The organism is Rhizobium sp. BR 315, from assembly GCF_050577975.1.
GTDB classification, from domain to species: domain Bacteria; phylum Pseudomonadota; class Alphaproteobacteria; order Rhizobiales; family Rhizobiaceae; genus Rhizobium; species Rhizobium miluonense.
In genome coordinates this window covers 1-112,176 of sequence record NZ_JARWKZ010000010.1, presented here as the reverse complement: position 1 = coordinate 112,176, position 112,176 = coordinate 1, and the positions used below count along the sequence as shown (strand labels likewise).

The window sequence follows — 112,176 nt, the reverse complement described above, 5'->3', positions numbered from 1 at the left end:
GCGTATAGGAATTGGTGATGCTGAGCGGTGCCAGATTGCGCAACAGATAGGGTTCCGAGAAGAGCTGCAGCGAACCGATGATCGAGAAGATGATCGTGACGACGACCATCGGTGCGATCAGCGGAAGCTTGACGCGCAGCGCGTAGATAAAGCTGCTGGCACCATCCATCGACGCTGCCTCTTCCAGATCCGTTGGGATCGCCTGCAGCGCGGCAAAATAGATGATCATCTGGTAGCCGGTATATTCCCAGTTTGCGATGTTGGCGATCGACGGGAGGATTGTGATCGGCCCGAGGAAGTTTGGCGCCGGAAGGCCGATGGCATTGGCCAGTTGCGTGAACGGACCAAAAGCCGGGCCGTACAAGTAGCCCCATATGAGGGTCGCGATGACGGCAGGCACGGCATAGGGCAGAAACAGGCTGACGCGAAAAAAGCTCTTGGCATAGACGGTGCCGCTGTCGAGGATAAGTGCGATCAGCAGTGCGATCGCGACCATTCCGGGGATCTGGATGGCGGCGAATTTCAGGAGAACGATGACGCCCTGCCAGAATTTCGGATCGCCCAGGGCACGGACGAAGTTATCCGCCCCGACGAACTTGGTGCCGGCGACCACGGTCGTCTTGTAGACCGCCAGGTTAAGCGCATAGAGCATCGGCGCGATCAGGAAGGCGACGAACAGCAGCGCGAAGGGGGCAAGAAAGAGGAAAGGTGCCAGTCTCTTGCCCACGCGGCGGCGGCGTTTGCGGCTGATAGGACCGGCCATCTGCTTTATCTCCGGCTGCGAAATGTGCCCGCGCCGAAGCGCGGGCTTGCGAATGAGCATGCGGGTGCCTGCAGCCCGCATGCCGGTACTCACCCCTTGGAAACGGTGTAACCCTGATCGGAGCAATAAGCGCTGACGACGTCCTGCAGGCGATCGAAGGCGTCGCCAAGCGATCCCTTGCCGCCGATGGAGGCGGAAAGCTCCTGCTGCACCTGACCAGCGAGATAGTCCTGGAACGGCGCATATTGGAACGAGGAGTCGACGTGCTTGGCCGCTTCGACGAAGACCGCGTTGACCGCCTGGCCACCGTAGAGATCGTATTTGTGATTGATCAGTTCGGGATCCGCGACGAGCTCCTTGAGCACGGGGAAGAGAAACTGCTTGGTGTTCCAGAGGCGTGAGGCTTCGGGATCAGCACCGAGGAACATCGCAAGCTGCGTCGCTTCCTTCGGATGTTTCGTCGTCTTGAACACCGCGAACGTGGAACCACCAAGATTGGCGGAAACGTATTTTCCCTCATCCCACTGCGGCAGGGGAGCCGCACGCCAGTGACCGTTGCTCTTCTTGGCGAATTGCGGAATGAACACCGCGCCCCAGGCACCGGTCATCCATGAGGCATAGGTCCCTTCGTCGAGGCCGGTGAACCAGTCTGTGGTCCAGACCGGAGTTTTGACGCCGACGGCCTTGGCATCGATCAGATCCTGCCAGAAGGCGGCCCATTTCTTCGCGATCGCATCGTTCAGATTGAGCTTGAGATCGGTGCCCTTGAGCTCGAACGGCTTCCAGCCCGCCTGGGCCAGAAGCGCGATGACCCAGCCGCCGTCGGCAGTACCGCCAAAATTGGTGAGGTAGGTATCCGGCGATGCCTTGCTCAGCGCTTTCGAGCTTTCGGCAAAGGCGGCCCACGTCTTCGGCACCTCGATTTTATGCTGCTCCAGCACGTCGGCTCGATAGAGAATGCCCATCGGGCCGGAGTCCCACGGGATACCGAAAACCGCATTGCCGTCGGAGGCGGAAGCCCAGGTCCAGTCGATGAACTTGTTCTTGACGTCATTCGCGCCGTGCTGGCCCATATCGAGGAGCGCCTCGAGCTGCCGGAAGCCGGGGATATTGGTAAACTCGACCTGGCCAACGTCAGGCAGGCCCGTGCCTGCCTGGATCGCATTGCGCAGCTTGACATATTCGTCAGGCCCCTGCCCGGCATTCTCGAGTTTGACGCTGATATGCGGAAAAGCCTTGGTGAACAGATCGATCTCCGCCTGTGTATTCGGGGTCCAGGCCCACATCGTCAGCTCGACCTTCTCTTGCGCGGCGGCGGATGAGCCGATGCCGGAAAATGCGGCGGCAGCTGCGCCTACGCCAGCCGCCTGCAGCAGCTGACGACGGCTCAAGGCGATCTGGATGGCGTCCCTTTTCATGTCGTTGGTCATTGCATGTCCTCCCACATTCAACGAAACCGCCCCTTCCGGATCGGTTCTTTCGTGATGACGCGCAATTCATCACGCGCAATTTGCGTTGTCAATTGCGCAATTTGCGGACATGTGCGAAATATGTCGCAAATTTCGTATATGCAGCGACAACAACGCCGTTGATATCGATGTGCGGGGATGGATTTCTCCCGGGAATCCCGTGATTATCGGGGATAAATTGAAGGGTAGGCATTTGACTCGTTCACCTAAGTCCAACGCAAATCAGCTTGAAATTGCCAAGGCGGCCGGAGTTTCCGTCAGCACCGTGTCGCGCGCACTCTCGGATGCGCGTGGGATCAGCGATGAGCGGCGCATGCAAATTCGCAAGATTGCGGAGGATGCCGGCTATCTCGGCCGGCCTCGAATTGCGGCTCAGCCGACGAGCCACCTGCGGGCCTATGTGACCGGCAGCCTGGCGACAGGAGGATTGGCACCCTTCTATGAGGCCGTTATCGCGGGGTTGCGCGACAAGGCGCACGATGGTGGCTACAGCCTTTCGATCCGCATGGTGGATGAAACTTCGCTCGGACCAGAACGGATGCAGCGTGATCAGGAAAAGGAAGAGGCCAATGTGACGATTTTCGTCGGCATCGACCTCACCGATGAGCTGGCCGGATATTTTCTCAACGGAAGTCACCGCGCGATCCTCGTCAACGGATATGATCCCGAGATGCGCTTCGACTGTGTCGCACCCAATAATTTTTACGGCGCACGTATGGCTGGTCGGGCGCTGCTTCAGGCCGGCCATAGAAAACTGCTTTATATTCATGATCATACGCGTTGGACGACGACTCAGCGCCGCCGTGGTTTCTACGCAGCACTGGAGGACTTTCCCGACGCTTCTTGCACGGCGATCGGGGTCGCTAACGGTGTTGACACGGCACTCCTGGCGGAAGTGGAACGACGAGCCAAGGGCGAAGCGGACTGGACCAGCGTGTTCTGCGCCAACGATATGGGTGCATTCCGACTGATGAGTGCACTCGAAGCCGCAGGTCTCAGCGTTCCGGGAGAAATTTCGGTCATTGGCTTCGACGATCTGCCCTATGCGGCGATGATGCATCCCCGGCTGACGACTATGCGGGTCAACTGCTTCGAAATGGCCCATCAGGCTATTCTTCTGGCGCAGCGGCGGATCGCAGAGCCTGACGTCATGCCCGTTCAGCTGGAATGCGCCGTCACGTTGCAGCCCGGCGCGACAATTGCGCAATTTGCGTAAAATAGAGAAATATTCGTTCTTATATTGCGCAATTTGCGTTTATATGCGATCTCCTAGCGCGAATGGCCTAACTGCCATTCGGCATTTGCGGGCTTTGTTCCGCCAGGAGTTCGCTGTTGACATCGCCCCGACTGATTAGACCCTCGCCAAAGCTCAGCTTTGCTTTCGGCCCGCTCGGGATAGAGAAGTTGTTTTCTCATGCGGACCTCAATCGGCTTGAAAACTTCTGCCGCATCGTTGCCGGCGAACCTCTCAGGGAGTTTCATAGTGAGGTTGCGAGAGCACAGCTCGCCGATACGGATATCCTAATCACCGGTTGGGGTTGCCCTGCCATTGATGCTGCCGTTTTGGAAACTGCACCGTCTCTGAAGCTCGTAGCGCATGCGGCGGGTTCAGTGAAACACCTCATCGGGCCTGCCCTCTTCGAAAGGGGGATCGCGGTGACGAATGCCGCGGCCGCCAACGCGGTTCCCGTCGCGGAGTTTGCGCTGGCTGCGATCCTCTTCGCCAATAAGGATGTCTTCCGCTTCCGGCAACTCTACGCGCAGCAGCGGCGCTCGCTCGAGATGCATCAATCCTTCGACGGCGATAGCGGCAGCTGGCACAAGAAGGTCGGCATTGTCGGCGCCTCTCGAATTGGCCGTCGGGTCCTCGAGTTCCTTCGGCCGCACGATATGGACATTTTGCTTTACGATCCGCTCATCAGTGCCGCCGAAGCCGAGCAATTGGGTACTCGGCTAGCGTCTCTTCTCGAACTCATGGCCGAGTGCCAGACCGTGTCGCTGCACGCGCCACTGCTGGCGGCGACGCAGCATATGATCGATGCCGAAATGCTCGCCCGAATGCCGGATGGCGCAACGCTGATCAATACCGCGCGCGGCGGCCTTGTTGATCAGGCGGCGCTGGAAGCCGAGCTTTCGCGCGGCAGGCTGTCTGCCATTCTCGATGTTACGGAGCCGGAGGTGCTTGCTCCGACATCGCCGCTCTACGAGCTGCCGAATGTTGTTCTAACCCCGCATATCGCCGGCGCGATCGGCAATGAGCGGCAACGCCTGGGCCGACTGATTACCGACGAGATCGAACGCTTCGTCGCTGGCGACCCATTGCAACACAAGCTGACTTTGGAGGGACTGCGCTACCAGGCATGAGATGCCGGACGCGCAGACCGCCTGGGATTTCATATCGTGAGGATAGACAGATGTCCGCATTCCCCTTCATCACACCTCGTCTCGACGATCCGCGGCTATTGCAGGAGCGCCGTTATGGCATGGTGATCGACGGTAAATCCGTTCCCGCCCTTTCAGGAGAGACGATTGCGCGTGAAAGCCCGGCCCATCCCGGCCACATCGTCAGCATCATCCCGAAAGGCAGCCGCGACGATGCCGAGGCGGCAATCGCCGCTGCACGTCTAGCATTCGACAACGGCCCCTGGCCAAGGATGACCGGCGGTGAGCGCGCCCGCATCATGAATCGCGTCGCCGACCTGATCGAGGCGAATATAGAGGAATTGGCTATCATCGAAGCGCTGGAGGTCGGCAAGGCCATCAGCCAGGCTCGCGGAGAGATGGGCTTTTCCGTCAGTCTTTGGCGCTATGCCGCCGGCCATGTCCAAGGGCTGGAGGGCGAAGCCCATAATGATCTCGGCCCGAATACGATCGGCCTCATCCTTCGGGAGCCCGCCGGCGTCGTCGGCCTGATAACGCCATGGAATTTTCCACTGCTGATCGGCTCGGAGCGCATCCCCTGGGCGATCGGCGCGGGTTGCACCGTTGTCATCAAGCCGAGCGAATTCACATCGGGCTCGACGATCCGCATGGCCGAACTTGCGCTTCAGGCCGGATTGCCCGAGGGCGTGCTGAACGTTATCACCGGATATGGAGCCGATGTCGGCCAGATTCTGGCGGAGCATCCGGATGTCGATGTCGTCAACTTCACCGGCTCGCAGCGCGTCGGGCGCCTGATCGGCGCCATTGCCGGGCAGAATATCAAGAAGGTCGGGCTGGAGCTCGGCGGCAAGGGACCACAGGTGGTCTTTGCAGATGCGGATCTCGATGCAGCGGCCGCAAAGATATCGGGCGGCGTCTTTCATTGTTCCGGGCAGGTCTGCATCTCCGGCAGCCGCCTGATCGTCCATGAGAGCGTCGCCGATGCGCTTCTGGAAAAGGTTCAAGCGGTCGCTGCGCAGATCGTCACGGGAGATCCCTTGGATGATCGGGTCCATGTCGGCGCCCTCATCCACCAGGGGCATCTGGACAAGGTTGCAGGCTATGTCGAGCAGGGCAAGGCTGACGGCGCGCAGCTGCTGGTCGGCGGCAACACCTTGGGCAAGGCCGGCGCCTTTTATGCCCCGACGATTTTCACCGATGTCACGCGACAGATGACCATTGCCCAGGACGAGATCTTCGGTCCCGTCTTGACCACCTTCCGCTTCAAGACCGCAGAAGAAGCGATCCGCATGGCCAACGACACACCCTATGGCCTCTCTGCCTGCGTCTGGTCGAGGAATATTTCGACGGCCTTCCAGGCTATCCGTCGCATCAAAGCGGGGCGCACCTGGATCAACGGCATGGGAGATGGCGCTCCGCAGCTAGCGATCGGCGGCTACAAGCAGAGCGGTGTTGGTCGCGAACTCGGCAAGCACGGTTTCGACGAATATTCCGAGCTAAAGAGCGTACACGTCTCGCTCTCAGCCTTTCCAGGATAGTCGCAAGTCCGGGCTATTGGGGAGAGAAGCCCGTCCAAAGAGCTTCTCACCTTGTGTCTGCTAAGCCTGTACTTTGCGGCAGCGCCTCGACCTGCCGGGATCTGCGTGTGCCGCCACCGCCATCGCAACAGCCGCCTTGGTGGCTCTAAGATGACGTTCGTGTCTATCAATATCATTCGAAACTCATCGGCTCGGTGGTCGCTTTGTCGCAAACACCTTGTAAATCGGCGACGTCTTCATTGGAAAGACCCGCCTTGCGGCTGATCAATGCCAGGAGCGAGCTTAACTTGACGCGCACTGCTCGCCGCACTGCGGCTTCAGCGCTTCGTCTCAACCCGTCATCCTATTGCAAGCCTTTTCCGCATCGCCGTCACGACATCCCATCCGGCCAATACCGCGTACCGCGCGCCCGTTTGGGCGAACGGCTGATAACACGTTTGAACGCATGGCTGAGGGCGCTCTCGTTCGCATAACCGGGTGACTGAGCCAAATTTGCCAGCGAGACTCTGCCTTGACGAAGAGCACGGTCCGCCAGCAGCATCCGCCACTCTGTCAGATAACCGACCAGGCCGACACCTGCGGCAGCTTTGAAGTGAAGCGCAAACGTGGCCCGCGACATACCAGCCGCCTTCGCCAATTCACCCACTTGAACCCTTTAAACTCAACCGGTTTTGGCCAGACTTTTTCGACCCATTTTGAATAGTCCCTCGATTTTCATCAAAGAGTTCAAGTGTGACGCAATGCGTCAGATCAATGAACGGGTTATTCAGCTCGCCAAGCATCAACAAGCAGAACGATGTTCAGTAACGCAGCATCAGCCCTTCCCAAACCATGTTCGCGACTATAGTCTCAGCATAAATAACTAAGGGGGATTGATGGCTGCGACGACAGATATCAAATCGCTGAAACACCAGCCCGGCAAATCCCTTGCGATGCCCCTTGCTGCGCTGGGTATCGTCTACGGCGACATCGGCACAAGTCCTCTCTATGCTCTGAAAGAGGCGGTCAAGGCCGCCACGAACGGCGCGCCGGCGGACGCTCAGGCAGTGATCGGAGCCGTGTCCCTGATCTTATGGGCCTTGATCTTCATCGTCTCGCTGAAATACGCCGTGCTCATCCTCCGCGCCGACAACCGCGGTGAAGGCGGAATTGTAGCGATGCTGGCTCTTCTGCACGCCCGCGAAGCTCCCGCCCGCTCACCACGGGCGGCCCTGCTGGTCGTGGGGCTCGTGGGTGCAGCACTCCTCTACGGTGACGGGACGATCACACCTGCAGTATCGGTCCTTTCGGCGGTCGAAGGCCTGAAGGTCGATGCACCCTCGCTTAACGCCTATGTCGTTCCGATTACCATTATCGTCCTCGTCGGCTTGTTTGCCGTCCAGCGATACGGAACCTCCTCTATCGGCCGTATCTTCGGCCCGATTATGCTCCTCTGGTTCATCGTCATTGGGTTGCTCGGCCTCAAGGGCCTGCTGGAAGGCCCCTCGATCCTCGCTGCGGCAAACCCGTTCAATGCCTTGGAGTTCATGATGCAGGTGAGTTGGGGCGGCAGGTTTGCGATTCTTGGCGCCGCATTTCTCGCCGTAACTGGCGGCGAAGCGATGTATGCGGATATGGGGCATTTCGGACGTGGGCCGATCCGTACTGCGTGGTTCGCTGTCGTTCTTCCAGCCCTGGCGCTCAACTATTTTGGCCAGGGCGGTCATCTGCTCGCCGATCCGAATGCGATTGACAATCCGTTCTTCCAGCTTTCACCGGATTGGGCGCACTATCCGATGGTGTTCTTTGCGACTGCCGCGACTGTCATCGCCAGCCAAGCGATCATCTCAGGTGCGTTCTCTCTCACTCAGCAGTCCATTCAGCTTGGCTTCTTGCCGCGCATGCATGTGAAATATACGGCTGCGCACGAAATCGGACAGATTTACATTCCCTTCGTCAATACACTCCTGGCAATCGGTACGATCGCCGCGGTGCTCGTGTTTCGTTCGTCGGATGCGCTTGCCGGGGCCTACGGCATTGCGGTTTCCGCACTTATGATCATTACGACCATTTTGGCGGCCCTGATCGCGCGGCAATGGGGTTACAATCTGTTCGCTGTCATCGCCGTAAACGGCACTTTCTTCATTATCGACGCCGTCTTTTTCTCCGCGAACAGCATGAAATTGTTCGAAGGCGGCTGGTTCCCGCTCCTGCTCGCTGCCCTTATCGCCTTCATCATGCTCACTTGGCGGCGGGGCGAACAGATCGTGGAAAAAATGCGAATGGGGCTGCGACACCCCGAAGAGGAGATGCGCCTTAAGATCGCAAATCCGAAACTCATCCGTTTGCCGGGAGTCGCGACCTTCCTCACGTCCGCAAAGACCGGCATGCCGCTGGCCATGGCAAATTTCCTGCGGCATAACCACGCCCTCCATGAGCGCATTCTTCTCGTGACCGTGGAATCGAGCGAACAGCCTAGAGTGACAGACGAGACGCGGACGCAGGTGTCCGATCTCGGCTTCGGCGTAAGCCGCGTCGTCATAAGCTACGGTTTTACGGAACAGCCGGATGTCCCGAAGGCAATTCGCGCAGCCGTTTTCGATAGAAGTTTGGATGGTTTCGATCCGGAAACGATCTCTTATATTATCGGGCGAGAGACGATCATTCCGTCTGGACATCCGCACACGATGGCTTATTGGCGCGAAATCCTATTCGCATTCGTACAGCACAATTCGGAGCGAAGCGCCGTCTGGTTCAAAGTACCGGCAAGGCAAGCGATCGAGTTCGGAACGGAAATCGAGATATAGCGACCCATAGACTTGCGCAATGAGACCTCCACCCCGCTCGCTCGCTGGCCAGCAACGCAGGTAGGGTGGACCGTCAACGCCTTGGGCGGCAACGATACCGTCCATGGAAGCGCGTACAACGACCACATCGATGGACGTCACCAGCCGCCGTCGATCCCGATGTTCTGACCGGAAACCATGTCTGACGCGGGAGACACGAGAAACAGCACCAGCTCGGCGATGTCAGCGGGCTGGATACGTGATTTGATCGACTGATTTTGAAGAATCCAGTCGTTATATTGCTGCAGCCGATCGCCGAAGACCCGTTCCTCCGCCTCTGACACCACGGCGCCGGGCGAGACGCAATTGACACGAACGCCATGCGGTCCCAGTTCCCGCGCAAGCGACTTCGTCAGGCCATATATCGCGCCCTTCGACGCGACATAGGGTACATAGCCATCCCAACGGCCGTTGAGCGTCAGCGAGCAGAAATTGACGATCTTGCCGTAGCGCTTTTCCTTCATTTTAGGTGTAACGGCGCGTGTGAGCGCAAAGGCTGCCGAAGAATTGACCCGCAACTGCTCCTCGTACTCGTCCAGCGAAAACTCTTCGAAGGGTTTGTTGATGATCAGCGCAGCGTTGTTGATCAGGATATCGATACCTCCATGCGCGTCGGAAAGCCCTACCACGTTCTTCTCGCTCGCCGAGAGATTACCCAGATCCTGCTTGATATAGAGAACCTCGCCGTGGCTCTCCGCTGCAATCCTGGAAGCAAGGGGCTCGCCGGCATCGGCGTCAGCGCGGTCAAGCATGAGTATCCGTGCGCCGGCACCCGCCAACCGGCTGGCCTGAGCGCGCCCCAATGTCCCGAGTGCACCGGTCAGCAGAACTGTCTTACCCGATAGCGTCAGCATCTCAGCCTCATAATAGATCGTGGACTTCGTCGATCGAGGTTTCCGCAGTCGGCCGATCGAAAACGACCTCCCCGCGCGCCATCGCCACGATCCGATCGCAGGATTGGAAGACGTGCTGCATGTTGTGGGAGATGAAGATGCCGGTTAGACCCTGCGCTTTCAGGCCGCGGACAAAACCGATGACCTTGTTCGTCTCTTTGACCGAGAGATGGTTGGTTGGCTCGTCGAGGATCAGCACCTTCGATTTGAAATGCATCGCTCGCGCTATTGCCACGCCCTGCCGCTGACCGCCCGAAAGCTCGCCCACGAGCGCATCCGGCGAGCGCAGATGCAGATCGACATCGGCGATCGCCTTGATGCTTTCGTCTCGCATGCGCTTCTGGTCCATGATGCCGAAATTACCCATGCACCACTTCATCGGCTCGCGGCCGATGAACAGGTTGCGAGCGATCGACATCGTCGGGACCATGGAATTGTATTGATAAATCGTCTCCAGCCCATGATGCATGGCATCCTTTGGCGAGCGGAAATTGACCTGCCTGCCCTCGATCAGGATCTGACCCTCATCCTGGTGATGGACGCCCGAGAGGATTTTGATAAGCGTCGATTTTCCCGCGCCATTATCGCCCACCAGGCCGACGGATTCGCCGCGCTTGATGGTCAGCGAAACGTTTTTCAGCGCATGCACGCCGCTATACCACTTCTGCAAGTTGCGGCATTCGATGATCGGCAGTGTCATTTATGTGCCTCCACCTTGATCTTGCGGGATATCTTGCCCATCCAGGCATTGGCGATGACGGCAAACATGGTGAGCATGCCAATCGCGAATTTGAACCAGTTGGCATCGACACGCGAGAGCACCAGGCCGTTGTCGATAGTGCGGATGAGCAACGTGCCGATGATCGCGCCGAACACGGTGCCGATACCGCCTGCCAGGGCCGTCCCGCCGATAACGGCAGCTGCCACCGCCTGCAGCTCCAACCCCTCCCCGATCGAGGGCAGCGGCGAGCCAAGGCGCAGTACTTGCAGCAGGCCCGCAAAGCCCGCCAGCATAGAGCAAAGCATGAAGCAGACGATCTTCACACGCCGGACAGGGATGCCCATCGATGCCGCCGCTTCATTAAAGCCGCCCACCGCCCGGATCCAGTTGCCGAAGTTCGTCAGAGACAGGAAGGCGGCGGTGAGAATTGCTATCAGCGCAAACCATAGGAAGGACACGCGCAGGATCGCCCCCTGCCAGATATAGTCGGTGAAGAGCCAGGTCGGCAGATCATCTGGCAGAAGCGGCGGAAAACCGCCAGAAATAACGATCGTGAGGGAACGGGCAATAAACAGCATGCCGAGCGTGGTAATGAAGCTCGGGATCGAGAACTGCAGCGTGATATAGCCGTTGATGAGGCCGATGAATGCGCAGATCAACAGCCCTAACAGCAAAGAGAGGCTGAATGGAATGCCGTCGTTCAACATGACTGCCATGGACATAGGCATCAATGCAAAAACAGAACCGACGGAAAGATCGAACTCGCCGCATATCATCAATATCGTAACGCCGATGGCAACGAGCGCCATCTCCGGCAGCAGCCCCATGATGCCACGTATATTCTCAAACGACAGCAGCACGCCGTTTGACTTGATCTGGAACAGGACGATCAGGATAATCAGCAGAGCAAGCCCCGCCAACTCCGGCTTGTCGAGATAGACTTTTAGAAACCGCTTCATCAGCATATCGCTCGCGATGGTGCGGCGCCCTACTCCACAGAGCAAGACGCCGGTGGTCATTGGACGGTTCGGTTAACGCAAGCCGCGCTTGGACATTTCCATGATTATCGGAACATCCTTGGGCGTGACGATGCCCTGTCCGGTGTCGATATCCGAAGGGGTCAAGCCGGCAGTCTTCCATAGATAGGCCTGCATGACCGGCATGAAGCCTTGCATATAGGGCTGCTGGTCGACCTGCACCTGCACATAACCTGCCGTCATCTGCTGCAGGACTTCCGGCACGAGATCGAAACCGCCGAGAAGCACTTTGCCCGGCTTGATGCTGCGATCCTTCAGTACCTTGGCGACACCTGCATCCCAATAGCCAGTGTCGAAATAAGCCGTCGTATTGGGATTGGCATTAAGATAGGCGCCAATGCGATCGGCGGTGATGGCGAGGTCAGTAGCAGAGTCGATGCGCGAGATGTTGATCTCGCGATCCTTGTGCTCGGCCTTGTATTCCTCGAGGAATTTGGTGACGCCGGCAGCGCGCTGTTCGGACCATGTCTGGCCGGGAGCGTTGACGCCTACTAGCAGATTGAGCGGGCCGTCCTTCGGGAAATTCAGCGATTGGGCTTTGGCAAGCGAGTAGCCGGCCGCAACGAAACCCTGGCCGATGAAGGCCTTGCGCGCGTTGCCCTTCGCGCCCTGACTGTCGTCGACATTGACGGCAAGCACGAGAATGCCGGCATCGATGGCTTCCTTGATCGCGGCGTCGTAAGCCTTGTCATCGACGATGGCGACGAAAATCGCGTCCGGCTTGGTGGCGATTGCCGCCTGCAGGTTGGCGACCGCCTGTTCGACCGACCCTTCAGTTTGCGTCAGCACAAGCTGGCAGTTGGCACCGACGCGCGTGCAAGCATCGTCAAAGCCCTTCTTGACCGACTGCCAGAATGTATTGGAGGCCGAAGAGTGGCTGATGAATGTGACGTTCAGTCCTGCCGCAGAAGCACCGGATGCCATCAAAGACAGGCCGAGCGCCGTGCCGGCGATCATTTTCTTAAGCATGCTTTCCTCCCTTGTTTTGCAGTAATTTGTGCTGCGATCACTCCGTGTCGTCGAACAGCTCCGCGCGCGAGCGGGCGATTTCGGGCAAGGACGTCAGTATCTCTCTCAGATGCAGCCGGATCGCCTCCTCCGCGGCGGCCTTGTCGCCGGCAGCAATACCGTCGACTATTCTTTCATGCTGTTCGATCAATCGACCGATATGCAGGTCGTCGACGGAGAGAAAGCGTACGCGGTCCATCTGTGCCTTGACGCTTTCGATCACGCTCCAGGCATAGGCCTTGCCGGCGGCGGCGGCGAGCGTGTGATGGAAGAGTTCGTCGAGCCTCAGAAAGGCGGCGCGATCATCATGCGGGACCTTCCTCTGCTCGGCCAACTGCCGACGCAGCTCCGCTATCGTTTCCGGCGCATGGCCTTCGGCAACCAGGCGGACGATATCGGCCTCGATCGCCTCGCGCACGAAACGCACGTCCATGACCGAAGCCACGGAAATCTTGGTGACGAAGGTGCCTCGCTGCGGCAGCACCTGCACCAGCCCCTCCTCCGAGAGCTTGATGAAAGCTTCACGCACCGGCTGGCGGCTGACCGATAGAGACTTTGCGGCATCGGATTCCGACAGCCGTTCTCCCGGCAGAAGCTCGGCCTGAATGATCCGCTCGCGCAGGATGCGATAGACCTGCGGCCCTACGGATTCGCCTATCGCAACCACTTTGGCAGGTTTGGCGTTCGGCATGCAGCTGCTCTCCCTCCCGATATCGGTCTAATGTGGATTGTGTACTAACCTACTACCATACAAGTCAAGCATTTTTGCCGGATCTAAGCGCCGACCTTCGCCATGCGCCGATAAACATTGAACTTTTTATCAAGATCTTCGGCCAGCTCGACCCCATGACCGGGTCCTGGCGGAACGGTGATCATCCCGTTGGTCACCGTCGGCAACTGCGTCGTGAGATCGGCATACCAGGTGCGGTAATAGGCGCGCACGCTCTCCTGCACGAGCGCGTTCGGCGCGTTGAGCGACAGATGCGTTGACGCAGAAAGAACCACCGGTCCGGTGCAATCATGCGGCGCTACGGGCAGATGCCAGGCCTCGGCCATCGTTGCGATCTTCTTTGCCTCGGAGATGCCGCCGCACCAGGAGAGATCGAGCATCACGATGCCGGCGCTGTCGGTCTCCAGCAGATCGCGAAAAGCCCAGCGGGTGGCTAGCGTCTCGGAGGCACACAAAGGTGCAGAGCTCGCGGCCGCATAGCGTTTCAGACTGGATAGTGAATCCATCTTGATGGGGTCTTCATGCCAGAAGGTGCCGAAAGGTTCGAGCGCACGCGCGATCCGGATCGCCGGCGTGAGCTGCCACATCGAGTGGAACTCCACCATGATGTCCATCTTGTCGCCGACCCGCTTGCGGATCTTCTCGAAAGGTTCGAGCACTTTGCTTAGATCAGGCCCGGAAATATATTGGCCTCCGCTTGCCTCCGCCGCGATGTCGAACGGCCAGATCTTCATCGCCGAAATACCTTCGGAGAGCAGATCTTCAGCCAGTTCGTCGGCCCGTTCGAGAAAGCCATTCAGGTCATCATAATCGCGACGAGGACCGCCGAGCCCGTAATTGCCGGTCTGCTGGCCGCTTGCCTCACGCATATAGGTGTTGCCCGCGCAGGTATTGTAGGTCCGGATTTCGCGGCGCGAGAAACCGCCGAGCAATTGCGCGATCGGCAGGTTCGTGACCTTTCCGAACAGATCCCACAGACCGATATCGACAGCCGAATTGCCGCGCATTTCAACGCCGGTAGAGCGGAAGCCGAGGTAACCAGTCAGATCCTTTGAAATCTTGTCGATCTGAAGCGGATCCCGGCCAAGCAGCTTCGGCGCAACGACCTCATGGATATAGGCTTCCACCGTTTCGGCCATGAAGAAGGTCTCGCCAAGTCCGACGAAGCCCTCGTCGGTATGGATTTTCACCCAAAGGATATTCGGGAATTCCTTGACGCGAACGGTTTCGAATGCGGTGATCTTCATCAATAGACACCCGCCGCCAACAGGGCTTTCACGGTGAGATCGAAATGCTCGACCATCGCCGCCTCGCCCTTGGCCGGATCGCCGTTGGCGATTGCTTTGGCGATGGCGAAGTGACCGTCGATACTCTCCTGCCGCGTCTCGTTGCTGCCGCGGCTCGCCCAGCCGATCGGCCAGGTGTGGCGTGTCACGACATGGAAGGAGCCGACAATCAGCGAAAACATCGGGTTCTTCGAAGCGACACCGATCGCCTCGTGAAAGGCGATATCATGCTCCATGACTTTCTGCGGATCATTGAAATCGCGCTGCATTGCTTCAGCAAGCGCGTAGATTTCCGCGGCCTCGCGGTCAGTCCGGCGCAATGCGGCAAGCGCAACCGTCCGCCTCTCGATCGTTCGACGCACATCGAAGATCTGCTGGATCGTCGCCTGGTTCGTGTGAACCGCATGGTCGGTGATCATCGCCAGCACATCGGCCTTCGGCGCCGCCACCCGCGCCCGCCGCCCGTTGCCGATATCGATCAGCGTCAACGCAGCAAGCGAGCGATAGGCTTCGCGCACGATCGTCCGCGATGTGCCCGTCAGATCGGCAAAGGCACCTTCGCTCGGCAATTCATCGCCAACCTGCAGGCCATTGTCGCGGATATAGGCTTTGACCGACGTCATGACGCTGCCGAGCAATCCTTCGGCCCCGCCCTGCTGCACTCCGGCATCCCTCGTATCAGAAGAGAGTTCCATCAAGCTCTTCCCCAACCTGTATGATAGGTATAATTTAAGCTTGATTTAGATTGCCGATTACCTATTGTCAAGCTTCAGTTTCGTGGAGACCTTGGGGAGACACATGCAGGTCGGCATTTTCTTCGAAGCACAAGACGTCGTCGGCGAGAGCGTCATCTGGTCGAGCGAGGAGAACGCGCTCTACTGGGTCGATATTGGCGGCAAACGCATCCATCGGCTGGAAGTGAAGACGAGCCGGCATGAGACGTGGTCAACTCCAGATTTCCCGACGTCGATCGGGATGTGCCGGAACGGCGGCTTTATCGTCGGACTGGCTCGCGACGTCTGCCTCTGGCGACCCGGCGGGAGGTTCGAGACTTTCGCCAGGCCGGAACCGGATAAGCCCGGCAATCGGCTGAACGAGGGCCGCGTGGCACCTGACGGCTCCTTCTGGGTTTCCACAATGCAGAATAATCTCAATGCGGACGGCACGCCGAAAGAGATGATGGCAAATGCGGGCGCGATCTACCGCATCGATCCGTCGGGCACCGTCAAACAGCTTACGCCGAACGAATACGGCATCACCAACACCATGGGCTGGACCCGCAATGACCGCTTCCTGTTCGCCGATACACTTGCCAATGAAATCTACTCCTTCGCCTACGATCCAGAGGCAAAGACTATCTCCGACCGCCGCACTATCGTCAGCGGGTTCGAACGGGGGCTGCCGGACGGTTCCTGCCTCGATGCGGATGATCATCTTTGGAACTGCCGAGTGGTCGGTGGCTCCGCTGTCGCGCGTTTCAGCGCCGAAGGCGCGCTACTCGATCTCGTCGAACTGCCGGTTTCATGGCCGACCAGCTGCACATTCGGCGGTGCGGATCTTTCCACGCTCTTCGTCACCTCGGCGCGTTTCACGATGACGGCAGAACACCTTCGTGCTCATCCGCTCGAAGGCAGCCTTCTCGCGATCGAAACAGAGTTTCGCGGCGTAGACGAGCCGAAATTCGGATATTGACATACTGGTATGGTAGAATGTTAATAAGCCCTATTGCGTGGAGGAGTGCCGAAAATGGAATTCGACGGGAAGAGCATCATCGTCACCGGCGGTAGCTTGGGCATGGGACGCGCCTGTTCAGAACGTTTTGCGAATGCCGGCGCACACGTCCTGATCGTTTCCAACGACCCGCAATCGATCGAGAGAGCCGTGGAAGAGATCAGCGGCAAGACGAGCGGCTTTGTCGGCGATGTCCGCAACGCTGCCGACATGCAAGCTGCCGTCGAGCAGGCTGCAACGAGGCACGGTGGCATCGACATTCTCGTCTGCTGCGCCGGCATCCAGCGCTATGGCACGGTGGTCGACACGCCGGAGGACATCTGGGACGATGTGCTCGATATCAATCTGAAGGGCGTCTATCTCGCGTCGAAATATGCCATCCCCGAAATGAAGAAGCGCGGCGGCGGCGCGATCGTCGCCATTTCCTCCATACAGTCTTACGCATCGCAGACGAACGTCGCGGCCTACACCGCAAGCAAAGGCGGCATCAACGCGCTCGTGCGCGCCATGGCGCTCGACCATGCCGCCGACAACATCACGGTCAATGCCGTCTGCCCCGCTTCGATCGATACGCCGATGCTGCGCTGGGCCGCGGACCTTTACAAGGGTGACCTGACCCAGGAAGAGATGATCGCTCAATGGGGCAAGGCACATCCCATAGGCCGCGTCGGCAGGCAGGAAGAAGTGGCCGATCTGGTGGCATTTTTAGCCAGCGACAAGGCCCGCTTCATCACCGGCGCCGACTTGAAGATCGACGGCGGCACCATGGCCAAGCTCGGTATCGTTTTGCCCGAGTGACCGACGGCATTTAATCAACGGAGACTGGCATGAAGCGTCCCAAGATCATCGACATCCGCGCGACAACCGTGACCGTGCCGCTCGAAGCGCCGCTGCGGCACTCCAACGGCGCGCATTGGGGTCGCTTCGTGCGCACGATCATCGAGATCGAGACGGATGTCGGTATCGTCGGCCTCGGCGAAATGGGTGGAGGTGGCGAAAGTGCCGAAGCAGCGTTCCGTTCGCTTAAGGCTTATCTTGTCGGACACGACCCGTTCGAGCTCGAGCAACTGCGCTTCAAAATCTGCAATCCCACCGCCAGCCTCTACAACAACCGCACACAAATGCACGCGGCCATCGAATTTGCCTGCATCGACATTATCGGCAAGTTTCTCGGTGTGCCTGCCTATGACCTCCTTGGCGGAAAAATGCGCGATGAGGTCGGCTTTGCGAGCTATCTCTTCTTTCGCCTGCCTAACAAGGATACCGGCAAGGGCGAAATCCGAACCGCCGACCAGCTGATCGAGCAGGCGCTGGAACTCAAGCGCAGCCACGGCTTCAAGGCTCACAAATTGAAAAGCGGCGTCTTTGCGCCGGATTACGAGCTCGAAGTCTTCCGAGCGCTGGCAAAGGCGGTCGGTGCCGATTCCGTCCGCTATGATCCGAACGCCGCCTTCAGCGTCGAAGAGGCAATACGGTTTGCCAAGGGCATCGAGGACCTCAACAACGACTACTACGAGGACCCGACCTGGGGTCTCAACGGCATGCGCCGCGTGCGGGAAAACACGCACATGCCGCTCGCCACGAACACCATCGTCATCAACTTCGAGCAGCTTGCGACCAACGTCCTGAACCCGGCCGTCGACGTGATCCTGCTAGACACCACCTTCTGGGGCGGTATCCGGCCCTGCATCAAGGCGGCAGGCGTGTGCGAGACATTCCAGTTGGGGGTAGCCGTCCACTCCTCCGGAGAGCTTGGCATTCAGCTCGCAACCATGTTGCATCTCGGCGCCGTGCTACCGAACCTCGTCTATACTGCAGACGCGCATTATCACCAGCTGACCGACGACATCATCGTCGGAGGTCCGATGAAATATACTGACGGCGCGATCAAAGTGCCCACCGGCCCAGGCCTCGGCGTGGAAATAGACCGCGAGAAATTGGGCAAATATTCGGATCTCTATAAATCGCTGGGCGGCTATCTCTACGATCGCGATCCGGCCCGGCCCGGCTGGTTCTCCACCGTGCCGAATACGCGCTGGGCGGATCCGACCGACGACCGGATCGTGGATTATTGAGTTCGAGCGAGTCGCGTAAAAACCTCCTTAGCCGGGGCTTTTTAAGAACAGCTACATCGCACGTGGTTTCTCAAAGAATGCGGGCTAGCGCTTGCGCCCGATCGCCCTCCTGAATGGTCCCGCAACCCAGAGCGGCGTATTTCATGAAGAGACGAGCAAAGTCCGCCTCCAGCCTGAGACCGCTGTTCTTAAGGAGCATCGACTCCGGCGGAAGAGCTGGCTCTTCTTGTAGCAGAGCGAGTAGGCTGCATCCGCCTGGCCGGTGTCGAAGGAGTTTAGCGCCCTCTTCACGACCATCGGCACGCCCTTGAATACAATCTTGTAAGCGACGAATGGCTTGGCAACCACGGCAAGACGTTGCTGGTTGCCGCGGACCTTGCCTCCCATTAGGAGATCACCGAACACTTACTGTGCGGATGCTACAACTGCGGAATCCGGCAGAGGTCGTTTTCAAAGATAGGTGGAAAGTTCGGAGCCGGATGCGGATCCGAGTTTTCAGCATCCTAAGCCACCGCCTGAGCACCGGTAACCTCGACCAGGGACCCACACATGAAGGCAGCTTCGTCCGACGCCAGGAAGGCAACAAGCGCGGCAACCTCCTCGGGCTTGCCGATGCGCCCGAATGGCACGAGCCTATCCAGATCAGCGATCGTCCGACCGGAGCGTTTGACCCCCGCTTCCAGCATTGGCGTGTGGATCTCGCCCGGGCAGACTGCATTGACCCTAATCTTGTCGGGTGCGTAGTCACGAGCCAAATTCTGGGTAAATGCCGCAACGGCTGCCTTGGTAGTGTTATAGGCAATATGATTGGGCGCGGGATAGAGCCCCCATTGCGAAGCCGTATTCACGATCGCGCCGCCGCCAGCCACAATCATGTGCGGAAGAACTGCTCGGCACAGATGGAACATAGAATCGAGATTGACGGTGAAGCTGATGTCCCAGTCCTCATCAGACAGCGACAGCAGATTGCCGCGGCGATTGATGCCTGCGTTGTTTACGAGGATATTTACGCGATTATGCAAGCCGAATGCCTGCTCCACGAGGCTGAAGCATGCGTCTTTCCTCGAAAGATCTGCTGAGATTACAGTCGCATTGCCGCCCTCAGACCGGATGTCGCTGGCGACCTGCGTGGCGGCCTCGACGTTCACGTCCGTCACGATGACAAATGCCCCTTCGCTCGACAGGCGCCTGGCGATCGCCGAGCCGATCCCGCCTCCCGCTCCCGTGACGATCGCAACCTTTCCCTCAAAACGCTTCATGAGAACCACCTCCTTATTACCGAATATAGCTTCCGCCGTTGACATCGAGAGTAGCTCCATTCAGCGACGCCTGGCTGGGCCGCAGAACGAATGCGACAAGTTCGGCCACCTCGGACGGCGCGGCCATTTCGCCGATCGGAATGTCCGCGACGGCTGCTGCTTTTCCATGCGCGGCGATAAAATCCTCCGCCATGTCCGTGCGCACCCAGCCGGGAGCGATCGCAACTGCAGTCACACCTTCGCCACCGAAGCTGCGGGCGATCGACTTCGTCAGATTGACGAGTGCCGCCTTGGTCGCCCCATAGGGCATGGCGTCGGCCGCGTAACCGCGCTGCCCGGCCCGACTGGCGATGTTGACGATACGGCCGCCGCCATTTGCCTTGAAATGGAGGATCGCATCCCTGGAAAGGTCGGCAGCGGCAAAGAAGTTGATCTGAAACTCCTTCTGCCACGCCGCTCTCCAGTCAGCGGCAGAGAGTTCGATGGGCACTTCCGTCCGGATTCCAGCATTGTTGACGAGCCCGTTGACGCGTCCAGCGACTTCGACTGTCCGTCGCCATAGCTCGAACGGCCCTTCCGGCGTGGAGAGGTCGGCCTGGATGATCCAGCCGTGACCGCCGATGCGCGCCAGCAAGGCTTTCGCGCCGGCCTTGTCCCGGCTGAAGTGAATGATCGGCCTTGCGCCTTCGGCAGCAAGCCGCTCGACAATCGCGGCGCCTATTCCGCCGGATGCCCCAGTGACCAATATGGTCTGTCCTTGAAGCCATCTGTCCATGATTGCCCTCACCTCAACAGGTCGACTTGCGGTCCCCATGTATCGGAGAGCGCGAAGCCGGCCACAAATGGATCGTCTTCCGAAAGGCGCAGTTGCGAGCGGCCGTAAACATAGCCGCGTCCCGTGATGCGAGGAAGGATCGCCTTACGGCCACCGACTTCCGTTTCGCCGATGACTTCGGCCTTGAATTCCCCACCAATAATGGAACGCGATGTGCGGATGTCCCCGACAGAGACGACGCCTCGTGCGTAAAGGGCCGCAAGATTGGCGGAACTGCCGGTTCCGCATGGCGAGCGATCGACACGGCCCGGCCGTAGCGTCGTGCAGGTTCGAATGGCCCCGTCCGGTTCCATTTCACGGAACATGACATAGGCAATCTCGGCGAGGCCCGGCAACGTCGGATGAGCGACCTTGACGAGCTCCCCCACCAGACGCTTCAATTCGATGCCAGCCTCGGCAAGCGCGCGGGCGTTTCTCGGTTCGATCTTAAGTCCGATCTGGTTCGCATCGACCAGTGCGTAGTAGACGCCGCCAAAGGCGACATCGATCTTGATCCGTCCCCAGGCGGGCGTATTGATGTCGTGGTCAAGCAATTCCGCGAAGCTCGGCACATTGTCGAGGCTCACGCCGACACAGCGGCCGCTCTCGCACCGTGCACGGGCGACGATCAGACCGGCCGGGGTGTCCAGTCGAACGGTGGTCTCCGGCTCGGTCATCGGTACATGGCCACTTTCCAGAAGAGCCGTGACCACACAGATGCAGTTGCTGCCCGACATCGGATGTGCCCGGTCGGCCTGCAGAACGATGAATCCGGCATCCGCATCATCGCGCGTCGGAGCGACGAGCAGATTGACGGACATGGCGACATTGGCGCGTGGCTCGAAAGTGACGAAACGACGGAGACTGTCGTCAACATTGTTGATGTGGTTCATCTTGTCGAGCATGGTCGCACCGGGCACCTCAGGCGCACCATCGACGAGGACGTGGCCGAGCTCGCCCTGACAATGAACAAGCAGCAGTTCGAGAGATCTGTCAAAACGCATCCGATCGACCCCTTACTTGATGTACCAGCCCCAGGGCTTATCGGAGACATATTTGGTGATCTGCTTGGTCTCGAGATAATTTTCGAGACCCCAGCGGCCGAGCTCGCGACCAATCCCGGATTCCTTGTATCCGCCCCATGGCGCCTCGGTGAATGTCGGCTGAGAGCAGTTGATCCAGACGATACCTGCCCGGAAGGCCGCTGCGACGCGCTCTGCTCGGGAATCGTCCTTCGACATGACGGCGGCGGCAAGGCCGAAACGGGAGTCGTTGGCAAGCTCGATCGCTTCCGCCTCACTCTCGAAGGGCCGGATACAGACGACAGGACCGAAGATCTCCTCAACCCAGGCTTCGCTATCGAGCGGAACATCCGTAAGCACAGTCGGACGCAAATAATAGCCTTTGTCGAACCCTTCCGGCCGCGTTCCGCCGCATGCAATCGTCGCTCCGGCCTTCCGTGCGCCCTCGATCGCAGCGACGACCTGCTCGTACTGGCGCTTCGACACCAAAGGGCCGAGAAGGACACCGTCGTCCAGACCGTTGCCGATCCTGATCTTGCCCGTCTCCTCGACGAGGCGCGCTAACAGGCGCTCATAAATGTCCTGATGAACGAGCACGCGCGAAGTCGCCGAGCAGACCTGGCCCTGGTTCCAGAAGATGCCGAACATGATCCATTCGACGGCCGCGTCGATATCGGCATCTTCGAACACGACGAATGGCGACTTGCCGCCAAGCTCGAGACTGACGCGCTTGATGTCGCGGGCGGCGGCCGCCATGATCTTCGATCCCACCGGGCCGGAGCCTGTGAAGGCCAGCTTGTCGACGCCCTTATGGTCGATGATTGCCTGTCCGGCGATCGAACCCGAACCCGTGAGGATGTTGAGGACACCAGGCGGAAGTCCAGCTTCATCCGCGATTGCGGCGAGCTCCAACGCGGTGAGCGACGTCAGCTCGGCGGGCTTGAGGACGATCGTGCAGCCTGCGGCCAGAGCGGGAGCAACCTTCCAGGCGGCCATGAGCAGGGGATAGTTCCAGGGAATGATCGCACCGGCGACGCCGATGGGCTCCTTGACTGCTTTGGAAACGAAGCGGTCGTCGGCAAGAGAGATGACCTCCTCGGGATTATTATCGAGCTGCTCGGCGAGGCCTGCATAGAAATCGAAGCAACCGGCAGCATCGGCAATGTCCCAATCGGCCTCCGGCAACGGCTTGCCGTTGTCGATGACCTCCAGTCGAGCGATCTCCGCCTGACGGGCGCGAATACCGTCAGCAATCGCACGCAGGTATTTCGCGCGCTGTCCGCCGGAAAGCTTCGGCCAGCCGTCTTGGTCGAAGGCGCGCCTGGCCGCCCTGACCGCGATGTCGACATCCTCAGCCGTTGCCGCGGCGATCGTCTGTATAACCTCTTCCGTCGCCGGATTGATCACCTCACAGACGCCACCCTTGAGAGACTTGACCCACTTGCCGTCTATGTAGAGTTCGCTTCGCATCTTCAATTCCTTGCTGCCACAGGTCGCCTCGGTTCTAGAACCGGTCGACGCGATAAGGTTTCATGTCCACGGGTGGTTTGAGGCCCGTAATGATATCTCCCATCAGCCGGGCGGTCGTTGCCGCGTAGGTCAGGCCCAAATGGCCGTGACCGGTCGCGTACCAGACGTTTCTTCGCTTGGCTGACGGCCCCATTACGGGAACCGTGTCGGGAAGCGCCGGGCGGTGTCCCATCCACTCTGTTGCCTGACGCACTTGCAGATCGGGCAACGCTTCCTTCGCTCGCTTCACCAGCACTTTTGCCCGACGGTAGTCGGGCGGCGCATCAAGGCCGGCCATCTCGACCGTCCCGCCGACCCTGATGCCACCGGCTGTCGGCGTGACCATAAAGGCGCGTGCAGGCCATATGATCGAATGACGCATCGAAACACCGGGATCCATGATTTGGGTGTGGTAACCGCGCTCGGTTTCAAGCGGGATATGCTCCCTCAGCATGATCGAGAGCCTTGCCGTAAAGGCTCCCGCGGCGAGAACAAACCTGTCTGCGGCGAACACTCGGCCATCGTTCAGCCGAAGGGCAGATATGCGGTCTTCGCGATGTTCGAAGCCAATTACTGCCCCTTGCTCGATGACGCCCCCCAAAGCCTTGAACCTGTCGGCAATAGCAAGCACGAACTTATAGGGGTCCGCGATCGAACGATTGTCTGGGAACAGGACAGCTTTGCCGATCTTCGTCGTCAGTGCCGGTTCAAGATCGCGGATCGCGTTGTCGCCAAGGATTTCGTGTCGGAAGCCAAAGCGTTCCAGAATTTCGATATGCTCGCGATCGGCCCGAAACTCCGCCTCGTCTGCATAGAGGCTGAGACACCCTTCGGTACTCAGCATGTGCTGAAGGCCGGTCGTCCTGAGGAACGCCTCCAGATCCTCGTGAACGCGCGCGCACAGCGTCGCACCGGCTTCCTCGAGCTCTCTCAACTTCGATGGGCGACTTGCGGCCATGAAACGCAGAAACCAGGGGATCAGCCGCGGCACATAGGCGGGCCGGATGCGAACAGGTCCTTCGGGATCAAGAAGCCATTTGGGCATCTGCGCCCAGATACCGGGACGCGAGGCGGGCATGAATTCCGTCACAGCGATGCTGGCCATATTCCCATAGGAAGCACCCTGCCCCGGCGCACTCTTATCGATGAGCATGACGGTTTGGCCGCGGCGCTGCAACTCATAAGCAAGGCTGGTTCCGATTATGCCGGCGCCGACAACGATGATTGAAGCCACTTCACTTCCTCAGAAAATGTGCATCGAGGCACCACCGCACCTCGATACCAATTTGGTTACCAATTCAGGATGGGTTGCATCGCGACCTTGAATTCAGCTTTTTCATCAGCCGTCAGTTCGCCCAGCGGCGCGCGGCAGTTGCCGACCGGCAGGCCTTGTAGCTCGCAGCCATACTTGACCTTCTGCACGAACTTGCCGCTCTCGAGAATGTTCATCGCGCGATAAAGCACGATCATCTTCTCTCGTGCGCTTGCAAGATCACCGGAGCGGAAGGTTCGATCAAGATCGACGCATGCCTTTGCCATGCAGTTGGCCGGCCCGCAGATCCAGGCGTCAGCACCCCAGAACATGAAGTCGAGAGCGATGTCGTCCGACCCGGAGATCAAGTCGATGCGGCCCTTGTAGCGTGAGTGGATATCGATCGCACGCTGGAGGGAGCCGGAGCTTTCCTTGATGCCCAAAACACGAGGGTCGTCAGCAAGCGCGTCGAGGATGCCGAAACCGATCTCGACGCCGTCCTTATAGGGATAGCTGTAGAGTACGAGGTTGATATTGGTGGCATCGAGCACGTTGCGAAAATGCGCAAGCAGTTCGTCCTGCGTCGGGCGCGTGTAGAAGGGCGTCGCCAGCAGAACGGTATCGTAGCCGATCTCCTTCGCCCGTAGCGTATTCTCGATGACCTCCCGGCTTGCAGGCGCATTCGTGCCGGCAATCAGCGCTTCGCCTTCTCTTGCGAAATCCCTGACGAACCTCAACACGTCGTCGCGCTCGGCGTTCGACATTGCCGAGTATTCACCCGTCGAGCCCATGGGCACCCATCCGGTCACGCCGGCAGCGCGCAACGCGATGAGATGCTTTTCGAAGGCCTTGAAATCGACCCTGCCGTTCGCATCAAAGGGGGTGATGAGCGCGGGCATGACGCCGGACAGTTTCATGGAAGTCTCCTGTATGTGAGGCAATTGCGTTTAGATGGCGAGTTTCTTGAGTATGCGCACCTCGACGAGCGAGACGGCTCGCGTCAGCGGAAATGCGATGACGAAATAGATCAGCGCGACGACGGTCAGCACCTCAACGGGACGCGCGGTATTGTTCGAGATGTTCTGACCAACGAACATCAGATCGGCCATGCCGACGGCCGAAACCAGGGCGCTTTCCTTGAACAGGCTAACGCAGTTCGACAGCAATGTCGGGATCGCGCGCAGCACGGCCTGCGGAAGCACGACATTGACAATCTGAACGCTTCGCGGAAGCCCGAGCGCAACGCAGGCATCCAGTTGCTCCGATCCAATCGACTTCAGGCTCGCCCGGAACGTTTCGCTGGTGATCGCCCCCATATAAAGGGTCAGGGCAATAACGCCTGATGCGAGGTTCGACAGCTCGACACCGAGCAGCAGAGGCAGGCAGAAAAAGATCCAGAAGAGCTGGATGAGCACCGGCGTTCCGCGAAAGAATTCGACATAGACGCCGGAGATGGCCCGCATCGCGACATTGCGGGAGGTTCTGGCAAGACCCACCATAAAGCCGAGAGAGCATCCGAGCAGGACGCACATGACAGTCAATTTGACGGTCATCCAGAGACCGAGCAAAAGCGCATGCTCGAAACGGAGAAGGATCGAGAAATCGAGGGCCATCGTGGCCTCCTAGCTGACGAGAAGCTGCCGGCGGCGTTCAAGGAAGCCGACGATCTGCGTGATCGGAAAGGATACGGCGAAATAGATCAGCGCCACGACCGTGAATGTCTCGATCGGTCGGTACGTTTCGGTCGCGAGCGTCTTTCCCTGGTACATGAGGTCCTGGATTGCGACGATCGCTACCAGCGCACTCTGCTGGAAGATAACGATGCCGTTCGTTAGCAGGACGGGGATCGAGGCACGGAATGCAGTTGGAAAGACGATGTAGAGTACGCGTTGCAACGGCGACAGGCCGAGCGCGATGCCAGCATCGAGCTGCTCGCGCGGAACCGCCTGGATCGCTGCTCGATAGGCCTCGGCGTTGAAGGCCATGAGGTTCAGCCCGAGCGCCAGCACACCCATGGTGATCGGGTCCAGGAAGACATCGAAGATCATCGGAACGCAGTAGAATATCCAGACGATCTGAACGATGGCCGGCGTGCAGCGAAAAAATTCGACAAACAGCATAAACGGCAAGCGAACTGGCCTGTACGGACTCATGATCAGAAGAGCCAGGCCAAAGCCCATAACGATGCCGATGACATTAGCCGCCGCCGTCAGCTCCAGAGAAACCCACAACCCCTGCAGCAGCGGCGCGATCGATACAGCGTTGAAGTCGAACGTGTAATTCACGCAACCGCCCCCTGCTGCTTGATGTGGAAGACGCGATCGATGAATTCCTTGGTGCGTTCTTCCCTGGGGGAGCCGAGCACCTGCTCGGGAGGACCGTCCTCGACGACGACGCCACCCGCACAGAAAATCACGCGCGAGGCAATATTCTTCGCAAACCACATGTCGTGCGTCACGATCATCATCGGCATGTTCTGTGATGCCAGCTGAAGGATCACCTGCTCGACCTCGCTGACAAGCTCGGGATCCAGTGCCGACGTGACCTCGTCGAAAAGCATCAGCTTGGGGTCCAGCATCAAGGCGCGGGCGATGGCGACGCGCTGCTTCTGACCGCCGGAGAGCTGGGCCGGATAGGCTTTGGCCTTTGCTCCCAAACCAAACCGCTCGAGGAGAGCCTGGGCGCGGTTCACCGCATGCGCCTTGGCTTCCCCACGCACCTTGCATGGCGCAAGAACGAGGTTTTGCATCACATTCAGATGCGGAAAGAGCGTGTAGTGCTGAAAGACCATGCCGATCGACCGGCGGACTTCCGTATCGATGAGGGTTTTTTTGCCGAGGCTTTCGGACGAAATATAGGCTTTCCCATCAAAGCTGATCGACCCGCTGTCAACCTGCTCGAGACCCATCATCACCCTGAGCAGCGTGCTCTTGCCACCGCCGCTCGGGCCGATGACCACGACGCGTTCGCCGGGCTTCATTTCGATGTCGATGCCTTTCAGCACCTGGATGGCTCCATTGCCATAGCTCTTGTGGAGCGCCTGCATTTTGACGAGGGGAAGGCTGAAGGACATGGTCATGGCCGATCTCGGTTTGTCTGAACAGCGAGAGAGTGCGTCGGCGGAAAAGCGCCGACGCCGGGCGGGACTTATTTTGCTCCCTTGAGAACTTCGCCGACGGCCTTGCGGATAAGTTCTTCGACATGACCGGTGGCAACCTTCTCCTCGAGAAAGATGTTAGCGACTTCGACATCCGAGGCCGACATGTTGTGCGGCAGTCCGAAGGAGACGCCTTGCTTGGCAAGCGCAGGCTTCGGGTTCAGGGCCACCGCCCAATCGGGATTTGCCTGGGTGAGAAGCTGGTTGGTATCGGATGCGTCGACCAGAATGTCGGCTCGCTTCGAGGTAAGGGCCAGCCGCGTCTCGTCATTGCCCGGAAGGCGCATGATGGTTGCGCTCTTCACGGCTGCAGAGATCGCCTTGTCCTGAGCCGTGCCGGACATGACTGCGATCGTGACGCCAGCCTTATCGATGTCGGAGACGGAGACTGCAGTCGCCGGGATCTTCGGATTGTTCTTATTGTAGGCGAGCGAGATCTGATACTCCATCGCCGGGATCGAGAATTGGACCGCCATGGCGCGGGCCGCCGTCCGGTTCAGCGCCAGTGACACATCCCATTTTCCGGCTTGAAGACCGGCAACGATATTGTCCCAGGTCGTGTCGACGAATTGCGGCTTCACCTTGAGAACGTCGGCGAACTCCTTGCAGAGATCGGCAAAGAAACCCGAGTATTCGCCGGTTGCCGGGTCGCGCATAACGTAGGGCGGAGCGACCGCCGCGCCGCATCTCAGTACACCGGCCTTCTGCACGCCTTGCCAATAGCCATCAGCGGTCTGGGCATAGGTGCTGGTTGCGGAAACGCTTGCCATAAGGGCGAGCGCAGGCAACGCCCGCAAGGCGGACGTGATCAACTTCGAAAGCATCGGCATTCCTCTTTTGCTGTGCGCGAAGCGCGGTTCCACTCGTCGGCTTTGGCCGTTTCTTTTCGATTTTTCTGTCGGCTACGTGTCGACTAGCAAATTTATGTCAACAGCGTGTCGACAAAGTCAAGCGAAAAAATTACATTGCCGATGCACTGTTTTTCTGGCCCAATGTCATATGTGCGAATGAAAGGGACTTAAGTGTCTGACGAGACTGAAGTGAAACGGGTCCGGGGAACCGGCTGGAAAAGCGTCTATGAAACGCTGCGGAACGAGATCCTGGCTCTCACTCTGCCGCCGGGGCAGCTTCTCGATGAAACAACCCTGGCCGAGCGCTTCGACATGTCGCGATCGCCGGTGCGCGAAGCCTTGATCCGCCTGGGCGCGGACGAACTCGTCGTCACATTGTCCAACCGCAGCACGATCGTCGCACCCATCGAAGTGGGAAGCTTTCCGAAGTATGTGGAGGCGCTCGACATCGCGCAGCGGATGAACACTCGCCTGGCGGCAGCGCTTCGAACCGATACCGACCTCAAATTAATTGCCAAACGGGAAAAGGCATTCGCGACCGCCGTGAAAGTCGGAAATCATCTGGCGATGTCGGAGGCGAACAAGGAATTCCACATGGCGATCGCCTATGCCGGAAAGAACCACTATCTCGCATCTTTCTATGAGAAGCTCCTGTCGCAGGGCCAGCGCATGCTGCACCTGCATTTCGAATATCTGGAACGCACCCACGAGGGATATCTCCTCACGGACGAGCATAGCCTGATGCTGGAGGCAATTCGGGATAAGAATGTCGACTTGGCAGATGAGCTCGCCCATGCTCACACGCGCCAGTTCCAGGATAACTTCATCAATTTCATGCGCGAGAACTATACAACCGATGTCCCGCTCGGACCCGCACGAGCCGCAGAGTAGATGGCAGATATGAAGACTATCGGCTTTGTCGGAACCGGTGCGATCACCGAAGCCATGGTGCAAGGCCTCCTTGCCGAACCAGCGCATATATCTGAGGTTTATGTCTCGCCTCGCAACGCGGACATCGCAGCAAGACTTGCCGCCAAATTCGACAGGGTAACTGTGGCGGCGGACAACCAGACGGTGGTCGATCGCAGCGACATTGCGGTCCTGGCCATACGTCCGCAGATCGCCGAAGAGGTCATACGCGGGCTTCGTTTCAGGAATGAACAGAGCGTCGTCAGCGTCGTCGCAACGATGGAGCGCCAAAACTTGCTCGACTGGATCCGGGCCGAGATAGACCTCGTGCAGGCAATCCCCTTGCCTTTCGTCGCAGATCGCCGGGGCGTGACCGCCATCTACCCTCCCAATCCTGAAATAGCTGCCCTCTTCGATGCGCTTGGCACGGCTGTTCAATGCGAATCCCGAAAGGAATATGATCTTCTTGCTGCTGCCAGCGCCATGATGTCGACCTTCTTCGGGGTCATGGAGTTCACGACCGACTGGCTGGAAAACAACGGGCTCGATCGATCAAAGGGGCAAGCTTATATTGCGCCGCTGTTTGAAAGCCTCGCACGGCGGGCCAATGAAGGACACGTCCATTCGTTTCATACGCTCAGCGAAGAATTCGCAACGAAGGGCGGGCTGAATGCGCAGGTCCTGTCGGATTTTGAGACGAAGGGTGGGCGCGCCACGCTGGTGTCGGCATTGGATCGGGTCCTAGCTCGCATCGAAGGATGCAGTACCGATATCTGAGAGCATGGCTCGTTAAAAACGGGCTTAACTTCAGACCCGCCATGTTATTGCCCCACGAAATTTCCGGTGGGCCGCAAATGTTGGTCTTGATGGGATTTGAACCGCCGGCATGTGCGGGAAATTGGACAGGCATCTGATTTCACTCAGACTGTGTGGCCTGTTAGACTATTATGGGGCCTATTTTCGCTTAAAATCCTTTCAGTAGAACCCGAATTTTTTCGGAGTCTCCTTTATCCGACCGAAGCCGCCCAAGAGGGCACCGTGCACGACCGCGGCGAACTTTTTCAGCATCATCTCTAAACCCTTCGCGAGTGCTTCACGCCACGCGTCACCTCTTCCCCACGCCTCCGACCATGCTAAAGCCAGATCGTCAGATCTTCGTGTCTCTGCCATCGCATGGCGATCCTCTCCGACGATGCCGGCCGGTGGCGTCGCTTTAAGAATGCTGACAACGGTTTGATCATTTTCGCGCGATGCAGGATCGACACGTCACCTTGGCGTGTCGACGGAATGAGATTTCCTCTACATATCGAGATGGTGACCACCTCACCGTTGCTATCGAAAGGGCCAAAACTTCGCCAACTTCCGTACCTCAGCGACTGACACATTCTCATGTCTATTTCGAAGCTATCAGCATCCATCATCGGAGGACCATTTCCTGGCGGAATCAACACGTCAGGGTTGGAACAAACCACTCGAACCGGAATGCTCTGTGGGCATCGCTCAGTGAAAGATGACGATGGAATGAACAATCGGGATTGCCGGGAAAAGCAAGTTCGACCTGCCGACTCGCGTTGAGCAAATCCAAGGAGGGGGTCAAGGCTGAAGCGTTGGTATGGAATATACCTCTAAACCCAAGCCAATGATGCAACTTGAATCTTGAGGCAATTCCCAGGCAACATTGACGAATGATATGTTTAATTGGCTCAGGCTCTTTCGCAAACTCGCCATACAGCTATTCTTTCACCCCGATTTGAAACAAGAGGCATTTACAGATGCAGTTGCAGCAGGGCGAGTTTCGAGAACGCATGACAATCCTGGGCAATGTCAACTCGGCCTCATTCGTTCCGTGGATTCGGCGCCATGCTAACAAGCTCGGACTCTCCCAGACCTTCTTCTATTCTGATACCGACCGGATCGAGCTTGAAGTAACAGGCCCCATGGAACTGATCGACATGTTGGAAATGGCCTGCTCGCTCGGTCCGATTGATGTCTGGGTCGAAGAGATTCAGCGCAGGATCATGGATGGTCCGGAATCATCGCATCTTAGAAATCTCTGATATATTGCCTTTTATTTCATCAATGTTGCCAATGCGAATTATTTATGCAAACCTCTAAAAGCTGAGGGGATGCAGGGATCAGCACCTGCTCATGTCCAATGACGCCAAGTCATTGGTAAAATTAAGAGAGTCAAGGCTATGCCATCTGATGGGGCCGGATCATGGGTGCCAGTTGCCCTTTCTTCTGATCTACCACCAGGAACCGTCATACCGGCCCGGACATCGGTCGGCCCGATTGCTCTATGGCGCAGTCAGTCGGGCGGCGTGACGGCATCATCAGATCGCTGTCCGCATCGCGGAATGAGGCTGTCGCACGGCTTCGTGCGTGGCGAAGCGCTGTCCTGCATCTATCACGGATGGAGCTATTCTCCATCGGGCGGATGCATTCGCATTCCGGCTCATCCAGATCTGACGCCTCCGGAAACCATCCGTGTCGCTGTTCAGCAGGTCGAAGAATCCGGCGGTATTTTGTGGGTCGCAGTTGGGCAACCGGCGATGCAGCCCCCACGATTTGACAGGCTTATACCGCTACGCTCGTTGACTGCGGAAACAGATGTTACGGCGGTCGAGCGGGCGGCGAGAGCAAAGACCGACGCGAACGGGCTCATCCGCGTGCTTGAATTCCCATGGATCAGGCTGCTGCTGGCACCACAGGAAAAGCGTACGCTCATTCATCTCATGATCGAACCAGACCGCGGCTCGGCAGACCGCCTGACGGCTTCCCGCATTGCCGAATCCCTCCGTCGCCAGGCGGAAGAGCGCCAAAGGGAGAATGCATAATGACAGGCGGCGCAATGATCGACGAATGGTATCCAGTCGGCCTCTTCAGCCAGCTCAGCGAAAAAGGGAGCAACACCTATCTAATGGGCGAAGCGATCGAGGTCGCGCGCGATCACAATGGAAATGCGCAGGTGGTGACAGGCAATGGGCAAACCCTCCCCGTCCGCGTCCGGTATGGCCATGTCTGGTCTTCCCTCGGGAACCCGGATAAGGAGCTTTTTGCCATTCCAGAGGCCGATCAGCCAGGTCGCCGTTTCGTCGATGTCGGCGTGATCCGCGTGCGCTGCTCGCCGCTCCGTGCCGTCGAGAATTTTCTCGACATCGCTCATTTTCCCTTCGTTCACACCGACATCCTCGGTGCGGAACCGCATACGGAGGTCGAAAATTACAAGGTCGAGATCCGCGAGAACGAAGATGAAGTCTGGGCAACGCAAGTGAAATTCTACCAGCCGCAGGCCGCAAAGTCGGCGACTGGCGGCATTACGACCGAATATATGTACCGTGTGCCGGCACCTACCTGTTCGGTGCTTTATAAGACGTGCCCTCCGCGACCGGGTGAATGGGACGTCATTACGCTGTTCGTGCAGCCTCTCGCGGAAGACCTTTGCGACGTTTGGCCGTGGATGGCTCTCTTCGACGATGATACGCCAATGACCGATCTCATCCACTTTCAACAGATGATCTTCCTGCAGGATCGTTCGATCCTCGAAAACCAGATACCCACCCTTCTTCCGCTTGATCCCGGCATGGAAATTCCGACAAGGGCGGACCTGACATCGGTCGCCTATAGGCGGTGGCTCAAGCGACATAACTATACCTACGGCGCACAATTGGTCGCACAATGAAGCTCTACGATTATATTTTATCGCCGAGCTGCTACAAGGTACGGCTCATGGCCGCAATCCTGGGCATTAAGCTCGACATCCGGTCGGTCGACTTCCATCCCGGTGCGGAGCATCGGGGCCCGGAGCTTCTCGCGCTCAATCCGGCGGGATCCATCCCGATCCTCGAGGATGGCGATCTTGTGCTTACCGAGTCGTCGGCAATGCTTGCCTATCTCGCCGCCAACAATGCGCCGGAATGGCTGGGCCACGGTTCGCCGCAGGAGACGGCGCGCGTGCAGCAATGGCTTTCCTTTTCGCATCGCCTGACGGCGAATCTTGGCGGTGCGCGGCTCCACGAGATGCTCCTGCGCCCCGGAGACATAAAGGCTTTGCAGGCTCAAGGGATCGCGGCGTTGCGCGAGCTGGAAGCAGGCCTATTCGAACGGGGCGAGCGCGGCATGCGTTTCCTTGCGGCAAACCAGGCAACCATCGCGGACATCGCCTGCTTCCCCTATGTGGCCCTTGCGCCCGATGGTGGCCTCTCACTTGATCCCTATCCCTTAATCAGGCTCTGGCTGCGCGCCATCCGCAGCCTGAACGGTTTCATCGAAATGCCCGGCATTCACCGCCTGCACGAGTTGAAACCCGATCCTCTCCTTGCAGGGGAGAAATGATGGGATGACCGGTTATCTTCTGAAAAACTGTGCGGCTGTTATCGTCGATGAGGGCAATGGACCGAGCGTGCGCCGAAACGTGGACCTGCTGACCAAAGGTCCGGCGATCCAGGCGATTGGGGAGAACCTGTCGCTAAACCTGTTGCCCGAGGGCACCGTTGTCCAGGATGCCTCCGGCTGGTTCGTCTATCCGGGGCTCGTCAACACCCATCACCACTTCTTTCAGTGCTTCGTGCGCAATCGGGCCGACCTTGACTGGACGAAGCTGTCCGTCATCGAATGGCTCGACCGTATCTATCCAATCTTCTCACGGCTGACGGAGGACTGCTTCTATCACGCCTCGGTCACCGCGATGGCGGAAATGATCAAGCATGGATGCACTACAGCCTTCGACCATCAATATTGCTTTCCAAGACATGCGGGAAAACGGCTGATCGATCGTCAATTCGAGGCGGCGGAAGTTCTAGGGATGCGCTTTCACGCAGGACGCGGCGGCAACACCTTGCCGAAGTCCGAGGGGTCGACGATCCCGGATGCCATGCTCGAAACCACGGACGAATTCATCGCCGATTGCGCGCGATTGATCGATAGCTATCACGATGCCGGCTCTTTCAGCATGCGCCAGGTGGTGGTCGCTCCCTGCCAGCCGGTCAATTGTTATCGCGAAACCTTCGTCGAGTCGGTCTCGTTGGCGCGGGATCGTGGCGTGCAGTTGCACACGCATGTCGGCGAAGGTGAAAGCCCTGTCATCAAGGCGCGGCATGGAATGCGCACGGTCGACTACTGCGCCGAATTGGGTTTTGCAGGCCCCGACACCTTCTATGCCCATTGCTGGGAGCTGACGCATGACGAATTGCGCAAAATGGCGGCAAGCGGTACCGGCGTCTCCCATTGCCCCGAGCCGGTTTACCTGGTCGGCGCGGAAGTGACCGACATCCCGGCGATGCAGGCCTTCGGCCTGCGTATTGGCCTTGGTTGCGACGGAGCCGCATCGAACGACAACTCGAACCTCATGCATTGCATCCATTCCGCCTACATGCTGCAGTGCTTGACGGCTTCCACGCGTGTGCACCCCGTTCCCGCCCCGCTCGACTTTCTGAAATATGCGACAAACGGAGGCGCGAGCCTGCTCGGGCGCACCGATATCGGCCGTCTTGCTCCGGGCATGGCGGCCGACCTCTTCGCAATCGATACGCGACGGATGGACTATGTCGGGACGCGGCATGACCCGCTGAGCCTCATCGCCAAGGTCGGGATCGGCATGCCCACCGATATGACCATGATTAACGGACGCATCGTCTGGCAAGGCGGTGAATTCACCGGGCTGGATGAGGCCGCGCTGTTTGCGGCGGCCGAGGCTGCTCTTGCAACTGTAGAATTCTGAAAACCAAAAAAAGGGGAACTGGGATGCAGAAGAATCTGACCCGCAGAACATTGATGAAGAGCGCGGCCGCAGCAGGCCTCGCAACGGCCTTTACCGGCCGCGCGTTTGCCGCTAACGAACCGCTCGGCATAACGCTTGTCGTACCCTCGCCGATCGGCGATGTCGGCTGGGGGCACGCCCTGGCCGCCGGACTGGATCCGATCAAGAGTGCCTATGGCGACAAGGTCAAGGTGACCGTCATCGAGAACATCGCAGAAGGCCCGGATGCGGACCGTATCATGAACAAGACGGTCGCCGATGGAAACCACTTCCTGATCGCCGGCTCGTTCGGTTATCAGAACGGCGCGCTCCAGATTGCCCGGCGCAATCCCAAGGTCACAGTCCTTCATGCCTCCGGTTTCCAGGTAGCACCGAATTTCTCGCCCTTTGCCGCAAAGTACTTTCAAGGAACGTACCTGCTCGGCATGGCGGCGGCCGCAGTCTCCAAGACGGGTAAGCTCGGTTCAGTCTCCGCCTTTGCCATTCCCGAACTGATCACGTCCATCAATGCCTTCACACTCGGCGCACAGGCCGTGAAGCCCGACATCGAGGTATCAGTCGTCTGGGTCAATTCCTGGTTCGATCCGGCCAAGGAGCAGGAGGCGGCCAAGGCCTTGATCTCGCAGGGCTGCGACGTGATCTTTTCGAACGCTCAGGATACACCCTCTGTCATTTCCGCCTGCGAGGAAGCCGGTGTTCACGCCTTCAACCTGAATTCCTCGATGAAGAAATACGCGCCTAAGACCTACCTTGGCTGCGTATCAACGGACTGGTCGCCGTTCTTCAAGGCGTCCGTCGATGCCCATTTTGCTGGCGCTTTCAAAGGCGCCAACGCTTTCCTCGGCGTTGCGGACAAGGTCGTCGAAGTCGTCGACTGGAGCCCGGCGATCCCGGCCGACACCATGGCCAAGATCAAAGAGATCGAGGCAAAGATCGCAAGCGGCGGCTTTTCGCCATTCACCGGCCCGATCGCCAAGGCGGATGGTAGCGAAGGCGCTGCTTCCGGCGCGACGCTGAGCGATGCCCAGATCGTCGCGATGGACTGGCATGTCAAAGGTGTAAAGACACCTCTGCCGAAGTAAGCCATGACCATCCCGCTGCTGTCGCTGCGCGGCATTTCCAAAAGCTACGGCCAGGTCCATGCCAACCAGCATATCGATTTGGACGTAGCTCCCCGGTCGATCCATGCCATCCTCGGAGAGAACGGCGCTGGCAAATCGACACTGATGAAGTTGATCTACGGCGTCGAGCGGCCGGACGACGGAACTGTCGCCTGGAATGGGCAGTCCCTAAGCCTTGCCTCCCCCGCGGCGGCGAGGCGTACCGGTATCGGGATGGTCTTTCAGCACTTCTCCCTATTCGAAAGCCTGACGGTAGTTGAAAACATCTGCCTGATCGTGCCCGGACGACGGGCTGAACTTGCGGAGCGAATTCGCATCCTCGGGAATGAATTTGGGCTTGAAGTCGATCCGCTGGCCCATGTGCATGAGCTGTCGGTCGGCGAGCGGCAGCGGGTGGAAATCATCCGATGCCTGATGACCGACCCGAAACTGCTGATCCTCGATGAGCCGACATCGGTCCTGCCGCTGCAAGCTGTCGAGAAGCTGTTTGAGACACTGCGCCGGCTGCGCGACGGCGGCGTATCGATCCTTTTCATCTCGCACAAGCTGGAGGAGATTCAGTCATTGTGTGACCGTGCCACGATCTTGCGCCGCGGGCGCGTAACCGGACACGTGGATCCGCGCGAGCATGACGCCCACGATCTCGCGCGCATGATGATCGGCCGCGACATGCCGGAAGCGATACCCGCAATGCCCTTGGCCGAAGGCGAAAAGCGCCTCGAGATCATAGGCCTCGACTACCGGCCGGACGATCCTTTCGCCGTACCGCTCTCCACGATTAGCTTGAGCGTGCGCAGCGGCGAGATTCTTGGCATTGCCGGTATTTCCGGGAATGGTCAAAAGGAACTTGCCTCGCTGATCTCAGGGGAAACGAGGCTGCCCCGGGACCAGCGCGATCAGCTCTTCATGATGGGGCAGGATGTGGGTGGCCTCGATGCCGCTAGCCGTCGAAGGCTGGGCTTTGCCTTTGTCCCGGAAGACCGGCTCGGGCACGGCGCAGTCCCGGAAATGTCGCTAACCCTCAACGGCCTGCTGACGGCCCACCCCAAGAAGCTTGTGAGACATGGTTTCCTCGACGGCGCCAAGGCCACAGCCTTCGCAAACGAATGCATCCGGGACTACGACGTGCGCACGCACGGTCCGGATGCGGAAGCAGGCTCGCTTTCCGGGGGAAACCTGCAGAAATTCATCGTCGGACGTGAAATCATGCTGGCACCGAAACTGCTCTTCCTTGCACAGCCTACCTGGGGTGTCGATGTCGGCGCGGCCTCTGCAATACGCAAGCGGCTGATCGAGCTGCGCAATCAAGGTATGGCAATTCTCGTCATATCGGAAGAACTCGAGGAATTGTTCGAACTCAGCGACTTCATTCAGGTCCTGCACCACGGCACGCTGAGCCCGCCACTCGTCACACGCGACACCCAACCGGAAGAAGTTGGTCGATACATGATCGGCGCACAGTCCCAACGCGAGAAGGCATTCGCATGAGCAGTTCCTTTTCCGTCACTTTGCCTACGTTAGTCCGCCGCGATCGAGCCTCGTTCGCCGCGAAGCTGCTCGCGCCGCCGATCGCCCTCATCGTCACCATCGCTCTCAATCTGAGTCTCTATATCGCCATGGGTCGCGATCCTGTCGCCGTGATCTACGCCATGCTGATCGAGCCGTTCTTCTCATGGGCCTCATTCTCCGAAGTATTGCTGAAGACCGGGCCCCTGCTTCTGATCGCACAAGGCCTGGCGATCGGCTTTCGTGCGAAGGTCTTCAACATTGGTGCCGAGGGCCAATTCGTCCTCGGTGCAATTTTCGCCTCCGCCATACCTATCTGGATGCCGCAGGCAACGGGCCAATGGATCTGGCCGGCAATGCTGTTGCTCGGCATCATCGGTGGCGCGTTATGGGCCTCTCTGACCGCCTTCTGGCGTGTCAGGCTCAATGCCAACGAAATCCTCGTTTCGCTAATGCTGAGCTTCGTCGCCGCACAATTGCTCAATTATCTGCTTCTGGGCCCTTGGAAAGATCCGAACGGCTACAATTTCCCCCAGTCGGTGATGTTCCAATACGATGCGATGGTGCCGATCCTGTTCGAGGGAACGCGCGTCAACATCTCGCTCCTCCTCGCCGTCGGCCTGTCCATCGCGGCGTGGATCTTCATGCAGAGGAGCTTCATCGGATATAAATTGCAGGTTGGCGGACTGGCCCCCCGGGCAGCAAGCTACGCCGGCTTCAAGGAGAGTTGGGCAATTTGGCTCTCGTTGATCATTGGAGGCGCCGCCGCAGGCCTTGCCGGTGCTGCCGAAGTTGCCGGACCACTTGGTCAGTTGCAGCGTTCCATCTCGACCGGCTATGGCTACTCGGCAATTATCGTTGCCTATCTTGGTGGTCTCAATCCCATCGGCATCGTCGTGTCCTCGATCGTCATGGCAGCACTCTACATCGGCGGCGATAATGCCATGGTTTCTGCCAATCTGCCCATCGCCGCCGTTCGCGTATTCCAAGGCAGCTTGCTCCTCGTCTATCTCATCGCTGTGGCTTTCGTGCGCTATCGCATCGTATGGCGCCCCATTTCCGCCCGGAGCGCACTATGAGCGCTATCGAGTTCATTCTTGCTGGCATGCTGGCAGCCGCAACGCCGTTTCTGCTGGCTGCTTTAGGCGAGCTCGTTGCCGAGCGCGCTGGCGTCCTCAATCTCGGCGTTGAGGGGTTGATGGCACTTGGCGCAGTCATCGCTTTCATTGTCGTTTATCACGGCGGCGGCCATTTGCTCGCTTTCATCGCGGCCGGGCTCGGGAGCGCTCTTCTTTCGATGATTTTTGCCGGGATCATTCTGGGCTTTAACGCAAATCAGGTCGCAACCGGCCTTGCCCTCGGAATTCTCGGCCAGGGCCTCTCGGCGCTGTTTGGCAAGAGCTACGAAAGCCTGACCGTCACCACGCTGCCAAAGATTGCGGTCCCCGGGCTTTCGCAAATTCCGGTCATCGGTGGGATGTTCAATCAGGATCTTGTGGTCTGGATTTCACTTGTTGTGACGATTGGCATATGGGTACTCTTTGCCTACGGCAAGATCGGCCTGGTCCTTCGCGCCGTCGGTGAAAATCCGAAGGCCGCTCACGCCATCGGCTATCCCATCATCGCGATCCGGTTTGCCGCAGTTGCATTCGGCGGCATGATGGCAGGCTTTGCCGGCGCCTACGCCGCGACGATATACACACCGCTTTGGGCGGACGGCATGATCGCCGGCCGCGGCTGGATTGCCATTGCCCTTGTTGTATTCGGGACTTGGCTGACAGCGAGGATTTTCCTGGGCGCCTGCCTGTTTGGTGCCGTGTCGCTTATGGGGCTTGCCGCCCAGGCGACTGGACTTGCTGTGCCCTCGCAACTGCTTGCATGCCTTCCTTATCTCGTGACGATTATCGTCCTGGGCATCATCTCCGCGGATCGCCGCCTGCTCAAGCTCAATGGTGTCGCCTCGCTCGGTGAGCCGTTTGAGCGATAGCAAACGCGTGTAGTCGAAGGCTCTTGCTCGCGAGCGGTGGAGACGGCGGGCGAGATTCGTTCAATCCTGACAGAAGCTGTAGATGGATGCTCTTGATGGGATCTGAATTCGCAGTCGAAAAGAACTGCCCGCGAAGTATGGCACACCATGGATCCCGTATTACCAATTCGCAAGGGCCGGCATTGTCAGCGCTCGCAAAAAGGCAGCGGCGCGCCCGCAAATTGATGCTTTCCACCGCCACCATCCTTGCCGTATCCGTTGATCGATGAATTGCAGACGGGAAGACACGGCAATGGCAAAGCCCTTCTATTGGAACGAACTCAATACGCATGATTTCGCCGAGCTCTCGCCCGAGACCACGATCGCGATCCTGCCAATCGCCTCGACGGAACAGCATGGCCCCCATCTGCCGATTGCAACGGACGTCGCCATCGCAGCAGGCATGCTGGCGGAGCTGAAGGTCCAGCGCCCAGACGATCTCGACTTCCTTGTGCTGCCGACGCAGGAAATCGGCAAGGCCAACGAACATATCTACGGTCCCGGCACGCTATCGCTCGGTGCGGAGCTGCTGATCCCGGTCTGGACCGCAATCGGTGCGAAGGTCGCCGAGGCCGGTATCCGCAAGATGGTGATCGTCAATTCCCATGGCGGCAATCTCGACATCATGGGCATTGTCGCGCGCGAGTTGCGCGTGCGCCATCAGATGGCCGTCGTCGCCACGCAATGGACTCGCTTCGGCACGCCGGACGGGATGATCGACGAGCATGAACAGCGCTTCGGCATTCATGGCGGCGATGTCGAAACCTCGCTCATGCTGCATTTCCGGCCTGAGCTTGTGCGGATGGACAAGGCTGAGAATTTCGCCTCCAAGGCGGAATGGATGAAGGAGCATTCCAAGTATCTGCAGCCGCTGCCGCCGCATTCGCTCGCCTGGATTGCCCACGACCTCAATCCGCACGGTGTCGTCGGCAATGCCGCCAACGGTACGGCGGAGAAGGGTGCGCTCATCTGCCGCCACCAGATCGCCGGCTTCATCGAGATGCTGCGCGACCTCAGCGACTATCCGCTCTCCAACCTTTATTCGAAATAGGCGTCAGAACGCCGGCGTTCGGAAGGCAGGATGATATGCCCTTTCGCCTGCAGTTCCTCGACCATCCCGGCCAGTTCTGCGAGCAGGTACTCGACGAAGAGGCTGGTGGCGGCGTCGAGCGGCGCTCGCGTGCGGGCAAACAGCTTCATCGGCTGAGGTCGCGAATGCGGCTCGGCGATCGGCCGGAATACCAGCTCTCCACGGCGACATTCGGTAATGACATCAAGCGGATTGAGTAGCGTCAGCCCCGCTCCGCATTTGACCAATTGCTTCAGCATTTCCGATGCGTTACTCTCAAGCACCGGTTCGACCTGAACCGCAAGACGCGCCAGCGTCAGATTGATAACCTCCCTGAGGCTCGTGCCGGGCTGCGCCAACAGCAGCCGCTCCTCCACGACATCGGCAAGATTGATCGGACCCGGTCCGATCAGGGGATGACCAGGTGGCAGCACGATGCCGATCGGTATGTCGAAATTGCCGAGCGAGCGGATGCCTGGTGTCGCCGGTATGTTGAAACCGAGGCCGATATCGACCTCACCCGAGACCACCGGCGCCATGGTCGTCGTGCCTGAATCGTTGCGAAGCTGAATGAAAACACGCGGATGCTCGGAGAGAAAGCGCGCGATGATCTCGGGCAAAGGTCCCGACGCCAACCCAACCGTCGCCACGATACGGACCTTACCGGCTTGCTGCATCTTGAGGCTGCGGATGCGGCCCTCCAACCGCTCGTAATTCTTCAATACCTCGCGGATATGTTCGATGCAGAGCTCGCCCGCCGCCGTCAGCCGCAGACCACGCGGCAAACGCTCAAAAAGCGGCGCCCCCATCTCCTCCTCCAGCGCCAGAATCTGGCGGTTGATCGCCGATGATGCGACATTGAGCCGTGCCGCTGCCTTGCGGATCGAGCCGCAGCGGGCAATCTCGTTGATGTAAAGAAGTCGTCTCGAGTGCAACATCGACGTTCCCATTGCTTAATTTTTGTCCAGACCGCACAATTTAGGCACAGACCCTGGAAGAGATGCCAAAAAGGCATCAATGCGCACGAATTTTGATGCTTTTCAAAGCGCAAGGCAACCGCTCAAATACAGGAAATGGGCGCCAACAATGGCGTCCCATGGCAGATAAAGGGAACAGTCAGCCATGTATATCAATGCATTGAAAACAAAAACATTCCTCGCCGCCATGGGTCTCGCCGCCGCGATCATGGCGGCCGGGCCCGCAAATGCGCTCGACAAAGTCACCTATGGCACCAACTGGCTTGCGGAGGCCGAACACGGCGGCTTCTATCAAGCCATCGCCGATGGCACCTATAAAAAATACGGCCTTGACGTCACCATCGTGCAGGGTGGCCCCAACGCTGCCAACCAGGCACTGCTGATCTCGGGCAAGCTGGATTTCTACATGGGCAGCCCGCAGCAGGAGATCGATTCGGTCAAGCAGGGCATTCCGATCGTCGATGTCGCAGCGATCTTCCAGAAGGACCCACAGGTGCTGATCGCCCATCCGGACGCCGGCGTCGAGAAGTTCGAGGATCTCGCCAAGCTGCCGACGCTCTTCCTGAGCAAGGACGGCTACGTCACTTATTTCGAATGGATGAAGGCGAACTTCCCGGGCTTCAAGGATGAACAGTTCAAGCCTTATAATTTCAGTCCGGCGCCATTCCTCGCCGACAAGCAGTCCGCGCAGCAGGGCTACGTGACCTCGGAACCCTATGAGATCGAGAAGCAGGCCGGCTGGAAGCCGAAAATCTTCCTGATCGCCGATGCCGGCTATTCGCCCTACTCGACGATGATCACCACGCAGAAATCACTGGTCGACAAGAACCCGGATCTCGTGCAGCGCTTCGTCAACGCCTCGATCGAGGGTTGGTACAACTATCTCTACGGCGACAACAAGGCGGCCAATGAGCTGATCAAGAAGGATAATCCCGATATGACGGATGGCCAGATCGCCTATTCCATCGCCCAGATAAAGGAACATGGCATCGTCGAATCCGGCGACGCCCTCGACAAGGGTATCGGCTGCATCACCGATGCCCATTACAAGAAGTTCTTCGATGAAATGGTGCAGATCAAGGTCTTCGATGCCGACATCGACTACAAGAAGGCCTTCGATCCGCAATTCGTCTGCAAAGGCTTTGGAATGACGTTGAAGAAGTAACATTCGAGCAAGGCAGCCCCTCACCCTAGCCCTCTGCCCACACGCAGGGAGAGGGAACGACGGAGCAAGAAGCGCCACCGCCAAACCACGAAAGCAGCAACTGCCTAGGCTATTGCGATCGTAGTTGGCAACCACGAGCACGATCATCCCCTCTCCCCGCAAGCGGGGAGAGGGCTAGGGTGAGGGGCACTTCTTGCTCCAAACCCAATTGCCGACATCGACAGAGAGCTTGACATGACCTTATCCAACGCGACCACTGTCCCTCCCGCAGAAATGCGCAAGCGGCCGCTTGTCGTCATGGAGCAGGTCTCCAAGGTCTTCTCCAATGGCACGCTGGCGCTTTCCGGCATGTCGCTCGATGTGGAGAGCGGCGAGTTCATCAGCTTGCTTGGCCCTTCCGGCTGCGGCAAGTCGACGGCCTTGCGCATCATCGCCGGCCTTGGCGGTGCTTCGAGCGGCAGGATCGACTGGCCGAGTTCGCGCATCAACGCCAAGGGTCTGCCGGAAGGCGATATCAGCTTCGTCTTCCAGGAGCCGACGCTGCTTCCCTGGAAGACAGTTTTCGGCAACGTCCATCTGCCGCTGAAATTGCGAGGAGTGTCGAAGGTCGAAGCTTACGAGCAGATCATGGAGACACTGGCAACAGTCGGCCTCAGAGATTTCGCCGAAGCCTATCCGCGCGAATTGTCCGGCGGCATGAAGATGCGGGTTTCGATCGCCCGCGCGCTGGTAACGAAACCGAAGTTGCTGCTGATGGACGAACCCTTTGCCGCGCTTGACGAAATCACCCGCCAGAAGCTCAATGACGACGTCCTGCGCCTCTGGCAGACGACGGGCATCACGGTCATCTTCGTCACGCACTCCGTCTACGAATCCGCCTATCTCTCCAACCGTATCGTCGTCATGAAGGCGCGGCCGGGCCGGGTTCATACCGACTTTCCTTTGGAAACCAGCGGCGAGCGCGACCCCCTTTACCGCTCATCGGAAGAATATCGGCAGGTCTGCGAGCAGGTATCTCGTTCGCTGATCGAGGCCATTGGCTGGCGGGAGGCGCATTGATGAGCGACAGCACCAGCCTGCCCGTCAAGCTTTCCGTTGAATCCGCCGATGTGCCCGCTGCCGCAGCCAGCAGGAAACGCAGTCAGGAACGCCTGCTCGGCATATCTGTGCCGATCCTGACCGTCATCGCGCTTCTCATCCTCTGGCAGCTTCTCGTCGTCGGAGCCGACATTCCGCAATATATCCTGCCGAGCCCGATCGCCGTCGCCAAGGCGCTGGTTTCCGATTGGGGCATCCTTTGGCCGGCTCTGTGGGTGACGACCGAAATCACCTTCATATCGCTGATCCTGGCGCTGATCGGCGGCGTCGGTTTCGCGATCTTCCTCGTGCAGTCCCGTTGGATCGAGCTGGCTTTCTATCCGCTGGCCGTCATCCTCCAGGTGACGCCGATCGTCGCGATCGCACCGTTGATCCTGATCTACGCGCCGACGCGCGAGGCGGCGCTCTTGATCTGCGGCTTTCTCGTCGCCTTCTTTCCGATCCTCTCCAACATGGTGCAGGGCTTGAAGAGCGTCGACCACAATCTGCTCGACCTCTTCGACCTTTATGGCGCCTCGCGCTGGCAGGCATTGCTGCATCTGAAGCTGCCGGCCGCCCAACCCTATTTCATGACTGGGCTGAGGATCGGCGGCGGCCTGTCGCTGATCGCATCGGTCGTCGCCGAATTCGCTGCCGGCTCCGGCGGCCCCAATTCCGGCCTCGCCTTCCGGCTGCTGGAGGCGCAATACCGCCAGAACATGCCGCGCCTGTTCGCCGCCCTGCTGCTGCTCTCGGCACTCGGCGTTGCCATCTTCGCCCTCACCTCCTTCATCTCATGGCTGAGCCTGCATCGCTGGCATGAAAGCAGCCTCAAGCGGGAGAACTGATGTCCTACTCCTTCATGTCCCCGCCGAACGCCGCGCGCTTCGTGCTGAGCAACGCCACCATTCCCGGCGTGACCGTGGCCGGCTTCACCGGCCCGTCAAGCGAGGGCCTTATGAAGGCCGACATCGTCGTTGCGGATGGCCTCATCAAGGATATCCTGCCGGCGGGCAGCGCGCCGGCGGAATTCGCCAAGGCCGACATGAGGGACGGCATGGTCTGGCCGACTTTCGTCGACATGCACACCCATCTCGACAAGGGCCATATCTGGCAGCGCCGAGCCAATCCGGATGGCAGCTTCATGGGCGCTCTCGACGCCGTGCGAGCCGATCGCGAGGCCAACTGGTCGGCTGACGATGTCAGGAAGCGCATGGAATTTTCGTTGCGCTCTGCCTACGCCCACGGCACCAGCCTCATCCGCACCCATCTCGATTCGCTGGCGCCGCAGCACCGCATTTCTTTCGAGGTGTTCTCGGCGGTGCGCGAAGCCTGGAAAGACAAGATCGCGCTGCAGGCCGTCGCCCTCTTTCCGCTGGATGCCATGGCCGAGGACGCCTTCTTCGCCGACCTCCTCATGGTGATCCGCGACGCCGGCGGCCTGATCGGTGGTGTCACGCAGATGAACCCCGATGTCGACCGTCAGCTCGACAAGCTGATCCGCGCCGCGTCGGACAACGGCCTGGACATCGACCTGCATGTCGACGAGACAGAGGACAGACAGGTTCTCACGCTGAAGGCGATTGCCGAGGCAGTTCTGCGCAACGGCTTCACTGGCAAGGTCACCGCAGGCCATTGCTGCTCTCTTGCGCGTCAGGACGAGGATGCCGCCGCTGCCACCATCGATCTCGTCGCCAGGGCGGGGATTTCGGTCGTCTCGCTGCCGATGTGCAATATGTACCTGCAGGACCGCCATCCAGGCCGCACGCCGCGCTGGCGTGGCGTCACCCTCCTGCATGAGCTTGCCGCCGCCGGCGTGCCGACCGCTGTCGCCTCCGACAATACCCGCGACCCCTTCTATGCCTATGGCGATCTCGACCCCGTCGAAGTGTTCCGCGAGGCCGTACGTATCCTGCATCTTGATCACCCGCTGGATACGGCCGCAAGGGTCGTCACCACCTCTCCCGCCGACATTCTCGGCTGCCCGGATATGGGGCGTATAGCGGTCGGCAACCCGGCCGATCTCGTGCTTTTCAGCGCCCGGCGCTGGAGCGAATTCCTTTCCCGTCCGCAGTCCGACCGCGTCGTCCTTCGCAAGGGCAAGGTGATCGACCGCAGCCTGCCGGACTATCGTGAACTCGACAGCGTCATTGGAGCCTGACATGCCGGATTACCAGCGCATCAAGAAAGAACTCGAAGGTATCGCCGTCGAAGATAATCCAGCACTCGTGCGCCAGAAGAGCCGGGACTTCTACTGGTACTCGCCAATCCTGAAAGCCCAGCTCGACAATGTCACCGCCGATCTCGTCGTCACCCCAAAGACCGAGGAAGAGGTGATCCGCACGCTGAAGGTCGCCTATGCGCATGACGTTCCCGTCACGCCACGCGGCGCCGGCACCGGCAATTACGGTCAGGCGATGCCGCTCTCCGGCGGCATCGTGCTCAACCTTGCCGCCATGAACAAGATCAAGGAGATCCATCCGGGCCGCGTCATCTGCGAACCTGGTATCGTCATTGCCGAACTCGACCGCCAGACCAAAGCACATTCAGGCCAGGAACTGCGCTTCCATCCCTCGACCGCGCAGACGGCAACGATCGGCGGCTTCATCGCCGGCGGCTCGGGCGGTGTCGGCTCGATTACCTGGGGCGGCTTGCGCGATCTCGGCAATATCCTACGCCTGCGCGTCGTGACGATGGAAGCAGAACCCCGCATTCTCGATCTCACCGGATGGGACCTGACCAAGGTCAGCCATGCTTATGGCACCAACGGCATCATCACCGAAATCGAACTGCCGCTGGCGCCGGCCTATGACTGGGTCGACGTGCTGGTTGGCTACGATGATTTCATGGATGCCGTGCGCTTCTCCGATGCGCTCGCCAAGTGTAACGGCATTCTGGTCAAGGAAATCGCCCCGATCGCCGCCCCCATTCCGTACGAATATTTCACCCGCCACAGGCCCTATATCCGCCAGGGGCAGTCGATCGTGGCGCTGATGATCGCGCCGCATTCGATGGCCCCCTTCGTCGCCTTTACCATGCAGCAGAAGGGTGAAATCACCTTCCGCTCCGATAAGGTGGAGAGCATGAAGGGCATCCCGCACGCCTATGAACTCGCCTGGAACCACACGACGCTGCGCGCCCTCAAAGTCGATCCGTCCATCACCTATCTGCAGGTGCAGTATCCGGGTCCGGACCATGTCGCCAAGGTCCAGAAGATGGTGGAAATCTTCGGAGACGAGGTGCCCGGCCATCTCGAATTCATCAAATTCGACGGGCAGATTCAATGTTCGGGCCTGCCGCTGGTGCGCTATACCTCCGAGGCGCGGCTTGAAGAGATCATCAAGATCCATCAGGACCATGGCTGCCCGATCTTCAATCCGCATCGCTATACGCTCGAGGAAGGCGGCATGAAGCAGACCGATGCGATCCAGCTTGCCTTCAAGAAGGAGACCGATCCGAAGGGCCTGCTCAATCCCGGCAAGATGATCGCCTGGGACGACCCGAATTTCGATTTCAAATCCGGCAAGAACTACCTCTTCCCCGGCCTTGCGGCGCTGATGGAGGCTTCATGAAGGTTCTCCTCCTTCATTCTCATCCAGTCGAGGAAAGTTACGGCGCAGCATTGCACCGGCAAACCATTGAGAGCCTGAAGAGCGCCGGCCACGAGGTCGATGATTGCAATCTTTACGCGGAAGGCTTCGATCCCGTGCTCTCACGTCGCGATCGCATGATCTACCACGACTATCCCGACAATACCGAGGCGGTCAAATTCTATGTCGAAAGGCTTGAGCGCACCGAGGCGCTGGTGATCGTCACCCCGGTCTGGAACTTCGGCTTTCCGGCCATCCTCAAAGGCTATTTCGACCGCGTCTGGCTTCCGGGCGTCTCCTTCGAACTCGTCGATGGCAAGGTGCGCTCAAAGCTGCAGCATATCCGCAAGCTCGGCGCGGTATTGACCTATGGCGCCGACCCATTCCGTGCCTTCATTGCCGGCAACCCGCCGAAGAAGATCGTCAAACGCGTGCTGCGCGCGCAGATCAAGCCTTTCGCCCCGGTCGTCTTCCTCGCCCATTACGACATGAACCGCTCGACTGACGAGACCAGAGGGCGGTTTCTTGAGAAGGTGCGCCAGGAAATGCTGCGTTTCTAAAGCCTCGCTTAAGCGGCAACTGCTGCCATTTCCGAAAATTATTCGGCCACTTCAAGATCGATGGTGTCGTGAGCAGTCCTCGAGGAAAATCCGGATTCCTTTACAACCATGGAAGTGGGCAAGAGCCGCCGAAGGCCTCAGCAGCATAAGGCGCTAGGCCAAACGATGGATTTCCATCATTAACGCGACGATATCGGCCTGTTCTACGCCATAATGGTCGGTTGGTGGACGGATGATCGGCATGTCATTGCCATATGCCACCGGAATGCTTGTCATCGCCGCGCATCTCGGCTGGCAAACCAGGCGCCTCGATCTTAGCTCCGGCGCACCCTGCACTTGGTCTAAGATAACGGTATCTGACGAATGAAGCCGACTGGGTCCGCCTTCGCTGACGGTAAGGTCGTGTCGTCATCTAGGGTAAAATAGGGGCGATCTGCCTGAAGTAGGGTTCAAGCCAACGTCGTCTTGCCCCAGTGACGGGGCTGTTCACGAGTACGACTGGTGTATTGTCCAAGGCAACCCGAATTCGCTCGGCTACACCTCTTGGGTAAAGCAGGTCAAGAGGGACTTTCGGCTTTCAATCTTATTTTCCTACTGAGCGTTACGAAATTCCGATATCGCCGGTGCGCTCGACTCGGAATTTATGTGCGTCCAGTTCGGATTTCAATTTCGTCCGATTCGGAATTTATAGTCGTCTGTTTCAGAGTCTGGTCACAGCCGGAGATCAGAACCAGTTCAACGAACGACAGATATCATAGGCAATCGCGAGCCACGCAACGATAATTGCCGCAAACATGATGAGCGCAACCCTCATATTTCCATGAGGTTCTTTGAAATCCGCGACGATGCCTCTTGTATCGGTGGAGCTTACTTTTCTCGCGGGCCAGCCCACCCTGGTTAGCACTCTTCTAAGCAAGCTGGATCTCTTGACGTTTCTCTGTGTCAGCGCGGGATCAGGTAAATGTATCGATCGGTAGCATTGGAAGGACGAGAGCTTGCTAGCAGTGACCATGCGTGTCACTGACAAGCCCGTACAAATGCACTCTTGAAAGCATCGGGAACTCGGCCTCTAAAACCGAAAGAAGAGCAGCTTGCGCTGCCTTTATGAGAGACGCCACCTGCGGTGTATCGAGCTCACTGGCGACACCATCCGCATACTGCATCATTCTGACAAGCGCCAAGATCTCGCCCTGACGTTCCTGTTCTTCAAAATCGGTCACTCTTAGAAGCTCCACCAAATGATTTGATAAGGGGAGATTGGCACATTTCGACCGATGAGATGCGTTGCAAAAGCGTTGCACACGCAACACATGCATTAAAGATCAACTACATACGGTAAAATTGCGGGAAGAGCTTGCGCCACAGGGGCGTCGCATTGAAAGACCAGTCCACCGTGCGTGCCTGCGACGGCGCATCGGCAATTGCGCGCATAAGCTCGATTGCATCCTGACGCTTCTGGTCAGTCCACGCTTTTGCCACGAGTGCCCTCACCCGTCCTGTGTCCATATCGGCGGCTTCGGCAACACGCCTCCACGTCCGATCTTTGAAAAACACACGCCGGGCTGCCCGGGAGAGCCGCAAGGCCTCTCCCTTGTCGATAATAGCTTGGCCAATCGCAGCCTCGATTGTCGCATCGGCATTGACCAACGGCACCGACAAGGCAGGATAGCCGAGTTCCGCCGGGCCATGGAGGAGAGCGACGTCGGCATCCTCCTCACGGCGCCCGGACGCATAGTCTTCGAAGATCCGGCCGACGCCGACCATGCCGTAAACCTGGCACTCTACGGCGCGGAGCGCTCCCATACTGGCTGCACCAAACACGGGAACACCTCGGGATAAGGCAAAGAGCAGCTCCTTATGCCAGACCGGCGCGACGAACTCGAACTGACCGTCGACAAGGCCGATGGCGGTCGCACCATCCTCGAGGGCTCTCACAACGTCGCCCTGGCATGCCGGCGGTCGTATGACCATCGTGCTGTCTGCGAACGCTTTGGCATCGGGCAGGCTTGGTCCCACGAAGATCACTTTCATAGGAAACCCTTTGACAGTGCGCGGCTGCCGAACCGAATTCGGCGTCCCCCCTCCGGATGTTCGAGCTGTGGCGCGAAGACTTTTGCAACCGATGCCGGCAACCATTCGGGTGCGAGCTCGATTGCATAAAGCCGGTCGATACCGTGCCTCAACAGGGCCTCGACAACCTGGTCGAGCGCATCTTGCGTGGATTTGGCCGCCATCGTCGGCAGTTCGCTCAGGTTCGTAGCGCATCGAACCCGGAACGACTGCAAGTGGGCGGGGTCGGCGCGGCGTGAAAACAGCTCCGGCACAAGATCATCCCTGGCCCCGGCTATGAAGGTCATCCGGGACTGCACGGCCTCGGAAATTGCTCGGGCCGCGGCCACATTGGGGGACAAGGAGGCTCCTGCTCCCATGGTCAGGTCGACATACCTTAGCGAGCCGCCATCGCCTTTCGGCCGCAGTAATGCAACGACGGAGGCGATGGATAGATCACTCGTGACATCGAAAAGCGCGAGATCGAAGTCGGCTGCGAAAATCTTCTCCAGCATCTCGCGAATATCGTCGTCTTCGATGCTGTGCGGGTCTATCCGGCGTGCATAACGACGCACCGGGCCGCCAACATCCCAAAGGACGCAAGCATCCCGCTCTATCCGCTCCAGCAACCCATGCAGGACTGCCTCGTGCCAAGTGTTCCCTGACGCCAATCCGTCCGATGATACCCAAAAGCGAGGACTGACATTCGTTCGGTCAAGATGAACGGTGTCGAAAGGTATGAACGTAACGGCGTTGCTGGCCAGATCCTGAGCCTGAGCCCATCTGATCTGTTCACTGGCCTCTACCGGCTGCGCCCCGGTTGCCAGCAGCACATCCAAACAATCCATCGCATGACCGCTTGCGGCAAGATCATCTCGACTTGCCACAAGCGCTGAACAAGATGGTTGGGTCGCGACCGATCGCTCAATCGCTTCCATCACCGCCGATGTCTTTGCCGAGACATCGTCCAGACCTTTGCCCTGAGCGATAACGATCGCCTTGGAATTCGGAGCGTAGGCACACCAAACGGGAATGCCTATTCGATCGAGCTCGGTCTGGCGGCCAACGCGTGTTATACCAAGCCGCGCCAAATGGGGCGAAACCCTCGAAAAGGTTTCGCCAGGAGGGCACGCTCTAAAATTGTCTGACACCGGTCAACGAACGCCTAGCCCTCGTAGAGGCCTGACGCCGCAGAACCTGCTGAACTCAGCGCCACAGCGAAATCGACATCTTTCGCGACTTTGACCCCTTTCGCCCGCCAGGATTCCGCCGTCGCCAGCTCGCCCGACAGCGGCTGCGTGTATCGAACAACAGTCCCCTGCTCAAGGTCAGCCAACCAAAGACCCTCTTCACCATCAATCCCAATCAGCACCGCACCTGCCACAATCTCTTCCTTTCAAAAACCGGCCTTCAGCAGACCTTCCCTATAATGCTCTGTCTGCCACTTTTCCTTGTTTGGAATCATCGACAGCCATGCATCAAGATCGAAATTCGGGTTGTCGCGCAAGGCGCGCAGCCGATGTGTCTTCGCCTTGGCAAGATTCCCCAGCATCGCCCAACTTGCCGCCGCAAGCCTGCTTGCTGGTCCCGGGTCTCTCATCTTGTCCAGATACGCCAATGCTTCGGTATACTCACCAAGGAAATAGCTGGCTCCTGCCGCAGTCCAATAATAGTAGTCTGGGGCGAGCGGATTGAGATCAAGAGCGGTTGAAACCTTCACCAATGCCGCTTTCGGATTGGCGCCATGGGTGAGACAGTCGGCGTGGCTACAGATCACATCCGCATAGTGCGGGCTAAGCGCCTCAGCATTCGACAAGGCCTCGAGGCTGCCGTCGATATTTCCGCGGTAGAGCCGGGCGACGCCAATTTCCTTGAAGCCTCCGGCGAACTGATTGTCATCGCGGATTGCATCCCCAGCCATTTTTTCCGCTTGATGCAACAGATCGCCATCGCCGCGGGCCGTCAGAACCCATTCCATCGTCAGCGTTCTCGCGATGCCCGCAAGTGCCGCCGCGAAACCCCGCTCGTGATCGAGAGCCTCCTTGAAATGCTTGCGCGCGCGGCGGACATTCTGAAGGCTCAACCGGGACAGGCATTGTACGCCCTCAAGATAGGCAAAATAGGCCTGAGGCTTGCAGCTAAAATCGGAAACTATGTGATGGAAGGCGCCAACACGCTCGATGATGGAGCTCTGGATCGCCGTGGCGATCGCGTTGCGATGCTCCGTTATGGCCGCGTTATCCAGCTGGACGCGCGTTGCCCAGACAATTTCGTCCCGCGGCATGAAAATCAGCTGCGCGAAAAGGCTGTCGCCCGTCCTCTTCGTATCGAGCGCGTAGACGACATTATGTTGCCTGAGAAGCCCGGCCTTGTCGTTTGAGGAGCGGATCTGCTCGGCGGTATAGGGAGCGACTACGGATACGCTTCGATCGACGCAAAGGCTGATCGTCAGGTCTTCGATGACCGCGTTTGCGACCGATCCGGCTCGCTCTGAATCCTCCAGCGTCTCAGGAGGAAGCAGGGCGATACGCGGCATCCGGTTGTCGGCGGCGATTGGAATCGTATCTTGAGCCGGATGGCTCGAATTCGGATCTTTCGTTTCGCCAATCAACTGGATGTAAGAGGTGATTTTCTCGCCAAGCGCTACCCTAACCTCATCATCGGTCTGGTCTCGGTCCAGCAGAAGTATCGCCGCTCGCTTCAATTCACCGCGATGTTGGGGCGAAGAGGGGTGGTTCAGTGTCTTGAAGAATTCGGCTCGCAGCTCCCCTGCGAACCTTGCCCGAACGTCGCGTACCCAGACAGCCACAGCTGCGGAGCCGCTGCCGTCCGCGGGTAGAAAATTCTTGGCGACGGCATCCGTGAGCGCGCTAAGCCTGGCAACGCCGGAGGTACTTTCGATAGTATCCAGGTCGCACCGTAATGCGTCGAAGTTCAAAGTGATGTTCGTCGCAACGCCGCCGATCAACGGCTTGGGAGATTTGGAGGTCGCGGTCGCCAACCGCAGCAGGGTCGACCTCAAATTGGCGCCAGCGGCCTGAAGATTACTGGACCAGAGAAAAGCCGCCAACTCCTTCCGCGGCATCGATCGTCGGCCATCGTAGAGATAGGCAAGCATGAGCAGCGCCTGTCTCGGCACGTTTACACGATCGCCCTTCTCATCATAAAGGGCGCAGCTGCCAAGTGTCGTTAAATGAAATGTCATCTTGCTAGGTCAGCGCTCGTTGTCAGGTTCGGATGATTGCACACAAGCGAGGATCTTCTCCCGCAACCGATTGTCCTCGATCCCCGATAAGGCTGTCCGCAGAACGGCCTTGTGATGCTTAGCAAGTCGAAAATCAGCCAGCGCTTCCTTAGAAGGAAAGGCGTCGTCCGATGTACTTTCGAAGAAAAATATGACCGGAATATCGAGGATTTCCGAAATACGTAGAAGACGACTAGCACCGACTCTTTCAGCACCGCATTCGCATTTCTCAAGATGTTGAGGGCTCATGCAAAGCTTTTCGGCCAATACATCCTGCGCAAGTGACAATTCCTTTCGGCGCAGTCGGATGCGTGATCCAACTTCAACATCGATCGCATCCGGCTTTTTGTCCATGAGGAAACCGCTAGAAGAGAAACTGCCTTCATGTTGGCAGGTTTCCCTCGAATTCACAATCTTCCAGCAAGCCACTCATAGTCAATTTTGCACTGTGTCTAGAGGTTTCCTAGCGCTATCTTGAGAAGATGGCAGGGCGCTCTTCACCGCTACAAACGGCATCGACGGCGTCTGTCTTACGACGCATTAGAAGAGTGAGGAGGGGAGAGGCCGGTGTCGCGTTTATGCGCGCTCGGTTTCCGGCTCGCCCAAGGTCAACGCGATACCCAGGCTGCCAGGCGTTTGCTGCGAAGACAGCTGAGGAAACAAGGGCTGGCGCCCAAATGGATCGTCACCAAAGGCTGCGCTATTACGGCGCGACCAAGCGTGATGTCATGCCGAAGGTCGAGCACCGCTCCCACACGGGCCTCGATAATCAGGCAGGGAATTCGCCCCCGCCGCTTCGAAAGCGAGAGCGGGCCGTGCAAGGGTGCATTGGGAAGCCGTGATCCAAGCCGTTGCATGATCTCAGACCACGGCGGCGCAAGTCACCAATCACGCGCTAACGCAACATCATTGCTCGGATTTCCACTACATCTTGCCAATGCTCTTCATGGCTTTGTCCAAATGCATCTTGCAATCGTCCATCTTTTTGGCCTTCATCGACTCCTTGGCCATCATCATTTCCTTGGACGCCATTGCCTTCTTTTCCTTCATCATCGGACCGGTCATGGCATCCACGTCGCTCTGTGCCTTCATCATGGAAGCATCATCGCACTTCATCATTGTGTTCGCCGCATGGACCGGCAATATGAAAGCGGACATCAGCAAGGCGGTCGCAATCGTAAATTTGAGCATATTCTCCTCCTCTTGATGGGCACAATTGCCCGCAGTCAGGCGTTTTCCAGACGCTTAAATTCCCGCGTACCACTCGTAGCCGCGGTCCTCCCAGAAACCGCCCTTGCCACCCCAAAGGCTGGCGAAGCTGTCTTTGATTTCAATGCGCATCAAATATTTTGCGTGTTTGTAGCCAAGATGGCGTTCGACTCTCAATCTGAGCGGCGCGCCGTGAGCCACGTCGAGATCTTTACCGTTGAGCTGATAGGCAAGGATTGTCTGCGGATGAAAGGCGTCGATCAGATCGACGCTCTCATAGTAGGTGCCGCTGCCGTCGATCGTCTGCTCGAGCTGGTCGGCACAGTAAAAGACCGCATAGCGAGCTCCCGGCCTCATGCCGGCACTCTGCAGGACAAGCCCGAGCGGTACGCCCATCCATTTGCCGATGGCGCTCCAACCTTCCACGCAGTCATGCCGGGTAATTTGCGTTCGCGATGGCAGCCTCTTCAGATCCGCCAACGAGAGCTCGACCGGGTGCTCCACCAAACCGTCGATCTTCAGCCGCCAATCTGCGAAACCAGTCTCCATCATCCGGGCATATTCTTCGCTGTCCGGCTGACTGGTTCCGTTCGATCTGAATGTAGGTGAGATGTCCGCTTCCGAAAACTCGCGGGCCAGCTTGTCCCTCGGGACCAAAAGTCGCTGGCTTTTCATTGTGAGCGTCTCTGCCATCTCCAGCACGGCTTGAACTTTGGCGTTTTGGGCGACCTCGTCGCAGCCGGTGAGGCTAATTGCGCCAAGTCCGGCAGCCGATCCGATCAAAAGACGGCGTCGCGTGATAGAGAACGTCATTTCCCGCCCCCTTCGCTTTCAATCCTGTAGCGGCCGGTAATCATCGAGCGCATGTTGTTCCAAAGACCGGAGAGGATAACCATGGTGACATGCACCAGAACGAAGAAAACGATCGACCAGGCGCAGATGAAGTGGATGGAGCGCGCCGACTGCCGGCCGCCAAAGAAATCAAGCAGGAAGGGGAAGCCAGCATCCATGCCGGGTGACATGGTCAGCCCAGTCGCAAGCATCAGCGGCAGCAGAATGAAGATAACAATCAGATAAGCGAGCTTCTGGAGAGCATTGTAGTGGCGTGCCTTTTCTCCTTTCGGGAAGCGCAGCCGTGCGTGATCGGCGATCTCCTGTTTGAGATGAGAGGGTGAGAGCTCGTCAGCGCTCGGCGCGAGATCACGCCGGAAATGGCCGCCCAGGAGGCCGTATAGCGTATAGATCGATCCATTGATCACGAAGAGCCAGGCAAAAAACAGGTGCCACCGACGGCCGGTCGCGAGATCCTGATAGCTCGGGATGGTCGCCCAGGAAGGAAAGCCGCGCTCGGTCACATCGCCGCCGACCCGCGAAAGGCCTAGAACGCCCGTTGTCGCGACGGAAAGGCTTCCGATGCGCAGGAAGCCACGCGTGCTGTCACCGTCCTGGACAGTCCCGATCGAAAGCCAGGATGGATCGGCATCGGCACCATACTGCCCCCAATACAGGGACGGATGCGCATTGAATATCTGTAGACCGCTCATCAGAAGCAGGCTTAGGCAAAGAACATTGAGCCAATGCGTAATGCGCGTCACCACCGAATGGCGGTTAATGAAGGTCGTCGTTGGGCTTGTCGGCGGCGGCGTTGTTTCCAGATGGTCCACGGTCGCCATGTTCGCTCCTCCCGAGCTGGCTACGGTACGGTCCTATCGGGTAATACGGGTGATAAAGTACTCTTGTTACAGGCGTCGCGAAATAATCTTCTACAGGCGGTCCCGGCCACATCGCCTAATAGCTTGAGAGATCTCGTCGAAGAATAGCTGTCCCAGCGATCACAAGAGTGTGAGCGTGTAACAAATGACCATTTCACTGCGAAGTGAGGATGATGCCATAGGGGGAAAAACGATGAAGCAATTCATGAAACTGATGCTCACTGGAACAGTCGTGTGCGTCATGGCGAGTGTTTCTCATGGCGCATCGAGCAACAACCGCTCCCTCACGGTTGTCGAGCTCTTCACGAGCCAGGGATGTTCGTCATGTCCACCCGCGAACAGCAACCTCATAAAGCTCAATAAGCGCGAGGATGTCCTCACGTTGAGCTTCGCAGTGACATATTGGGACTATCTCGGCTGGAAGGACCTATTCGGAAAACAGGAGTTTACGGATAGACAGATTGCATACGAGGCACCGTTGCATCAGTCAGGGCCCTTCACCCCGCAGATGGTTGTCAACGGGACGAAGACTGTGGTTGGGAACAACCTCGCCGAACTCACCGAACTTCTATCAACCGCTTCCCGCTTGACGGGACCATCCATTACCCTTGGCCACAGCCGCGCGGAGATAGGGCGCGGTGATGTCCCGAGATCGGCGGCGGACGTCTGGTTGATCCGATACGATCCGAACGTCGTCAACGTGCCGATCGCTCGAGGCGAAAACGCCGGTAGTACTTTGCCCCACACCCACGTCGTACATGCATTGAAGCCTCTCGGGCAATGGGACGGAAGCCCTGCCACATTCGATTTCCCGAAGGCGCCGGATGGCCTTCGCACGGCAATTCTGATTCAGGAGCAACAAGGTGGCCCCATACTCGCAGCAGCGACCGACTGAGCGGTGGCTATGCGAATTAGGGGCACCGAGATTCAGCATTCCGCGGCGGGTTCGGGCTGAGAATGCCAGAAGACATCGCGATCGTGGGCTTTGATAACTGCGAGCTGGGCGGCTCGTCTACCTCCAGCCTCACAACATATAAGCGACCCCGGCACGAAATGGTCGAGGCAATCACTGGGATGATTGACGGAACCATCGAAGTGAAGCAGGCACTCGGAATGACCGACGAGCATCGGCTTGCGGTGGAGGAAGTCTTGGAAAACCAAGAGGGGCAATACGGCAAACTTGCTCCCGAAAAGGGATTTCCCAACTTTATCCAGCTGCTCCGGCAACTGGCGGAGGAATGGAAAGAAAACTATCCTGACGGCTACAATGCGCAAGGATCAACCTATTACATCTGTGTGCCCGGGAGCCGCAGTTTCACCATGTGAAAGCCAAGAAGGGCCAGTCTGAATACAGACGATCCACACACCGCGTTCCATTCCGGCATGATTCAACGGTCACATGCTCGATCTCACTGATTACCTCCCTGCTCCGCAATCGCGATCAGAGGCCTGTCATTTTAAGGACCGCCTCAGGCAGACGCTCTCCCTGGACTTCGAACTTGGATAGCGCGTCGGCGATCTCCATCAGATCTTCTACCGTCAGAATCACGTCGAGCGCACCGAGGTTTTCTTCCAAGCGGTGAAGCTTGGTCGTGCTGGGGATCGGCACGATCCAAGACTTCTGCGCAAGGAGCCAGGCAAGGGCGATCTGTGCAGGCGTTGCATTTTTGCGGCCGGCAACAGCCTTGATGATATCGACCAGCACCATGTTTACCCTGCGGGCTTCGGGAGAGAAGCGCGGTACATGATTCCGGAAGTCGGTTGCATCGAACTTGGTATTCTCGTCGATCTTGCCGGTCAGGAAACCAGCGCCGAGCGGGCTGAACGGAACAAACCCAATTCCCAATTCGTCAAGCACCGGGAGAAGCTCGATTTCGGGGCCGCGCCAGAACAGCGAATATTCACTCTGCACAGCCGTGACGGGATAAACCGCATGTGCTCGACGGATGGTCTGAATACCTGCTTCGGACAGACCAAAATGCTTCACCTTGCCGGCAGCGACGAGGTCCTTGATCGTACCTGCGACATCCTCGATTGGTACGGCGGGATCCACCCGGTGCTGGTAGAACAGATCGATATGATCGGTTTTGAGACGCCTGAGGCTGGCGTCGGCAACGGCCCTGATGTGTTCGGGCCGGCTGTTGGTGCCAGCCCGGCGTTCTCCGGTTTCAAGGTCGATGTCAAAGCCGAACTTGGTCGCGACGACGAGTTCGTCCCGGATGGGAGCGATGGCCTCGCCGAGCAGTTCTTCGTTGACGAATGGACCATAGGCTTCCGCGGTATCGAAGAGCGTGACGCCGCGCTCGTGGGCGAGCCGGATGAGCTTAATCATCGCACCCTTGTCAGCTGGCGGACCATAGGCCGAACTCATGCTCATGCAGCCGAGGCCAAGCGCGGAGACTTCAAGGTTTCCAATCATTCGAGTTTTCATGGTCTTGGTCCTGAGTTCGTGATCATGGGTTGGGATGGAAAGGGTGCGGAACTTTTCCTCAACGATTGACCCATGCTGTCTGTTTGGTGGCATATCGCTCACCCTGAATTGAGATATCGGACAGGGCACGATCGATTTGGTTCACATCGTCGGACGACAGATCGATTTCGGCCGCGCGAATATTTTCCTTCAAGCGATGGAGCTTGGTGGTGCCTGGGATGGGAACGATCCAGGGCTTTCGCGCCAACAGCCATGCTAGCGCAATCTGCGGAAGCGTCGCCCCCTTTTCAGCGGCGATATCGGCAATGATATCGATGACGGCCTGGTTGGCGGAGCGTGCCTCAGGAGCGAAGCGAGGAATGGTATTGCGGAAATCGTTGCTGTCGAATTCCGTGCTACCGTTGATCGTTCCTGTAAGGAAACCTCGACCGAGCGGACTGAACGGCACGAAGCCGATACCGAGTTCCTCGACGACAGGAAGAACGGTGTGCTCAGGCTCCCGCCACCAGAGCGAATATTCGCTTTGCAGAACCGCGACCGGCTGAACCGCATGGGCTCGGCGGATATTGTCCTCACCCGCCTCAGACATGCCGAAATGGATGACCTTGCCTTCGGCAATCAGCGCCTTCACCGTACCGGCAACGTCTTCGATCGGCACAGCCGGATCGATGCGGTGCTGATAGAGAATATCGATATGGTCTGTCTGCAATCGCTTCAGCGATGCCTCGACGACTGCCCGGATATGGTCCGGACGACTATTGACGCCGCCCTTCCCGCCGTCTGGATCAATATGAATGCCGAATTTCGTGGCAATAACAACCTGATCGCGAATAGGCCGCAGAGCCTCACCCAGCACCGCCTCATTCGTGAAAGGCCCATAGGCTTCCGCCGTGTCGAAGAAGGTAATCCCGGCTTCGTGAGCATCGCGGAGAAATGCGATGGCGTTGTTCGTCTCCATCGGCTGTCCGTAGGACTGGCTGATGCCCATGCAGCCGAGGCCAAGTGCCGAGACTTCCAGACCGCTCTTTCCGAGTTTCCGCGTTTTCATTGGGCGCTCCTGTTTCGTGTAAGGTCAATCCGTTCTAGCGCCTTTCACTCCATTCGATTATCCGCTAAATAACACTTGCACCTATTGCCAAGAGCTATAAATGCCCAAGCCAGACCTCAATGATCTCGTCGCCTTCCTGACCGTCGCGCGCGAGGGCAGTTTTACCAAGGCCGCGGCCAGCCTCGGCATATCCCAGCCCTTTCTCAGTCAAATCATTCGCGATCTCGAGGCCAGACTTGGCGTTCGACTTGTCGCACGCACGACAAGAAGCGTGGCGCCCACGGAAGCAGGAGCCCGTTTGGCGAGCGCCATCGCTCCTGATCTTGAACATATCGCCTCCGAGCTCGACGCCCTCAGTGCTTTTCGCGACAAACCTGCAGGCACCATCCGCGTCAGCCTTGGCGAACACGCGGCACGGACCAGGATCTGGCCAAAACTGCCCGCCTTTCTCGAAGCCTATCCGGACGTCAAGGTCGAGTTGGCTATAGATCACGGTCTGACGGATATCGTAGCAGAAGGATTCGACGCCGGCGTTCGGCTCGGCGAGAGGCTTGCGCGAGATATGATCGCCGTTCGGATCGGTCCGGATCTGCGGATGGCAGTCGTCGGCTCTCCCGCCTATTTTGACAGGCACGGCAAGCCAACGACACCAAACGATCTGATTGAGCACCGTTGCATCAATCTGAGAATGCCAACCTATGGCGGCCTGCTGATCTGGGAATTTGAAAAGGACAAGCTCGCGCAAAACGTGCGCGTCGACGGCCAGCTTGTCGTCAACAGCACAGGCCACGCCTTAACCGGAGCTTTGGGCGGGCTCGGGCTTGCGCTGGTCATGGAGGATGTCGCGCGGCCCCATGTCGCCTCTGGAGAATTGATCCAGGTTTTGGACGAATGGTGTCCGTCCTTCGAGGGATATCACCTTTACTATCCGAGCAGACGCCAGGCGTCTCCGGCATTCGCGGCCTTCGTCAGTGCACTGCGAAGCTAAGAGCGCCCTGGGTTTCCAAGGAGCATCGAGATGGTCCGCGCGCCGAAGGACTTAGGGGCCAACGCATGACGAAACCGCCATCCACCGAGATGGATTGGCCGGTCACCTAGCTCGCGGCGTCGCTGCCAAGCACGCCATGCTTGGCGGCGTGATAGATGCCGCGTTCCGCGCCGCCGACAAGTCCACCGAATGACGGGCAATTGACGATACACCGCCTCCCTGCTTGCGCATCTGCTGCAATTCGAACTTCATGCAGCTCCATTCGCCGCGCAGATTGATGCCCATGACGCGGTCGTAGTCCTCGCGAGTCGTCTCGGCCGTCTCCGCAAGCACGTTCTGCACGCCCGCATTGTTGCAGGCTGCATCGAGCCGCCCAAATGCCTCGACAGTTCGCGCGACCATGGCTTCGACATCAGCGTCATCGGCAACGTCGCATCGGATGGCGATTGCCTTGTGACCTTGAGCGGTCAGGTTGTCTGCCGCAGCTTTTACAGCATCTTCGTTCCAATCCGCGAGCACTCCTCCGATAACCACTCCGCACGGCAAACATCGACCAATCTTATGATGGCAGACTATTCGACTGTTGCGTGGTATTGTGGAGGCGATCGATGAACGCAAAGACCGTTTTGGCTGCTGCCGTCCTTCAAGAGAATGCTATGGCGACAAGCACCAGACGATATGCCGTCCGCCGGGAAATGGATTCCTCATGGACTGTTTATGACGTGTTTACGGGCGTGTCGGCAAAGCCATCGACCTGGGAGCTTGAGAATTTGCCTGAGAAAGAAGCGCGTGTCTTCTGTGCCATTCTCAATGAAAAAGATGCCGCTCGCCGCATTGTCAGGGACCGGAAGTGAGATCGACGCCCCACGGAACTCCCGTGGCGTATCGACCTTTACCCCTTTAACAACCGTTATTTGCTTCGATCGTTCACCATAAGACGCAACCGACAGGTGACGTAAATCCCACCCCTTGGTAAACCTGCACCAACAGAACATTTGTCGTTTCTTTGATAAGCGCCGGAAACAGTCTCAACCTAATCGACATCAATCCTGGCACTGCCACAAGCAATAATAAAATATTTGCGGGCGAGTTCGGGGGCAGATCGATATCTCAGCGCCATCATGCAGGAATAAACCGCACTCCAATAAAGCTGACCTGAGCGTCTGCCAAAATCTCGCTGGAGATACCGCAACGCCTCTCTGGGGCCGTCTATAGCCCTGGTGCAGAAATCACCTTTATGGATGACGACTGGCGTCTCCCAAATCAGAGAAAATCCCACGTTGATGACGGAGCCCATTGATCTCTTCCTCAGGATCGCGGGCAAAAACCCTCTGCGGTTGCTGTTGCCCACTTGATGAATGAACTTGTCTGGCTCAGCGGGTACTGATTTTGGCCAAACGACGATTGCAAACGCCACACCCTCAAATCGTCGCCCTATCGCTGCGCCTTTTGCCCGTCGAGATAGCCGTGTTCAAAGGCTTTCGCGAGCACGCTTCCTTCTGGGTAGGGATTTTCTTCATCTTCCTTCTCACGCATGCCAGCGTCGCCTCCACGCTCGTAAGCTTCTCTGATCGCTTCATCGGAGACTTTCAAATCCGGAGATCCGATCGTTCCGGCTTTTGTCCGATCAGGCAACTGTGGCGCCAAGTCTAAGCCAGGCGGGACGACTGGATTTGGGGCGGTCATAGCTCTTTCCTCCTTGAAACGTGGAGCGGCGTGCGGGGGATGTTCAGGCTGACTGCGCGACTGTCACAAGCAGTCGTTCTGGCAAGAGCCTCGCTGCCACTGGAGCGCCGACCGCATTCGGGTAAAGACAAGGCGAGAGCGACGCTGGTGAAACACTATCGCTCTCCATTTAAGGCTATTTCATGCGCTGAGGCTTGCGCGATTTATCGGATTTGCCCTTACTGGAAGATGTTTTCGCATCAAAGGCCTGTCCGAAATTCGTACCGCCTAGATGCCCGCCGCCGCTCGTGTTGTTCACTTGGCGCAGCGACCGCCGAAGAATCTTCTCTGCATTTGTCTTCGTCATTGTGTCTCTCCAAAATAAAAAGGCCGGGGTTTGCCCGACCTTTCCAAAGGTCCGCGATCCCGCAATGCCAGTACATCCGTGGTCAAAGGGGGCGCGAGCCGATTGCTTGATTGATTATACAGATGCCAAGTTCTGCGCAGCGTTCTTGCCGTTGCGCGCATCTCGCACCAGCTCGAAAGTGACCGACTGACCTTCCAGAAGGGAAGACATGCCGGACTGCTCTACTGCCGAGATATGGACGAATACGTCCGGAGATCCATCGCTCGGAGCAATAAAGCCAAACCCCTTGCTGACGTTGAAGAATTTTACGGTGCCTTTAGTCATAACGATTTCCTTTCAATCGCATGAAATTGCGATGCCCGCTGTGTGCGCGCCATCGTGATCGAGCTTGAGAGGAAAGATTAGCAAATGCGCCTGCGCGCAGAAACAAAGCTAACGAAGCAAATCCGATAAACACAACATATGAGAGTTTTATGTTCGCAACAAGGTCACATTCTATTTAATTTCATAGAAAGCCTTGAATAAAATACGGATTATATCTTGAAATAGTCAATATTTATCCGAGACAGGACCCAAGTATTACTTCCTATCCTAGAAAAACGAATGAGGCAGAGAAATATCTACCTCTTCTTAGTTTTAATCTTCCTTTGTACCTCTGCAACTGGCTGGGCCATTCGCAAAGCACGAAGCTTCTCCGTCTTTTTATGACGGGCAGCGGTTTCGGCTGCGAGAATATCTCGCGCGGCAGAGGTGGTAAGCTCAGCCTTCGCCTGGGCAGAGACCTTTGTGGGCTTGAAAAAAACGTCCTTTGTCGCGGTCATGCTTCCTCCTTCTTATGGCTTCGATATTCGGACAAGAAACGAGCGTTGACCGGCTACCGGATTGTTCCGCTTGGGAGAGGGTAGAAGACCTTCCCGATGCGCCTGCTTTCGGGCAATCTGGCGTCTTCGGCGAACCGCTTCGGACTTTTCGCGAACGCGCTTTTCCGTTGGCTTCTCATAGGCCCGGCGCGCCTTCAGCTCTCGGAATATGCCTTCAAGCTGCATTTCTCTCTTCAGAACACGAAGAGCTTGATCGACGTCGTTATCTCTGACGCTTGCCTGCAAAATTGCTCCTTACGGCTGTTGCCGCCGTTGGTCCGGTCCGAATGGTGTGCGCGTTCACCCAACTGGATCCCGGCTTGCCTTCTGCAGTCCCTGCCTGGGTCGACAGTGACGAGGCGGTCAGATCAATGTCATCCTGCCCGATGCTACGCTCGAAGGTCTCGTTCTCAAATCGTACACGGTAACGGGACAAGCCCTTCTCTTCGGGCAGGCAGGAGAGGATGCGACCGGTGCCAATCGGATGGGCATTTCCAAGAATACCAGGCTTCAATTTGATGGTGTCGCCGGGCTGGAAGCGTCGGTTTCGCATATGGTTCTCCGAAAGAAGAAAAACAAAAGGCCGGGCGTTACCCCGACCTCTCACAGTCACTCAATTCAGCTGCCAGTACATCCGTGGTCAGCTGGAGCGAATGACAAATTCAAACCGCCTGAAGATTGTCGGCGGAGCTTTTGCCGGTTTTACGATCCTGCACGAGATCATAGCCAATCTTCTGGCCGTCTTTCAGCGAGCGCATCCCAGCACGCTCGACGGCTGAGATATGGACGAACACGTCAGTATCGCCAGCATCGGGCTGGATGAAACCAAATCCCTTGTCGGCGTTGAACCATTTCACGGTGCCTGTGGCCATCGTGATTTCCTTTCGAAGCAATTGTCGTGGTTCCCGCGCTACCTTGCGGGGTCAGATCGATTATTTGAGAGGAAATCCGAAGGAGCCTCGTGGCTCTTGAGCGACATCACAAGCAATGGTCGATAACGCCAATATAGGCTCTATTTCTGATTTGGCAATGTGTAGACTGATTTTATCGGCGAACGGCGATTATCACTGGCTGCCATTTACCGGATTGCCCGTGATTGTGCTGAGCGTACGGTTCCTGGTCCCGACATCAGGATCGACATGGATCGGCTCCTCTTGCCTCAACCAAGCCACATGATACCCGATATCCTCGGAAGGGCGGGCCATCCCATAATCAACAGCCAGCACATCGTAAAAAAGCGGCTTCAACTAGGTTCGTTTGACATCGCCATTAACGCGAACCGATTGCAGCCTGCAGATGCGATGGCTGCCCTGATGTCCTACCCCGCAGCCTGTCGAATGAGAGATAAATGACCGGCGTGGTGAACAAGGTCAGCACCTGCGAGACAACCAGACCACCAACGATGGCAATGCCGAGGGGAACGCGCAATTCGGATCCCGGCCCGGTTCCCAAAGCCAGGGGAACGGCGCCGAACAAAGCGGAAAGCGTTGTCATCATAATGGGCCGAAACCGCAGCATGCAGGCTTGGCGAATGGCGTCATATGGCGCCAGATTCTGCGTCCGTTCGGCGTCGAGCGCGAAGTCGATCATCATAATCGCGTTCTTTTTGACGATGCCGATCAACAGGATGATCCCGATCATCCCCATGATGGAAAGGTCCAAATTGGCAAGCTTCAATGCCAGCAGCGCGCCGAGACCAGCAGACGGGAGTGTCGAGATGATCGTGAGCGGATGTATCGCGCTCTCATAAAGAACGCCCAGCACGATGTAGACAGCCACGACAGCCGCCAGGATAAGCCATGGCTGGCTTCGCAGCGAGTCCTGAAATGCCTGCGCGGTCCCCTGGAAAGTGCCGATCACCGTCGCTGGCATGCCCGCGCTCGCCTCAGCCGCTTTGATAGCCGTGACTGCGTCGCTAAGCGCACTACCCGGCCTCAGATTGAAGGAAATCGTCGTTGCGGGTATGGATCCCTGATGATTAATGGATACCGGCAGCACGCCGGTCTTCAATGATCCAAGCATGCTGAGTGGAACAAGCTTTCCAGAGGTCGAAGACTTCACATAGAGATGCGACAGCGCCTCGGGCGACAGGGCAAACTGGGGCGCCAGTTCCATGACGACGTGATATTGGCTGACTTGCGTATACATTGTCGCTACCTGCCGCTGCCCGAAAGCGTCGTAGAGCGTTTGATCGATCTGAGAAACGCTCACACCCAGCCTGGATGCCGTGGAGCGATCTATATCGAGCGTGAGGCTGGTCGCGGCCTTCTGCTTGTCGGAAATCACGTCCTGGATTTCTGGGAGACCTTTCAGAACCTTGGCCATCGTCGCTGCCCACTTGTCGAGCTCTGCCGTGTCAGGGTCTTGAAGCGTATATTGATACTGCGAAGCAGAAGACCGTCCGCCGATCTGGACGTCTTGGCGAACCTGCAGACCAACGGTCAGGCCTTCCAGACCCGCCGTCGCCGTTCGCAAGCGGGTAAGTACTGCCGGCGCCGAGCTTCGCGTGCCGATTGGCTTCAAGTTGATCTGAAGCTGGCCGACGCTGGCTGACGGACTGGGATTGATCCAGTAAGCGACGTTGTCGACAGCTGGGTCATCCATAACGATATGCGCAAGCGCCTGCATCTTGGTCGACATGTCAGCAAAGGATATGTCGGTCGCTGCCTGGGCCTGCCCTTGAACCCATCCCGTGTCCTGCTGCGGAATAAAGCCCTTCTGTATGGAAACGTAGAGCCAGCCCGTCACCGCCATCGTAGCAACCGCAACAATCAGGATGGCGACATGGTTGCGAAGGACGACATCGAGTGCTCGTCCGTATCCCGCCGCACATTTTTCGAAAAACACTTCCGACCAACGGAAAAGCATCCCGTGCCGCCTATCGTGATCGTGTTTGATCAACCAGGCACACATCATCGGGGTCACCGTTAGCGAAACGAGTCCCGATATCATGATCGCCACACTGATCGTAACGGCAAACTCACGGAAAAGGCGGCCGACAATCCCGTTCATCAGAAGGATTGGAATGAAAACGGCAACCAGGGAGACAGTCATCGAAACGATGGTGAAACCCACCTCGCGCGATCCCTCAAGAGCTGCGTCGAAGGTGGACTTTCCCTCTTCGACATGGCGCATCACATTCTCGATGACAACGATGGCATCGTCGACGACAAACCCGACCGCAATGGTCAATCCCATGAGCGAGAGATTATCAAGGCTGTAGCCGGCGAGATACATGACGGCAAAAGTGCCGATCAGGGACAGCGGAATGGTCGCCGCCGGGATGATCGTCGCCCAGAGATTTCGCAGAAAGCTGAAGATCACCAGAACGACCAGGCCGATGGTAATGAGGATCGTGACCTTCACGTCGTTGACCGAGGATCGGATCATTCCTGACCTGTCGGCCACGACCGAAAGCTTGATGCCTGCAGGCAGCCCCGCCTCCATTTGCGGCAGCTTGGCCTTGATGCCCTCGATGGTGTCGAGCACGTTTGAACCAGCCATTTTATGGACATCCAGCATCACTGAACGGGTGTCTTGCAACCATGCTGCCTGATTGACATCCTCGGGAGCCGACACAACGGTCCCGAGATCCTCTGCTCGAATCGGCGAACCGTTCTTATAGGCGACGACCATCGAGCGAAATGTCGGGACGTCCATGATCTGGTCGGTCGCATCGAGAACGGTGGTCCGTCCGTTGCCGGCGAGCTGCCCCTTGGGCTGGTTGACTGTCTGAACGCCGACGGCGCTTCGGATATCTTCCAGCGTCAGCCCCCGCGCCGCAACCTTGTCGGGATCGAGCTGGATGCGGATCGCCGGCCGCTGGGGGCCGTGATAATCCACCAGCCCCACGCCATTCATCTGCGAAACCTGCTGGGCGATGATGTCTTCCGCATAATGATCGAGTTCGGTCGTCGGAATGCGGTCGGATGTAAGCGCCAATGTAAGGATCGTTGCTTCTGCCGGATTGCTCTTGTGGAATTCGGGAGCGGCCGGCAGATCCTTCGGCAGTTGACCGCTAGCGGCACTAATTGCGGCCTGAACGTCCTGCGCGGCGCCATTGATGTCCCTGTTGAGGTCGAATTGCATCGTAATCGAGGTTCGCCCCGACGAACTCGTCGACGTCATTTGAGACACGCCTGAGATCGTCGAAAGCTGATTTTCCAGCGGCGTCGCAACCGATATCGCCATGGTCTCGGCGCTCGCGCCGGGAAGAGAACTCGATATCTGGATTGTCGGAAAGTCGACCTGCGGCAACGATGCGATCGGCAGCAGTCCGTAGGCAACGGAGCCAACGATCAGAAGCCCGGCCGCCAGCAGGCAGGTTCCGACCCTGCGCTGGATGAAGATTTGAGAAAGGTTCATTGGACTGTATCCTCGCCGGCTGCTGCCAGCTTCTTGCCGTCAGAGCCTTTCGTCGAGACAACGGTTCCATCGACAAGCCGGGACTGGCCGGAAGTAACGACCGTCTCGCCGATGGAGACGCCCTGTGTAATGGCAGTGAGGCCCGAGTAAGCGTTCCCGGTGGTCACCGAGGCAGTGGAAACCTTATTGCCCGGCTTTACGATGAAGACATACGGTCCCGTTTGTCCATTTTGGATCGCCGACAATGGCACGACCGTCGAATTCGGATCGGTCCGCAAGGTTATGTTTGCGGTCACCAGCTCTCCAGGCCAAAGAGTCAGCTCGTCATTTGCAAACACGGCCTTCAACTTCACCATGCCGGTCGATGAATCGACTTGGCTGTCTATCGCACTCAGTTTTCCGTCGGCGAGATGCTTGGTGCCTTCGCGGCTGTATGCCGAAACACTCAATTGGCCCTTCGCCTGCCCAGTTATCAGATCGGGAAGATCATCCTGCGTCAGCGTGAATTCAACCGCGATGGGACGCATCTGCGTGACGGTCACAACGCCGGTCGCATCGGCTGCGCGGACGATACCGCCTTCCTGCTGCTGGCGCAGCCCCACCCTGCCGCTGATCGGGGCCGTGACGGTTGCAAATTCCAGATTGAGTTTCGCGGTATCGAGCACCGCCTTTCCGGCAGCCGCCGTAGCATCCATGACCTTGACTTGCGCGGCTGCTGTCTGAGCTGCCTGGGTGGTGCCGCTGCCCGTAGTCGTAAGCTTCTGCGCTCTTGTCTCGTCGATCTTGGCCTGCTCCAGTTGAGCCAGCTCCTTGTTGTAGTCCGCCTGCGCCTGCGCGACGGCCGCCGCGTAAGGACGCGGATCGATCGCTGCAAGAATGTCTCCTGCTTTGACATCCTGCCCTTCGGAGAAGACTATGTGTTGAAGCTGGCCGTCGACGCGGACTTTCACATCCACTGCGGTCAACGGAGAGACGATGCCGAGGCCGCTACGCACGACAGGCAGATCTTCTTTTGCCACTGTGGCTGTCTGCACCGGGACCGGGGCGCGTTCGGGTGTCGGTGCCCTCGTCTTACCCAGACCAGGCTCTGGCCAGTATACGAAATATGCAGCAGCGGATCCGGCCAACGCCAGAGCGCATATCCCCAGAAGATAAAATGATCTACTTGAGCTGTTTGACCCTGAAGGGGATCGATCCACGACAATACTCCATCAAGCGCTTGGATTTGCGCGGAAGCATAACGCCCGCCGCGCATTGCTTGGAATTTGACGGATCGCAAGTGGCTGGCAATTCGCGCCAGGATGAAAAATTTTTTATGTTTCGCCGATGGCGGGGTTCATGGCTTGATGAGATATCCGGCGCCCGGAACCGTGGTGATCATGCTTGTCGTTGCACCCATGTCGATCTTCTTGCGCAGACGATGGACATGCATGTCGACGATGTTGCCGCGAGGATCGAAGGCATAGTCCCAGGCGGCCTCAAGCAACATGGAACGGGTTACGACGGAGCCGGCGTTGCGCATAAGGGTCTGCAGAAGCAGGAATTCCCTGAACTGCAGATCGATGATGCGCTCGTTCCTGCGCGCGATCCGCCGCCGGATGTCGAGCGACAGGTCACCCACGACCAAGATATTCTCATGACCATCATTTACGAAGTGCTTTGTAATCGCCTCGACGCGGGCGAGAAGCTCCGAAAAGAAGAAGGGCTTGGCCAAATAGTCATCACAGCCGGCGCGCAATCCCTCCACACGATCCATCGAGCTGGCCAATGCGCTCACCATGATCACCGGCACATTGACCTTCATCTCGCGAAGGCGCCTCACGAGCTCGATGCCGTCGAGCTTGGGCAGCAGCCGATCAACGACCAGGCCGTCGTAAATCAACTCCATCGCGAGCGCGAGGCCGAGTTCGCCATCGCTCGCGACATCGACGACATGCCCGGATTCGGAAAGCCCGCGCTTCAAATAGGCCGCACTTCGGTCATCATCTTCAACTACCAGCAGGCGCATTCATTCCTCGTTGAAGATAACACATGATTCCGAGCGCTCGCGAAGATGAAATTGATTTCATGTTCAGGCGAACGAACATTCAACATTGATTATCTAGATAATACGCGGAAACTAGTCAGCGTTCTTGGAGGAAATGTGTCGAAGATACTCGTGGTCGAAGACGACCTGGGGACGGCATCGGAAATCGAGGCAGCACTTGTGGACCACGGCTGCACCGTTACGCAATCGCTCGATGGCCGGGACGGGCTGGTCAAGGCGATTTCAGGCACATTTGACGCTATCGTTCTGGACCGCATGTTGCCCGGCGCCCTTGATGGACTTGGGATGCTGGCAGCTTTACGCGCCGCCTCGGTACAGACGCCAGTTCTAATTTTGAGCGCCCTTTCGGCAGTTGATGAGAGAGTCCGCGGCCTCAAGGCGGGCGGCGACGACTATTTGACGAAGCCGTTCGAAGCGCTTGAATTGACGGCGCGACTGGACGTCCTCATGCGCCGGCGCACCAGCGCCACCCAGGAGACCGTCTTGAGGGTCGGCGATCTTGAAATCAATCTTCTGACGCATACCGCAAGCCGGGCCGACAACGTTATCGATCTTCTACCACGGGAGTATCAGTTGCTTGAGTATCTCGCTCGGCACTCGGGCCAAATCGTCACGCGCACGATGATGTTCGAGGAAGTATGGCACTATCGCTACGGCGAAGCGACGAATGTCATCGATGTCCATATCAGCAAACTTCGCAAGAAGCTGGATCTGCCTGGCCTTGCGCCTATGATCCGAACGCTTCGTGGTTCAGGCTATGTTCTCGATGCGGCCAATTGAACTTTTTAGAACAAGCGGTTTCCGGTTGGCGCTTGCCTTCCTGCTCGTGTTCGGCACCGCTGCAAGCGCGCTGTTTCTGTTTGTCGATTGGCAGATGCGGGACTTTCTCGACCAGAGAAGCGACGAATGGCTCACGCGCGAGATGCAATCGCTTCAAAGCTTGCCGGCAGACGCGATCGTCTCGCGCCTTTCACTCCGCAGCAAAGACCTGACGAACGCAGAGCGTCCATTTTCTCTCTTCAATCAGGATGGCAAACTCATCGCGGGTGTACCGCTCGCCTATCCGGAAAAAGCTGTCTTTGACACCCCCTTCGATTTCGCAGACCACAGCGCGGCAAGGAAAGATCATTACAGGGGATTGCTACATCGCCGTGCTGACGGCGGCTCCATCCTCGTTGCGCAAAGTCTGCATGAGCAGCGTGAGTTTCGGGAACGCCTTGAAAATGCGACGCTGTTCGCGTCGCTGACGACGGCGCTACTCGGACTTGCAGGCGCCATTGCCGTCGGCTTCGGCGCGGTTCGCCGGCTGGACGCTATGTCCGGCGCTGCCGCGCAAATCATGAAGGGCGACCTCAAACAGCGACTGCCGACAGGCCGCGCCGGTGGCGACATCGATCGTCTCGCCAATGTCGTCAACGAAATGCTCGACGAGATCGAGCGCCTGATGCAGGAGGTGAAAGGCGTTTGCGATAACATCGCCCACGACATGCGCACTCCGCTCACGCGCCTGCTGGGTAGCCTTGAGCGCGCGCGCCGGCGCGCCACCAATATCGAAGAATATCACGGCTATATCGATGAATCGCTCGAGGAGGTTCGCGGTATTCTGAAGACGTTCGGTGCGCTCCTGCGCATCTCGGAGGTGGAAGATGGCTTGCGAAGGTCGGGCTTCATTGACATCGATCTGAAAGCGATCGCACGCGATGCCGTCGATTTCTTTGAGCCCGCGGCCGAGGAATGCGGCGTCACTCTCGCATATGCCTCAAGCACCGACGAGCCTGCTGTTATCTCAGGCGACCCCAGCTTGATCTTCGAAGCGATCGCCAACCTGATCGACAATGCGATCAAGTTCACGCCAAGGGATGGGCGAGCAACCGTCCGTGTCGAAGGAAACGGGCGCGTTGCGACTGTTGCCGTCGAGGATACGGGCATAGGGATCCGCGCAGAAGACGCCGACGCCGTACTTCGCCGCTTCTATAGAGCCGAGAAAAGCCGACATGCCCCTGGTAATGGACTGGGATTGAGCCTGGTTTCGGCCATTGCGAGGCTTCACGGCATGCGCCTTGAAATCACAACACCAAATATTGGCACCTGCGTTCGTCTGGCAACCGATTAGGGTTGCTTTGTCGCAAGAAACCAGAAATCGTGAGCGGTTCCCCTCTGCAGTGCATCCACACTGTTGAAGTCGAAACGGTCACCCTGCCCGGTAAAATGATCGCCCGAAATTCGACGCGACGTCCGCTAAGGCCGAAAGCGATCACGGAAAGACTGCTGCTCCTGATGGGAATTGAACTGTAGACCCTGTGATCTCTACTACCGGGACAAAGCCTTGTTATGGAGCTGGACGGATTGTCCAACCGAGAAGATATGTGTCGCAGCGGCACGGCGGATCGGGCAGCCATTGCGCCGTAGAATAGCTGATACAGTCACGATTGCTGATGGTCCTTTTCGAGGATGGCTTCGAGGTCCGATATGTTGATCGGCACCATCTGTCGCGCCGAACCCTGCATGGCAATCGCCGGCAAATAGATGAAGGCAGCGATACGTCGCCATGCCAGCCGGAAAGCGCCTTCGAGAGGCTCCTCGTCGTAATCGACGCGATAGTCTCCAGCCGGCTGAGGCGCTTCAAAGCCCGGCAACAGGAACGGAGAAGAAAAGCAAATGACGGTTTGCGTGGTGCGATTGTTCATGATGGCAAATCTCCGCGGGAACACATAGATGCGGCTCCCCTGTCATTCGCATTAGAACAGGAACGATCCCGAGGCTGCCGACAGATCCGCGGTCAGCGATGGGTTCATTCCAATTCGAACGCAGCGACATGCGTGCCGAAACGGCGCGATGCATTCGCTATCGAGAATTCGGAGTGCATGGCGGGTCGTAGTCTCTGACACCGCGAAGCCAGATGGGCCAAATCAACGAAACTCATCGTTAATCCCCGATTGAGTTTCAATCAAGGCGCTCAAGCGTTTTCCTGATTTTTCTCAGAAAAATCTAAATTGAATATAATAATAAAATATCTTTCTCGTATTATTACTTCAAGAAAATACAAATGACCATCTTGGAATTTACCGTCAAAATTATGCGGTATTCCAGATATTATTTTCGCATATCTCTCCTTATCGAATAATATTTCCTAGCACTCCTATCAATCGAGCGCCATCGATACTATTTAACAGTTGCAGCCGCTCTATGCGCCGGCAGCAGAAAGATTTCTCATGATATTCCGCCCGCTCCATGACCGCATCGCTATCCGGCGCGACGAAGCTGACACCAAATCCAAGGGCGGAATCATCATTCCCGATACCGCCAAGGAAAAGCCCCAGGAGGGCGAAGCGATCGCCGTCGGCCCTGGCTCTCGCGACGAAAGCGGCAAGCTGATCCCTCTCGATGTCAAGCCCGGCGATAAGATCCTCTTCGGCAGGTGGTCCGGAACCGAGGTCAAGATCAACGGCGAAGATCTGTTGATCATGAAAGAAGCCGACATCATGGGCATCATCGAAAAGACCGTCGCGACTGCCGACAAGGCCGACTGACCCGTCGAATTTTCGATCCCTTACCTCAAGACCGAACTGGGCAAAGACCATGTCTCCCAAGGAAATCATCTTCTCCACCGAGGCCCGCGAGCGATTGCTTCGCGGCGTGGAACTGCTGAACAATGCCGTTAAGGTGACGCTCGGCCCCAAGGGCCGCAACGTCGTCATCGACAAATCCTTCGGCGCTCCGCGCATCACCAAGGACGGCGTCACCGTCGCCAGGGAAATCGAACTGGAAGACAAGTTCGAGAACATGGGAGCGCAGATGGTGCGCCAGGTCGCCTCCAAGACCAATGAGCTTGCTGGCGACGGCACGACGACGGCGACCGTGCTTGCCGCCTCCATCTTCCGCGAAGGCGCCAAGCTGGTTTCGGCTGGCATGAACCCGATGGACCTGAAGCGCGGCATCGATCTCGCCGTTACCGCCGTGCTTGCGGAAATCAAGGCGCGCGCCACCAAGGTCGGGTCTTCGGGTGAGATCGCGCAGGTCGGCACGATTGCCGCCAATGGCGACGCCGCCATCGGCGAGATGATCGCCAGAGCGATGGACAAGGTCGGTAACGAAGGCGCCATCACCGTTGAAGAGGCCAGAACGGCAGAGACCGAACTCGATGTCGTCGAGGGCATGCAGTTCGACCGCGGTTATCTCTCGCCCTATTTCGTGACGAACACCGAGAAGATGCGGGTGGAAATGGACGACCCTTACATCCTCATCCACAAGAATAAACTTGGCAACCTGCAGGCGATGCTGCCGATCCTCGAGGCCGTGGTGCAGAGCGGCAAGCCGCTGCTGATCATCTCCGAGGATGTCGAGGGCGAAGCTCTTGCGACGCTGGTCGTCAACAAGCTGAGAGGCGGCCTGAAGGTCGCAGCCGTCAAGGCACCGGGTTTCGGCGCTCGCCGCGAGGCCATACTGGAAGACATCGCCGTCCTGACGGCCGGCCAGATGATTTCCGAGGATCTCGGCATCAAGCTGGAGAACGTGACACTCGACATGCTCGGTAGCGCCAGGCGCGTGCTGATCGAGAAGGACACAACCACGATCATCGACGGCTCCGGCGACAAAGAGGCCATTCAGACCCGTGCCCGGCAGATCAAGGCACAGATCGTGGAGACGACGATCTCCGACTACGACAAGGAAAAGCTGCAGGAGCGCCTGGCAAAGCTCACCGGCGGCGTTGCAGTGATCCGCGTCGGTGGCGCGACCGAGCTTGCGGTCAAGGAAAAGAAGGACCGAATCGACGATGCCCTAAACGCCACCCGTGCGGCAGTTGAGGAGGGTATCGTTGCCGGCGGCGGCGTTGCGCTGCTGCGTGCGAAATCCGTGCTGGCGGGGCTGACAGGCGAGAACGCCGACGTGACGGCGGGCATCTCGATCGTACGTCGTGCGCTCGAAGCGCCGATCCGGCAGATCGCCGACAATGCCGGCGTCGAAAGTTCGATCGTTATCGGAAAACTCATCGACGGCAAGGATCACAACCAGGGCTTCGACGCGCAGACGGAAACCTATGTCGACATGATCAAGGCCGGCATCATCGATCCCGCCAAGGTCGTGCGGACCGCATTGCGGGACGCCGGCTCGATTGCGGCACTTCTTATCACTTGCGAAGCCATGATCGCCGATATTCCCGTGAGAGAATCAGCCCACAGCGCCGGAAACGACGCCATGGGTGGCATGGGATACTGAGAACCGTGCCTGGAGCGTGGCCGGGGGCGGAAATCTGAACAACAACAAATGCGGAGAATTCCAATAGCCATGCAGAGCAGCGGCAAGACATCATCAGCCAGCGCTTCGACAGCTACCGGCCCCGTCCAAGACAATCCCTGTGTGGGCCTACGTCGTCACGGCGGCCGCAATGATCGTCATCGGCTTCAACTGAGTGGCTTGGTGATCGCTGGCACGCCGCGCACCACAGCAGCAATAGCGAGTGACTTTGCACGCGCGAACCTGGCGTCCGCCATCTATGCCGAACGCCTCGACGCCGCGCCGGATGCCACCACTAAACTCATCGAGTTCAAGGTGATCACCGGCAGCCGTAAGAAGCATCAGTTCGTCGAAGCCGGTGGCTGGGCAACCATGCGAGAGCAGACCTCGCTCGCTTGCCGCAGCGTTCAGGGCTGCACCACCGCTCTCGCTACGTAAGAACCAGTTCCCGGATGCGCTCCTTCATGCTTGAGCGGAGCGCTCCATAATTTGTCAGAGCAGGAGAATAACAAGTGATCCGTTTCGAGAAAAAGCCCGATCCGCAGCCATTGCCGAAGGATGCCGAAACCAATAGCGCGGAGCCAGTCCGCGATTCCACAAAAAAAGAGAGTAAGAAGACGAGTACAGACGCCAAACATCGTCGCGCATCTGAAACGACTGATGACGATCGCCTCATTTGAGCGCATGCTTAAGCTTCGGCCGGTCCCTCATCCTGAGGCCGGCTCCATCAATTTCAACGATCAAAGGATCGCCCCAATGGCCAAAGGACAATTGAGAAGCAACCGCGAGGCGCGGAAGCCGAAACAGGAAAAGACGACGGTAAAAACAGAAGCAAGCTTCGCCAACCAGCTCAAGGACGCCGCGAAAAGCAGCCCGCAGGGCGGCAAACACAAGAGCTGAAGTCCACACGGAATAGCGCCGAGGCGGGCGGTGACGCCCGCCGAGCTGACGCCCTTTACAGACCCATTCCGAAACCCAGAGATCCGGCAACGATGAACACTGTTCATGAGATCTATCGCTTCGACTATCCGCTATTCCTCATCAGGTCTGCCATAGCGATGGCCGTCGCCTTCCCGGCACTCATTACCATGCGTGGAATTATTCTTTGATCGAGACCACCGACCGCGACCCAAACCTTCTCCTTTCCAACGAAAGGGCATGGCTCAAGATCCTCGCCAGATATCGTCAGCCGCATCTCAAACGCAGCATTGTCGAGCTTGCGGCGACCGCCATCCCGTTCGCGCTTTTCTGGGTCGGCGCATGGGCGTCGGTTCACTACGGCTTCTGGCCCGGCTTGATCCTGGTCGTTCCGGCAGCGGCTTTTCTGCTGCGTCTGTTCATGATCCAGCACGATTGCGGCCATGGCTCGTTCTTCGCGCGTCGACGCGCCGACGACTGGACAGGTCGCGTGATCGGTGTCTTGACGCTTACGCCCTATGATTATTGGCGCCGGGCGCATGCGGAGCATCACGCCTCGGCAGGCAATCTCGATGAGCGCGGCGTCGGCGACATAACGACGTTGACGGTATCGGAATATAGCGCCCTATCGTGGTTCGGGCGGCTTAACTACCGGCTCTACAGGCATCCGGCGATCATGTTCGGCATCGGCCCGGCTTGGCTTTTCCTGTTCAAGCAGCGACTGCCTTTCGGCATGATGCGATCCGGTTCCCTGCCATGGATATCCACCATGGCGACGAACCTGGCAATCGCTATCCTCTCCGCGATACTGATGTGGGTTATCGGAATCCTGCCCTTCCTGCTGGTGCATCTGCCGATCGCTCTGCTGGCGGGGGCCGCAGGCATATGGCTCTTCTACGTGCAACACCAGTTCGAGGAAACGCATTGGTCGAAAGAACCGGAATGGCAGTTTCCATATGCGGCCCTTCATGGCGCGTCGCATTACGATCTGCCGCTCGCTCTTCGCTGGATCACCGGCAATATAGGCATCCATCACGTTCATCACCTGTCGAGCAGAGTGCCCTATTACCGGCTGCCGGAAGTGCTGAGAGACCATCCCGAACTGGCCGGCATCGGCCGCGTCACGCTGATGGAGAGCCTGCGTTGCGTAAAGCTGGTTCTCTGGGATGAACAAAGCCGACGCCTGATCTCGTTTCGCGATGCTGCAAAGCTGCGGCACGCCTGATAGCGGCGATTTAGCCGGTCATCATGGATGAGGCGCGTTGTTCCGGGCTCTGTTGCAAAATCAGCTTGCTGTTGGAAGGCGCGCTGAAAGTCATGTGATGAACCTCCAGGCCGCGTGTTCTAAAGACTGGCGTGAGATAACTTTGGGAGAATGAATAATGTGGATCACGCTATCGATCGAGAACGGTCCCATTGCCAGATTCAATATGAGCCACGTTACGCACTACATGCGTCACGACACTCAGAAAGGTTCCACGCTATATTTCGACTTTCTTGACAACAATGGCCATCCGAAGAAAACGCTTGTTAACGAACCGCCTGAGCGGATTGCCGAGCTGGTCGAGGCAGAGCAACAAAGATTGGCTAGCCTTGGTGTTGGTTCATGGATCCGGACATGAGCGGATGGCGTTCTTTGGTGGGACTGGCAATCCGGTCGTTTCTTTGTGCCAGACAGATCCCGGCTGACGCAGGCAAGTATGCGGTTGAGAACGGGACAGCCGCTGGCGACTTCCGTCTGCTTACCACAAAGCGATCAAGCCCGTGGCCGCTGTCCGATGATGGACTTGCATCGGCCCCATGGGGTCTCGACCAGCGCACTTTCCCCAGCCGGCAGTGGCTTGCCACATTATGCGACCGCGTCTCATCGTGCTGCCGCTGGAATATTCGCTGGGTACGCCTCACGACAAATTGGATGCGAAATACATATCGATCTGCTGTCAAATTAGTGGTTGCGACATGAGATGGCGAACGGGCGCTGCTCTCAAAGGCAGCGCTCGCCCTATCCCTCAAGAGCAAGCTTGCGGCTGCGGCTCGTACCGGTCGTAGAGTGATCTCAGTTTAGCCCGCTGGGTACTGGGCATGTTTTGTTGGAAGTCGCTTAATGCCCAGAACATGGCGATCCTCTCCAGCTGCGTCGGATTGACTATCCCGTATCGAAATAGGCCGACCAACCCGACAGCAAAACCCTCTCGGCTATAGTCAGTGTCGTCGAACCAGCTCTGTGTCGTCGCCGTATCGAACACCTGTTTTATGATTTTAAGTTGGCTTTGCGACAACTTTCCCTGCGCGAGACGTTTCAACTGTTCCATGATCGTCTCCATCGAAAGCCTACCCACAAATACATGTAATCGTCGCATGAGCTGAGATTATCATGCATAAGTTGAGTCTGCTTTACATTTTTCAACTAAAAGGTACTCACATCGAGCCGGCAAATCTGTCCCCCGGCGCTGTGCTGCTTTCGCAAGTTCGAGCGCCCGGCGATGAGGTAAGCGCAAAAGCAAGGCTAGCAATTGCGACGGTCAGCTCCAAATGCTTCACTACATTCCCGCCAAAAGAATAATCGGCATTCATTGCGCGGGAGCGGCTGCCGGCGGAATTGCGGCGGGGGCCATTCTCCTCATTCAGGCGTTCGTCAGCGTATAGTTTGAGGACGGGTGGGCCGGTCGCGCTCTATCCTTAGGGCCTTAAGAAGCGCGGCCTTTTCGAGCCGGCCGGCTACGTCACCAGTGGTAATCGGCCGGAAGACCGTCTCGGTCTTCTCACGGATTGGGCAGGTGAATCGCTTTAAGCGTTTAGACATGATCATAACCAAAGGTGAACTGGTGGAAGGCTAATGCTCAGAATGGCGACGGTCACAGCGATCAAAACGGATGTCTCAATCAGCAGGCGCGTTAAGCGCGATGTATTGGTGAAAACAATGTTTTTCATTTCTGCTCCTTGTTATAATTATTTTCTAGTAATTGGGTACAGTAGCACGATTTTTTGGAAAAAATTTATAAATTTTATGAAAGATTAATTTAGTTTCCTCATCGAGTCGTTGCGGAGAGGATGACCAAGCTAGGGACGCTTAAACGGCTTGTACGATTGGCGTCTTCAGCTTGAGACTGAGTAGTTGTCGGCAACTTATAATTGACGTTTCGCGCCTACATTCTTGTGCCGTGCATCGCCGGCGGCTTAATCAAGGCTTTGGCATCTCGGTCTTGCCGTGCGCCGGCAGATCTTGAGGGCCTCGGTGAGACCAACCGTGCCGGCTTAGAGTCCGCCGCACGCAATAGGGGCAAATGCCGAACGTTGGTCCGGCAGCGAAGACAACCCAACTGTCACTGTCAGTGAGGGCGCTGCCTAAAATTCTGATCTCTGGGCCGGGTGACCATTTCGATTTAAGGCGCGAGCCGCTGATCACCATCTCAATCGCAAGACCTCGTCCAGCTGAAAAACAGACATCTGGACAATGATGCGGGAGAAAGCGGTCCGCTACGGTAATGTTTTGATGCCCAGCGCTAAGTCCGCACAACGATCTGTGCAACTGCCATCATTTCCGCCAGGAGGCCACTCCGCGCCTTATCTTTCAACCTCGTGGCGAATCCACCCTGTTACGGGTTGGGCTGCCTCCAATGGCCGGTGATAGTGATCATCGCAAGCAGTTTCAGCGTATTGCCGTAATAGTCTGCATTTTCCACTGTTCGCTTTGTCATGTCAGTCCATAGTGCATCCAACCAGTTCTGGTTCGTTGCTTCAATGGATGCGGATACAGCAAACATCGATACAAAGGCCATTGCACCACGACCACTCTCGGCGACTGCATTGCCGCTGAGCTTGTAAGTACCGGCGATATTGGCCGGATCACCATTGGTTGCGCGCTTGATCCAACTATTGAGGGGTCGGAGCGCTGCGAGTGCCCGCTGATCGTCATTGAGCAGGTAGTCAACTGCAATGCGCCATGGATAGCGCGCAGCGTTCCAGGAATAGGCGCCATCATTCGGTCCTTCGAGAAAATTAGCGCCAGCCGGACGCGGCGCCGTCGGGAGGCCAACGATGAAATCAGGCATCAATGCTGTCTGCGAGCTGTATTTGCTGCGAATCTTGTCGATGATCGAATATGTTTCATCACGTACCGCATACCAAGTGCGGTCACCCGTCGCGCCGGCGAAAGCTTTGAAATGGGAGACCATGAAGTCGGAAGATCGAGTGACGGGGGCATATTGCATTTCATCTGCGTCATCGACCCAATCACCGATGCGAACGAAGCGACTGTCTGCATCGATCTCGTGTTTGCCGATTGAGGCAATGACCTTCAATGCCTCCTTGCGATAGTTCAAGTTGCCATCACTGCCCCACTTTCTATCTGCAAGAAGCAACGCATAGGCGATATCAAGGTCTCCGTCGGTGGCACTGTGGTCGCCGGCAACCTCGCGCGCATTGCCACAACCCTTGGTCTGGTTCCAGGCCATGAGACCAGGACCTGATTTGGCCGGATGGTCGTGAAAATAGTGGACCATTCCATCAAACACCGCATGCGCGGCCGGATCGAAGTCTGCCATCAGAACTGAAATAAGCATCCCATAACCATGGGCCTCGGAAACGGTGATCGTGGATTTTGCCGTCCCACCCCCGACCGACTTGCCGTCGGCGGTTACACCCACATAGTAACGGCCGCTTCCGCAGTCTTGCACGAGATAAGTTGAACGCCATTTTTTGTAGAAATCAACCAGGGATTGATCCAGCTGTTGCTGTGTAAAGCCTGTGGGTCGAATACCCTCGGCGGATTGGGCGTCACCCGCGGAAATCCCCAATGCCGGCGGTAACGTCATAAGAAGCGTATAGAGGCTCTTTCCGATTTTCATAAATCCCCCGGATTTACATGGGTCTTTCTTGGCGAGCGGATGCGAAAACCAACGGATCGCTTTCCGCTGATCATTGTCGTTGTGGAGCGCAATCTAATCAATTCTGTGTTGAATGTTTGGCTGTCGGCTTGAGCCAAGCCGTGCGGAAGTCGTTGCGCTTCGCGGCTCTAAAGAGCACCTGTTGGAGTTCTGGCCGCTTCGTCGGCAGCCATATTCTACTTTTCGGGCATCCTGCCAGTGATCCCGATTGAGTAATTCCTCGCCAGCAATACGCCCCGCCCAGAACGTAGCCGCCGCCGTGGATATTGTAGATCGCGGGCTGCGGACCGGCTCCGGTTGGGGTACAGATCCGCAGCTGGACGGGTGAGCCGCCATCGGGCGAGCGACGTCGACAATGCGGGGCGCATCCCCAGCCATGCCCAGCTGCCAGAAGGACTGCTCCACCGCCGCCCGCACATCCGCAAGGTTATTGGCATTGAGGCCAAAAACCGTTTCTTCAGGCAGGAACGGACGACCCCAAGCACCCGCTCAGTCCTCCCCTGGACCTGGCTCGACGAGTTCGATCAGCACATTGTCTGGCCCCTTCAGATAGACAACGCGCCGGCCTGCCCAGGGGCCGTTCGCCACGACCTGCGGCGAGCCGAAGGCGACCCAATCATGGGTCGCAGCGACGCAAAGCAAGGCATCGATGTCCTTCACCAACAGGCCGAGATGCGTGGCACCACTGTCGCAGGCCTGGAAGGCGAGCGCCTTGCGTCCGAGTGCCGTCTTATATTCCAGCAGCTCGACGACATGAGGTCCCTTCGCCAGCATGGCAAGGGCGATGGAGCCGTCGTAAACGCCCGTGACGTCGCGAACGAAGTCACTGTCCTGAAGTTCGTCGCGCCCGACCAGTTCGAAGCCGAGGATATCGATCCAGAAGCGCAACGAGGTTTCGAGGGACGTGACTGTGATCCCGACATGATGCACACAGATGCCGGATGCATCGTTACGCATGGCCACGCTCTTCCCGAAACAAGTAGAGCGCTTGCTGCACAGGGCGATCGGAAAAGGAAAAGAGTACGCTTTCGTCGTTACTCTCATGCCAAACCTGGTGCCACGAGGGCGCGACAAAGATGTCGCGCTTGCCCCATTCAATGACGGTGTCACCGATATGCGTCCGGCCGCGTCCCTCGATGGGCACGAAGACGGTGGCGTCGGTCGAGCGGTAGCGGGAGGTCACAAAACCCTTCGGCAGAAGTTGAATGAAGGTGCCGATGGTTGCCATGGCGTGATTTCCGGTGATCGGATTGGTGTAGCGCATCTTCAACCCATGGCACGGGTCCCAGGCATCGTGACGGCGCATGCGTTCGAGCGCATCGCGAGTTCGCTCGTAAGGGTAGTTGAAGACTGGTGACGTGCCACCGGCGGTGCCGTGGTCGACAGGCAGAAGGTTGGCGCCGTAGCGGGCATCGCTGTCGCCGATCGGCCGATCCAGCGGCTGCTCATCCCTGTCGAGATGCTCGGCGAACGAGGCGTCGAGGAATTGAACGATGGGAATATCGAGCCCGTCGAGCCAGAAAATCGGCTCAGAGCTTTGATTGCCATGATCGTGCCACGCCATCGGCGGTGTGATGATGAAATCACCCTCGTGCATGATGGTCTTTTCGCCGTTGACAGTGGTGTGGGCGCCGCTACCCTCCAGCACGAAGCGTAGCGCACTTTGTGTGTGCCGATGGGCCGGAGCGACCTCGCCGGGCAGCACGAGCTGCACGCCGGCATAGAGATCGGTGGTAATCTTGGATTGCCCGCGCAGGCCCGGATTTTCCAGGACGAGGACGCGCCGCTCTGCCTCCTTCGCCGTGATCAGTCCGCCGGCTTCGAGGATCGCCTCGCGGATCGTTGGAAAGCTCCAGTGCGCCGGGCGGCAAAGGCTGCGGGGGGTCGGGGTGACCAGATCGGCGAGTGACGTCCACAGCGGCGTCATGTTGTTGCGGCCGATCCGATCGTAGAAATCCTGGCGCAGGGCCTCAGTCGAGGCGGCCGTGTGTGGATCAGCCGACATGGGCGCCTCCTGCAGCGATGGGTTCGGCGACGGTCTTGCCGCGAAGGCGGATGGGGGCGGTTTCCTTGAGTAGCAGGATGACGACGATGCCGAGGCCAAGGGCATAAAGCGGAACCGCTGCCGCATGCTCGATGCCGTAATGTTTTGCGATGGTGCCAGCGATGGCAGGCGCAAAGCCGCCGCCAAAGACTTCACCGATGCCGATGACCATGCCGGAGCCAGTGGCCATCAGCCGGGCAGGCACGGATTCGGCCGTGATGGGGCCGACCGTCAGCGTAAGCAGAGCATAGAGGCTGCCCATCGCCACCATCATGCAAAGGAAAAGCACGGTAACATTGGCGCCCGCGCCGCCGAAAATCCAGAAGGCGCCGAAAGCGAGCACGGCCGACAGCAGCATGACGGGTTTGCGGCCGACCCGGTCGGACAGCGCCGGCAGCAGCAGGGCGCCGATCGCACCGCCGAAACCCATGGAGGACAGGATGAGACCCATCTGGTCCATGCTAAGGTGCAGGTGGTCCACCAGGTAGCTCGGAAACAGTGCTGCCACCACGATGATGCAGGTAAGCCAGAATAGCTGACAGAGAATCGCGAGCGGTACGTTCCGATAAGCGAAGACCTCGTACCAACGGTGCGTACCGGCGTCATGGGTTGTGCTGTGGGTCGCGATTTCCGCGGGCACCGGCTGCTCCAGGACCCGATGCAGGAGGTAGGCGACGATCAAGCCTGGAACGGCGACCATCAGGAAGATCCAGGGCCAGTTGACGACTTTGAGCAATTGCGTCACCGCGAGCGGCGCAAGGCCGAGGCCGAGCAGGGCTGGCATGGTCTGCTGGATGCCGACATTCAGCCCATGCCGTTTCGGCGGCGAGGCATCCATCGTCGCGATGATGCTGGCGGGCGTGAAGGCGCCTTCGGCCAGACCCATCGCCACGCGCGCTAGAACCAAGGTGACGATGCCCGTTGCAAGGCCGCTGAACCCGGCGATCAGCGAGAAGATGAATAGGGCCGGCACGATGATTTTCTTGAATCCGAAGCGGTCGGACAGATTGCCCGTAAAGAGGGAAGACAGGCCCCACGCTACCGCCAGCGCGCCGGTGATGATGCCGAGATCCTGGTAATCGAGGCCGAGATCGCGGGCGAGAACCGGCATCATCGGCACGATGATGAACCGGTCGACGCCGACGAGGCCGAGGCCGAGCGACAGCAGCGTCACCGCCTTCCATTCATATCCCTTCGGTCGCCCGGATCGGTCGACCGTATCATTTGCATTCGTTACGACGGGTATCATTCTGCATCCTCCTGGTTGGCTGGCAAAGCGCGTTCGAAAGCGGGCAGCGACAGCGCTGCGTCCGCGATGCGTTTCAATGTCGGAAAGGGAGAGAGATCCAAGGCGTAGGTTCTTGCGTTGATGACCTGCGGCACGAGGCAGATATCGGCGAGCGAGACCGCGTCGCCGTGGCAGAACCGGCCGGTCTCGCCGCTTGTCGAAAGTGCGGCCTCCAGCGCGCGAAATCCTTCGGCGATCCAATGATTGTACCAGCCGGCGACAGCCGCGTCCGGCTGGCCGAGCGGCCCGCGCAGGTAATTGAGCACCCTTAGATTGTCGATTGGATGCACGTCGCAGGCGATGAGCTGTGCGAGCGCGCGCACCCGTGCCCGGCCCGCCGAGTCTTTTGGCAACAGCGGCGGCTGGGGCCGCGTTTCGTCCAGATATTCAAGGATCGCCAAGGACTGCGTAAACGTCTGACCATCGATCTCCAACGCCGGCACTAGGCCCTGCGGATTGATGCGGCGATAGTCAGGCGAATTCTGTTCTCCGCGCCGGAGGTGATGGGGCGCGGTCCGGTAGGCCAAACCCTTGAGGTTGAGGGCGATGCGCACTCGAAACGAGGCCGAGGAGCGGTAGTAGCCGTGGAGGGTGAGGGGCGCACTCATGTGATCGACACCCGAAGCGGCGGCAGGCCATCGATGCGGGCTTTGAGCGTATCGCCGCTCACCACCGCACCGACGCCCTCGGGCGTGCCGGTATAGATGAGGTCACCGGGAGCGAGGTCCATGTAGCGCGATAGCCAATGGATGATCTCCTCGACCGACCAGATCAATTTGGACAGCCTGCTTTCCTGCCGGCGTTCGCCATTGACGTCGAGCGTCACCGTCGCCTCCGCGACGGCGTTCCAGCGGGCGACGGGAACAATCTCGCCGATCGGAGCAGAGTGGTCGAAGGCCTTGCCCATATCCCACGGCCGGCCCTTTTCACGGGCGGCGATCTGCACGTCGCGGCGTGTCATGTCGAGGCCGACGGCGTAGCCGAATATATGCAGGGTGGCATCCTCGACCGGAATGTCAGCACCTGCCCTGCCGATGGCGACCACGAGTTCCACTTCGTAGTGGTAGTTGCCGGTCATGCGCGGATAGGGAATGCGTGCGCCGTCCATCTCCACCGTGTCAGCGGGCTTCAGGAAAAAGAACGGCTCCTCGCGGTCGACCGCAAAGCCCATTTCCCGCGCATGGGCCTCGTAGTTCCGGCCGACGCAGTAGATGCGCCGGACCGGAAAGGTGCCTCCGCCGACGACCGGGACGGTCGGAACGGCCGGGGGCTGGAAGACATGGCTGTTCGTCATGACGCTCTCCGTCGATATCGGGGGGCTCACCAGGCCGTGAGGCCGCCATCCACCTTGATGTCCGTGCCGGTGACCCAGCTCGCCTCGTCCGAGACGAGGTAGACAATGGCCCAAGCGACATCCTCGGGCTTGCCGTGGCGGCCGATCATCGTGTTGGCCTTCATGGAGGCCTCGAAGCCCGGAAGGTTGTCAAAAGCGAACTGGGCGGCCGGCGTATGGATGATGCCGGGTGAGACGGAATTGGCACGGATCCCGTGCGGGGCGCCCTCATAGGCCATCTGGCGGGTCATCGAGAGCACACCGCCCTTGCCGGTGGAATGGGCGATCGCGCCCATGTTGCGGGTTGCACCCCAGGCGGAGATCGAAGCGAAGTTGACGATACTGCCGCCGCCGCGCTTGATCATGTGCGGCCAGACGGCGCGCACGGGCAGGAACACGATGTCGAGTTCACCCTTCAGCGTCTTGTGCCACTGCGCGAGCGTCATGTCGGGCACGGATGCGAACTCGACGAAGCCCGCCGCCGTCACCAGCGTGTCGATGCCGCCGTATTTTTGAGCGACATAGTCCATGAGGGCGCTCGCGCCCGCTTCGCTGGTGAGATCATAGGAGACGGCGTCGATCTCGAAACCGTCGGCCTTCGCGGTGGCGACGGTGCCGGCCAGCGCCTCCTGATTGACATCAACGCCGACGACTGAAGCGCCTTCCTTGGCGAACAGCAGTGCAGTCCCCTGTCCGATACCGCTGGCAGCACCGGTGACGATTGTGACTTTTCCCTTGAGACGATTGGGCATGTCATACTCCCTGAATGGTTGGTGATGGGGTCCCTGCCCCGTTTTCGGGCGCAGGCCTTCGCCGCCGCCGCTTTCGCGGCGAGGTCGGTGTTTTAAAAATCGTTTGGTAGTTGCCCTGCGGTGGTCAGGCTGCGACGGGCTGTCCGGCCTCGCCTGCCAGGAAATCGAGGAGAAGATCGCCCACGATGTCCGGCCGTTCGATATTGGCGCAATGGCCGCAACCCGGGATGACGGCGACCTTGCTGCCGGCAATTCGCTTTGCCACCTCGCCGGCATAGCCGGGCAGACGCAGCTTGTCTTCGGCCCCGGCGATCAGCAGGGTCGGCACCCCGATCGCCTCATAATTGGTCGCATCAGCCTGCCCGAATTCCTTGCGTTCCGGCGCATTCGGCGACCGGAAGCGCGCCGCCGCTACCGCCTCCCAGGCGCCGGGCGCAATGCTCAGGGCATGCCGCCGGCGCACATAATCCTCGTCGCTGTGCCAAACGCTGCCTTCGAAGAGCGACCGGAGGATGCCGACCATGCCCTCCGGGCTGCCATCATAATGGGTGAGCCGCTTGCGCGCCTCATTCTCCGGCATCCAGCCGCCGCCACTGATTGCGACGAGCTTGTCGATGCCGAAGCCGGGATGGCGTTCCGCCGCAATCTGCATAAGGAACGTTGCCCCCATGGAATTGCCGACGAATGATGCCCGAGCGACCGCCAGAACCTCGAGCAAGCGCGCCATATGCGCGATCATGCGCGCCCGCTTGCCCTCGAAGTCATGGATCTTCGCCGTCAGACCGAAGCCGAGCCAATCGGGTGCAATCACCCGGTAACGTTCCGCAAGCGTCGGTATCAGATATTCCCAGCTCAGCTCCGCACAGCCGCCGAATTCGCCGCTGTGCAGCAGCACGACAAGCGGTCCTTCGCCGGCCTCCAGGTAATGCGTGCGGATCCCGTCGACGTTCACGAAGCGGTTGCGATAGGCCTTTGCCGCCACAGGAACCTTCGCTGCGGCGTTCATGACCGCACCTCCGCCAAGGGTCGCAGGCGCCGCAGGCGTGCCGTGGCGTCCGGATGCATCATGTCCGGCATCCATTGTGCACGGCCGTTGAGCGCACAGACCACGCTGTCGACCCCTGGCAAGGCGCCAACCGCCTTTTCGACCATGGCGATGATGTTGGCGGCCTGCCAGCAGACGGGGCTGGTCAGCCGGAGCGTTACCCGCACCGCGCCACGATCGAGATCGATCGATTCGATCATGCCCATCTCCCTAAGGGTAATCGGCGCGCCCGTCGCGATGGAGCATGGGTCCACAACCCTTTCGAGGGCCGTGTAGATTGCTGCCTCGTCAAGCATAGGCTGCCTCCTTCATGGTCGAGAAGGGTGCTGCGACGCCGGCACGGCGACGCTTGGCGAACTCGTCGTCCTTCGTCGCGGCGATGCGCGATTCCAGGTCGAGGCCGGTCATGCGGGCGTAGTTGTCGAAGAGGATCTTCTTCTTCGCAGCCCGGTCGATCTGCGGCAGGCCCGCGCCGGAGACCAACTCGTCCGGGAAGGCGAACTTGTGCACGAACGCCTCCAGCAGCGGCTGCGGGTGAAAAGCCATCGCGCCGGTTCCCCAGAGAATGCGGTCGATGGCATTCGGCCCGCCGGGGCCGACGAGCGAGGCCATGATATGCTGGAAGGCAGCCGGCCGCGTCGCGGCGAGCGCGCAGGTGATTTCGAGATTGACATAGACATTGGGGAAGCGCGCGAGCTGCCAGGCGGTTTCTTCGGCAAATGCCATGCCGCCGTGAATGATCTCGAAGTTGAGATCTGGAAAGGCCATGCAGGCGCGGTCGATATCGTCGACGCGATAATGTTCCATGGCAACCGGACCAAGCGGCAGCGCCTTGTGAATTGCCACCACCTTAATGCCAAGCTCCTGCGCCCTCTGGAACAACGGGAAGGCCACCTCCGGGTCGTCCATCTTCCAGCCTTGGATTTCCTGGCCGACCCAGCTATTGGGATAGAGTTTCAAGCCGACGGGCTTGAGGATCTCGACCTGGCGCTCAAGTTCGTCGAGCGCGGCTGTGCCCGTCAGCGGGTCGACGCCGCAATAGGTAATCATCCGGTTGGGCCACCGCTTTTTCGCCTCGACGGCCTTTTCGAAACTGCAGAGGCCATCGTGGAAGGAGTAGATAGGCAAGGCGTGGTATACCGCGAGGTCCGTGTCGCTTTCGACAAAAACCTGATCGACCGTTTCCTCGATACTCCAGTCCCTATAGAATTGTTTGCGTGTCGGCGCATAACCGGGCAGGGCTGCAGCGATAACCGAGTCGTAAACAAGATCGCACAAAGGTTTGGCGAAGCGATTGGCAAAATTTCTCTCATCCATGTTGTAGGCGTGGATGACCGCATCTATCACGTTAAGGCCGTCTATCATCGGGAAACCTCCCATCTCGATTTCTGTTACTTGGATTGTTCTAAAATTTGCGATCTTCGTCCAACGAGGAATACTGACCTCGTGATCAGGATTCGAGATCATGGATTGCTGGCCCGCGACGCGCCGGCCTGATTCAATTGCACGACATCATGCGCCACCTCACGAAATGTGACCGTGGACGGGTTCGGCTCATCGCCTTTCCAGGCAAGGAGCAGTTCATACGGCGTGGAAAAGTCTGCCAGGTCGCGAAAGACGACTCCGGGCTGAGGAAGTTGCGCTACCCATTTCGGCACCAACGTAACGCCAAGCCCGGCGCTGACGAGGGAGAGCAGCGTGTGTAGCTGGCCGCCCTCCTGGGCGACGCGCGGAGTAAAGCCCGCCCCCGCGCATGCCGTCTTGAGCAGATCGAGGATGCGGCTGTTCATTTGAAGGGGAAAGGTCACGAAAGGTTCCGTGGCGAGATCCGCCATCTCGACCACAGCCTTCAGCGCCAGGACATTCGCCGACGGAAGGGCGACCATCAGGGGCGCCGAAATCAGCACCTCGGTCTTGACCGCCGCCGCAAGATGCGAGGGGCTGGGGATGATGCCGATATCGACCGTGCCGGCGGCAATTGCCTCCACCTGAACGTCCCGGTCCATCGGAATGAGCTTGAGATCGACATGCGGCCAACGCTCGCGAAAATCCCGGATGATGGGCGATAGCAGGGTCCATAGCACGTTATCGACGAAGCCGATGGAAAGACGTCCGACAACGCCGCTGGCCGACGCCTTAAGCCGGCGAACTGCCTCATCCGTGCGCTTGAGGATCTCGCGCGCTTCCGGAAGAAAAACCTCGCCGAGCAAGGTAAGGCTGACATCCTGGCGCGAGCGCTTGATCAGGGTAAAACCGAGTTCGTCTTCCAGAAGCTTCAATTGCTGGCTGACGGCCGATTGTACGACATGCACCCGCTCAGCGGCCCGGCCGAAATGAAGCTCTTCAGCCACAGCGACAAAGTAACGGAGCCTGCGCAGATCCATGACCGCCTCCTTCCCAAGCGCCTGATCGCTTGCCCAATCGGAAGGCTACACATCTAGAATTTCGGCAACAGCGGCAAAGATTCGAGGATTACGGTCGAGAAAATCGAACGATCGGTCGGCCGCGATACACGCAGTATCGTTCGATTTTCTCGACCATAACCACTCATTTTATTCGACTGTTCCCTCAAGCCGTTTGATGACAGCTTATTCCCAAGCCGCAAGGGCGACTGCATCAAACCAACGGAGATCAAAAATGGCGAAGGTACTGGTCCTCTATTATTCGACCTACGGACATATCGAGACGATGGCCTATGCCATCGCGGAGGGCGCCCGCAGAGCCGGAGCCCATGTCGATGTCAAGCGGGTTCCCGAGACAGTTCCAGAGGAGATTGCCCGCAACAACCATTTCAAGTTGGACCAGCAAGCGCCGATCGCCACCGTCGCGGAACTGGCGGATTATGACGCCATCGTCGTCGGAACCGGCACCCGTTTCGGCCGCATCACCTCGCAGATGGCGGCCTTCCTCGACCAGGCCGGTGGTCTTTGGGCGCGGGGCGCGCTGAACGGCAAGATCGGCGGCGCCTTCGCTTCCAGCGCCACGCAGCATGGCGGGCAGGAAACCACTCTGTTCTCGATCATCACCAACCTCCTGCATTTCGGCATGATGATCGTCGGCCTTCCCTATAGCCACCAGGGTCAGATGATCGCCGACGAGATCGTCGGAGGCGCACCCTATGGTGCCACCACGGTGGCCGGCGGCGATGGATCGCGCCGGCCGACCGAAATCGATCTCGCTGGCGCACGCCATCAGGGCGAACTTGTGGCCGCCGCGGCCATCAAGGTCTTCGGCTAAGCCGATCGGCCGGAGGTTCACGCCTCCGACCTACCCCACCTTACCAAGAAAATCGCAACGGAAACATCGTCCCGCAGGCGCGGGCGAGGAGCGAAGCCATGCTTACGGATTTCGACGGCAAAGTGGTTCTGGTCACTGGCGCGGGCTCGGGGATCGGGCGGGAGGCGGCAAGGCTGTTTGCCGAGCGCGGCGCGCATGTTTTCGCGGCCGACCTCAACCGGAGCGGCCTTGAGGAAACGAAGGACATCGCAGCGGCGGGAAAGATCGAGATCGCCCGCGTTGACGTTTCGAGCGAAGAGGAGATGAAAGCCTTTCTCGCGGGCATCGAAAAGGATGCCGGCCGGCTGGATGCGGCATTCAACAATGCTGGCATCACAGGCGGCACTCACCGCATTGAGGACTACCCGACCGAGGACTTCGACCGGGTGCTGACCGTCAACCTGCGCAGTGTCTTCCTCGGCATGAAATACGAGATCCCGTTAATCGCGAAGACGGGTGCGGGCGCTATTACCAACACGGCCTCCGTCGCAGCACTGACCGGGCCGGGCGGCATGAGTGCCTATGCCGCCTCCAAACATGGCATCCACGGCCTGACACGCGTCGCGGCGATGGAGAACGCCAGCCGTAACATCCGCGTCAACGCACTTGCCCCCGGCTGGACCGAAACGCCGATGGTGGTGGCCAACAGCGCCCAAAACCCGGCCTTCGCCGAGCTTGCCCGAAAAGCTATCCCCGCCAAGCGGGGCGGCCAGCCGCGCGAACTCGCCGAGGTCGCCGTGTGGCTCAGTTCCCCAGCCGCAAGCTACGTCTTCGGCCAGATGATCGTCGTCGACGGCGGCATGACCATCGGCGGTTTCGAACTTTAACCCCTGACATCGAAGGATAAGACCATGACCAGAAGTGCAGAAAGCGAAGCGGCGATCGCAGTGGTTCGCCGGAACACCGAAGAGGTGCAGGGAAAGGGCAATTTCGCCGTCTTCGACGAGGTCTTTTCCGAGGATTTTCTCGACCACACGCCGCAGCCGAACATGGTGCCGGACAAGGAGGGTGTGCGCGGCCTCTATGCCGGTCTGCGCAAGGCTTTTCCAGATTTCCACGCGGTCATCCACTGGCAGACGGCCGAAGGCAACCTCGTGACAACCTTCAAGACCTACTACGGCACCCACCGGGGAACCTTCCTCGGCATCGAACCGACAGGCAAGACGATCCAGTTCGAGACGGTCGATGCCATGCGCGTCGTCGACGGCAAGATCACGGAACACTGGGGCGTCGCCAACCTCTATTCGCTCGTCGGCCAGCTCGGCCTCCAGCTTCAGCCGAAGGGCTGAGCCATCCCCTCATCCCGAAGGACCATTGCCATGAGTGACATTCTGAAGAACAAGGTGATCGTCGTGACCGGCGCTTCGAGCGGCATCGGCCGCGCCATCGCCATCCGCGCCGCCGAACATGGGGCGAAAGCCGTCATCGTCGCCGACATCACCGAGGCGCCGCGCGAAGGCGGCCGGCCGACGGTCGAGGAAATCGAGGCGATCGGTTCGGCCGCCCGTTTCGTGAAGACCGACGTCAGCAAACGCACCGACAATGATGCACTTATCGAAGCATCGGCCGAATTCGGCGGCGTCGACGTCATGGTCGCCAATGCCGGCATCACGCTGCGCACGGATGGCGCGGATGTGCCGGAAGACGATTACCACCGGCTGCTGTCGATCAATCTCGATGGCCCCCTGTTCGGCGCGCAAGCTGCCGCCCGCCAGATGAAGGCGAACGGCAAGGGCGGCAGCATCGTGCTGATGGCCAGCATGGGCGGCATATCGGGCGCCGGCATCACCGTCGCCTACTCCACCAGCAAGGGCGGCGTCGTGCTGATGGCGAAATCGCTTGCCGACGCGCTCGGCCCTGACGGCATCCGCGTCAACGCCGTGGCACCCGGAACCATCGATACCGAGCTTCTGCGCACCAGCCCTGGCATCGCCGAGGCATCGGAAGGGTTTCGCAAGCGCACGCCGCTACGCCGTCTCGGTCAGCCTTCCGAGATCGGAGACGCGGTCGCCTATCTCGGCTCAGACCTCTCCAGCTACGTCTCCGGCATCGCTCTTCTCGTGGATGGCGGCCTGCTGGCGGTCCTCTGACCTGCAAAGGATTCTTGACCATGAAAGCCCTTCGTTTTGAACAATTCGGCACACCGGATGTGCTTGTTCACCGGGACATCCCCGTTCCCGCGCTCAATGCCGGCGAGGTGCTGGTCAAGGTGCACGCGGCGGCGATCAATCCGAGCGACGTCAAGATCGTCAGCGGCCTGTTCGGCGGATCGGTTCCGCGCACGCCGGGGCGCGATTTTGCCGGCGTGGTCGTCGAGGGCGTGCTTGCAGGGAAGGACGTATGGGGCAGCGGCGCCGGCTTCGGTTTCCGCCGGGACGGCGCACATGCGGAATATGTCGTCCTTCCGGCAAGCTGGCTCTCTGAAAAGCCCGCCGGCCTGTCTATGGTCGAGGCCGCGGCGGTCGGGGCGCCCTTCATCACGGCCTGGCATGCGCTAGTCGATGTCGGCTCACTGAAGGCGGGCGAGACGCTGCTGATCACTGGCGGCCTCGGCGCCGTCGGACGTGCTGCCATACAGATCGCCCGCCATCTCGGTGCCCGCACCATCGTCGCAGCCAGAGGCAAAGCGGTGAGCGAGGCCGATGAGACCATCGACATCTCAAAGAAGGACCTGCCAGAGGCCGTGCGCGCCTTGACCTGGGGCAAAGGCGCGGATGTCGTGCTCGATGCGGTCGGCGGGCCACTCTTCGAGCCGGCGCTCAAATCGCTGGCGCTTGGCGGCCGCCAGCTTGTCATTACCAGTGTCGGACAGAAACGCGTCGAGTTCGATCTCGCCGATTTCTACCACAACCGGTCGAAACTGCTGGGGGTCGATACCGCCAAGCTCACCGGCGAAGAGATCGCCGGCCTTCTCGACAAGCTGAAGGTAGCCTTCGACGGCGCTTCCTTCAAGAAACCGCCGGTGCGGCCATGGCGCTTCGACCAGGCCGCCGACGCCTACCGCAGCACCGCCACAGGGGAGGCTGCGGAAAAGAATGTTCTCGTCATGCCCTGACCCGGCCTACCACCGGTTGGAATAGGTCATGTCATCGTCTTCCGCCTGCTTCTCAAAATGCGAAATCAGGAAGCGGCCGGCAGGGCCGGGCGGGACATCCGTGCGATGCACCGCCTGAAGCCGGTACGGCCCTCCCTTGCAATCGGGCAGGTCGAGATGAACGAGGCGGCCCGCCCGGATATCATCGCGCACCATCGGCTCGGGCATGTTGCCCCAGCCGATGCCCTCCTTCAGCAGCATATGCTTGGAGCCGAGGTCGGCCAGCCGCCAGGTGCGCGCGCTGACGACGCCGAGCTGGAACCCTTGCGTCAATGTCGAGCGATCCGTCAGCACCAGTTGCACATGTTCGCGCCCGGCCCCGGGGAGATTTTTTCCCGCCTTCGCCAAGGGATGAGACGGTGCGGCCACCGGAATGAGGTGGACGAAGCCGGCGCCGATCCGCTCCAATCCATCGACCTCGATGTCGAGCGGGCCGCTGATGCCGATCACCGCCCCACGGTTCAGCACCATTTGCGTGACCGCGCCCAAAGCCTCAACATAGAGATGCAGCGTCACGGAGGGGAAGGCTTCGCTGAAGGCTTTCAACGCATCGGTTACGCGCGAGGCGGGCAGCATGACATCCAGCGCGACATGGATTTCCGGCTCCACCCCTTCGAGCATGGCCCGTACTTTCGCCCGCAGCCCATTGACGCCGTTCGAGACGATCCGCGCCTCCGCCAGCACCGTTCGCCCCTCCGTGGTCAGCTGCGGCTTCTTCGTCGTGTCGCGATCGAACAGGGAAACGCCGAGTTGCGCTTCCAGATTGGCGATCGAATAGCTGATGACCGAGGTGGCACGCCCCAGCTTGCGCGCTGCCCCGGCAAAACTCCCGACATCCACCACCGTAAGAAACACCTTGAGCTGGTCAAGGGTCGGCACGCCGGGATTCTGCATATCTATTTCCTCGAACGTTTTCGTCCAATTTATGTCAGTTTTTTCCGCAAGCCACCAGCGGTAATTTGCAGCTCGACAGCAACATCCCCTCGCCTTCCGGCCGAGCCGGGATCGTTGAAGGAGTTTTGAAATGACATTCGCCTCGAATGCCCGCATCGAACAGATCATCCTTCCGGCGACGCGCGATCTCGGTGGTTTTTCGGTAAAACGCGCACTGCCCTCGCCGCTGCGGCGATCCGTTGGCCCCTTCATCTTCCTGGACAGTTTCGGGCCTGTGACCTTCGGCCCCGGTGCCGGCATCGATTCCCGGCCGCATCCGCATATCGGCCTTGCGACGATCAGCTATCTGATCGACGGCGAGATCATCCATCGCGACAGCGAGAATTACGTCCAGGCGATCAGACCCGGCGAGGTGAACGTGATGACCGCAGGCCGAGGCATCGTTCATTCCGAGCGCAGCAGCGATACGCTGCGGGAAACGGGAGGACGTTTGTTCGGCTTTCAAAGCTGGGTGGCGCTGCCGGTCAGCCACGAGGAAACCGACCCCGGCTTCCAGCATTTTGGCACAGGGGACCTGCCGCGCATCGAAGGCGAAGGCATCGATATGCGCCTGGTCGCCGGCTCGCTGCACGGCCGGCGCGCGCCAACAAGAACCTTCTCCGACCTGTTCAATGCCGACGTGGCGCTTGTCGCCGGCGCACGCTTCCGCGTCGACGGCGAGCATATCGAGCGGGCTGTCTTCGTGGTCAGCGGCACCATTGAAGTTTCCGGGCAGGACGAACGGTTTACCACGGACCAGCTGATCGTCTTCAAACCCGGCGCGGAAATCATCCTCAAGGCGATCGGGCCTGCGCGGCTGATGTTGCTGGGCGGCGAACCGCTTGCCGAGAAGCGACACATCTTCTGGAACTTCGTGTCGAGCCGCCGCGAACGCATCGAGCAGGCGGCCCTCGACTGGCGGAACCGCGTGTTCCCGGGCGTGCCGGGAGAAACCGAGTTCACGCCGCTGCCCGTTGGGCCGGCGAACATAGCGTAACCTATCCCCAACCAACAAACCCAAAAGGAAATCGACCATGACTTACGCAATCATCGGCTCGGGCGCGATCGGCTCGGCTCTCCTCACGCAATTCTCGTCGAAGGGCATACCGGTCAAGGTGGCCAACAGCCGCGGTGCTGCATCGCTGGATGCCACCGCAACGAAATTCGGCAAAACGGTGGTCCCCACCGACATCGCGGACGCGCTCGCGCAGGATATCATCATCCTCGCCGTGCCGTTTACGGCGGTGCCTGATCTGGCGAAGATTCGTAAGGACTGGACGGGCACGATCGTCGTCGACGCGACGAATGCGATCAAGTTCCCGGAATTCCGCCCCGCCGATCTCGGTGGCAAGCTTTCGAGCGATATCGTCGCCGAGGCTCTGCCCGGGGCGAAAGTAGTCAAGGCCTTCAACACGATCCCGGCCGCGGTGCTGGCTGCGGATCCCGCCGAAGCGTCGGGGCGTAGGGTCGTCGTGCTATCCGGTAACGATGAAGACGCAAACACCAGTGTCGCGGGTCTTGTCGAGATGCTTGGCTTTGCCGCCTTGAACCTCGGAAGCCTCAAGGCCGCGGCGCCTGTGCAGCAGTTCGGTGGTCCGTTGGTCGCCGTCAACCTGATCAAGAAGAGCTGACGCGGCCCCTCGGCCATCGATTCCCACGTCCGATCTTCGACCCCCTGTCGCCCAACGGCGTCGACATCGTCTACGAACTGGTGGGCGCAGCGACCTTTACCGCTACGCTGAGCACGATCCGCGATGGCGGGACGATCGCCCTGATCGGCGTGGCATCCGCCTCGTGCGCGGCAGCACTGGCCAGCATGTAACGAAGGACAACCTGCAAGCCGGCGCCGACGAAGTGTTTGAAGCCTGGCGGAACGGAGTGTTCGGTACGGTCAGCGCTCAAAAATATCCGCTGTCCGAGGCGCGCGCATGCCGACATTCTCGAACGCCGCAGCGGCGGTCCGATGGTGCTCGTCCCCTGATCCCTACTTGGAAGGAAACCTCATGTCCGATTGTGACAATCTCCATCCCGGCTTCCGGGACATCGCAAAGGCCGAATATGGTTGTCGCCAGCACCGGCGCCTTTCCCTAGTGGAAGCGCTTGCCGCAATTGTTGTCCTGCTGCTCGTCCTCGTGACCAATTTTCACCGCTCGACCAACGACACCAATGCGGAGGCAACGCCCATGGTAGCCGCTCTCGGCAATACCAGTGCGGAGTTCGCGCCAGATCATTGCCGGGAGTGCTTCCCCGCTCTGCAGTTGCAGGGAAGATGACGGGCATCACCGTGGAAGGTGACGCCATTTTTCCATGCGCTCGCTGAAATCGAGCACGTCGCCATCGGCGGCAAAGACGCCGTCGCCGCGGTGATGCAGGGTTCGCCGCTCTTTGCGGTCCGTGTCGACCCACAGCCGTTCGGCTTCGAGAATGAAGAGGTTGTAGGCGTCTACGGTATCGACGACCCTGCATTCGATGTTGGCAAGGCATTCGCCGATCAGGGGTGCGGCGACGCTGCGGGCCGGCTGTAGCGTCAGGCCGAAGCGTTCAAATTTGTCGACGGTATCGCCTGAGCAATTGCCGATATCGACGACCGTCCTTGTAAGATCGATGGTCGGGATGGCAATGACGCATTCGCCGGTCGACCTGAGCGCACTGTAGCTGTGATCCCAGGGCCCGATCACGCAGCCGATCAGCGGCGGCTCGTGCTGGATCATCATGTGGAAGCCCATCGTCATAATGTTGGGCTTGCCCTGGTGGCTGGTCGTCACGAGCACGATCGGACCTGGTTCGAGCTGGCGAAAGGCCCCGGAGGCCGGTACTTCCTTCATGGGAAAACTCCTTGATCGTTGCCCTCCCCATCCTGGACAGGAAGGGCGATGTCTAACGATAGGGTTACCAGCCTTGTTCGACCGGCAGGACGAAGAGTTCGGCAACGTTGACGTGGGCCGGCGCCTGCGCGGCGAACAGGATGGTCTCGGCAATGTCGGCGCTTTGCAGGAAAGTCATCTGTTTGGCGAGATCGTCCATCTGCTGGCGGTAGCCGGGGTCCGTGATCTGGTCGTAGAGTTCGGTCGCAACCGCGCCCGGCTGGATGCAGGTGACGCGGATATTGTGCTTCTGGCCGACCTCCATGCGCAGCCCGTCGGAGAAGGCGGTCACGGCATGCTTCGTCGCGCAATAGACCGACAGCCCCTTGAACACCTTGCGGCCGGCGATCGATGACGTGTTGAAGATGTGGCCGGAGTGCTGTTTGATCATCTGCGGCAGCACGGCCGCCGTCGTGTTCAGCAGGCCCTTCACGTTGACGTCGACCATGCGAAGCCATTCGGAGGTCTTGAACTGGTCGATGTCGGAAAGCGGCATCAGGCCGGCATTGTTAAAGAGAATGTCGATCGCGCCATAGGCATCGACCAGCGTCTTGACACCGGCTTCGACGGAGGCCGGGTCGACCACATCCATCTCGATGACGAGCGCTTCGCCGCCCTTTTTCGTGATCTCGGCCTTCAGTTCTTCCAGCCGATCGGTGCGCCGGGCGGCGATGCCGACCTTCACACCGGCTCCGGCGAGCGCAAGCGCCGTTGCCGCGCCGATGCCGCTCGATGCGCCGGTTACCAGCGCGACTTTACCGTTTATGTTCGTCATGATCTGTCTCCTTGTTGCTTGCAAACCCGCTCCGGAAGCGGAGAGGTGTTCGCTTTCGACAAGGAGAAATCTATAAAACCAGGGCGTTTTCCTCTCTCGGCGGCTTGCCGAGGCTGTCGGGATTTTGCTCCAATCGCTGCTGACGGGCCGCCTGCAGCCTAGCCCCTGCGATAGTCGCTTGGCGAAAGGCCCGTTTCGCGGCGGAAAATCTGAGCGAAGTGGCTGGGGCTGGAATAGCCGACCGTCAGGCCGATCTCGATGATGCTGGTGTCGGTTTCCTGCAGCAGTTGTTGGGCCTTGGCCACCCGTTGCCGGATGAAATAGTGGGAGGGGGGAAAGCCGGTCGCTTTCTTGAACAACCGGCTGAAATGAAATTCGCTGATGCCGACCTCCTGCGCCAGGCGGCCGAGGTCGAACGGTTCGTCCAGCCGGTCCTCCATGAAGGCGATCGCCCGCCTGAGCTTTGCGCCGGGTAAGGCGTTTTGTTGACGCATCTCGGTATCGACGATCGCGTAGTGGCGCACGAGATGGACGGCAAGGCACTGCGCCAGCCCTTCGACATAAAGCGGGCTGCCTCCGCCATCGGCCGCCAGTTCCTCGTGGAGAAGGCTCAGGATATGTGAGAGCGTCGTGTCGCGGCCGCCGGAGACGTCCCTCAACGTCACGTTCCCGCCGTCCTTGCCGAACATCGCTTCGACCACCCGCTCAAACAGCGGCACGGAGACATAGAGGTGCATCACGCGGAAGGGCTGATCGCCCTCGGCTTGCCAGCGCATTTCATAGGGAACGGGCGAGCATGTCAGGAAGAAATCGCCAACCTCAACGCGGTTTGCCATCCACTCGCCGCCAAGATCCCGCTCTTCGACGACCGCACTTCCGGACATGATCCAGACGATGAGCGGCTCGGCGACAGCAGGCACCAAGAAGGGATGCTGAACGCGGTGGCGCGACAGTACCTGCACGAAGACGTCTCTCCATGCCGGCCCATCGCCGCTGACCAGCGTGTTTCCGCTAATATAGTTTTCGAGCCCGACGGGAGAGGTCCGCCCGGGAATTGGCGGGCCGGCGGATGGTTCGTCCAAAGCCATGATCGTGTCCCCCCATCGGCGGCTCACGCCAATGTGGCGCTGGAAACAAAGATATCCAGCGCCACAGAAAAGGAAAGAACCGAGGCTTCGCCGCTTAATCCGCTTGTCTACAATGCGGCAATGCCCCCCTTACCATGCCATCTCAACATCCGTGGAGGATACCGGCCTATGCCTACAATCATTCGCAATGCAGAGACCCGTGATCTCTCCTTGATAGAGAGGCTGTTCGAGTGCCCACCGTGTCCAAAAGACACGGGGCTCAAGATTTAGATTTTCTAACAAAGAACACAACGCCAGCCTGATTGTCAGTTCCTGAACGGCACGAATAATGAGCTTCATCATGGGGTGGGCGAGTGGAGATTTACCAAAAGCGTATGGAACACTGTCAGCTCGAACCATCTCATTCCGTTGCATGCGCTCGCGACGAGCGTTGCCAAGGTGGCTTGCCTGCCGATCCCGTCGGCCATGAAATCGACTGCATCTTCAAACCTCCGCTGCGCGCTCGATCGCAGACGGTGGCAGACGGAGCGCACCGCGCCATGAGCAGCAATCAAAAGGATAGTGAGACATATGTCGGCTGACTTGGATGCCCGGTTCCGCCCCTTCAAAGTCGTCGCAAAGGTGCGTGAAAGCTCAACCATCACGTCCTTTCATCTGGCCCCTCTGGATCGCCAGCATTGGCAACCTTTCGAGGCCGGGCAGTTTCTCACCATTCAGGTTCCGCAGCCGCTGACCGGCGGATACGTCGTCCGCAACTATACGGTCTCGTCGGCGCCCAGCGATGAAGGTAAGTATCGCATTACCGTAAAGAGAGAGGCTGCCCCGACGCCAGGCGCGCCCGACGGCTTGGCATCGTGCTGGCTGCATGACACGGTTGAAGAGGGTGCGATCGTCAACATTGCCGGTCCACGCGGCGCCTTCAAACTCAATAAAGCCAGCAACAGACCTGTCATCCTCTTGTCCGGTGGCGTCGGCCTAACCCCGACGGTCTCGATGCTGCAAGTGCTGGCGACGGAAAGCAATCGTCCGGTCTGGTTCATACATGCCTGCGACGGCGGAGCCGTCCATGCGCTCGACAAAGAAGTCGAAGTTTTGGCGGCCAGCAGGGCCGGTATTCACCTTCACTATTGCTACCGCTTTCCCAGCGACGACGATGTACGACAGGGCCGCTTCCATTCGACGGGATTTATCGCGCGGGAAACGCTGCAAAAGCTGCTGCCGCTCGACGATTGTGAAGTCTACATGTGCGGGCCACCGCCCTTCATGCAGGCAATGTATGATCTGCTGTCGTCCCTCGGCGTCGACGGCAAAAGAATTGCCTACGAGTTTTTCGGACCTTCGTCGCTGCTATCACCGTCTCAGCAACGAGACACGCCCGCCGCAGATACACCCATCCCCGAGCCCGTAAGCGATGCGACCGACAACGGCATCGAAATCACCCTGCAAAAATCGGAGGCGAAGTTCGCATGGGATGGGTCTTCGGTATCGTTACTGAGTTTCCTTGAAGCTCAAGGCATCGAGCCGTCGTTTTCCTGCCGGGCAGGCGTCTGCGGAAGCTGTCTCCAGGGCCTGGTTTCTGGAGAGGTGGACTATGTCGAAGAACCTCTCGATGACGTGCCACCGGGCCGGGTTCTCCTCTGTTGTACCAAGCCTGTGAGCTCGATCGTTCTTGATCTCTGAGCCGAAATCGACCCGAAATTCATCTCTCAATTCTATGGAATAGTGATCAGTATGCTCCGACTCAATCCGAACGTCGCCGAACTGCCGCCCTACAATGCTGGTATGAATATTGCGGTTGCGCGGAATAGAACCGGCCTTACCGATATCGCAGCCCTTGCCAGCAATGAGAACCCGCATGGGTGTTCACCTGATGTAGCAACCGCGTTGGCGCAGCTGGATCCCTCCCGATACGCCGATCCGGCCTGTACCGCTCTGCGCAATGCTCTCGGCAAAAAGCTAGACATCGCCACAAGCCGTATTGTGGTCGGCAACGGCTCGGAGGAGATGATCGCAGCCGTTTGCCGAGCGGTATTGCGGCCCTTTTCCACCGTCATGACGGTATCGCCCGGTTTCGGGCTTCATGAAATCGAAGCACGGGCAAATGGTGCAAAAGTCGTCAAGGTATCGATGACGGAAGACCTCAAATTCGATATCGAGGCTCTCATCGATGCGCTGCGAAAAAAGCCGTCGATCTTCTTTCTCTCCTCCCCCTCCAATCCCGTTGGTCCGGCACTTGATAGAGACGGCCTTTCCCGTCTCATCGCCGCAACACCCAGGGAAACGCTGCTGGTATTGGACGAGGCCTATTTCGAGTTTTGCGACGCGAAGACGCCGGACGGCCTGCAATTGCTATCAGGCAGTGGAATTTCCCATGTCGTGCTTCGAACATTCTCAAAGGCCTATGGCTTGGCCGGGCTGCGCGTCGGCTATGCCACAGCGTCCGACGAACGATTGGCGCAGGCGATCTCATCCGCCAAGACACCCTTCAACGTCAATGCAGCCGCGCAGCTTGCAGCGGTGGCAGCACTTGGAGACGAGGGCTGGATGCGTCATTCGGTGGCCAAGGTTACCGCGGAACGCGATCGCATGGCCCATAAAGTCCACTCCCTCCGCCTGTTCGCACCGGAATCGCAGACGAACTTTCTCTTCATCGACGCCGGTTGCGACAGCGCCACTGCATTCGATCATTTCCTGTCGCATGGGATCATTGTGAAGCCCTGGAAAGAGCCGGGATTCGAAACGTTCATCCGCGTTACGATCGGTCTGCCCATCGACAATGATCGCTTTCTCGATGCCTTGAGGCTGCTGAAGGCAAAACATCCTGAAGCGAGAACCGCATGATGAGCGGAGCAACGATCGAGGGACCGACGGCGCTATCATCTTCCTTCCTTGGTGAAATTCGCCAGATTGTCGGCGCTGGCAACTTGAAGGAAGGCGAAGCGATTGCGGCTCTGGATTACGGCGTCGCTGCGGGAAATCTCGGTGCAACGGCTGTTGTCCTTCCTGCTTCCACAGAGGAGATTGCGGCGATCGTGAGATGTGCGCTTGCCCATCGTGTGCCGATCATCACACAGGGCGGGCGAACAGGACTTGTCGGTGGTGGGCTCTCGTCGCCTGGGCAACTCGTTCTTTCGACCAGCCGGCTGAACCGCATTGTCCAGCTTTCCCCGATCGAGCGGGTCGCGGTTGTCGAAGCCGGCGTGACGTTGCAATCGCTGCAAGCAGCATCCGCCGAACACCGGCTTGAGCCCGGAATCGATTTGCCCTCACGAGGCTCGGCGACCATTGGCGGCATGGTATCGACAAATGCCGGCGGCATATCCGCCTTTCGATATGGCGTCATGCGTCATCGGGTTCTGGGAATGGAAGCCGTGCTGCCGGACGGCTCGATCTATTCCGACCTGACGCGGGTAGTGAAGAACGCGGCGGGATATGATCTCAAGCACCTGTTTATCGGCGCGGAGGGAACGCTGGGCATCGTGACGCGAATAGCCCTTAAATTGGAACCGCTGCCTGCCGCGACCGCGACCGCCCTCTTCGGCCTGCCGTCAGTCGCGGCAGCGCTCGACGTCACAAATTCCGGCCTTGCCGTTCATCACGGTCATTTGCGCGCCGCCGAAGCGATCTGGAGGTCTTATTTTCAGCTCACCTCGAGCGAACACCTTTGGTCTGCGGTCGATTATGACCCCAATCATCCCGTCAACCTGCTGATTTCACTCGGCGGTGGCGACGAGGAACAGCTTCAGATGGAGCTGGCACAGATCTATGAGAAGGTGGCGGAAAAATACCCTGAGATCTCGGCGGTGGTCGCCGCGTCTCAGGCACAGGAGGCACAGCTGTGGAGGTTGAGGGAGGATACCGATCTCATTTATCGCAAGCATGCCGGCGCTCCCTCTTACGACATATCCGTGCCGCTATCGGAGATAGACAGCTATTTGCGCCGCTGCCTGTCCGAGCTGCATCGTATCGACCCACAGTTCGATCCTTATGTCTTCGGCCATCTCGCTGACGGTAACCTGCACATTGTGTTGAATGCTTCAGCCGCAAACATGCCGCCTGAAAAGACGGCCGCGGTGGAGGCCGTGCTTTACGGCGGGATCGCGGCTATCGGAGGATCCTTCTCGGCGGAACACGGCATTGGGTCGAAGAGGGTTCACTCTCTCCGCGAAACGGCCGATCCGACAAAGTTTGCTTTCATGAAGCAAATAAGAGCCGCCATCGATGCCGCTTCCATCCTCAATCCGCGCAAAGTGACCGGATAGCCGGCGGATTAAAAAAACCGCGCCTCCTTGCGAAGGCGCGGCGAGGAAAAAGAGTTGCTTAGCCGATCCGGTCAATCCGCCAGAACACCGTTCTTCTTTGCGGTCCAGGTCGCAACATAGTCCATCAGGCCCGGTGACAGGCAATCATAGGGCTCCAGCCCCACTTCCTTCAACCTTGCACGCACGGCCCCCATCTGCGCCGGCGCGAAGCCAGCTTCGATGATCGACGAGACAAATGCGGCAAAGCCGGGTGCGGCCCAGCCCTTTTCTTCGAACCGCTCGGGATGAATGAAGGACAGGCCCTTGAAAGCGTGATCCCGCTCGACGGGGCCGTACATATGCACCCCGCACTCCTGGCAGGCGTGACGTTGGATCAGGGCGTTTGCATCGACGACCTTGAGCTTGGCGTCACCTTCAAGCACGGTGACATTCTCGGTGGGCGTGACGGCAACGACTGAGAAATTGGCGCCTTCGGGCTTCCAGCACTTGGTGCAGCCGCAGGCGTGGTTGTGAGCCACCTGCCCCTTGATACGGATTTTCACAGGATGGGCGGCGCAGGCACAGATAAGCGTCCCGCCAGCAAAATCGGCGCTCTCCGGCGCGATGCCGTTGTCGATAGCCGGGTGGATGGAGATAGCATGGGACATCATATTTCCTCCGTTTCGATGTCATTTCTTCAGGCAAAGTCTCTGGTGCGAGCGACAGGATTGTACGGGGCCATTGCGGCCAGCCGAGCCGCACCTCGCGACCATCTGGCGTGAAAGTCGCAATAAAATGTGCGGAGCGTAGCGCCCCAGAATTCTCGCACATGGTCGCTGAATGGAGCGCCAGTGCGGATGAGACGTAGCGGCGGGTATATCGTAAGCGAACCTTAGCATTGTTCGGAGCGCTTTTCGTCACGCTGAGCAACATCCGGTTGTCAGTAAATCACAGACCCTCGACACTCTCCCCGGGGTCCCTTTCCTATCCTCAGCGTATCAGGTCAATGGCCCCAAAACGGTTCCTCGACGCCCATCAACGTCCTTCGTGCCGCATCAAATGGCGCTCGAGTGTCCGGACGAGCGCGATGAGAATGAGGTTGATGACGAGGTAAATAGCGCCGGCGATCGCGAAAATCTCAAAGATCGCGTAGGTTTGGCTCATCAAGCGCTTGGCATATCCGGTGATTTCAAGAACGGTAATCGTCGAGGCCAGACTCGTTCCTTTAACGACCAGAACGAGTTCGTTGCCATAGGCGGGCAGCGCCTGCCGGATTGCCAGCGGAAACTCGATGCGGCGAAAGCGCAGCAATGGCGACATGCCGCCGGCTTTCGCAGCTTCTTTGAGACCCGCCGGTATTGACATCAGCCCGCCTCGCAGGATCTCCGAGGTATAGGCGGCCGTATTGAGCGCCAGTGCCATGACAGCGCAGCGCGTGGCATCGCCTATCACCCACCAGGCGATGGCATTGCCTCTTACAAATGGCAGCTGTGCAAGGCCATAATAAAACAGAAACAACTGCACCAAAAGCGGCGTCCCACGGAAGGCCATGCTGTAATATCTTGCGAAGGCCGCAAGAAATCTGTTTTCGGACAAGCGCATCAGCGCCAGGCCAAGGCCGAGGTTGAAGCCGATCAATACCGACACGACGGTAAGGACAGCTGTCGTCAAAAGCCCGCGTGCAAGCACCGGAACAGTCTGTTGAATCAATTCGAAATCCATCGGCTTACTTCCTTGATCGGAGCTGGAGGAAGCGCTCGGCGGAGTTGAACCCCGTCTGACTAACCACCGTGATCAGTAGGTACACGACGGCAGCAATCAGAAAGAAAATCAGCGGATGTCGCGTAGTTCCGGCGCCGATAAACGCAATCCGCATCAACTCCTGCAGCCCAACAACGGATACGAGTGCAGTATCTTTAATGGTTGTCTGCCATATATTGTTCATGCCGGGGATCGCTATCCGTAGCATCTGCGGCACGATTATTCGCCTGAAGATACGGCGGCCGGGAATACCGAGCGCGCGAGCAGCCTCGATATGACCGCTTGGAATTGATGCCAGCGCGCCGCGGATGACCTCGGTGGAATAGGCGCCGGAAATGGTGCCGATTGCGACGACAGCGATGATGAACGCATATCCGCTGTCCGCCAGACCGGCATAGCCGAATGCCGACGCGACCTTCGTCACGAATTCAACCGACGAGAAGAACAGCAGGTAAATGATAAGCAGCTCCGGCACCCCTCGCACGATCGAGGTGTAGACATCGATCACAAGCGTCAAAGGGAAGATCCTCGCCCATTTGACGACGCCGCAGACGACCCCGATGCCGATGCCGGCCATCATGCTGACGATGCCGACTGCTATCGTGATTGCAGCTCCCTGCAGAATAGCTGTCACCCAGCCATTCTGCCAAACTTGCATGAGACCAAAATCCATTGGATCTGCCTTAGAATTGCGCCGAGCAGCCCCCAAGACCAATTTGGATCTGGGGAATGCTGCAGCATGTCTGGATAGTGCGGACCTTCACGCTCTATCGCCATTGAGCGTGAACGAAGGCAAGGCGAACGCCTCGCACTTTAAGCGAGTGCGAGGCTAGGCATCCGTTAGTCGCAAGGCCGGGAAATATCAGACTTGAACCATTTCTTGCTTGCCTTGCCGATGGAACCATCGGCCACCAATGCGCAAAGCGCCTTGTCGATCTTGGCCTTCAGATCGGTATTTTCCTTGGCAATGCCGACACCGAGACCTTCACCAAGCGACGGATCGAACTTGCCCGGGATCTTCACATCGACAAACTGAAAATCCTTGCCGTCCGGCTTGGCCAGGAAATCCTGCAGTGCCGATGCATCCGCAAAAGCCGCGTCGACGCGACCGCTGGCGAGATCGATCTGCAAATTGTCGAGTGTGTCATATGTTTTCAGGTTGGCCTTCGGCACGCGCTTCTCGATGAAGTGCGCGTGCGTCGTTCCCGTCTGCACGCCAACCGTCTTGCCATCCAGCGCCTTCAGGAGGCTGTCGACATCCTTGATGCCGGCCAGATCAGATGTTTTCGGCACGACGAACATATTGGCGAGATCGGCATATCCGACGGAAAAGTTGATTTCCTTCTTGCGATCCGCGGTAATCGACATTCCGGAAATGATGACATCGAAACGCTTTGCCTTCAGCGCCGGTATGAGGCCATCAAAGGCCTGCACGACGAAATGGCATTTCATCTGCAGCTTGGTGCAAAGCAGGTTGCCGACATCAGCATCGAAGCCGGTGACGTTTCCAGCGGCATCGGCCATGCTCCACGGAGGATAGGCACCTTCGGTTCCGATGGACAATTCCCCTTCGGCCGCGCAGGCGCTGCCGGCAAAACCGGCGAGCAACGCGATGAGTGACAGGACTTTGAAATTCATCTGCAATTCCCCTTATTGATTTTTCGTTTGGGTATTTGCCGGGCTTCGACCCGGCAATTTGGATCAGCCGCCGGTCATAGTGTCCGCGATAGGAACTGGCGTAGGCGTTCCGATCGCGGATTGCTGAACAACTCTGCTGGGGTACTCTCCTCCTCCACTTTTCCTTGGTGCAGGAAGAGAATCTTGTGCGATACCTCGCGCGCGAACTGCATCTCGTGCGTCACGAGGATCATGGTGTTGCCTTCTTCCGCCAGTTGGCGGATCACCCGAAGCACTTCACCGACGAGTTCCGGATCAAGCGCCGACGTCGGCTCATCGAGCAGGATCACTTTCGGCTTCATCGCCAGCGTTCGCGCAATGGCGGCACGCTGTTGCTGTCCGCCGGAAAGCTGCCCGGGATATTGAGCATGCTTCTCGGAGAGCCCGACTTTCTTCAGGAGTTGATGCGCGTGATCCACGGCATCGGAGCGCCGCTCGCCGAGCACATGCACGGGCGCCTCTATGATGTTCTCGAGGACCGACATATGCGGCCAGAGATTGAAATTCTGGAAGACCATTCCGACACGAGCGCGAATGCGCTCCACCTGACGCATGTCTGCGGGTATGGATCTACCGCCCCCGAGGGCCTTCATGCGTATCTCTTCGCCGTCGACGACGATGCGGCCCCTGCTGGGCTGTTCGAGAAGGTTAATACAGCGCAGAAACGTGCTTTTTCCCGATCCCGACGAACCGATCATCGATACGACCTCGCCCGGATCGGCGGTCAGTCCGACACCGGTCAAAACCTCGTGCGTACCGAAGCTCTTATGCAAATCGTGAACTTCGACGGCCGGCCGCTCGTTCCTCTTGGCCTTTACGGGAACCGCCGGCGGCCATTCGGGCACCGCTGTATTGGCCACCGCCGGCTCGCTGCCTGAAGTCGGACGACCGATGGCGTTCAGTTCCGTCAAGGCACGATCGAAATAGCGAAGGCTTGTTGCCAGACAGTTGCGTTGCCATTCCGGATCTTGCGGGATGAATGCTGCTCTCAAGGTATCCTTGATCTTCTGTCCGAGCGGTGATGCGACGGAACCATAGAGATGCAGCCAATTGTCGGCCTGCACCGCGTCCATGACGACGGACCCTTCTAGAGTTCCGCACTCGATGACAAGAGGCATCACGCGGCTTTGAGGCAAAGCCTTGCGCACTGCCGCTGACACATAGCCGGTTGCGGTGGCAGCAATACCGGTATCAGTCGTGGCAGCAATTCCCGTCTTTACGATCGAGAGCGCCGGCCCATAAATGCTCTTTCCCCACCGCAAACCATCGTGATCAACTTCCGCCACCGATAGGAGCGCCGGATAGCCATAGGGTCCGGCACCCGTATGCAGGTCGAAAACGATCACATCCGAAGCCTGCTGGGAAAACGTGCGCAGAATGTCGTTGAGCGTGCGGTTCGACCAAACGGGACCGTCGCCACCGTAGAACATTCCCTCGGGAAATTCGTACTGCCCCGCATTGACGATTGCGGCTATCCCGGCATGCCCGCCCAAGGACTTTTTCGCTTGGGCAAACAGCTCCTCGGCTCGATCCCGTTTCGGTCCGACCCATTCGGCACAAACAAGCGCCTGATGAAGTTCAGCGTATTTTTCATTTCGCGGAACGCTACCGTCCCAATCGATAAAGTTCCGATTGAGATCGACATTGTCTTCGTTGACCCGTCTGCTCCAGGCAGTTCCCCAAGGGTTGATCAGGTGGACGAACAGAATTGCAGTGTCTTTCGGCAGTTGCCACGGACAGTTTGCCGACAGCCACTCGGCCTGACAGGCCGAACCGAATTGGCCCTCCACCCCATGCGTGCCGGAGATGATAACGAGCATCTTCGATGCGTTCCGCTCGCCCAGATGCGCGACATCCGTGAAGAGACCTTCCCCATCCGGTCCATGGAGAGGGTGCTGATATTCAAACAATGTCGCATTGGCTCGCCGGGCCGCGGCCAGGAACCGTTGCCGCAATACTCCATAGCTCACTGAGTAAAGCTCAGCCTGCCGGATATGGCGCATCAGATGGTACTCCCACTTTGAGTGGACGACGGACCAGGTCCGTCATTCTCTTTTTTGTTCCCAAGATTTTTATTGTGCGTCTCGACAGGCCAAAGCCATTGTGAGGTTATTTTGCGAGCCGAGACGGCATTCGCTAGGCACCTGCACGGCGCTGTTGCGCGTCCCGAGTCATTCCGCAGCAACGCGGTTGGCGCCCTCGCCTTCAATCATTTGCGCCAGCCTGCGGCGAAAGCGGAGTGGCCCGACATCGATCTTGAGGTCCAGGTTCGGGGTCTGCATAGTTGCGATACCGTGATGAACCGCCTCGAGCACAACACGGTCTTCCTCAAAGGCACCCCGCACGGATTTGGCAAATCGCGCCGACACATCCGCATCATCGGGAGCAAAGTTGCGCATCTGAAACCAGTAATATTTGGTGCGGTTCTCATCCACCGGCGTCATGAAATTATAGCTGTCCATGAGGAAGGTATTCGACGGCAGATCCCGCCCTTCGCCGCCGGCCCCGGACGGTGTGAAAATTGCCTTGATGATCGCATTGCTCGGATAGCGAACTTCATAATGCTGCTTGCGATCACATTTGCCTTCGAACTGCAGGAAGGGCGCATAGAAAGGCGCCGGGTCCGAATCCAGCATCCAGCGCCAGACCGTGACACCATCGCTCTTCACGGTGGTTTCCAGCGGCGTTTCCTCGCAGGCAGAACTTGCAAACGAGCTTTGATGCACCCAGGCGACATGCGACGGATCGAGAAGATTGTCAGTCATGTAGAGGTAATTGCAGTTGAGCGTCATCGACTCGCCGCGATTGACGCCCCAAGCCGGGTCGTCGAAATGTTCGACGTGAAAGATATCAGCCGGATCGGCCTTCTCGGCCTCTCCCATCCAGACCCAAACGAGCCCGTACCGCTCTTCGACAGGATAGGAGCGAACGCGGGCCACATGAGGGATACGCTCTGCCCCTGGGACGCGCGTACAGGTGCCGGAACAGTCGAACGTCAGTCCATGATAGCCGCATTCGACGTCATCTCCCTTAATTCGCCCCATAGATAGCGGCAGTTTACGATGAGGACAGGCATCCTCCAGCGCAGCGATCTTGCCGTCCTGCCGCCGGTAGAGAACAAGATTCTCGCCAAGCATTGTGACCGACTTGAGTTCGCGACAGATTTCGTAATCCCAGGTAGCGACATACCAGGCATTCTTGAGAAACATTGAGGCCTCCTGTTCCTTGCTCGACAAGGTGAAGTATTTTCGTTGGGAACAGCGGCCACAAGCGCCTCGCCATTACGTTCTAGTTTAGATAATCTAAACTAGATGCTTGGAATGGAGATCCTTGAACGTGACTATGCCCCCACTTCACGCCTTGCAGGCATTTGAAGCAGTTGGTCGCTGCGGAACCATGACCACCGCTGCAAAAGAACTGGGCGTGACGCCGAGTGCCGTCAGCCAACAGGTACGAAAGTTGGAGGAGTGTCTAGGCGTTACGCTCCTGGAGCGAATAGGACGACGCGTCGAGATGACCTCATGGGGTGTTCTTCTTCACAAGGAAATTGCCGTGGGATTCGCCCAGCTGACGCACTCCGTCGAGGTGCTCGAACGTGCCCGCAGCCAGAGTGGTATCGTCCTCACCGCTCTGAGCTCAGTGGTCAACAAATGGATCGGCCGAAAGATCTTCGAGTGGAAGGTCCTCCACCCGGACGCCAATGTCAGAATCATTGGAAAAGACGAAGAGCCGAGAATGGCCGATGGCCAAAGTGATTTCCGCATCACTTACGGAAAAAGGGCGGAGGTTCACACCCACTTCACCGTGCTTTACACCGATTGGGTGGTCCCTGCCTGTTCGCCACGGCTGCTTGGAATGCACAAGCTGAATGCCCCTGCGGATATCCTCACCTTTCCCTTGTTGAACATCGAGTGGGAATCACATTACAGCCGCCCGCCGCAATGGAGTGAATGGGCACAGCTCGTCGGCGCCGCCTGCAATGATAAGCCCTCCGGCCTTTTCTTCGCATTGTCGAGCAATGCGATCGACGCGGCGGTGAACGGCCACGGCTTCGTCCTCGGACAGGTGTCGATGATCGAGGACGAGCTGAACGCCGGTACGCTCGTCGTTCCCTATGACATTCGCATGCCATTGCCGGAAAGCTATTACCTTGCCTGGGACCGAGCAGCACTCGAGAAACCCTATGGGAAAGAGTTTCACACCTGGGTCATGTCCATCGCAAAGAAACAATCCGTCCGATCGGCCCCAAAATCCAATTCTGTTGTTTAGACGCAATAAGTGGTGCCTCGACGAGGCCGCCATCAACATCAGCGAAAAGGAGTCCTGGCTCCGTCGAGATGTATCACGATTGCGCTGGCCGGTTCCCCATATGAAATTCACGACGCCTTGCGAGCGTCGTGAATATTTTTGTATTTCGCTTGTGACTGATCGCACGATAGTTATCGTGCCACAGCCATTAGCTCGCGTGATAAGCCGCAATGACCGCAGAGACTTGATCTGTGTTCATGGCTTGCAGCTGCGTCGCCGTAATGGCGTGCACCTGGTCGCTCGACATGCTCCCGATATCCGTTGTCGAGAGACCACCGAGTGCGGTCGTGCTGATGGCGGCGATGTCGGATGTTGAGAAGGCCGCAATGTCGGCTGTCGACAAAGCACCGATCTGGCTCGAATTCAAAGCAGCGGTCTGTGCCGTGCTCAGAGCCCCGACCTGAGTGGAGCTCAAAGCACCGACCTGGGCGGTCGACAGACCGGTGACAGACTTCGATGTGAGAGCGCCGATTTGCGTGGTCGAAAGACCCGCGACATTGTCGGTGGTCAGAGCTGCAACCTGTGTCGCATTGAGGGTAGCGACCTGAGCCGTGGTCAATGCACCGACCTGTGTCGAGGTGAGCGCATGGACC

General features: G+C 58.6%; 120 protein-coding genes and 4 pseudogenes (1 of these 124 only partly in view). 52 read left to right on the top strand and 72 right to left on the bottom strand.

Annotated elements, in window-relative coordinates; all coding sequences use genetic code 11:
• Both QD409_RS13410 and QD409_RS13405 read right to left on the bottom strand, forming a co-directional pair.
• Positions 1-763: the 5' portion of a carbohydrate ABC transporter permease gene (locus QD409_RS13410; protein ID WP_092852212.1), read on the bottom strand. Its footprint begins 140 nt before the window's first position; the window shows 763 of its 903 coding nt (coding positions 1-763); the start codon lies at positions 761-763; its stop codon lies off the left edge, out of view.
• An 89-nt stretch (positions 764-852) separates the two neighbouring features.
• A complete protein-coding gene (locus QD409_RS13405) occupies positions 853-2,193 on the bottom strand; it encodes an ABC transporter substrate-binding protein (protein WP_092852105.1) in 1,341 nt (446 codons plus the stop codon).
• A 232-nt stretch (positions 2,194-2,425) separates the two neighbouring features.
• Here QD409_RS13405 and QD409_RS13400 point away from each other — a divergent pair, with 232 nt between their 5' ends.
• From QD409_RS13400 to QD409_RS13390, 3 genes are all read left to right on the top strand, one after another.
• Complete coding sequence (locus QD409_RS13400; protein ID WP_430762905.1) at positions 2,426-3,448, top strand: LacI family DNA-binding transcriptional regulator; 1,023 nt, start codon at positions 2,426-2,428, stop codon at positions 3,446-3,448.
• Between the two features lie 131 nt (positions 3,449-3,579).
• Positions 3,580-4,596, top strand: a complete 1,017-nt coding sequence (locus QD409_RS13395; RefSeq protein WP_425348547.1) for a hydroxyacid dehydrogenase — start codon at positions 3,580-3,582, stop codon at positions 4,594-4,596.
• 50 nt (positions 4,597-4,646) lie between these two features.
• On the top strand, positions 4,647-6,152 hold the full coding sequence (locus QD409_RS13390; RefSeq protein ID WP_245298061.1) for an aldehyde dehydrogenase family protein: 1,506 nt from the start codon (positions 4,647-4,649) through the stop codon (positions 6,150-6,152).
• Positions 6,153-6,522: 370 nt separating this feature from the next.
• Here the strand turns inward: QD409_RS13390 and QD409_RS13385 are convergent, their stop codons facing one another.
• Positions 6,523-6,798, bottom strand: a complete 276-nt coding sequence (locus QD409_RS13385) for a helix-turn-helix transcriptional regulator (RefSeq protein ID WP_280949830.1) — start codon at positions 6,796-6,798, stop codon at positions 6,523-6,525.
• Positions 6,799-7,027: 229 nt separating this feature from the next.
• Here QD409_RS13385 and QD409_RS13380 point away from each other — a divergent pair, with 229 nt between their 5' ends.
• Positions 7,028-8,938: a potassium transporter Kup gene (locus tag QD409_RS13380; protein WP_092852099.1), complete on the top strand. Its 1,911-nt coding sequence runs from the start codon at positions 7,028-7,030 to the stop codon at positions 8,936-8,938.
• A gap of 137 nt (positions 8,939-9,075) precedes the next feature.
• On the opposite strand, the gene QD409_RS13375 is transcribed toward QD409_RS13380, so the two are convergent.
• The 7 genes from QD409_RS13375 to QD409_RS13345 form a co-directional block, all read right to left on the bottom strand.
• A complete protein-coding gene (locus QD409_RS13375) occupies positions 9,076-9,831 on the bottom strand; it encodes an SDR family oxidoreductase (RefSeq protein WP_092852097.1) in 756 nt (251 codons plus the stop codon).
• A 7-nt stretch (positions 9,832-9,838) separates the two neighbouring features.
• Complete coding sequence (locus tag QD409_RS13370; RefSeq protein WP_092852095.1) at positions 9,839-10,570, bottom strand: ATP-binding cassette domain-containing protein; 732 nt, start codon at positions 10,568-10,570, stop codon at positions 9,839-9,841.
• A complete protein-coding gene (locus QD409_RS13365) occupies positions 10,567-11,550 on the bottom strand; it encodes an ABC transporter permease (protein ID WP_092852206.1) in 984 nt (327 codons plus the stop codon). Before QD409_RS13365 ends, QD409_RS13370 begins: the two co-directional genes overlap by 4 nt.
• Before the next feature lie 72 nt (positions 11,551-11,622).
• A complete protein-coding gene (locus QD409_RS13360) occupies positions 11,623-12,597 on the bottom strand; it encodes a sugar ABC transporter substrate-binding protein (RefSeq protein WP_167668019.1) in 975 nt (324 codons plus the stop codon).
• A 37-nt stretch (positions 12,598-12,634) separates the two neighbouring features.
• Positions 12,635-13,327 (bottom strand): GntR family transcriptional regulator, encoded by a 693-nt coding sequence (locus tag QD409_RS13355; RefSeq protein WP_092852093.1) that lies wholly within the window; start codon positions 13,325-13,327, stop codon positions 12,635-12,637.
• An 83-nt stretch (positions 13,328-13,410) separates the two neighbouring features.
• On the bottom strand, positions 13,411-14,613 hold the full coding sequence (locus QD409_RS13350) for a mandelate racemase/muconate lactonizing enzyme family protein (protein WP_092852091.1): 1,203 nt from the start codon (positions 14,611-14,613) through the stop codon (positions 13,411-13,413).
• Positions 14,613-15,347, bottom strand: a complete 735-nt coding sequence (locus tag QD409_RS13345; RefSeq protein ID WP_167668017.1) for a FadR/GntR family transcriptional regulator — start codon at positions 15,345-15,347, stop codon at positions 14,613-14,615. Before QD409_RS13345 ends, QD409_RS13350 begins: the two co-directional genes overlap by 1 nt.
• Positions 15,348-15,450: 103 nt before the next feature.
• Between QD409_RS13345 and QD409_RS13340 the strand changes: the two genes are divergently transcribed.
• Genes QD409_RS13340 through QD409_RS13330 form a run of 3 tightly spaced genes read left to right on the top strand, consistent with a single transcriptional unit; the run spans position 15,451 to position 18,458 of the window.
• Positions 15,451-16,344, top strand: a complete 894-nt coding sequence (locus QD409_RS13340; protein WP_092852089.1) for an SMP-30/gluconolactonase/LRE family protein — start codon at positions 15,451-15,453, stop codon at positions 16,342-16,344.
• Between the two features lie 54 nt (positions 16,345-16,398).
• A complete protein-coding gene (locus tag QD409_RS13335) occupies positions 16,399-17,181 on the top strand; it encodes an SDR family NAD(P)-dependent oxidoreductase (RefSeq protein ID WP_092852087.1) in 783 nt (260 codons plus the stop codon).
• A gap of 29 nt (positions 17,182-17,210) precedes the next feature.
• Complete coding sequence (locus QD409_RS13330; RefSeq protein ID WP_092852085.1) at positions 17,211-18,458, top strand: enolase C-terminal domain-like protein; 1,248 nt, start codon at positions 17,211-17,213, stop codon at positions 18,456-18,458.
• 141 nt (positions 18,459-18,599) lie between these two features.
• Here QD409_RS13330 and QD409_RS13325 read toward each other — a convergent pair whose 3' ends face one another.
• From QD409_RS13325 to QD409_RS13275, 11 genes are all read right to left on the bottom strand, one after another.
• Positions 18,600-18,845: a hypothetical protein gene (locus tag QD409_RS13325; protein ID WP_092852083.1), complete on the bottom strand. Its 246-nt coding sequence runs from the start codon at positions 18,843-18,845 to the stop codon at positions 18,600-18,602.
• A 116-nt stretch (positions 18,846-18,961) separates the two neighbouring features.
• Entirely contained in the window at positions 18,962-19,717 is a 756-nt protein-coding gene (locus QD409_RS13320; protein WP_092852081.1) for an SDR family NAD(P)-dependent oxidoreductase, read from the bottom strand.
• Positions 19,718-19,733: 16 nt separating this feature from the next.
• Complete coding sequence (locus tag QD409_RS13315; RefSeq protein ID WP_092852079.1) at positions 19,734-20,492, bottom strand: SDR family NAD(P)-dependent oxidoreductase; 759 nt, start codon at positions 20,490-20,492, stop codon at positions 19,734-19,736.
• Positions 20,493-20,500: 8 nt separating this feature from the next.
• Positions 20,501-21,535: a proline racemase family protein gene (locus tag QD409_RS13310; RefSeq protein ID WP_092852077.1), complete on the bottom strand. Its 1,035-nt coding sequence runs from the start codon at positions 21,533-21,535 to the stop codon at positions 20,501-20,503.
• A 12-nt stretch (positions 21,536-21,547) separates the two neighbouring features.
• The gene (locus QD409_RS13305; protein WP_092852076.1) at positions 21,548-23,023 is read right to left on the bottom strand and encodes an aldehyde dehydrogenase family protein; all 1,476 of its coding nucleotides are present in this window, start codon (positions 23,021-23,023) and stop codon (positions 21,548-21,550) included.
• Positions 23,024-23,057: 34 nt separating this feature from the next.
• On the bottom strand, positions 23,058-24,296 hold the full coding sequence (locus QD409_RS13300) for an NAD(P)/FAD-dependent oxidoreductase (RefSeq protein ID WP_430762904.1): 1,239 nt from the start codon (positions 24,294-24,296) through the stop codon (positions 23,058-23,060).
• A 56-nt stretch (positions 24,297-24,352) separates the two neighbouring features.
• Positions 24,353-25,231 carry a dihydrodipicolinate synthase family protein gene (locus QD409_RS13295; protein WP_092852073.1) on the bottom strand — a complete coding sequence of 293 codons (879 nt, stop codon included), beginning with the start codon at positions 25,229-25,231 and terminating at the stop codon, positions 24,353-24,355.
• 30 nt (positions 25,232-25,261) lie between these two features.
• Complete coding sequence (locus tag QD409_RS13290; RefSeq protein WP_092852071.1) at positions 25,262-25,927, bottom strand: amino acid ABC transporter permease; 666 nt, start codon at positions 25,925-25,927, stop codon at positions 25,262-25,264.
• Positions 25,928-25,936: 9 nt separating this feature from the next.
• Positions 25,937-26,599: an amino acid ABC transporter permease gene (locus QD409_RS13285; protein WP_092852069.1), complete on the bottom strand. Its 663-nt coding sequence runs from the start codon at positions 26,597-26,599 to the stop codon at positions 25,937-25,939.
• A complete protein-coding gene (locus QD409_RS13280; protein ID WP_092852067.1) occupies positions 26,596-27,393 on the bottom strand; it encodes an amino acid ABC transporter ATP-binding protein in 798 nt (265 codons plus the stop codon). Before QD409_RS13280 ends, QD409_RS13285 begins: the two co-directional genes overlap by 4 nt.
• Positions 27,394-27,461: 68 nt before the next feature.
• On the bottom strand, positions 27,462-28,295 hold the full coding sequence (locus QD409_RS13275; protein WP_092852065.1) for a substrate-binding periplasmic protein: 834 nt from the start codon (positions 28,293-28,295) through the stop codon (positions 27,462-27,464).
• Between the two features lie 198 nt (positions 28,296-28,493).
• On the opposite strand from QD409_RS13275, the gene QD409_RS13270 reads away from it, so the two are divergent.
• Both QD409_RS13270 and QD409_RS13265 read left to right on the top strand, forming a co-directional pair.
• Positions 28,494-29,213 (top strand): GntR family transcriptional regulator, encoded by a 720-nt coding sequence (locus QD409_RS13270; RefSeq protein ID WP_004119315.1) that lies wholly within the window; start codon positions 28,494-28,496, stop codon positions 29,211-29,213.
• Entirely contained in the window at positions 29,214-30,008 is a 795-nt protein-coding gene (locus tag QD409_RS13265; protein ID WP_425348545.1) for a pyrroline-5-carboxylate reductase, read from the top strand.
• 198 nt (positions 30,009-30,206) lie between these two features.
• Here the strand turns inward: QD409_RS13265 and QD409_RS13260 are convergent, their stop codons facing one another.
• Positions 30,207-30,401 carry a hypothetical protein gene (locus QD409_RS13260; RefSeq protein WP_092852063.1) on the bottom strand — a complete coding sequence of 65 codons (195 nt, stop codon included), beginning with the start codon at positions 30,399-30,401 and terminating at the stop codon, positions 30,207-30,209.
• Between the two features lie 602 nt (positions 30,402-31,003).
• Here QD409_RS13260 and QD409_RS13255 point away from each other — a divergent pair.
• From QD409_RS13255 to QD409_RS13210, 10 genes are all read left to right on the top strand, one after another.
• The gene (locus QD409_RS13255) at positions 31,004-31,288 is read left to right on the top strand and encodes an acylphosphatase (protein ID WP_092852061.1); all 285 of its coding nucleotides are present in this window, start codon (positions 31,004-31,006) and stop codon (positions 31,286-31,288) included.
• A gap of 138 nt (positions 31,289-31,426) precedes the next feature.
• Positions 31,427-32,068: a Rieske (2Fe-2S) protein gene (locus QD409_RS13250; protein ID WP_092852059.1), complete on the top strand. Its 642-nt coding sequence runs from the start codon at positions 31,427-31,429 to the stop codon at positions 32,066-32,068.
• Entirely contained in the window at positions 32,068-32,913 is an 846-nt protein-coding gene (locus QD409_RS13245; RefSeq protein ID WP_092852057.1) for an aromatic ring-hydroxylating oxygenase subunit alpha, read from the top strand. Before QD409_RS13250 ends, QD409_RS13245 begins: the two co-directional genes overlap by 1 nt.
• Positions 32,910-33,566 carry a glutathione S-transferase family protein gene (locus QD409_RS13240; RefSeq protein WP_092852055.1) on the top strand — a complete coding sequence of 219 codons (657 nt, stop codon included), beginning with the start codon at positions 32,910-32,912 and terminating at the stop codon, positions 33,564-33,566. The genes QD409_RS13245 and QD409_RS13240 overlap by 4 nt, the downstream gene beginning before the upstream one ends.
• 4 nt (positions 33,567-33,570) lie before the next feature.
• Positions 33,571-34,950: an amidohydrolase gene (locus QD409_RS13235; protein ID WP_430762903.1), complete on the top strand. Its 1,380-nt coding sequence runs from the start codon at positions 33,571-33,573 to the stop codon at positions 34,948-34,950.
• Between the two features lie 23 nt (positions 34,951-34,973).
• On the top strand, positions 34,974-36,071 hold the full coding sequence (locus QD409_RS13230) for a BMP family ABC transporter substrate-binding protein (RefSeq protein ID WP_092852051.1): 1,098 nt from the start codon (positions 34,974-34,976) through the stop codon (positions 36,069-36,071).
• Between the two features lie 3 nt (positions 36,072-36,074).
• A complete protein-coding gene (locus tag QD409_RS13225) occupies positions 36,075-37,598 on the top strand; it encodes an ABC transporter ATP-binding protein (RefSeq protein WP_092852049.1) in 1,524 nt (507 codons plus the stop codon).
• Entirely contained in the window at positions 37,595-38,695 is a 1,101-nt protein-coding gene (locus QD409_RS13220) for an ABC transporter permease (RefSeq protein WP_092852047.1), read from the top strand. Before QD409_RS13225 ends, QD409_RS13220 begins: the two co-directional genes overlap by 4 nt.
• On the top strand, positions 38,692-39,603 hold the full coding sequence (locus QD409_RS13215; protein WP_092852045.1) for an ABC transporter permease: 912 nt from the start codon (positions 38,692-38,694) through the stop codon (positions 39,601-39,603). The genes QD409_RS13220 and QD409_RS13215 overlap by 4 nt, the downstream gene beginning before the upstream one ends.
• Positions 39,604-39,895: 292 nt before the next feature.
• Positions 39,896-40,693, top strand: coding sequence for a creatininase family protein (locus tag QD409_RS13210; protein WP_092852043.1), 798 nt, complete (start codon positions 39,896-39,898; stop codon positions 40,691-40,693).
• Here the strand turns inward: QD409_RS13210 and QD409_RS13205 are convergent.
• Positions 40,681-41,649: a LysR substrate-binding domain-containing protein gene (locus QD409_RS13205; protein WP_092852041.1), complete on the bottom strand. Its 969-nt coding sequence runs from the start codon at positions 41,647-41,649 to the stop codon at positions 40,681-40,683. The genes QD409_RS13210 and QD409_RS13205 overlap by 13 nt on opposite strands.
• 184 nt (positions 41,650-41,833) lie before the next feature.
• Here QD409_RS13205 and QD409_RS13200 point away from each other — a divergent pair, with 184 nt between their 5' ends.
• The 7 genes and pseudogenes from QD409_RS13200 to QD409_RS13170 form a co-directional block, all read left to right on the top strand.
• Positions 41,834-42,853 (top strand): ABC transporter substrate-binding protein, encoded by a 1,020-nt coding sequence (locus QD409_RS13200; protein WP_092852039.1) that lies wholly within the window; start codon positions 41,834-41,836, stop codon positions 42,851-42,853.
• Between the two features lie 234 nt (positions 42,854-43,087).
• Positions 43,088-43,912: an ABC transporter ATP-binding protein gene (locus QD409_RS13195; RefSeq protein ID WP_092852037.1), complete on the top strand. Its 825-nt coding sequence runs from the start codon at positions 43,088-43,090 to the stop codon at positions 43,910-43,912.
• On the top strand, positions 43,912-44,778 hold the full coding sequence (locus QD409_RS13190; protein ID WP_092852035.1) for an ABC transporter permease: 867 nt from the start codon (positions 43,912-43,914) through the stop codon (positions 44,776-44,778). Before QD409_RS13195 ends, QD409_RS13190 begins: the two co-directional genes overlap by 1 nt.
• Entirely contained in the window at positions 44,778-46,091 is a 1,314-nt protein-coding gene (locus QD409_RS13185; protein ID WP_092852033.1) for a cytosine deaminase, read from the top strand. The genes QD409_RS13190 and QD409_RS13185 overlap by 1 nt, the downstream gene beginning before the upstream one ends.
• A gap of 1 nt (position 46,092) precedes the next feature.
• Complete coding sequence (locus tag QD409_RS13180; RefSeq protein WP_092852031.1) at positions 46,093-47,502, top strand: FAD-binding oxidoreductase; 1,410 nt, start codon at positions 46,093-46,095, stop codon at positions 47,500-47,502.
• The gene (locus tag QD409_RS13175; RefSeq protein WP_092852029.1) at positions 47,499-48,080 is read left to right on the top strand and encodes an NAD(P)H-dependent oxidoreductase; all 582 of its coding nucleotides are present in this window, start codon (positions 47,499-47,501) and stop codon (positions 48,078-48,080) included. The genes QD409_RS13180 and QD409_RS13175 overlap by 4 nt, the downstream gene beginning before the upstream one ends.
• A 214-nt stretch (positions 48,081-48,294) precedes the next feature.
• Positions 48,295-48,399 (top strand): annotated as a pseudogene (locus tag QD409_RS13170) (4-hydroxybenzoate octaprenyltransferase); the annotation flags it as partial.
• Between the two features lie 679 nt (positions 48,400-49,078).
• On the opposite strand, the gene QD409_RS13165 reads toward QD409_RS13170, so the two are convergent.
• The 6 genes from QD409_RS13165 to QD409_RS13140 all read right to left on the bottom strand — a co-directional run bounded on the left by QD409_RS13165 (position 49,079) and on the right by QD409_RS13140 (position 53,727).
• Positions 49,079-49,300, bottom strand: coding sequence for a hypothetical protein (locus QD409_RS13165; RefSeq protein ID WP_092854090.1), 222 nt, complete (start codon positions 49,298-49,300; stop codon positions 49,079-49,081).
• Positions 49,301-49,406: 106 nt separating this feature from the next.
• Complete coding sequence (locus tag QD409_RS13160) at positions 49,407-50,111, bottom strand: TfuA-like protein (RefSeq protein WP_092854013.1); 705 nt, start codon at positions 50,109-50,111, stop codon at positions 49,407-49,409.
• Positions 50,108-51,280 carry a YcaO-like family protein gene (locus QD409_RS13155; protein ID WP_092854014.1) on the bottom strand — a complete coding sequence of 391 codons (1,173 nt, stop codon included), beginning with the start codon at positions 51,278-51,280 and terminating at the stop codon, positions 50,108-50,110. Before QD409_RS13155 ends, QD409_RS13160 begins: the two co-directional genes overlap by 4 nt.
• Before the next feature lie 14 nt (positions 51,281-51,294).
• Positions 51,295-51,513, bottom strand: coding sequence for a hypothetical protein (locus QD409_RS13150; protein ID WP_092854015.1), 219 nt, complete (start codon positions 51,511-51,513; stop codon positions 51,295-51,297).
• 12 nt (positions 51,514-51,525) lie between these two features.
• A complete protein-coding gene (locus QD409_RS13145; protein WP_092854016.1) occupies positions 51,526-53,334 on the bottom strand; it encodes a hypothetical protein in 1,809 nt (602 codons plus the stop codon).
• 9 nt (positions 53,335-53,343) lie between these two features.
• A complete protein-coding gene (locus QD409_RS13140) occupies positions 53,344-53,727 on the bottom strand; it encodes a helix-turn-helix domain-containing protein (RefSeq protein WP_092854017.1) in 384 nt (127 codons plus the stop codon).
• A 243-nt stretch (positions 53,728-53,970) separates the two neighbouring features.
• On the opposite strand from QD409_RS13140, the pseudogene QD409_RS13135 reads away from it, so the two are divergent.
• Positions 53,971-54,194 (top strand): annotated as a pseudogene (locus tag QD409_RS13135) (DDE-type integrase/transposase/recombinase); the annotation flags it as partial.
• Positions 54,195-54,297: 103 nt separating this feature from the next.
• On the opposite strand, the gene QD409_RS13130 reads toward QD409_RS13135, so the two are convergent.
• From QD409_RS13130 to QD409_RS13120, 3 genes are read right to left on the bottom strand one after another with little or no spacing between them, the layout of a single operon-like run.
• Positions 54,298-54,564, bottom strand: coding sequence for a hypothetical protein (locus QD409_RS13130; protein ID WP_139115101.1), 267 nt, complete (start codon positions 54,562-54,564; stop codon positions 54,298-54,300).
• A 54-nt stretch (positions 54,565-54,618) separates the two neighbouring features.
• Positions 54,619-55,395: a molybdopterin-dependent oxidoreductase gene (locus QD409_RS13125; protein WP_092854018.1), complete on the bottom strand. Its 777-nt coding sequence runs from the start codon at positions 55,393-55,395 to the stop codon at positions 54,619-54,621.
• The gene (locus QD409_RS13120) at positions 55,392-56,255 is read right to left on the bottom strand and encodes a cytochrome b/b6 domain-containing protein (RefSeq protein ID WP_092854019.1); all 864 of its coding nucleotides are present in this window, start codon (positions 56,253-56,255) and stop codon (positions 55,392-55,394) included. Before QD409_RS13120 ends, QD409_RS13125 begins: the two co-directional genes overlap by 4 nt.
• A gap of 232 nt (positions 56,256-56,487) precedes the next feature.
• Between QD409_RS13120 and QD409_RS13115 the strand changes: the two genes are divergently transcribed.
• Both QD409_RS13115 and QD409_RS13110 read left to right on the top strand, forming a co-directional pair.
• Entirely contained in the window at positions 56,488-57,189 is a 702-nt protein-coding gene (locus QD409_RS13115; protein ID WP_092854020.1) for a DUF1223 domain-containing protein, read from the top strand.
• Positions 57,190-57,251: 62 nt separating this feature from the next.
• A complete protein-coding gene (locus tag QD409_RS13110) occupies positions 57,252-57,620 on the top strand; it encodes a hypothetical protein (RefSeq protein ID WP_092854021.1) in 369 nt (122 codons plus the stop codon).
• A 115-nt stretch (positions 57,621-57,735) separates the two neighbouring features.
• Here the strand turns inward: QD409_RS13110 and QD409_RS13105 are convergent, their stop codons facing one another.
• Positions 57,736-58,725: an aldo/keto reductase gene (locus tag QD409_RS13105; protein ID WP_092854022.1), complete on the bottom strand. Its 990-nt coding sequence runs from the start codon at positions 58,723-58,725 to the stop codon at positions 57,736-57,738.
• 58 nt (positions 58,726-58,783) lie between these two features.
• Positions 58,784-59,773, bottom strand: a complete 990-nt coding sequence (locus QD409_RS13100; RefSeq protein ID WP_092854023.1) for an aldo/keto reductase — start codon at positions 59,771-59,773, stop codon at positions 58,784-58,786.
• Positions 59,774-59,873: 100 nt separating this feature from the next.
• Between QD409_RS13100 and QD409_RS13095 the strand changes: the two genes are divergently transcribed.
• Entirely contained in the window at positions 59,874-60,761 is an 888-nt protein-coding gene (locus QD409_RS13095) for a LysR family transcriptional regulator (RefSeq protein WP_092854024.1), read from the top strand.
• A gap of 102 nt (positions 60,762-60,863) precedes the next feature.
• On the opposite strand, the gene QD409_RS13090 is transcribed toward QD409_RS13095, so the two are convergent.
• On the bottom strand, positions 60,864-61,295 hold the full coding sequence (locus QD409_RS13090) for an SDR family oxidoreductase (RefSeq protein WP_430762902.1): 432 nt from the start codon (positions 61,293-61,295) through the stop codon (positions 60,864-60,866).
• A 74-nt stretch (positions 61,296-61,369) separates the two neighbouring features.
• On the opposite strand from QD409_RS13090, the gene QD409_RS13085 reads away from it, so the two are divergent.
• Positions 61,370-61,615, top strand: a complete 246-nt coding sequence (locus QD409_RS13085) for a hypothetical protein (protein ID WP_139115102.1) — start codon at positions 61,370-61,372, stop codon at positions 61,613-61,615.
• Positions 61,616-61,794: 179 nt separating this feature from the next.
• Here the strand turns inward: QD409_RS13085 and QD409_RS13080 are convergent, their stop codons facing one another.
• The 11 genes from QD409_RS13080 to QD409_RS13030 all read right to left on the bottom strand — a co-directional run bounded on the left by QD409_RS13080 (position 61,795) and on the right by QD409_RS13030 (position 70,026).
• Positions 61,795-62,058, bottom strand: a complete 264-nt coding sequence (locus QD409_RS13080; RefSeq protein ID WP_092854025.1) for a DUF982 domain-containing protein — start codon at positions 62,056-62,058, stop codon at positions 61,795-61,797.
• A gap of 137 nt (positions 62,059-62,195) precedes the next feature.
• The gene (locus QD409_RS13075; RefSeq protein WP_092854026.1) at positions 62,196-62,447 is read right to left on the bottom strand and encodes a hypothetical protein; all 252 of its coding nucleotides are present in this window, start codon (positions 62,445-62,447) and stop codon (positions 62,196-62,198) included.
• Between the two features lie 175 nt (positions 62,448-62,622).
• The gene (locus QD409_RS13070; protein WP_167668052.1) at positions 62,623-62,793 is read right to left on the bottom strand and encodes a hypothetical protein; all 171 of its coding nucleotides are present in this window, start codon (positions 62,791-62,793) and stop codon (positions 62,623-62,625) included.
• Between the two features lie 114 nt (positions 62,794-62,907).
• Positions 62,908-63,117, bottom strand: a complete 210-nt coding sequence (locus QD409_RS13065) for a cold-shock protein (RefSeq protein ID WP_092854027.1) — start codon at positions 63,115-63,117, stop codon at positions 62,908-62,910.
• 296 nt (positions 63,118-63,413) lie between these two features.
• Positions 63,414-63,614, bottom strand: a complete 201-nt coding sequence (locus tag QD409_RS13060; protein ID WP_092854028.1) for a hypothetical protein — start codon at positions 63,612-63,614, stop codon at positions 63,414-63,416.
• A gap of 12 nt (positions 63,615-63,626) precedes the next feature.
• Positions 63,627-63,899 (bottom strand): 30S ribosomal protein S21, encoded by a 273-nt coding sequence (gene rpsU, locus QD409_RS13055; RefSeq protein WP_092854029.1) that lies wholly within the window; start codon positions 63,897-63,899, stop codon positions 63,627-63,629.
• Positions 63,877-64,206, bottom strand: a complete 330-nt coding sequence (locus QD409_RS13050) for a hypothetical protein (protein WP_092854030.1) — start codon at positions 64,204-64,206, stop codon at positions 63,877-63,879. Before QD409_RS13050 ends, rpsU begins: the two co-directional genes overlap by 23 nt.
• Positions 64,207-64,315: 109 nt before the next feature.
• Positions 64,316-64,525 carry a cold-shock protein gene (locus QD409_RS13045; protein ID WP_092854031.1) on the bottom strand — a complete coding sequence of 70 codons (210 nt, stop codon included), beginning with the start codon at positions 64,523-64,525 and terminating at the stop codon, positions 64,316-64,318.
• 397 nt (positions 64,526-64,922) lie between these two features.
• Positions 64,923-68,018 carry an efflux RND transporter permease subunit gene (locus QD409_RS13040; RefSeq protein ID WP_092854032.1) on the bottom strand — a complete coding sequence of 1,032 codons (3,096 nt, stop codon included), beginning with the start codon at positions 68,016-68,018 and terminating at the stop codon, positions 64,923-64,925.
• On the bottom strand, positions 68,015-69,217 hold the full coding sequence (locus tag QD409_RS13035; protein WP_092854033.1) for an efflux RND transporter periplasmic adaptor subunit: 1,203 nt from the start codon (positions 69,215-69,217) through the stop codon (positions 68,015-68,017). The genes QD409_RS13040 and QD409_RS13035 overlap by 4 nt, the downstream gene beginning before the upstream one ends.
• Before the next feature lie 137 nt (positions 69,218-69,354).
• Positions 69,355-70,026 (bottom strand): response regulator transcription factor, encoded by a 672-nt coding sequence (locus QD409_RS13030; RefSeq protein WP_092854034.1) that lies wholly within the window; start codon positions 70,024-70,026, stop codon positions 69,355-69,357.
• A 135-nt stretch (positions 70,027-70,161) separates the two neighbouring features.
• On the opposite strand from QD409_RS13030, the gene QD409_RS13025 reads away from it, so the two are divergent.
• Both QD409_RS13025 and QD409_RS13020 read left to right on the top strand, forming a co-directional pair.
• Positions 70,162-70,845: a response regulator transcription factor gene (locus QD409_RS13025; protein WP_092854035.1), complete on the top strand. Its 684-nt coding sequence runs from the start codon at positions 70,162-70,164 to the stop codon at positions 70,843-70,845.
• Entirely contained in the window at positions 70,832-72,178 is a 1,347-nt protein-coding gene (locus QD409_RS13020; protein ID WP_245298121.1) for a sensor histidine kinase, read from the top strand. The genes QD409_RS13025 and QD409_RS13020 overlap by 14 nt, the downstream gene beginning before the upstream one ends.
• 310 nt (positions 72,179-72,488) lie before the next feature.
• Here QD409_RS13020 and QD409_RS13015 read toward each other — a convergent pair whose 3' ends face one another.
• The gene (locus QD409_RS13015) at positions 72,489-72,752 is read right to left on the bottom strand and encodes a hypothetical protein (protein ID WP_092854037.1); all 264 of its coding nucleotides are present in this window, start codon (positions 72,750-72,752) and stop codon (positions 72,489-72,491) included.
• A 525-nt stretch (positions 72,753-73,277) separates the two neighbouring features.
• Between QD409_RS13015 and QD409_RS13010 the strand changes: the two genes are divergently transcribed.
• From QD409_RS13010 to QD409_RS12980, 7 genes and pseudogenes are all read left to right on the top strand, one after another.
• Entirely contained in the window at positions 73,278-73,595 is a 318-nt protein-coding gene (locus QD409_RS13010; protein ID WP_092854092.1) for a co-chaperone GroES, read from the top strand.
• A gap of 49 nt (positions 73,596-73,644) precedes the next feature.
• The gene (groL, locus tag QD409_RS13005) at positions 73,645-75,282 is read left to right on the top strand and encodes a chaperonin GroEL (protein WP_092854038.1); all 1,638 of its coding nucleotides are present in this window, start codon (positions 73,645-73,647) and stop codon (positions 75,280-75,282) included.
• A 63-nt stretch (positions 75,283-75,345) separates the two neighbouring features.
• Positions 75,346-75,738: pseudogene (locus tag QD409_RS13000) on the top strand (hypothetical protein).
• 74 nt (positions 75,739-75,812) lie between these two features.
• On the top strand, positions 75,813-75,980 hold the full coding sequence (locus QD409_RS12995) for a hypothetical protein (RefSeq protein WP_092854039.1): 168 nt from the start codon (positions 75,813-75,815) through the stop codon (positions 75,978-75,980).
• Positions 75,961-76,200: a hypothetical protein gene (locus QD409_RS12990; RefSeq protein WP_092854040.1), complete on the top strand. Its 240-nt coding sequence runs from the start codon at positions 75,961-75,963 to the stop codon at positions 76,198-76,200. Before QD409_RS12995 ends, QD409_RS12990 begins: the two co-directional genes overlap by 20 nt.
• Before the next feature lie 205 nt (positions 76,201-76,405).
• Complete coding sequence (locus tag QD409_RS12985; protein ID WP_092854041.1) at positions 76,406-77,443, top strand: fatty acid desaturase; 1,038 nt, start codon at positions 76,406-76,408, stop codon at positions 77,441-77,443.
• 157 nt (positions 77,444-77,600) lie between these two features.
• Complete coding sequence (locus QD409_RS12980) at positions 77,601-77,840, top strand: hypothetical protein (RefSeq protein ID WP_092854042.1); 240 nt, start codon at positions 77,601-77,603, stop codon at positions 77,838-77,840.
• Positions 77,841-78,227: 387 nt separating this feature from the next.
• Here QD409_RS12980 and QD409_RS12975 read toward each other — a convergent pair whose 3' ends face one another.
• From QD409_RS12975 to QD409_RS12920, 12 genes are all read right to left on the bottom strand, one after another.
• On the bottom strand, positions 78,228-78,530 hold the full coding sequence (locus tag QD409_RS12975; protein WP_092854043.1) for a hypothetical protein: 303 nt from the start codon (positions 78,528-78,530) through the stop codon (positions 78,228-78,230).
• A gap of 1,284 nt (positions 78,531-79,814) precedes the next feature.
• Positions 79,815-81,065, bottom strand: coding sequence for a glycosyl hydrolase family 8 (locus QD409_RS12970; protein ID WP_092854045.1), 1,251 nt, complete (start codon positions 81,063-81,065; stop codon positions 79,815-79,817).
• A 528-nt stretch (positions 81,066-81,593) separates the two neighbouring features.
• Positions 81,594-82,061 (bottom strand): VOC family protein, encoded by a 468-nt coding sequence (locus tag QD409_RS12965; RefSeq protein WP_159432202.1) that lies wholly within the window; start codon positions 82,059-82,061, stop codon positions 81,594-81,596.
• Positions 82,054-83,109 (bottom strand): gentisate 1,2-dioxygenase, encoded by a 1,056-nt coding sequence (gene gtdA / locus QD409_RS12960; protein ID WP_092854047.1) that lies wholly within the window; start codon positions 83,107-83,109, stop codon positions 82,054-82,056. The genes QD409_RS12965 and gtdA overlap by 8 nt, the downstream gene beginning before the upstream one ends.
• The gene (locus tag QD409_RS12955; RefSeq protein ID WP_092854048.1) at positions 83,099-84,397 is read right to left on the bottom strand and encodes an MFS transporter; all 1,299 of its coding nucleotides are present in this window, start codon (positions 84,395-84,397) and stop codon (positions 83,099-83,101) included. The genes gtdA and QD409_RS12955 overlap by 11 nt, the downstream gene beginning before the upstream one ends.
• Positions 84,394-85,044 (bottom strand): maleylacetoacetate isomerase, encoded by a 651-nt coding sequence (gene maiA, locus QD409_RS12950; RefSeq protein ID WP_092854049.1) that lies wholly within the window; start codon positions 85,042-85,044, stop codon positions 84,394-84,396. The genes QD409_RS12955 and maiA overlap by 4 nt, the downstream gene beginning before the upstream one ends.
• On the bottom strand, positions 85,041-85,730 hold the full coding sequence (locus QD409_RS12945; protein WP_092854050.1) for a fumarylacetoacetate hydrolase family protein: 690 nt from the start codon (positions 85,728-85,730) through the stop codon (positions 85,041-85,043). The genes maiA and QD409_RS12945 overlap by 4 nt, the downstream gene beginning before the upstream one ends.
• A gap of 26 nt (positions 85,731-85,756) precedes the next feature.
• Positions 85,757-86,521: an SDR family NAD(P)-dependent oxidoreductase gene (locus QD409_RS12940; RefSeq protein WP_092854051.1), complete on the bottom strand. Its 765-nt coding sequence runs from the start codon at positions 86,519-86,521 to the stop codon at positions 85,757-85,759.
• A gap of 124 nt (positions 86,522-86,645) precedes the next feature.
• A complete protein-coding gene (locus tag QD409_RS12935; RefSeq protein WP_092854052.1) occupies positions 86,646-87,527 on the bottom strand; it encodes an alpha/beta fold hydrolase in 882 nt (293 codons plus the stop codon).
• Complete coding sequence (locus QD409_RS12930; RefSeq protein WP_092854053.1) at positions 87,524-87,862, bottom strand: metal-sulfur cluster assembly factor; 339 nt, start codon at positions 87,860-87,862, stop codon at positions 87,524-87,526. Before QD409_RS12930 ends, QD409_RS12935 begins: the two co-directional genes overlap by 4 nt.
• Positions 87,855-88,931 carry an amidohydrolase family protein gene (locus tag QD409_RS12925; protein ID WP_092854054.1) on the bottom strand — a complete coding sequence of 359 codons (1,077 nt, stop codon included), beginning with the start codon at positions 88,929-88,931 and terminating at the stop codon, positions 87,855-87,857. The genes QD409_RS12930 and QD409_RS12925 overlap by 8 nt, the downstream gene beginning before the upstream one ends.
• A 98-nt stretch (positions 88,932-89,029) precedes the next feature.
• Entirely contained in the window at positions 89,030-89,950 is a 921-nt protein-coding gene (locus QD409_RS12920) for a LysR family transcriptional regulator (protein WP_092854055.1), read from the bottom strand.
• A gap of 253 nt (positions 89,951-90,203) precedes the next feature.
• Between QD409_RS12920 and wrbA the strand changes: the two genes are divergently transcribed.
• The 5 genes from wrbA (at position 90,204) to QD409_RS12895 (ending at position 93,897) form a co-directional block, all read left to right on the top strand.
• Positions 90,204-90,803: an NAD(P)H:quinone oxidoreductase gene (gene wrbA / locus QD409_RS12915; protein WP_092854056.1), complete on the top strand. Its 600-nt coding sequence runs from the start codon at positions 90,204-90,206 to the stop codon at positions 90,801-90,803.
• 98 nt (positions 90,804-90,901) lie between these two features.
• The gene (locus QD409_RS12910) at positions 90,902-91,669 is read left to right on the top strand and encodes an SDR family NAD(P)-dependent oxidoreductase (RefSeq protein WP_092854057.1); all 768 of its coding nucleotides are present in this window, start codon (positions 90,902-90,904) and stop codon (positions 91,667-91,669) included.
• Between the two features lie 24 nt (positions 91,670-91,693).
• Complete coding sequence (locus QD409_RS12905) at positions 91,694-92,131, top strand: ester cyclase (protein WP_092854058.1); 438 nt, start codon at positions 91,694-91,696, stop codon at positions 92,129-92,131.
• Positions 92,132-92,155: 24 nt separating this feature from the next.
• On the top strand, positions 92,156-92,932 hold the full coding sequence (locus tag QD409_RS12900) for an SDR family oxidoreductase (RefSeq protein ID WP_092854059.1): 777 nt from the start codon (positions 92,156-92,158) through the stop codon (positions 92,930-92,932).
• Between the two features lie 20 nt (positions 92,933-92,952).
• Positions 92,953-93,897 carry a quinone oxidoreductase family protein gene (locus QD409_RS12895; protein ID WP_092854060.1) on the top strand — a complete coding sequence of 315 codons (945 nt, stop codon included), beginning with the start codon at positions 92,953-92,955 and terminating at the stop codon, positions 93,895-93,897.
• Between the two features lie 6 nt (positions 93,898-93,903).
• Here the strand turns inward: QD409_RS12895 and QD409_RS12890 are convergent, their stop codons facing one another.
• Complete coding sequence (locus tag QD409_RS12890) at positions 93,904-94,830, bottom strand: LysR family transcriptional regulator (RefSeq protein ID WP_092854061.1); 927 nt, start codon at positions 94,828-94,830, stop codon at positions 93,904-93,906.
• A 130-nt stretch (positions 94,831-94,960) separates the two neighbouring features.
• Between QD409_RS12890 and QD409_RS12885 the strand changes: the two genes are divergently transcribed.
• Positions 94,961-95,866, top strand: coding sequence for a pirin family protein (locus QD409_RS12885; RefSeq protein WP_092854062.1), 906 nt, complete (start codon positions 94,961-94,963; stop codon positions 95,864-95,866).
• A 37-nt stretch (positions 95,867-95,903) separates the two neighbouring features.
• Positions 95,904-96,500, top strand: a complete 597-nt coding sequence (locus QD409_RS12880) for an NADPH-dependent F420 reductase (protein WP_092854063.1) — start codon at positions 95,904-95,906, stop codon at positions 96,498-96,500.
• A 70-nt stretch (positions 96,501-96,570) separates the two neighbouring features.
• Here the strand turns inward: QD409_RS12880 and QD409_RS12875 are convergent, their stop codons facing one another.
• A complete protein-coding gene (locus QD409_RS12875; protein WP_139115103.1) occupies positions 96,571-96,771 on the bottom strand; it encodes a hypothetical protein in 201 nt (66 codons plus the stop codon).
• A 101-nt stretch (positions 96,772-96,872) separates the two neighbouring features.
• Between QD409_RS12875 and QD409_RS12870 the strand changes: the two genes are divergently transcribed.
• Positions 96,873-97,142, top strand: a complete 270-nt coding sequence (locus tag QD409_RS12870; RefSeq protein WP_092854065.1) for a hypothetical protein — start codon at positions 96,873-96,875, stop codon at positions 97,140-97,142.
• A gap of 6 nt (positions 97,143-97,148) precedes the next feature.
• Here QD409_RS12870 and QD409_RS12865 read toward each other — a convergent pair whose 3' ends face one another.
• From QD409_RS12865 to QD409_RS12855, 3 genes are all read right to left on the bottom strand, one after another.
• On the bottom strand, positions 97,149-97,694 hold the full coding sequence (locus QD409_RS12865) for a flavin reductase family protein (protein ID WP_092854066.1): 546 nt from the start codon (positions 97,692-97,694) through the stop codon (positions 97,149-97,151).
• Between the two features lie 64 nt (positions 97,695-97,758).
• Positions 97,759-98,508 (bottom strand): SDR family oxidoreductase, encoded by a 750-nt coding sequence (locus tag QD409_RS12860; protein ID WP_092854067.1) that lies wholly within the window; start codon positions 98,506-98,508, stop codon positions 97,759-97,761.
• Positions 98,509-98,666: 158 nt separating this feature from the next.
• Positions 98,667-99,596, bottom strand: a complete 930-nt coding sequence (locus tag QD409_RS12855; protein WP_092854068.1) for an AraC family transcriptional regulator — start codon at positions 99,594-99,596, stop codon at positions 98,667-98,669.
• Positions 99,597-100,166: 570 nt separating this feature from the next.
• On the opposite strand from QD409_RS12855, the gene QD409_RS12850 reads away from it, so the two are divergent.
• From QD409_RS12850 to QD409_RS12840, 3 genes are read left to right on the top strand one after another with little or no spacing between them, the layout of a single operon-like run.
• Positions 100,167-101,276 carry an FAD-binding oxidoreductase gene (locus tag QD409_RS12850; RefSeq protein WP_092854072.1) on the top strand — a complete coding sequence of 370 codons (1,110 nt, stop codon included), beginning with the start codon at positions 100,167-100,169 and terminating at the stop codon, positions 101,274-101,276.
• A 42-nt stretch (positions 101,277-101,318) separates the two neighbouring features.
• Positions 101,319-102,437: a histidinol-phosphate transaminase gene (gene hisC / locus QD409_RS12845; RefSeq protein ID WP_092854074.1), complete on the top strand. Its 1,119-nt coding sequence runs from the start codon at positions 101,319-101,321 to the stop codon at positions 102,435-102,437.
• Positions 102,437-103,858, top strand: a complete 1,422-nt coding sequence (locus QD409_RS12840) for an FAD-binding oxidoreductase (protein ID WP_092854094.1) — start codon at positions 102,437-102,439, stop codon at positions 103,856-103,858. The genes hisC and QD409_RS12840 overlap by 1 nt, the downstream gene beginning before the upstream one ends.
• A 71-nt stretch (positions 103,859-103,929) precedes the next feature.
• On the opposite strand, the gene gfa is transcribed toward QD409_RS12840, so the two are convergent.
• The 7 genes and pseudogenes from gfa to QD409_RS12805 form a co-directional block, all read right to left on the bottom strand.
• Positions 103,930-104,505 (bottom strand): S-(hydroxymethyl)glutathione synthase, encoded by a 576-nt coding sequence (gene gfa, locus QD409_RS12835; RefSeq protein WP_092854076.1) that lies wholly within the window; start codon positions 104,503-104,505, stop codon positions 103,930-103,932.
• Positions 104,506-104,872: 367 nt separating this feature from the next.
• Positions 104,873-105,559: an ABC transporter permease gene (locus QD409_RS12830; RefSeq protein ID WP_092854078.1), complete on the bottom strand. Its 687-nt coding sequence runs from the start codon at positions 105,557-105,559 to the stop codon at positions 104,873-104,875.
• Positions 105,560-105,563: 4 nt separating this feature from the next.
• Positions 105,564-106,271 (bottom strand): ABC transporter permease, encoded by a 708-nt coding sequence (locus tag QD409_RS12825; protein WP_092854080.1) that lies wholly within the window; start codon positions 106,269-106,271, stop codon positions 105,564-105,566.
• A gap of 167 nt (positions 106,272-106,438) precedes the next feature.
• A complete protein-coding gene (locus QD409_RS12820; protein ID WP_092854082.1) occupies positions 106,439-107,236 on the bottom strand; it encodes a transporter substrate-binding domain-containing protein in 798 nt (265 codons plus the stop codon).
• A 74-nt stretch (positions 107,237-107,310) separates the two neighbouring features.
• On the bottom strand, positions 107,311-108,120 hold the full coding sequence (locus QD409_RS12815; protein ID WP_280949841.1) for an ABC transporter ATP-binding protein: 810 nt from the start codon (positions 108,118-108,120) through the stop codon (positions 107,311-107,313).
• A gap of 153 nt (positions 108,121-108,273) precedes the next feature.
• Positions 108,274-109,278: pseudogene (locus tag QD409_RS12810) on the bottom strand (DUF2817 domain-containing protein); the annotation flags it as partial.
• 168 nt (positions 109,279-109,446) lie between these two features.
• Positions 109,447-110,484 carry an aromatic ring-hydroxylating dioxygenase subunit alpha gene (locus tag QD409_RS12805; protein ID WP_092854086.1) on the bottom strand — a complete coding sequence of 346 codons (1,038 nt, stop codon included), beginning with the start codon at positions 110,482-110,484 and terminating at the stop codon, positions 109,447-109,449.
• Positions 110,485-110,617: 133 nt separating this feature from the next.
• Here QD409_RS12805 and QD409_RS12800 point away from each other — a divergent pair, with 133 nt between their 5' ends.
• Positions 110,618-111,544 (top strand): LysR family transcriptional regulator, encoded by a 927-nt coding sequence (locus QD409_RS12800; RefSeq protein ID WP_092854088.1) that lies wholly within the window; start codon positions 110,618-110,620, stop codon positions 111,542-111,544.
• Between the two features lie 187 nt (positions 111,545-111,731).
• On the opposite strand, the gene QD409_RS12795 is transcribed toward QD409_RS12800, so the two are convergent.
• The coding region (locus QD409_RS12795) for a hypothetical protein (RefSeq protein ID WP_430762901.1) at positions 111,732-112,176 on the bottom strand (445 nt) is incomplete at its 5' end.

Coding starts and splice junctions, on each gene's coding strand:
- QD409_RS13310 (WP_092852077.1), bottom strand. CDS start 21,535: ATGCGTTTTGACAGATCTCTCGAACTGCTGCTTGTTCATTGTCAGGGC.
- QD409_RS13260 (WP_092852063.1), bottom strand. CDS start 30,401: ATGGCAGAGACACGAAGATCTGACGATCTGGCTTTAGCATGGTCGGAG.
- QD409_RS13040 (WP_092854032.1), bottom strand. CDS start 68,018: ATGAACCTTTCTCAAATCTTCATCCAGCGCAGGGTCGGAACCTGCCTG.
- QD409_RS13130 (WP_139115101.1), bottom strand. CDS start 54,564: ATGCTCAAATTTACGATTGCGACCGCCTTGCTGATGTCCGCTTTCATA.
- QD409_RS12830 (WP_092854078.1), bottom strand. CDS start 105,559: ATGGATTTCGAATTGATTCAACAGACTGTTCCGGTGCTTGCACGCGGG.
- QD409_RS13235 (WP_430762903.1), top strand. CDS start 33,571: ATGACCGGTTATCTTCTGAAAAACTGTGCGGCTGTTATCGTCGATGAG.
- QD409_RS12945 (WP_092854050.1), bottom strand. CDS start 85,730: ATGACGAACAGCCATGTCTTCCAGCCCCCGGCCGTTCCGACCGTCCCG.
- QD409_RS12825 (WP_092854080.1), bottom strand. CDS start 106,271: ATGGATTTTGGTCTCATGCAAGTTTGGCAGAATGGCTGGGTGACAGCT.
- QD409_RS13315 (WP_092852079.1), bottom strand. CDS start 20,492: ATGGACAGATGGCTTCAAGGACAGACCATATTGGTCACTGGGGCATCC.
- QD409_RS13280 (WP_092852067.1), bottom strand. CDS start 27,393: ATGACCATGTCCTTCAGCCTTCCCCTCGTCAAAATGCAGGCGCTCCAC.
- QD409_RS12920 (WP_092854055.1), bottom strand. CDS start 89,950: ATGGATCTGCGCAGGCTCCGTTACTTTGTCGCTGTGGCTGAAGAGCTT.
- QD409_RS13160 (WP_092854013.1), bottom strand. CDS start 50,111: ATGAAAGTGATCTTCGTGGGACCAAGCCTGCCCGATGCCAAAGCGTTC.
- maiA (WP_092854049.1), bottom strand. CDS start 85,044: ATGAGTGCGCCCCTCACCCTCCACGGCTACTACCGCTCCTCGGCCTCG.
- QD409_RS13180 (WP_092852031.1), top strand. CDS start 46,093: ATGCCGGATTACCAGCGCATCAAGAAAGAACTCGAAGGTATCGCCGTC.
- QD409_RS13190 (WP_092852035.1), top strand. CDS start 43,912: ATGAGCGACAGCACCAGCCTGCCCGTCAAGCTTTCCGTTGAATCCGCC.
- QD409_RS13275 (WP_092852065.1), bottom strand. CDS start 28,295: ATGCTTTCGAAGTTGATCACGTCCGCCTTGCGGGCGTTGCCTGCGCTC.
- QD409_RS13070 (WP_167668052.1), bottom strand. CDS start 62,793: ATGACGAAGACAAATGCAGAGAAGATTCTTCGGCGGTCGCTGCGCCAA.
- QD409_RS13045 (WP_092854031.1), bottom strand. CDS start 64,525: ATGGCCACAGGCACCGTGAAATGGTTCAACGCCGACAAGGGATTTGGT.
- QD409_RS13200 (WP_092852039.1), top strand. CDS start 41,834: ATGTATATCAATGCATTGAAAACAAAAACATTCCTCGCCGCCATGGGT.
- QD409_RS13225 (WP_092852049.1), top strand. CDS start 36,075: ATGACCATCCCGCTGCTGTCGCTGCGCGGCATTTCCAAAAGCTACGGC.
- QD409_RS13230 (WP_092852051.1), top strand. CDS start 34,974: ATGCAGAAGAATCTGACCCGCAGAACATTGATGAAGAGCGCGGCCGCA.
- QD409_RS13120 (WP_092854019.1), bottom strand. CDS start 56,255: ATGGCGACCGTGGACCATCTGGAAACAACGCCGCCGCCGACAAGCCCA.
- QD409_RS13340 (WP_092852089.1), top strand. CDS start 15,451: ATGCAGGTCGGCATTTTCTTCGAAGCACAAGACGTCGTCGGCGAGAGC.
- QD409_RS12820 (WP_092854082.1), bottom strand. CDS start 107,236: ATGAATTTCAAAGTCCTGTCACTCATCGCGTTGCTCGCCGGTTTTGCC.
- QD409_RS13355 (WP_092852093.1), bottom strand. CDS start 13,327: ATGCCGAACGCCAAACCTGCCAAAGTGGTTGCGATAGGCGAATCCGTA.
- QD409_RS13290 (WP_092852071.1), bottom strand. CDS start 25,927: ATGGCCCTCGATTTCTCGATCCTTCTCCGTTTCGAGCATGCGCTTTTG.
- gfa (WP_092854076.1), bottom strand. CDS start 104,505: ATGTCCCATGCTATCTCCATCCACCCGGCTATCGACAACGGCATCGCG.
- QD409_RS13085 (WP_139115102.1), top strand. CDS start 61,370: ATGAACGCAAAGACCGTTTTGGCTGCTGCCGTCCTTCAAGAGAATGCT.
- QD409_RS12930 (WP_092854053.1), bottom strand. CDS start 87,862: ATGCTTGACGAGGCAGCAATCTACACGGCCCTCGAAAGGGTTGTGGAC.
- QD409_RS12925 (WP_092854054.1), bottom strand. CDS start 88,931: ATGATAGACGGCCTTAACGTGATAGATGCGGTCATCCACGCCTACAAC.
- QD409_RS13320 (WP_092852081.1), bottom strand. CDS start 19,717: ATGAAGCGTTTTGAGGGAAAGGTTGCGATCGTCACGGGAGCGGGAGGC.
- QD409_RS13350 (WP_092852091.1), bottom strand. CDS start 14,613: ATGAAGATCACCGCATTCGAAACCGTTCGCGTCAAGGAATTCCCGAAT.
- QD409_RS12885 (WP_092854062.1), top strand. CDS start 94,961: ATGACATTCGCCTCGAATGCCCGCATCGAACAGATCATCCTTCCGGCG.
- QD409_RS13185 (WP_092852033.1), top strand. CDS start 44,778: ATGTCCTACTCCTTCATGTCCCCGCCGAACGCCGCGCGCTTCGTGCTG.
- QD409_RS12855 (WP_092854068.1), bottom strand. CDS start 99,596: ATGGCTTTGGACGAACCATCCGCCGGCCCGCCAATTCCCGGGCGGACC.
- QD409_RS13050 (WP_092854030.1), bottom strand. CDS start 64,206: ATGCGAAACCGACGCTTCCAGCCCGGCGACACCATCAAATTGAAGCCT.
- gtdA (WP_092854047.1), bottom strand. CDS start 83,109: ATGTCGGCTGATCCACACACGGCCGCCTCGACTGAGGCCCTGCGCCAG.
- QD409_RS13360 (WP_167668019.1), bottom strand. CDS start 12,597: ATGCTTAAGAAAATGATCGCCGGCACGGCGCTCGGCCTGTCTTTGATG.
- QD409_RS13335 (WP_092852087.1), top strand. CDS start 16,399: ATGGAATTCGACGGGAAGAGCATCATCGTCACCGGCGGTAGCTTGGGC.
- QD409_RS13060 (WP_092854028.1), bottom strand. CDS start 63,614: ATGACCGCGACAAAGGACGTTTTTTTCAAGCCCACAAAGGTCTCTGCC.
- QD409_RS12975 (WP_092854043.1), bottom strand. CDS start 78,530: ATGGAACAGTTGAAACGTCTCGCGCAGGGAAAGTTGTCGCAAAGCCAA.
- QD409_RS13370 (WP_092852095.1), bottom strand. CDS start 10,570: ATGACACTGCCGATCATCGAATGCCGCAACTTGCAGAAGTGGTATAGC.
- QD409_RS13010 (WP_092854092.1), top strand. CDS start 73,278: ATGATATTCCGCCCGCTCCATGACCGCATCGCTATCCGGCGCGACGAA.
- QD409_RS13100 (WP_092854023.1), bottom strand. CDS start 59,773: ATGAAAACGCGGAAACTCGGAAAGAGCGGTCTGGAAGTCTCGGCACTT.
- QD409_RS13250 (WP_092852059.1), top strand. CDS start 31,427: ATGCCATCTGATGGGGCCGGATCATGGGTGCCAGTTGCCCTTTCTTCT.
- QD409_RS13015 (WP_092854037.1), bottom strand. CDS start 72,752: ATGAACAATCGCACCACGCAAACCGTCATTTGCTTTTCTTCTCCGTTC.
- QD409_RS13020 (WP_245298121.1), top strand. CDS start 70,832: ATGCGGCCAATTGAACTTTTTAGAACAAGCGGTTTCCGGTTGGCGCTT.
- QD409_RS13030 (WP_092854034.1), bottom strand. CDS start 70,026: ATGCGCCTGCTGGTAGTTGAAGATGATGACCGAAGTGCGGCCTATTTG.
- QD409_RS12860 (WP_092854067.1), bottom strand. CDS start 98,508: ATGACGAACATAAACGGTAAAGTCGCGCTGGTAACCGGCGCATCGAGC.
- QD409_RS13145 (WP_092854016.1), bottom strand. CDS start 53,334: ATGACATTTCATTTAACGACACTTGGCAGCTGCGCCCTTTATGATGAG.
- QD409_RS12910 (WP_092854057.1), top strand. CDS start 90,902: ATGCTTACGGATTTCGACGGCAAAGTGGTTCTGGTCACTGGCGCGGGC.
- QD409_RS13220 (WP_092852047.1), top strand. CDS start 37,595: ATGAGCAGTTCCTTTTCCGTCACTTTGCCTACGTTAGTCCGCCGCGAT.
- wrbA (WP_092854056.1), top strand. CDS start 90,204: ATGGCGAAGGTACTGGTCCTCTATTATTCGACCTACGGACATATCGAG.
- QD409_RS13365 (WP_092852206.1), bottom strand. CDS start 11,550: ATGAAGCGGTTTCTAAAAGTCTATCTCGACAAGCCGGAGTTGGCGGGG.
- QD409_RS12955 (WP_092854048.1), bottom strand. CDS start 84,397: ATGATACCCGTCGTAACGAATGCAAATGATACGGTCGACCGATCCGGG.
- QD409_RS13345 (WP_167668017.1), bottom strand. CDS start 15,347: ATGGAACTCTCTTCTGATACGAGGGATGCCGGAGTGCAGCAGGGCGGG.
- groL (WP_092854038.1), top strand. CDS start 73,645: ATGTCTCCCAAGGAAATCATCTTCTCCACCGAGGCCCGCGAGCGATTG.
- QD409_RS12850 (WP_092854072.1), top strand. CDS start 100,167: ATGTCGGCTGACTTGGATGCCCGGTTCCGCCCCTTCAAAGTCGTCGCA.
- QD409_RS12880 (WP_092854063.1), top strand. CDS start 95,904: ATGACTTACGCAATCATCGGCTCGGGCGCGATCGGCTCGGCTCTCCTC.
- QD409_RS13110 (WP_092854021.1), top strand. CDS start 57,252: ATGCCAGAAGACATCGCGATCGTGGGCTTTGATAACTGCGAGCTGGGC.
- QD409_RS12805 (WP_092854086.1), bottom strand. CDS start 110,484: ATGTTTCTCAAGAATGCCTGGTATGTCGCTACCTGGGATTACGAAATC.
- QD409_RS13245 (WP_092852057.1), top strand. CDS start 32,068: ATGACAGGCGGCGCAATGATCGACGAATGGTATCCAGTCGGCCTCTTC.
- QD409_RS13380 (WP_092852099.1), top strand. CDS start 7,028: ATGGCTGCGACGACAGATATCAAATCGCTGAAACACCAGCCCGGCAAA.
- QD409_RS13295 (WP_092852073.1), bottom strand. CDS start 25,231: ATGAAACTGTCCGGCGTCATGCCCGCGCTCATCACCCCCTTTGATGCG.
- QD409_RS12980 (WP_092854042.1), top strand. CDS start 77,601: ATGTGGATCACGCTATCGATCGAGAACGGTCCCATTGCCAGATTCAAT.
- QD409_RS13065 (WP_092854027.1), bottom strand. CDS start 63,117: ATGACTAAAGGCACCGTAAAATTCTTCAACGTCAGCAAGGGGTTTGGC.
- QD409_RS12970 (WP_092854045.1), bottom strand. CDS start 81,065: ATGAAAATCGGAAAGAGCCTCTATACGCTTCTTATGACGTTACCGCCG.
- QD409_RS13210 (WP_092852043.1), top strand. CDS start 39,896: ATGGCAAAGCCCTTCTATTGGAACGAACTCAATACGCATGATTTCGCC.
- QD409_RS13195 (WP_092852037.1), top strand. CDS start 43,088: ATGACCTTATCCAACGCGACCACTGTCCCTCCCGCAGAAATGCGCAAG.
- QD409_RS12895 (WP_092854060.1), top strand. CDS start 92,953: ATGAAAGCCCTTCGTTTTGAACAATTCGGCACACCGGATGTGCTTGTT.
- QD409_RS12905 (WP_092854058.1), top strand. CDS start 91,694: ATGACCAGAAGTGCAGAAAGCGAAGCGGCGATCGCAGTGGTTCGCCGG.
- QD409_RS13330 (WP_092852085.1), top strand. CDS start 17,211: ATGAAGCGTCCCAAGATCATCGACATCCGCGCGACAACCGTGACCGTG.
- QD409_RS12935 (WP_092854052.1), bottom strand. CDS start 87,527: ATGAACGCCGCAGCGAAGGTTCCTGTGGCGGCAAAGGCCTATCGCAAC.
- QD409_RS13390 (WP_245298061.1), top strand. CDS start 4,647: ATGTCCGCATTCCCCTTCATCACACCTCGTCTCGACGATCCGCGGCTA.
- QD409_RS13140 (WP_092854017.1), bottom strand. CDS start 53,727: ATGGACAAAAAGCCGGATGCGATCGATGTTGAAGTTGGATCACGCATC.
- QD409_RS13205 (WP_092852041.1), bottom strand. CDS start 41,649: ATGTTGCACTCGAGACGACTTCTTTACATCAACGAGATTGCCCGCTGC.
- QD409_RS13265 (WP_425348545.1), top strand. CDS start 29,214: ATGGCAGATATGAAGACTATCGGCTTTGTCGGAACCGGTGCGATCACC.
- QD409_RS12890 (WP_092854061.1), bottom strand. CDS start 94,830: ATGCAGAATCCCGGCGTGCCGACCCTTGACCAGCTCAAGGTGTTTCTT.
- QD409_RS13215 (WP_092852045.1), top strand. CDS start 38,692: ATGAGCGCTATCGAGTTCATTCTTGCTGGCATGCTGGCAGCCGCAACG.
- QD409_RS13375 (WP_092852097.1), bottom strand. CDS start 9,831: ATGCTGACGCTATCGGGTAAGACAGTTCTGCTGACCGGTGCACTCGGG.
- QD409_RS13175 (WP_092852029.1), top strand. CDS start 47,499: ATGAAGGTTCTCCTCCTTCATTCTCATCCAGTCGAGGAAAGTTACGGC.
- QD409_RS12800 (WP_092854088.1), top strand. CDS start 110,618: ATGCCCCCACTTCACGCCTTGCAGGCATTTGAAGCAGTTGGTCGCTGC.
- QD409_RS13325 (WP_092852083.1), bottom strand. CDS start 18,845: ATGGGAGGCAAGGTCCGCGGCAACCAGCAACGTCTTGCCGTGGTTGCC.
- QD409_RS13305 (WP_092852076.1), bottom strand. CDS start 23,023: ATGCGAAGCGAACTCTACATAGACGGCAAGTGGGTCAAGTCTCTCAAG.
- QD409_RS13105 (WP_092854022.1), bottom strand. CDS start 58,725: ATGAAAACTCGAATGATTGGAAACCTTGAAGTCTCCGCGCTTGGCCTC.
- QD409_RS13095 (WP_092854024.1), top strand. CDS start 59,874: ATGCCCAAGCCAGACCTCAATGATCTCGTCGCCTTCCTGACCGTCGCG.
- QD409_RS12865 (WP_092854066.1), bottom strand. CDS start 97,694: ATGAAGGAAGTACCGGCCTCCGGGGCCTTTCGCCAGCTCGAACCAGGT.
- QD409_RS13080 (WP_092854025.1), bottom strand. CDS start 62,058: ATGGGCTCCGTCATCAACGTGGGATTTTCTCTGATTTGGGAGACGCCA.
- QD409_RS13125 (WP_092854018.1), bottom strand. CDS start 55,395: ATGACGTTCTCTATCACGCGACGCCGTCTTTTGATCGGATCGGCTGCC.
- QD409_RS13115 (WP_092854020.1), top strand. CDS start 56,488: ATGAAGCAATTCATGAAACTGATGCTCACTGGAACAGTCGTGTGCGTC.
- QD409_RS13405 (WP_092852105.1), bottom strand. CDS start 2,193: ATGACCAACGACATGAAAAGGGACGCCATCCAGATCGCCTTGAGCCGT.
- QD409_RS12990 (WP_092854040.1), top strand. CDS start 75,961: ATGACGATCGCCTCATTTGAGCGCATGCTTAAGCTTCGGCCGGTCCCT.
- QD409_RS12965 (WP_159432202.1), bottom strand. CDS start 82,061: ATGCGTAACGATGCATCCGGCATCTGTGTGCATCATGTCGGGATCACA.
- QD409_RS13075 (WP_092854026.1), bottom strand. CDS start 62,447: ATGACCGCCCCAAATCCAGTCGTCCCGCCTGGCTTAGACTTGGCGCCA.
- QD409_RS12940 (WP_092854051.1), bottom strand. CDS start 86,521: ATGCCCAATCGTCTCAAGGGAAAAGTCACAATCGTCACCGGTGCTGCC.
- QD409_RS13240 (WP_092852055.1), top strand. CDS start 32,910: ATGAAGCTCTACGATTATATTTTATCGCCGAGCTGCTACAAGGTACGG.
- QD409_RS13255 (WP_092852061.1), top strand. CDS start 31,004: ATGCAGTTGCAGCAGGGCGAGTTTCGAGAACGCATGACAATCCTGGGC.
- QD409_RS12870 (WP_092854065.1), top strand. CDS start 96,873: ATGTCCGATTGTGACAATCTCCATCCCGGCTTCCGGGACATCGCAAAG.
- QD409_RS12840 (WP_092854094.1), top strand. CDS start 102,437: ATGAGCGGAGCAACGATCGAGGGACCGACGGCGCTATCATCTTCCTTC.